The following is a 115,343-nucleotide window of genomic DNA, read 5'->3' as shown; positions in this document are numbered from 1 at the left end:
GCTCCAAGCCCCGCGATATCATCGTCGATTGCGATGCCGCGATCGAGGAACTGGACAAGCTGGAACACGCCCTGGAGCGCGGAGAGCCGATCCCGGAGGCGCTCGAAGAAGAGGACGAGTACGAAGAGGAAGACCTCGAAGACGACGAGGAATACTACGGACCAGAAGACGAGGACGTGGAAGGCATCGGCGATCCGAACAGGCCGTGGCCGAAGCAGAGGCGCTGATGCGCCGGTCCGAAACACGCTTGCCCTTGTCCCCGCCGTCCAACGGCGGGGACAGTTCATTGTGATGTCGATTGCTTCCATATTGGCCATTCGACTGGCCGAATCGTTTGCTCCGGACAATCCGTGGGTGCGGCGGGTGACCTCTCTGCCGATTCCGCCTCGCCGACGGCTGGGCGATTGGCTGCGCCTGGCGATCGTGGCGCTGCTGGCGATGGTGCTGCCAGCGCTTTGGTTTGTGGCGCTAGAGGGCCTGGTCGACGGCTTCACGGGATTCGTGGCGACGGTTTCCTACACGATGGCTGTGTCGATTGCGTTCATCTCGCCGGCACTCGGGGCGGCCGCCCGCGAACACCTCGAGAAGGACCCACTGCTGCCCCAGGCAATGGTCACGTACCTGACGGATCGCGATGCGCTGGCCGCGGTACACGGGCGCCTGCTGTCATGGGTCTTCCTGGCCGTCACCGTCCCCGCCACGATGGCGTTCTTCCTGATCCTGATGATCCACACGGATTACGCCGCGGCTGCCTCCGATATGCGATACACGGTGATCCATCATTTCCTCGGCCCGATCCGATTCTGGGGGATCTTGAGCCAGAACAACCCAACGTGGAACTGGATCGCGACGGGAACGGGCGTCCTGATGGCAGTCAATTACGGAGCGGGATGTTACCTGCGTGCTTCGATTCTGGCGGGCGTCTGCCAGTTGAACCCTTCGTCGCGTTGGTGGGGAGGTCTGACGACCGCGGGACTGGTGATGCTGAACATGATTACGCTGCTTGCTCGTGTGCTGGTTCCGTATAGCATCTCGCGCGTCGTCGGCGTCCCGATCGACTTGGGGACGGGATTCGTCATCCTGGGGCTGATGGAGGTGGGCTTCATCGTCGGGCGCCTGGCGATGGCGCGGCGCTTCTGGCGGCGAACGCTGGCCGTCGGATTGGACGAGACGCGCGCCTACTTGGACATGGATTCATCCGGAGGGCGTTTCGTGTCCTAAACCGGTCCAACCCATTGACATTGGTCCACGAGACGCGGCATCAAATTCCTGCATCTGCATAAACCGGTTTGACCCCGACTTCGGCCAGTTAGGGTTTGACCCTCCTGAGAAACGCGGCATTCGCGCCGACCTCTCCCCTTTGGGTCGGCGCGCCGCTTTTTTATCAGATGGCCTTTGACCCCTCGCTGCGCTGCGCCTCCGAATCGCTCAATCAGAGAGGACTTCCACCATGACTGAACGAGAGAAGATGCTTGCCGGAGAGAACTACGATCCGTTCGAGCAGGAGTTGGTCGATCTGCGGCTCGCCGCGGCAGAGGCAGTCTACGCCTTCAACCAGGCGCCCCCATCGCAATACAGCGACGCCATTGCGAAGTTGCGCCAGCTCTTCCACAAGGCGCCGGATTCGTGCATGATCATGGCTCCGTTTCACTGCGACTACGGGTGCTTCATCGAACTGGGCGACCGATTCTTCGCGAACTATGGCTGCGTGATACTGGACTGCGGCTGGGTGCGTATCGGCAACCGCGTGATGTTCGGCCCGGGCGTGCATCTGTATGGCGCGACGCATCCGATCGACCCCGAGGAGCGTCTGGCAGGCGTGGAATCCGGCAGATCAATCACGATCGAAGACAACGTGTGGGTGGGCGGTCGCACGGTGATCAATCCGGGCGTAACGATTGGAAAGAACTCCGTGATCGGCTCCGGAAGCGTCGTGACGCGCGACATCCCGCCGGGAGTGCTGGCCGCGGGCGTGCCCGCCCGCGTGATCCGAGCCGTGACGGGCGGCTAGTAGCCCCCATCCCTCTGCACCCGTGGAACAGGCTTGCCCATCGACCGGTGTCTGGCATGATGGGCCTTGAATGCAAACGCCCGCGCGATTCGCGCGTTTCTGAAAGGTTTTTTCATGTCCGAAAGCAAGGCCGATTCCGGCAAGACTCCGAAAAGCATCGCGATTCTGACCGGCGGCGGCGATTGCCCTGGGTTGAACGCCGTGATCCGGGCCGTTGCCAAGACCGCGATGTACCGCTACGGCATGCGCGTCTTCGGCATCACGGATGGCTTCGATGGGTTGATTCACCAGAACTCCTATGAACTGAAAACCGGCGATGTGTCCGGCATCCTGACGCTGGGCGGAACAATTCTCGGCAGCAGCAACAAGGCGAATCCCTTCGATCACGTCATGAAGATCGATGGCAAAGAGCAGCGCGTGAACGTCGCCGCTGATTGCGTCGAATACATCAAGGAGATGGGGTGGGATGCGCTGGTCTGCATCGGCGGTGATGGCACGATGAATATGGCGAAGGGTTTCGCCGATCTCGGCGTGCCGGTTGTCGGTATTCCGAAGACGATCGACAATGATCTGATGGCGACGGATCTGACGTTCGGATTCCGCACCGCGGTCGATACGGCAACGGAGGCGATCGACAAACTCCATACGACGGCCATGGCGCATCATCGCGTCCAGATCGTCGAGATGATGGGGCGCTACGCCGGATGGCTGACGCTGGAGTCCGGCGTGGCCGGCGGCGCGGACGTGATCCTGATCCCCGAGATCGAATACGACATGGAAGTCGTGTGCGATTACTGTCTGAAGCGTTCGCGCGTTGGAAAGCGCTTCACGATCATCGCCGTCTCCGAGGGGGCGAAGCAGAAGGGCGGCAAGATGGTGGTGGCGAAGATCCTGGAAGACAGTCCGGACCCGATTCGCCTCGGCGGTATCGGCAAGGTGTTGGCCGAGACAATCCAGGAACGCACGGGCCTGGAATCGCGCGCGACGGTGCTCGGGCATCTGCAACGCGGCGGCTCGCCCTGCAGTTTCGACCGCACGCTGGGAACGCGGTTTGGAAACTTCGCGGCGAACATGATCGCACGCGGCGAGTTCGGCCGCATGGCAGCGCTGTCCGGCCAGGACATCGTCTCTGTGGAGTTGGGCGATGCCATCAGCAAGTTGAAGCTTGTGTCCAAGGATGATCCAATGATCGAAGCCGCACGTGCCGTAGGAACGTGCTTCGGAGACGAGTAGTTGAAATGAAGATGACGTCTCTCGAGACAACGCGAACGCGCTGGCGCGAACTCCACGAGGAGTTTGGCGATGCTTTGCGCCGCGCGATTCGAGTTGCCGAGGGGCAGGATCGCGGCGAGTCGCGTCACGTTGAGGAGCGACTCGTGCAGTGCATCTGGTTCGATCAGTTGCTGCGGGCGGATAAACTGCGCACGGCCAGTGGCAAGCGCGTCGAGGTTCTGGATGCAGGGCGGTGGAACACGAGCCGTGGACCGGATTTTCAGGGCGCACGTGTTCGGCTGGCAGGCGAAGAACTCGCGGGCGATGTCGAGATCCATGTGAATTCCGCCGACTGGTTTCACCACGGCCATCATCAGGACTTCGAGTACAACAACGTCGTCCTGCACGTGTGCCTGAATCCGGCGGACGATCGGCCCTACGAAGAAAAACAAAACGGCGAACGGCTCGAGCGCATGGTGCTGCTCGATGCACTCGATCCGGACCTGGAGACGCTGCGCCGGACGATCAATGTGGATGACTATCCCTACGGCCGACCGGCGGATGTGGGGATTTGCCACGATCACTTCACGCGCATTCCCGAGCCGCAATTGACGGAGTTTCTGACGATCGCCGGACGTATGCGGATCGAGGACAAGATTGCGCGATTCGAGGCACAACTGGCCTCGGCAACGACACAGCAACTCATCTATCAGTCGATCATGACGGGACAGGGCTACAAGTCCAACAAGACGTTGTACTTCCTGCTCAGCAAGCGCGCTCCATTCACGGAGCTAATGGACCATGCGCACGACATCGCACCACCGGAACGCCCCGATCTGTTTCTGGCGATTCTCCTTCATGTCGCACAGTTGTTCCCCACTCAACAGGACCTCTTTGACGGTGCGGACAAGGAAACGATCGCGTTCGCAGAGCGGCTGGAAAAGCATTGGAATCGAGTCCGTCCCTACTTTCGAGATCGCCTGCTTCCGCCGACGCGACGGTGGTACTCGGGCATGCGGCCGCCGGGATTTCCCGGCCGGCGATTGGCCGCGGTGGCGATTCTCCTGACACGCCTGGTGGATGTGGATGCGCCGCTCTTCGATGTCTTCTGCTCGATGATCCGAAATGGGGCACCGGAGAACGAGAAGCCGAAAGATTGGCGCAAGTTCTATCGCGATGTCACGAAGATGCTCGAAGTCGACGGCGATCAGAATTACTTCGGGACGCACTACACGCTCGGAGGAAAGCCCTGCCGACCTCAGGCATTGCTGGGCGAACCGGCCGCAAGAACGTTGTTCTTCAACGTGCTGCTGCCCCTGGCAATTCTCCGCGCGCGCCAGGAAGGCGATACGCGATTGGAACAGCAGGCATGGGTGGTAGCGGCGCGTTTCCCGGCCCTGCCGAAGAATTCTGTGACCGAGTTCATGAAGCGACGGCTCTTCGGCGAAAGCGGGTTCGACAAGGGCCTGTTCCGTACGGAACTGATGCAGCAGGCACTCTTCAAGGTCTTCCACGATTGCTGTGCACAAAACGAACGCGCCTGCGCAAACTGCACATTCCTGAACGCGCCATATGAACCGCTCATGGCTATGGCCTGAGTGCGTACGATTCTTGCACCGTAAATCCCCATCAGATTCAGACCACAGGAGAATTCACCCATGCCACGCCCACCTATTCTGCCTCTTCTTGATTGGAAGTCCATTGTCGATTCGGGAACGACCTGGGAGGACTGGCTTGGCCAGGCCGAGAGCGATGAGAATCGCCAGAAGATGCAGGCCGCTTTCGAGAATCAGAAGCTCGATCCAACAACGATGGCGTTTCTGCAGAGCCTTCCGCGCGATGTTCATGTTGTCGCAATCGCCGAAGGTTGGTGCGGCGATGTGCACCGCCATGCACCGGTCCTTGCGAAGCTGGCAGTAATGTCCGGCCGAATCCATCTGCGCTTCATCACGCGCGAGCAACACCGCGAAGTCTTTGCGCGTTTCCTGACGAATGGCGGCGAGGCGATTCCGAAGTTCGTTTTCCTGAGCGACCAGTTTATCGAATGCGGCAATTGGGGTCCGATGCCGCACGAGTGCCGCCGCATCATCGCGCGCGGCAAGGCAACCGGCGAAGGCGGTAAGGCGCGCGAACGCGTCAGCGGGATGTACGAGTCCGATCCAAATTGTGAGATCGTCGTCCGCGAACTGATGGAGATCATCGAGACGGCAACCTGCCTGGAGCCTTGATGTCATGAACGCGTTGGAGCAGGGGGCTCGTCGCATAGTAAACTGCCTGCGCGACGCGGGTCACATGGCGTATTGGGTAGGAGGTTGCGTGCGCGATCGGTTGCTCGGCATGCCGATGAAAGACATCGACATCGCGACCGATGCACGACCCGATCAAATCGAAGGGCTCTTCGAGAAGGTCCGACTCGTCGGCGCGAGTTTCGGGGTCTGTATCGTTGTCGAGGGCGAGCATCATTACGAAGTCGCCACATTCCGGCGCGACGGGAAGTACGTCGATCATCGGCACCCCGAAACCGTGGAATATGGCACGCCGGAACAGGACGCCCAGCGTCGGGACTTCACGATCAATGCGTTGTTCTACGATCCGGAAGCCGACGAGATCATTGATTTCGTCGGCGGACAGAAAGACATCGCCCGCAAACGCCTACGCACAGTCGGCGATCCGCGTGCACGCTTTGGTGAGGATGCTCTGCGATTGCTGCGTGCCATTCGATTCGCAGCACGTGTGGAATTTGAAATCGAAGAAGAAACATGGCGCGCGATGGTCGAGCTTGCGCCGACCATCAAGTTCATCAGCCCCGAGCGACAGCGCGACGAGATTACACGGATGATGCTGGCAGACAAGCCCTCGCGCGCCTTCGAGATGATGGATCGCGCGGGTTTGCTGGAGTTGATTCTCCCCGAAATCAGCATCATGAAAGGCGTCGAACAGGGCGCGACCTACCATCCGGAAGGCGATGTCTTTGTCCACACGCTGCTATGCCTCGACAAGTTAGAGACTCGCACGCCGATTACTTGCTGGGCGATGTTGTTGCATGATGTCGGGAAACCGCCAACGTGCGAGCGCGCACCGGGGAAGCTGACATTCTACGGACACGACAAGGTCGGCGCAGAGATGGCGCGTAGGATCTGCCGGCGATTCCGTTTCTCAAACGAAGCGACCGAGCGCATCAGCGCGATCGTCGGCCGACACATGCGCTTTATGAATGCAAACGAGTGGAACAAGTCCACAATGCGGCGCTTCCTGGGCGCGGAGACGATTGAGGAAGATCTCGCCATTCACAAGGCGGATTGCCTCGGGTCGTTTGGCGGTCTGACGAACTACAATCTGGTGCGCGAGGCGCTGGAGGAATTTCGATCGCGGCACGAGGAGCCCGTTCCTCCCCCGCTCATCACGGGTACCGACTTGATTGCAATGGGCCTGCATCCAGGACCGCTGTTTCGCGAGATTCTGCTGGCCGTGCAGGAACGCCAACTCGAAGGCGAAATCGAGTCGCGCGAGCAAGCGCTGAAGTTTGTGCGGAGAGACTACGGCGAGGGGTCTACCTCGCCGTAATCTTCTGAATCAGGTCGCCTGCGTCGCAAAGACCATCACTGTTCGAATCGGCCTGAGGGAGCTGCCCGGAACTAAGTTCCTGTTGGCCGAGCAGGAAACCAAGAACATCCTCCGGCAGAAAGCCGCTTCCGTCGTATTTGAAACTGATCGCAGCAACAACGTGATCAGTGGTAACAACGCCGTCGTTGCGCTTTCCGTCACTGTTTTGATCGACGTAAGTTGGGCAACCGACTTCGTAATGCCCGATAATGATGGCCGTCTCATACAAGGGATATGGCGTGCGGTCGGAGTCGGATTTGATCTGCAGGCGCGCGGTCTCCTCGAGCGGCGTGCCAGGCGCCGTGTTGTCGAAGAACAGCGCTTGTCCGTATGCCAACGGGCTCGGTACATCGTTGCCCGCGTGCTTGTAACCGATAGAAACAAACGTGTCCTTCTGGCCATCTCCGTCAAGGTCGCCCATCGGAAACCCCATCATCGTTTGAACATCGAAATCATCCGGATCGACGGTGCCGAACTCGTGCGGGAACTTGAAGGTGCCTTGGCCGGGTATATCGATGTTGCTTGGCCAGATAGCCGTTGTCTGAAGTTTGAAGTCGACCGTCGAGGCACCGGGCGCATCAGGATGGTCCACGATCAGGAAGTCGAGGATGTCGCTGCCGCCGAAATCGTTCGCCCACCAGATCGTCGCATCGCCGGCAGTCGCCATGAAGCTCATGGCCTTGCCACGATTGTTGGCATTCGAAGAGTAGGCGTGGAAGACACCGAACGTAAGATTCCCGATCGTGTTTGGCTGCATGCCATGCACGGTCAGATCGCCGAAACCGTCTCCATCGACATCGCCGAACCTGTAGTTCGATCGGAGGGCATGGAAGGTCATCGCGTTGAGCGTATCTTCGAACCAATTGAATTCCGCAGCGTCCGCACGGAAGAGTTCCTGCTTCGCGAGAAGATCGAAACCAAGGAATGGCGGCGGAGCCGTGTCCATTCCGAGGTCCAGGATAGAAACAAGGATGTCCGTCTTTCCGTCGTTGTTGAAGTCAACCATGCTGTTGAGGGACGGCCCGGTCAGATTGCCGGGCAGGTCGATCAACTCGACCCACGCATCCGAGTATCCCGTAAAGAGCGTGCCGTTGCCATTGAGGACGCGAATCATTCCGCGCGTGCCAAAGCTGAACTCTCCCATCATGTATCCGTAGGTGTATTCCAGCAAGATCTCCGGCTTCCCATCGCCATCCAGATCGCCGGTGCCGGTGTTTGTGTCGCTCATCGGCAGGATCGTAGCAAACATTTGCGGCAGCCCAAGCACCGTCCCGCCCGGGTCGTTCGGATCGGGATCGAGCTCGATGCTCCAGACCTCTGCTCCGTCTTTGCCGTTGTAGCAAGCGACGAAGAACTTGTCCGAGGAATTCGTCAGCGAATTCCCGAGTACGATGTCGGGATAACCATCGCCGGTGAAGTCCTCCGACCAGTGTGTGTATGGCCACAACTCTGACTGCACGGGGATCGTGAAGGTCGCGGCGTCCGGGAAATTCGGATCGTCGAGATTCAGGCGCTTGTAGATCAACTGCGTGTATTCTCCATCGTCGGTCGTGCGGTTGTCGCCCTGCACGTAGATGTCGATGTCGCAGCTTCCTTCCTGGTGAATCATCTGAACCATGTCGGGATAGAAGGTGCCGAGATCGATGGTGAACTCGCGCCCGGCTGCTCGATCCGCCGGATAGGCCTTCGATCCTCCGGTTGCTGCGGAGTCGATTGCCCACAAACGAATAGCGCCATTTGCCTCGATATCTTCGGCGAGCAAATAGTCCGGGATCCCATCGCCCGAGTAATCGCGCAGATAGCCATAGGGTAAGATGCTGTATTCGGAGACCTCGGCTCCCGACACGTAGGTCCAGTCGATATCGATCGCTTTGGGGGCAGTGACCTCCACAGCCGAATAACCGGTCGTCGCAGCACAGGCAAAGAGCCCGGCCATCGCACAAGTCGATAGCAGTCGCATGGGAATTCCTCCTCATTCCTCTCCAAGAGAAATGCCGGCGCCCGTCCCAAATGCGCCCCTTGTTGCGTCGGCGAGTTCTAAACCGATGTCTCTCACAGAGGGGAAGAAGAGGGCAAGTCAAAGCATGCCGGAAGCCGCAGAGCGGGAAAAACCCTTGCCGCGGCTGGGGGGGTGTGGTTCGTTCCTGCCCCGGTGCTTTGGAAACAAGGCGCCGTTGCCCGGATGGCGGAATTGGCAGACGCACCAGACTCAAAATCTGGCGAGGATAACCCTCGTGTGGGTTCGAGTCCCACTCTGGGCACCACAGCTTTCAACGAGCAACGCCCCCTTCGCGGGGGCGTTTCTTGTTTTCGGATCGCTCTGCTAAGGCCGCTGTTTCTCCAACAGCGCAATCACCTGATCGTCCATGTGATAGAATAACTTGATGTCCGCCGGGACGCCCATGCCGCGCTGCAAGTGGACGAACATCTCGGCCATCTCGGCCGGGGTCCAGGCGTGGAAGTGAATGCTGTAGCGAATGCCCATATAGTGCTCGACCTGATAGCGGGCTTTCACGTCATCGAGCTTGTCGACGATCTGCGCCCACTCCCAATACGCCGGCTCGCGCGACCACTCGGGGCCTTCCTCGTAGTCGCGAACGAGATGCTCAAGCGGCGTAATCGGACGGTCGATGTCGAACGTGAATCGCTTGTCCGGAATTGCAAGAAAGAGGATCCCTCCGGGCCGGAGAACACGGACCATGTTCTCCAGAGCCTTCAGAGGATTTTCGCAGTGCTCGAGGAAGTGACAGGCGAGCACGAAGTCCTGCGACGCGTCGTCGATCTTCCCGAGCGTTTCGCCATCATCCACGATGTCGGGATCAACGAGATCGGCGTTTGCAAGTTCGGGGTACTGGTTCTTCAAATCGGCCACGGCGAACCGATCGACGTAGCGGACGCGCAGATCAGGCGGCAGCAGAGTGGGCTGGTTCAGCGCACCGATTTCGATGCCTTCTCCACGAAGAAACGTCGCGGCCAACGATTCGCGCGTAGGCTTTCGGGGTGGTTCTTTGGAGCGGCGAAACCAGGAGGGGGACATTGACTTGAGAGTTCCTTCCCACGTTCTCCTTCGGGGATCAGGGTGTTCTGCTTGTGCCAAGATCGAGGCGCACAAGGCGGCAGTTGAAGGGAGCGTACTGAAGTACGTGACCGAAACTGCCGACCGCCGTGCAACGAAGAGATTGGTGCAATGAGAATGCCCTGATCGTTAGCCTACGGCGAATGTTTCCACCTCATGGCTGGGCTGCGTGCCTTCCAGAATCTTCTCCGCCCAATGGCATCGCACGGTGTGCCCGGGGCGCAGTTCGCGCATCTCTGGCGAATCCTTCTTACACTCCTCGGAGCTGAACGGGCAGCGGGGATGGAAGCGGCATCCCGCCGGGTGATGCATCGGGCTGGGCACGGCGCCCTTGATCGGCTTCAGATCGGCCTTCTGTTTGATCTCGGCCAGACTCGGGCGGGATTCCAGCAACCCCAGCGTGTACGGGTGCATCGGGTTCTCGAAGATCTCGTCGGTCTCGCCGTATTCGACGATTTGGCCGGCATACATGACGGCCACAGCGTCGCTGATCTCCGCGATCACGCCCAGGTCGTGTGTGATCATCAGAATCGCAGATCCCTGGCTTTCCTTCAAATCCGCCATCAAATCAAGAACCTGCGCCTGGACGGTCACGTCGAGAGCCGTCGTGGGCTCGTCCGCGATCAGCAGACCCGGATCGCAGGCCAGTGCCATGGCGATCATCACGCGCTGGCGCATGCCGCCGGACATCTGGTGTGGGAAGTCGTTCACGCGCTTCGCCGCGGCGGGGATCTTCACCAGCTCCATCATCCGGATGGCTTCCTGGATCGACTCCTTTTTGCCGAGGCCTTTGTGAACGCGGAAGACCTCGCCGATCTGATCGCCGACGGTGAAGACCGGATTCAGCGATGTCATCGGCTCCTGGAAAATCATGCTGATCTCGTTGCCGCGGATACGCCGCATCTCGCGCTTCGTCAGCTTGAGGAGATTGCGGTCCTTGTACCAGATCTCGCCGGATTCGATCTTGCCCGGGGGCGTGGGGATCAACTGGAGCACGGACATCGCCGTCACGGACTTGCCGCAGCCGGACTCGCCGACGATTCCGAGCGTGCGCTTGCGATGGACCGTGTAACTCACACCGTCGACAGCGCGAGAAACGCCGTCCTGGCTGTAGAAGTAGGTCCGGAGGTTACGGATATCGAGGAGGGGCTGTTCTTGCTGCGCGTCGGCCATGCGATGCTCCTTCGGATTCGAGGAGCCAGCTTCCCTGGAGGCGAGGCCCCGCGTCAAGCGCAGGGGAAAGGAGCCGGACAAGTCAAACTCGCCCGGCCCCGGGAAGCTCTCAGTGCAGGAGGGCCAGGAAAACGCCCGCCGCGACGGCAGAGCCAATCACGCCGGCCACGTTCGGACCCATGGCTGCCATCAACGGATTTACGCGGCCTTCGGTCTTGTTGTGCACGTAATTCTGCACAACGCGGGCCGCCATCGGAACGGCGCTCACACCGGCAGCGCCGATACACGGGTTGATCTTCGATTTTTCCGGCAGGAAGAGGTTCAGGATCTTGGCGAACGCAAGGCCGCCGAAGGTGCTGAAGCTGAACGCGATCATGCCGAGGAAGAGGATGTAAAGGGACTGCACCTGCAGGAAAGTATCGCCCTGCATCTTCATGCCGACCAGCAGGCCGAGGAAGATCGTGACGATGTCGATCAACTGGGCGCCGGCGGTCTTCGCCAGGCGATCCACGACGCCGCATTCGCGCATCAGGTTGCCGAACATCAACAGGCCGAGGAGCGGGCCCGCGTCCGGAACGGCCAGGATGCCGAGGATTGCCATGACGATCGGAAACAGGATCAGGGCAGTGCGCGAGACAGGCTTGGCCTGCGGCATGTCGATCTCGCGTTCCTTCTGCGTGGTCATCAGGTGAATGATCGGAGGCTGGATGATCGGAACGAGGGCCATGTAACTGTACGCCGCCACGGCGATCGGACCGAGAAGGTGCGGAGCCAGCTTCGATGCAACGAAGATCGAGGTCGGGCCATCCGCGCCCCCGATGATTCCGATGGAGGCAGCTTCGTTGGCGTCAAAGCCCAGCAGCAGAAAAGCAGCACACGCGGCCACGGCGATTCCCAATTGGGCAGCCGCGCCGAGGAGGAACGTAATGGGACGGCCCAGCAACGGCCGGAAGTCCGTCAATGCCCCAACGCCCAGGAAGATGATCGGAGGCATCACAGAGAACACCGTGCTGTAGAGCAGCTTGAACATCGGGACATTGCCGAATTCACCGTCCTTGATCGCGACGTGCTCAGCCAGCATCTCTGCGCCGGGCAGATTCGCCAGGATGGCGCCAAAACCGATCGGGATCAGTAGCAACGGCTCGAATTCCTTCACGATGGCGAGGTAGATGAGTACACCCGCCACCACGAACATTACGAGATTCTGCCATTGCAGGGAGGCAAAGCCGGAGCTTTGCACCAGTTGCATCAGGGTATCCATGGACTACTTATCCGGTGTAATGGAGAGGATCGGGTTGTGGGCGTCGGTCACATCGCCAACTCCCAGATGAACGGCACAAACGGTGCCGTCGACTGGCGAGCGGACTTCGTGGGTGGCCTTCATCGCCTCGACGGCTGCCAGGGACTGTCCCTTCGTCACCTTGTCGCCTTCATCGACGTTCAGATCCGTGATCGGGCACTCGCCCTCGAACGGGGAGAAGATCTCAACAGCTTCCTTGGCCACGGCAGCGGCAGGCGCACCGACCGGAGCTCCTGCAGGAGCTGCCATCGGCATCATCATCCCGGCGGGCATTCCGGCGCCGGCCGGCATCAGCGTCACCTGGAACAGACGCGTCTGGCCATTCTCGGTGACCGTGCACATGGTCGACGTCGGGCCGGCGGCGGCAGGGGCCGCAGCGGGAGCAGCGGCGGGTGCGGCAGAAGCGGCGGCGGCAGCGGGCTTGGCGGCCGGAGCCTCTTCCTTCTTTTTCAGCGGCAATTGCACGCGGGCCTTGCCCTGCAGCAGACGCATACCTTCGTTCAGTTCGATCTTCTTGCCCGGCACCATCGATGACAGCACCAGGAACGTGTTCTTGTCGTTGACCTCAAGACCTGCTTTCTTCAGCTCCTCGCGGGCGTTATCCAGATTGTCCGGAGCCGCCTCGAGCGGATTGCCGTCGAAGGGCTCAAGGCCGAGCTGCTTGGACGCGATCTCGACGACCTTGGAGTCCGGGGGCAGCGGCGTCTTGCCGAAGTAACCGAGGACGGCGCGGCCGTAGCCCGGGTCGATCTTCTCCCAGCGGCCGTAGAGCACGTTGCTGAAGGCCTGAAGCCAGTACTGCTGGCTGCCTGGGGTCACGCTGGTCCAGGCGCCGCCGGCTTCCACGACGACCGGGAACTCGGCCAGCACCTGGTCGTACTTGTCCAGGATGCCGGCGGAAATCATCATCTGCACGTTCGGGCCGATGGCGCCGCCCGGCATCGGGAATCCGCAGACGCGCGCGTCGGGCGCCATGACGACCGGGTTGAAGGCGTAATCCTTCAGCCCCTCGGCCAGGAGCTCTTCGATCTCGCCCATCTTCGTGGAGTCGATATCGAGCGAGTAGCCGGTGCCCTTCAGGGCATGGGCCATGCTGCGGACGTCGGGCTGGCTGGTGCCGCTGGCGAGCGGTCGAACGGCCAGGTCGATGCCGTCGACGCCGCCCTCGATGGCCGCCATGTTACAGGCAACAGCCGTGCTGGCGGTATCGTGCGTGTGGAACCACAAGGGCATTTTGGGCGGCATGATCTTGCGAATCGCCTTGGCCGTCTCGTAGACGACGTGCGGCGTTGTTGTACCGCTGGCGTCCTTCATACAGATCGAATCGACCTTGCAGTCCATCTTGAGGATGCGCTCGGCCACGGCCGTATAGAAGGCGGCTGTGTGGACCTTGTCGTCCTCGAAGGGAAGACCCATCAGGGCCACGACGGCCTGGTGGTGCATGCCGGCCTCGACGATCGGTCTGCCGGTCGCCTCGAGCATCGACACGTCGTTCATATAGTCGAAGTTACGATCCCAGTCGGTGCCGAATTCCTTCATCAGCTTGCCCTGCAGCTTCAGGCCGTTGGGCGATTGGGTGGTCAACGTCACGCCGGAGACCGAGCGCGTCAGAATCTGCGTGATGGCGTCCTTGCCGAGGACCTCGCGCATCTGCTTCATGCACTCAAACGGATCCTCGCCGCAGTACATGAGGGGGGCCTGGAACCGGGCGCCGCCGCCAAACTCGTAGTGGCGGATGCCGGCAGCGACTGAGGCTTCCATGGCTGGGATGAGGTCCTTGACGCGGACCTTGCCTCCGAAGACGGACTGCAGACCGTCGCGGAATGTCGTGAACATCACACGGATTTGACGGGGGGAAGACGCGGCTATCATTGCTTCAGCTCCTGAATATTTGTGACGACCATGCCGGGATGAGCCCCGGCGGCAGCCGTCGAGATGGCGGCAACAACCGCCTGATCAGTCTGGTTTGTGGGTGCGGAGGAGGCTCGGGCGGAACCGGGCTTTTTGCGCCGGGGTGGGGGCGCTGTGACCTTGCCCGGGAAGACGGCGGTGATCCCCCAGATAATGATCGCCATGATGCTCAAGAGGCTGGCGACCGTCAACATTGCTATAAAGCAATATGCGACGAGATGAGGTGTCTCCGGCATTCCCCAAGTCTCCAAAATGGAAGATTTTGACTGGTGTGAGGGGCGCGGAGAGTGGCGGAATCGCGGGGCCCTCCCCCGGGCCCTCTCCGGACTTCAAGCAGTCAGCGCGATTAACCGGAGTACCCCCGTGGGACTCAACTGGAATTCTCCGATATATTGAACCTACGTTGTCTTAATTGTCCGATTCGGTCCAAATCCGGACACTGTCATTCCACGTTGATCCCGCGGCCCATTCCCTGCAACGTGACCGGAATTGAGAAAGGACGCCCATGGCCGTTTCGCCCTCTAATCTGCGTGAGTTCCTCGACCTCCTGCGCCGCCGCGGTGAGCTTGTCGAGATCGACACGCCCGTCGACGCGGACCAGGAAATTGCCGAGATCCACCGCCGCGTGATCGCCGCGGATGGTCCCGCCCTGCTGTTTCGCGATGTCAAGGGTGCGGGCTTTCCAGTCGTCACGAACCTGTTTGGAACGCTGGAAAGGACGCGGCTGGCATTCGGCCCCCGGCCCGAGGAATTCGTCCGAGAGGCCGCGAGCTTCGCCAAGGAAGCGATGCCTCCGAGGCCACGAGATCTCTGGAAGGCCCGAGGGCTGATCCGGGATGGGCTGAAGGTGGGGCTGAAAACTCGCTCCGCTGGCCCGGTGCTCGAGGTCCGCGAGCGCCCCAACCTGGAACGCGTCCCGATGCTGAAGACGTGGCCGGAGGACGGCGGGGCGTTCATGACGCTGCCGCTGGTCCTGACGACCAGCCCCCAGGACGGCACGCCCAACCTGGGCATGTATCGCATCCAGCGCTACAACGCCCGTGAGACGGGCATCCATTGGCAGATCGGCAAAGGCGGCGGGTTCCACTACTCGGAAGCCGAGGCACAGAATGAATCGCTGCCGGTGACGATCTTCGCCGGGGGGCCGCCGGCGCTGATTCTCGGCGCGATCGCTCCCCTGCCGGAAGGCATTCCGGAGCTGCTGCTGTCCTCGTTGCTTCTCGGCCGGAAGCTGCCGGTCGTCCGGCGCAAGGGCTGGCCGCATCCGCTGGTGGCGGAGGCGGAATTTGCCTTCATGGGGCGCGTACCGCCGCGGCTGCGCCGCGACGAAGGGCCGTTCGGGGATCATTATGGTTACTACAGCCTGAAGCACCCCTATCCGGTTTTCCAATGCGAACGTGTCTGGCGCAGAAGCGATGCAATCTGGCCGGCCACGGTGGTTGGCAAGCCGCGCCAGGAAGATTTCTATATCGGCGATTACCTGCAGGAATTGCTGAGTCCGCTATTCCCGCTGGTGATGCCGGCGGTGCGGGACCTTTGGAGCTACGGCGAGACCGGGTTCCATTCGCTGGCCGGCGCGGTGGTTCGAGAGCGGTATCCGCGCGAGGCGATGATGTCAGCCTTCCGGATTCTGGGCGAGGGGCAGCTTTCGCTGACGAAGTTCCTTCTCGCCACCGATGCGCCGATCGAGTTGCGCGACTTCCCGACAACGCTCGAATACATCCTGGCGCGCTGCCGTTGGGAAACGGATCTGTTCGTCTTCAGCAATTTGTCGATGGATACGTTGGATTACACCGGGCCGGAAGTGAACAAGGGAAGCAAAGGCGTACTGGTCGGTCTTGGCGACCCAATCCGCGAGTTGCCCCGTGAATTCCGCGGCGATTCCGGCCCATGCCGCGAGGTGCAGGTTTTCTGCCCCGGTTGTCTTGTCGTTGGCGGGGCGACGTTTGCCGAAGATGAGAACTTCGGCGAGACGATCGCGCGCCATCCGGATTTCGCGGAATGGCCTCTCATCGTGCTGTGCGATGATCCTGCCCGCGCGGCAGCGAACTCGATCAGTTTCCTATGGACGACGTTCACCCGATTCGAACCGGCCGCCGACATTCACGCCGCTGAGAAGCGCATCGTCCGCAATCATATCGCCTACACAGGGCCGATCGTGATCGATGCACGGATGAAGCCGTGGTACCCGGATGAGTTGTTTGCCGCGCCGGAGATTGCAAAGCGCGTGGATGAGCGGTGGAATGATTACTTCCCGAAGCGCAATGTCGCGATGGGCTCCAGCGATTTCGGGCACCTGGTCTAGGGCGCATGAAGGAAACGCAGAAACAACGTGAAAACTGAAGATTACGATCCCGCACTGAACGATCCTGCATTGCACGCCATTCGGCGTGGATGGGATTGTGTGCGTTCGGCTTCGCATATAGAGAAGATTTGCCTCGCGCTGCTGCTTCTTCTGGCGATCACCTTCCTGCCATTTGGTCGCACCAGTCCAGGGGCGCACATCGGGAATGAGCCCGGTAACGCGATGGCCAACCAACCGGCGCGGCTTGGCGGTGGAATCTGGAAGCCGCTGGCGGTGGATTCGGGTTACCTGTTCAAGGACCGCATCGCGACGGACTACTTCTGCGTCTACGAAGCCGGTTCGCTGGTTCTGCATGGGCGCGATCCATTCCTTGTGAATCTCATCAGCGCCGACCCGTTGAAGCATCCACCGACGCGCGCGCCGTGGGTTGCGACCTACCGCTACTTGCCACTGACGGCGGTTCTGCTTGGCGTGCCGCTCAACGTGTTGCCGCCCTGGTCGGCGTACGTTGCGTGGATTGCATTGAACTTCGTGCTGTTGATTGCGAACTTTCTGCTCTGCGTTGGGCGCCGTCCGAAAGCATTGCTCGTGCTCGGTGTGATCTGGCTCGCATGGTTTCCGCTGTCGGTCGAGTGGTACATGGGGCAGTTCTCGTTGCTAATGGCGTCGTTGATGCTCTGGAGCCTCGACGCACTATCGCGCGGAGTGAAGTTGGGGGCATGGCTGTGGGCAGCGTCTGTGGCGCTGAAAGTCTACACGTGCGCGATGGCACTGCCGCTGTGGTTGTGGCACTGGCGAAGGACGGTGATTCTCACCGCCGTGATTCTGGGCAGCACAACGATCGGCTACTTCGCACTCAACCCACAGAGTCGAGACTACTTCCAGTCGCGCGGCCTTGAAGGTCGCGTGCTGATGCACGAGCAACAACCATACGCCGGCGCGCAAGGCATGCAGGCCGGAGTCAACGCAACGATTTGGGTTCTGCAAGGTCGCAGTTTCAACCAGCCACTCGCGCCGGAGGATGCTCCGACGAGTCCATTGCGCGATCCCGTGACGTGGGCGGTCGGCGCGATGCTCGGGATCTTCGGACTTGCAGTGCTCTGGTCGCTGAAGGACTACCGAAAAGGCTTCAGCCCCGTCGCGATGGGGATGTTCTGGCTGATCTGGTTTTATGCTTACCGCGACACGTGGGAACACCACATGGTTCTGCTGCAGGCGCTCGTTGCGTTCTGGCTGATCTTCGGCGTTCTGAAGCCCTGGCAAGCGATCGTTACATGGGTTGGCGCAGGCACGCCTTCGCTCTGGCTGCCGTTCTTGTGGGCGCAGGCGAACAACATCGAGCCCGCGCAAACGCTTCTTGGTCTGCTGTATTTCTGGCAGCGTCCCGCGGCGATCCTGTTTGTGACGGTCGCCGGTCTGCTGCACATGAAGAAACGAATGAAAGCAATTGAATGAAAAGGATAGTTTGATGTCTGAGAGCGAAAACAAGAACCAATCCGCGGGCAGACCTGCACCGGATAATCCCGATCAGTTCCGCCGCCTAGTGGAAATCATGGAGTGCCTTCTGGCTCCCGACGGTTGTCCGTGGGATCGGGAGCAAAGCCACCGTACCTTGCGGCCGTATGTGGTCGAGGAAGCCTACGAAGTCTGCGAGGCGATTGATCTCGAAGACTGGGATGAGCTGCGCGCCGAACTAGGAGACCTGGGATTGCAGATCGTGTTTCACTCCGCGCTCGGAAAGCGCGAAGGCCTGTTCGATGTCGACGACGTTTATCGCGGCGTTTGCGAAAAACTGATCCGCCGCCACCCGCACGTGTTCGGCGAGGTGACCGCGGACGACGCCGGCACGGTGCTGAAGAATTGGGAAGCGATCAAGCGTCAGGAACGCGAAGAGAAGAGGGACGGAGACAGGCCCGTTTCCGCTTTGGATGGTGTCCCGAAGGCACTGCCCGCTTTGCAGCGCGCGCAGCGTCTACAGACAAAAGCCGCGCGTGTTGGGTTCGATTGGAGCACCATCGGCCCGGTGTGGTCGAAGATCCATGAAGAGATCGATGAGCTGCGCGAGCAGCACGATCTGATGGATCCGGAGAAGATCGAGGACGAGTTGGGCGACCTGTTCTTCGCGCTCGTGAATCTTGCTCGCTTCCTGAAGGTTGATCCGGAACAGGCATGCCACAGCACAAATGCGAAGTTCACGCGGCGATTCCACTACATCGAGGCACGCGCCCGCGAAATGGGCCGAAAACTCGAGGAAATGACGCTCGAGGAAATGGACGTGTTGTGGGAAGAATCGAAGCGGAAGGAAAAAGGCAAAGAATGAAAAGGCGGGGCCCGAAAGCCCCGCCCGATTTCTTTATTCCTCCGGCGGCTGCGGCGGAGGAGGATTCTGCGGGTGCTCCGCACTCGGCGGCGTGTCCGAAACGCGGACGGAACCGCCAAGGTCGACATTCACGAAACGAGTTGTGAAGGGGTACTCGTAGATCAGGCCGTCGTTCGCCTTGATCGTGGCGATGATAGTGTAGCCGAGACCGATGACAACGACGCCCAAGTAAAGAACCGCTCCAAAGCCACATGTTACAACCGAGATGAGCGTGACAATAAGCCAGAGAGCGGCCATGCCAATCTGGAAAAAAAGCGCCTCCATACTCTGCTTTGCGATGTACTTCGATTCATCCTTCTTGATCGCCCAGATGATCAGAGCGCCGATAAACCCCGTGAAGACACCCAAGAGATGCGCAAGCATCCCCATGGTCTTCTCATCCGGCGTTGGGGCGTCCGGGGGCGGGAAGCTGTTACCACCAAAATCATTCATTCAAAATCCTCCATGACTCGAGAAAAACGTCGCGCTAAGGCGACGAACGGTTTCGTTGACTGCTATACTGCTATCATCGCACGCGTGGCCGGTGGGCTGCAATGGTCAACTTGGAGATTGAATGAGCGGAACCACCATCGATTTGTCCCTTGAACCGGACGCCGATTCCCCGAACAGTGGCGGTGTGCCCATCCCCAAACCGGAGCGTCCCCCATGCGGCTGTCGGAAGAACGCATTCACCACCTGGCGAACAAGATGGCGAAAGAGATGATCCGGGACGGCGCCGTGGATCGGAAGGTCGGGACGGAGAACCTGGCCACGCTGATCGCTCAGGTTATGATCAACGATCTGCGACGCGAGGATGAGATCGACGAAGAGGTGCGTGGGATGCTGGCGCGCCAACGCAACCTGCCGCCCCAGGGCACCGGCGAATACGAAGCCATGTTCCAGAAGCTGAAGCAGGACGTCGCCGCCAAGCGCGGCTATCCACTCTGAGAGATCACGCGATGGGCTCCCTGCTCGAGGCCCGAGGCCTGTCCCTCCAGATCGGCTCGGCGGCGCTGCTGGATGCCGCGGACCTGACGATTGTGTCGGGCGAATGGGTCGCGCTCGCAGGCCCGAGCGGTTCCGGCAAGTCGCGCCTGCTGGCGGGGCTGCTGGGATTTGAACCCGGCCTGACGGGAAACGTGCGTGTGGATGGACGCTCCCCCGCCGCGCGACATTGGCCGCCAAACGGCGAGTATTACGATTCCATCGCGGCGGTGTTTCAGGAGAATGCGCTCCTTGATGAGCTAACCGTCGCGGAAAACCTGGAAGCTGCCGGAGCCACGCCCGAGCGTGTACGCGAACTGCTCACACGCGCTCGATTGGATCCGGATGCAGATGCAGACAAGTTGCCGTCCGCGCTGAGCGGTGGAATGGCGCGACGAGTGGCTCTCGCGCGCGCCCTCGTGCGCCCTCCGAAGTTGCTCGTTCTGGACGAGCCCCTGGCCGGTGTCGACCCAGGCACCCGCGATGTGCTGGTTGCCTGGCTGAAAGAGGTTCGCCGCGAGCATCCGAATATGGCGGCAATCGTCGTGGCGCACGAGTTGGACGTCCTGACAGGGTTGTGCGATCGCGCCCTTGTGCTTCGCCCAACAGATCGAGCCATGGTCGACGTGCCGATTGAAAAACTGGGGACGGAGTTAGAAAGCGCGGCGGCGGCTTCACCACATCGCCCGGCTTCTCCCCCGCCGGCGTCGCTCGCGGAGGAATTGCGCCGCCAGGCCCGCGAGGTCGGCACGGCTCTTTGGGAAGGCGTATTGTTGCTACCGCGGCTGCTGCTTGGCCTGCCGGCGGGAATGATGCACGGCCGATTCGTGGAATTCGCCCTGCGCTATGGCTTTCTGTCTCTGCCGTTCATCCTGATCGTGAACCTGATCGTCGGACTGTCGCTCGTGATCCAGACGGAAAGCGTGCTATCGCCCCTGCGAATGTCGAATCGCATTCCGGAGGCGATGGCGCGGTCTGTGGTCCAGGGATTTGGACCGCTGCTGGTTGCACTGCTGATGGCCGGGCGCGCGGGATCGTCTCAGTGCAGCGAGGTCGGCATGAAGCGCCTGTCGCGCCAGTGGGAAGGGCTTTGGCTCTCAGGGCACGATGCCGATCGCGAGTTGTTCGGCCCACGAGCGGCAGCGCTGATGATCGTGCTGCCGGTGCTGGTCCTGGTCGGCGAAGCGGCCGCGCTGTTTAGCGGCGCGCTGTACTACATCCTGCCCGGTCAATCGACACTGACCGTCACGTTCTATCTCAGCGACCTGGTTCAGCAGATCGCCGCGCGCGATGTGGCTGTCGGGATGCTGAAGGGTCTTCTGGCCGGCTTCGGGATTTCGCTGTGCGCCTACGTCGTCGGCCGCCGCCCGCCGCGCTCCAGCGAAGACATCGGCCAGGCCACGACGCTCGCCACGACGCTTTCCGCAGCCGCAGTCATCGTAATCGACTTCGTGGTGAATCTGCTGGTGTGAAGACCAACGAGACGTCTGGACAAGAGGTGTGATGAGCCTGCACCCAAATGAGATTACCGGGCAAATCGTGGATGCCAGCTTCCACATCCACAAGGAACTGGGGCCAAGTCTGCACGAGAGCGCGTATGAAAGGGCGCTGGAGATGAGTCTAAGGCAGAGGGGATTCTTGACCCAACGTCAAGTGCCTGTGCCGGTCGTTTGGGACCATGAAGAATTGGGAGAAGCGTTTCGAGCGGACTTGATCGTTGATGACAGAGTCATTGTCGAAATCAAGGCGATTGAGAAGTTGGCACCGGTACATGCGAAGCAACTCATCACTTATCTTCGACTGACAGGCATGACGCTGGGCTTGCTTCTGAATTTCGGTGCTCCATACATGAAGGACGGAATCCGCCGACTGGTGAATGGCTTTGATGAGAGCCCTGGCGCCAGTGAGTTTCCTTGTCGCAGTGACAAGCACTCCGCGCAGAGGCGCAAAGACGCAGAGGGGCGAGCATCCGAACATCTTGAGGTAGGCGAGAACGAGTCAGCAGGACTCATTCTGGACTCCGCCTACACAATCCATAGCTCGCTCGGACCAGGTCTTCTTGCAAGCGTCTATGAAAGAGCCTTGGAAGCGGAACTGCTCAATGCTGGGTGCCGAGTCGACCGACAGGTGCCATTCGCACTCAACTGGGACGGCAAAGACTTGGGCGAGGCATTTCGAGCAGACCTGGTTGTCAACGGGCGAGTGCTCGTTGAAGTCAAATCGCAGGAGATTCTCGTGCCCGTCTGCGCCAAGTGTGTCTCGACATACCTGAAAATCTCAGGGCTCCGGCTGGGACTCCTGCTGAATTTCGGCTCACCGCTGCTCAAAGACGGAATCACGCGGGTCGTGCATGGCCTTCCAGACTAGGTACGAGGCAGCCTCTCTGCGTCTTTGCGTCTCTGCGCGACCCCGTCTTTTTTCGTCACTCCATGACGTCGACCCACACCAGGCGATGGTCGCTTGCGTGTTCGGCGAAGGTGCAGCCGATCAGGTCCTCGTCTGCGGCCGGCCAGAAGACGCCAGCGCCGGTCACATTGAGCGTGCGGCTCGGCAGCGCGTAGTCGAGGCGCGAGCCGTCGCGGTAGCCGTGCGTGTTCCATTCAAGGTTCGACGGCGGGCCGGCCGGGCGGCCGCGCAGCGCGCCGTTACTGACTTGGAATTCGATCGGATCGAAGACGCGTGGGTGATCGAGAAGTTGCTCGATCGAGTGCATATTCTCGTAGATCGATCCCCAACGCGGATCGGCGTTCATGTCCGCGAGCAGGACGAAGTGCTCGCCCTCGGCCAGGCCACCGTGTCGGCCGTTGTCATCGTAGATCGCGGAGTCGTTATTCAGGTAGTCGGCCCACAACTTGATCTCGTCGAAGTTCCGGCGGCCGTTGCGATCCTCGGGGCCATCGAATCCTTGCGGGGTCGGATGGCTGATCAGCACATGAACCGTCGTGCCATTGAGGAGCACGGGCACGTCCCAGTGCGACTTGCTGGACAGGCGGGCAACCTCAAGGCCTTCGGGCGTAAACAACTCGTCGATCAAGTGATTGCCGGGTAGGTCCTTCCAGAGGAACTTCTGCATCGTGCGGGCATTCTCGGCGTCGATCGGATACTGGGACAGCAACACCATCGAATACTGACCCGGGTAGTTGCCAAATCCAAACGCATCGCCGCCGTAGATGCGCGAGCCTTCGTCCTCGGCGGTCGCGATCTTGCCGTCCATGTTCAGGTCCTGGCCGGAGACGATCCCAGTGTTGCTGGGGGCCGCGTAGGTGTACGGGTAATCAATCGGATGATCGCCGTGCATGAGGTAGTTCTCAATATAGCGCCGGGCGTTCAAATCCAACGCCGCGCCGGGCGTGCGGTAGTCGTGATCGATCTCAAGAATGGCGAGCACATCGGGGCGAACACGCTGGACGATGCGTGCCGAGGTCACACCGCGGGGGTCGATGCCCACTCCGTCTTCATCAACGTTCGTCAGGATTTCGGTGTCCAGCTCCTGGATGTTGAAGACGGCGATTCGAAATGCCCCCTTGGCCGGTGGCTCCACGCGCGGAGCATTCATTGCGCATCCTCCCAGAAAAGCGATCGTTGCCAGAATCAGTGATAGTCTCAAGTAAACCTGCACGATGGTGTCTCCTTCTCATCATAAAAGAAGGAACGGTATCCGACTGGCGCACGACGACGCAAGACATTGTTGGGGGAGAGTGAGGCGATCAAAGAACTGCCGCCCCGGCGAACCGGGGCGGCAGGTGAAACGTCAGACTGTCAGGTGAGGATCAGTACATGTTCCAGTTGTCGACGTTGGAGCCGCCATCCAGGAAAGACCGGATGCCGGACAGCTTCAACGCGCCATTGCCATTAGATGTGCCCTGGCGGGTGAAGTAGAAGTCATCGTTGCCATCCACGCCGCCGGGCGTGCCGTCGAAGTAGAAGAGGTTGCCGGACGGGATCAGAGCCGTACCTGCGGCGACGACATCGCTATCGAGTGCCATCTCGTCAATGTTGGTCAGCGGAGTCACGGACGAGCCATCGGCGGCAACAACAGCGACAAAGTTCGGGAAATTGACGTCGTCGCTGCTGAACACATTGTAGACAATAATCGAATCATCGGACAGGACGTCGATGAACATATTGCCGATTCCGTAGGTGTTCGGATCGGCACCGACGCCGGTGATGATGTCGTTGCTGGTGATCAGGATGTCGGCTGTTCCCGTTTCGGTCACGCGAAGGAGGGTTCCGCCGAGCGCGCCCTGGTTCGAGCTGTAGCCTTGCGAGAAGATCACGTCGCCATCGGACTGGACGGCGATATCAATCGGGTTGAAGGCGTTCGTCGTGGCATCCACGTAGTCGGGATGAGCGGAGAGCGCGGTCTGCAGCGTCGCTTCGGTGGCAAGAACAGTGGGCGTTGCGCCACTCGCGGTGAGAGCAACATACTGAAGGTCATGGTTCGCATGGAAGAAGGAGTTCATGATCATCAGGCGAGAGTTCTTCTCGTCGACGGCGATCTTACCAAGATCTCCGGTCGAGTCGAGGACCATGTCCGTAGCCGCCGTGGCGAAGCCGGCCGGATCGATCTGCCAAACGCGATTTGCTGTTCCATCATACATCAAGCAGTAGACGTTGCCTGCGGCGTCGATGGCCATGTCGCCAGCCGAAGCGGAGGCGCCGCCAGACAATTCACTCTCGGTCGCAAACACGGCCGCCGAGCCACTGGTGTAGGACAGAATTCCATCCATCGCGCTGATAGAGTCAAATATATACTGGGTCGTCCCAGCGCTGTTGCTGACGATTCCGTTGAATTCGGCAGCGCCACCGGAGCCGGTCACGGCGGCGGCGGCGTCCTGCAGGAACAGAACTTCCACATCGAGCGGCGATGCCGGCTGGGCCTGAAGGGCGCCGGCGACCAGCAGAGAAGCTGCTGCCATACCTAATACTTTCTTCATCGATAATTCTCCTGTCTCAGTAGTGTATACCCGCGCCGGGCGCGGGTCTTCCAATAAAGGCCTAAGACACGAATAGTGACTGCACCCCCTGGCCGTGTCAACCTGATCGTGTTCAAGAAGGACACTTTTTGCGGATCTCGCGCTAAGTGTCCAGACCGGCCTTTATCTGCTCCAAAGACTGCCTGGAATTTGGCGGTCATGCAATCGAAGAAGGCGAGCTAACGGCTTTCTAGCGGTCCATTTTTGGAATACTCGGGAGATCTTCAGTCAAATCAGCAATGTCAACTGTTGTCGCAAAAACGCGTCGAGCGGGGCCTTCGAGATGAACGCCTGTGGTGTTTTCCGCCTGAGATGTGAATGAGATGTTCAGGCGATCCCCACTGGTTGGTATGACACCAATCCGATTCGGGCCTGGACGGCCTTTTCGATGCGCGAAGCAAATTGCAGAAGCCACGGCGCCCGTGCCGCAGGCGAGCGTTTCGCCCTCGACGCCGCGCTCGTAGGTGCGAATCCGCACGACTTCCGGGTCTGCAGCGTCGGGCTGGGCAAAATTGACATTTGTACCCGCGGGTTGAAACTCCGGATGGAACCGCAATGCCCGACCCCACTCGTCGATCGCAGCATTGGCAAGATCATCGACCCAGACAATCAAGTGGGGAACCCCCGCGAGGAGGAATGAGCAATCCCACTCGCGCCCCAGCGCTTCGAGCGTGAGATCGCGCGGCGTCGCCGGGATATCGGGGAAGGCGACGCTGACACGGCTGCCGGAGACTTCGGCCGAGTACACGCCGGCTTCGGTCAGGAACCGCATCGAGGCCCCGGCCGCGCCGACCTGGTGGGCAAAACGAGCCAGGCAGCGCGCCCCGTTGCCGCACATTTCGGCCTCTCCCCCATCGGCATTGTAGTACCGCATGCGGAAGTCGAGCCCGTCCTCGGGAGATGGCTGAAGGAGCATCAATCCATCGGCGCCGATGCCGCGACGCCGGTCGCAGAGTAACTGGATCAGGCGGCGTCCCTCTTCCCCCGCGGGAAAGCGATCCTCCCGATCGTCGAGGATCACGAAGTCGTTTCCTGCGCCTTCGAATTTGTGCAGCTCGAATTCCACTGATACGCCCCCGGAGTTTGGCAACTGGCCGCCCTTTGCACTCTGTGGTTGCGGATTGTGCGGCCGGCGTGACCTGCTGGGCAGACCTTGAGTCAAGACGATGCCGTTTCGATAGGAGAATTCAGATCATGACGAGAAAAACGCCGCTCCTGGGACTTCTGTTGGGGTTTGTCCTTCTGCTGCAGGGCTGCGTGATCATTCCAATCAGCCTGCCCACCATGCCGACCGACCAGATGGTCATGTACAAGGAAGGTAAGGGACGCGACAAGGTGGCGATCATCGACGTGTCCGGCGTGCTGACATCCGGAGGCGCCTCGGAATCCTTCTTCGGAAGCGACAGCTCGGTTGTGAGCCTGACGAAGAAGCTCGACGTGGCCCGCGAGGACAAGCATGTCAAAGCGATCATCCTGCGCGTCGATTCCCCGGGCGGGGGCGTCACGGCCAGCGACATCATGTACCGCGAGTTGATGCGCTTCAAGCAAGAGCGCGATATTCCGATTTACGTCTCGATGCAGAACCTGGCGGCTTCCGGCGGGTACTATATCTCGATGGCTGGCGATCGTATCTATGCCCACCCGACGTCAATCACCGGCTCGATCGGCGTGATCGCGATGTTCCCGGAGGTCAAGGGACTGATGGACATGGCCGGGGTGAAGATGAACGCCATCCGCACAGGCGAGATGAAGGACGCCGGCGCATTCTACGATCACATGACGGACGCGGAGCGCGAGCTCTACACGGACGTGATCCAGGACATGTACAGCCAGTTCCTGGCCGTGATCGAGAAGAACCGCACGAACCTGACCCACGACGAACTGCTGGCGGCCGCCGACGGTCGCATTTACACGGCGAAGCAGGCGCTGGACAAGGGCCTGATCGATGGCGTCGCCTACCTGGATGAAGTCATTGAAATGGCAAAAAAGGATGTCGGCAAGGACCCGGACGTGGTGCTGATCATGCGGAGCAGTCGGGAAGAAGTCTCGACGGCCTATGCCTCGTCGAAGGCCCCGGAGACGGGCGGCACGCAGTTCAACCTCTTCAATATGAATCTGGACACCTTCGGCGCCCCCTCGACCGAGGTCTTCCAGTACATGTGGAGACCGTGAGAGAGGATTGACGGCGTTGCCGTCTCTCCGCTACGAGAAACCCGTAATCTGGCAGCACAACGACCCCGTCAGGAAAGACCTCTCATGAGTTGGTTCCGTCGTCCCACTCCCGAGTTCATCACCATCTCGCCGGCGCGCAGCCGCGACCGCATTCCGAAGGACCTCTGGCACAAGTGCCCGGATGTGTCCTGCGGCTTCATCATGCGACAGAAGGACTGGGCGGAGAATTGGAAGGTGTGTCCGCGCTGCGGGCGGCACGAACGCCTGACCGCCGACGAGCGGCTTAATCTGCTGATCGATCCGGGCACCTTCGAGGAGACGAACGCGAATCTGACGTCCGGCGATCCCCTCGGGTTCGAGGACAGTAAGAAGTACACGGATCGTGTCCAGCAGGCCCGCAAGAAGATGGGCCGGAACGACGCCATCCTGACCGGCCGGGCGACGATCGGCGAAGTGCCGGTTTCGCTGGGCATCATGGACTTCTTCTTCATGGGCGGCTCGATGGGGTGCGTGGTCGGCGAGAAAGTCGCGCGCGCGATGGAACTGGCACTCGAGGAAAACCGGGTCTGTATCACGGTTGCCTCGACCGGCGGCGCGCGCATGCAGGAAGGCATCCTGTCGCTGATGCAGATGGCGAAGACGTCGATTCTCTGCAAGCGCATGCAGGAAAAGGGGATTCCGTACATCTCGATTCTGGCCGACCCGTCGACGGCGGGCGTCATGGCAAGCTACGCCTCGCTGGGCGACCTGATCATCGCGGAGCCCGGCGCCTACGTGGGCTTCGCCGGCCGACGCGTGATTGAGCAGACCATCCGCCAGTCCCTGCCGAAGAACTTCCAGACGGCCGAGTTCGTTCAGGAACACGGCTTCGTCGATATGGTGATCGAGCGCAAACAGATGCGACGAAAGATGATCCAGATTCTCCGCCAGATCCGGCACATGGAAGCGCTGCCGGACGACGAGGCGGAGGAAGGCTCCGAAGGCTGATTCCAGGGGGGCGAGGCGACTCGCCCCCCTATTCGATTGCACTATCCGTGGGGCACTTCGATTGACACTTCTGTCCCTCCGCCACACACTTCCTTCTACAAATCAAAGCAAGCTCGAAAAGTCTGTCCAGGAGGGTTGAGGACATGGAATTGACTTTTTTGACGGGGGTTTCCCGTCGACTGGCGCTCTTGTGCTGCGCCGCATTCTTGTTTATTGCGCCCGTCACTGCGCAGATCTCGTGGACGGAGCAGACCGGGCACGGGCTCTCCGGACAGGGCTACGACGCCGCGGATCCCGATGACGACAATGATACGGATCTGATGCTCGCGGCGGAAGGGACCGGGGCCGGCGCCATGTACTTCGTTGGCGATGGCGGCGCGACATGGACGGATGCGACGACGGCCGATATCCCGGGTTGGCCGACCTTCTCCAACATCTTCCTGCGCGACATCGACCTGGACGATCACGAGGAGGCATTCTTCCTCAGCAAAACCACCGAAGGCATCCACTTCTGCAAGTGGGAGAACAACGGCTGGCTGAAGTCCTACCCCATGTCGCCCGCGATGAATTACTCGACGCTGGATTTCGGCTACATCAATGGCGATACGATGCCCGTGGTGTTTGCGTCTCCGCCGAGCGCGGAGGGCGTAGACATCTTCAAGTTCGTCCCGGGCGGCGGAGGTGGCGGCTGGGATCGGACGGTGGGCGACACAAGTGGTCTGTCTGTGAAGTGGCTGGCCGTCGGCGACTTTGAGAAGGACGGCTTCCACGATGCCATGTGCGTGGATTCGACCGGCGCCCTCTTTCTCTTTCGATACGATGATCCAACGTGGATCGTCGATCGCAAGAACTTGCCTCAGGACCTGGGAATCACGATGTGCTGGTCCTTCGATTTCAACAAGGACAGCTACATGGATCTGTATGCTCTGGATGGGGATGGGACGTTGCTGATTCTGATGAATCGGGCAACGGATCCGTGGGAACTCGTTCACTCCGAAAAGAGCTATGTTTACAAGTGGCTCTCGGTCATGGATCACGACCGCGATGGGCACTACGATATTCTCGGAACCACCAATGACAGTCTCTTCATCCTGAGCGGTGAGGACGTTGAGAAGTGGGGCGCCCCCAAGGAGGCGGTGAAGGTCGGCGATGGAAACAAGTTTACGCGCTCATCGTTTGAGTTCCTGGATAACGATGTCTGGCCTGATATGATTGCCATCGAAAACGAGAAGGTTGTGCGCCTTTTCTACAGCCAGGACGGCGCACCGCCCGCGGGATGGGCGGACTTCAGACCGGACGGTTGGCTGACATACACAGCACCAACTTGCTCGGTACTGGTGGAAGATAACGTCGAGCTTTCCACGGGCACAGCGACCTTCGAGTACTCCACCGACAGCGGCGGCTCATGGAGCACGACTGCGCCCGTCGATGAAGTCATCTCATCGGACGAAAGCCACGCACTTCTTTCCACAACAGTGGCAGCCTTCGATTCAAACGGTAGCAACTATCGGATTCGATTCCACATCGAAGATGCGGCCGGCAACGTTGGCCACAGTCCCGAGTACACCGTGCGAATCGATATGGAGCCGCCGGGCTTGCCATCGCTGCTGTACACATTCCGGCATGAGCCGAATGCCTGGGGGCCGTGGAGCAAGATCGATCAGATTCGGTACTCGTGGCCGGCCAGCGAAGATGCGCACAGCGGCATCGCAGGCTATTCCGTGGTCGTGGATCAGAATCCCGACACCGAGCCGGATGACGTGACGGAATTCAGCATGGGTGCGCGTCTGCAAATGACCGAAGAGCTTGCCGATGCGACGGACTGGTACATCCACCTGCGAGCCGTCGACAACGCCGGCAATATCTCGGTCGGGACATTGCGAGACGGGCCGTTCTACATCGACACGCACCGGCCGGATCCCCCGACCTTCCATCTGGATGGGTACGTCAGTTGGCCCGACTGGGCAAACGCGCACACCACCTTCTCAATCACGCGTGGCGATGATGGTTTCACAGACGCTGTGGGGATGCGCTACTTGATCACGCACAATCCGACATCCGATCCGTCCGCAGGAATTTACTACGAGGGCGTCCGATTCTCCGACACAACCGAAGGGTACGACTGGACGGAACCGTGGTACCTGCATGCCGTCACTGTAGATCGAGCGGGGAACCTGTCGGACATCGCGCACTCCGATCCCCTGCGCGTCGATGTGTTCCCACCAGGTGGACTGATCTACGCCACGCCGGACGATGACACGGGAAGCCGCGTCCGTGTGGAAGTCTTCGACATTGGCGACCGCGGCAGCGGCTTGAACTACTGGCAGCTTTTCTTCCGCGAAGCCGGGATGACGGAATGGACGGAGTATGGGATCTACTACGATCACGCGCCGGAACAGACTGTCTTCTTTACTCCTCCAGACGTGAACACGGAATACCAGATCGCCGCCCAGTTCCACGATAATGTCGGACACAGTTCAACGATGACGGGTTGGCGCTCGACTCGATTCGAGAGAGATCTCGGCGTGAACATCGAAGTCGAGATTCCGCATTTGGGCGATTCTCCGACGTTCGAAGCACGCGCCGGCGCGAAGGTCTATCACAATGACGACTACGTGGGCGAAACGAATGCCGCCGGTGCCATTCGCGTTCCCGATGTCTATATCGGCGATCGCATTACGGCGCTCTACAAGGTCTACACGAAAGAATCCGATCGGAGAGATCGTGAAGAACTCGGCGGTTCGCCTTGGGCATACCACGTGTACTTGACAAACATCACCATTGGCGATGACGGCGAGATGACAGGGCACATCGTCAGCGATATGGGCAGCCCGATGGACCTGGTGCTGGAACGGCGCAATCCACTGATCGGCTTCCATCTTGTGATGGCAACGGATTGGAATCCGGATGGCATCTACTGGGAGTATATGCGCCACCAGATCGAACGGGCGAGCGATTACTTCTACAACGTCAGCGACGGACAGATGTTCCTTGAGCTGGTTGAGTTGTACGAGAATCGGTCGTTCTGGGACGATGGCGGCGATGGGCGCATTCACTTCCGAAACTACCGAGCGAATGCCAACATCAATGGGCTATATTCACGGTACTCCTGGAACAACATGGAATTCGCTGCCATCACGGACCATCGTACCTTCATCCACGAGATGGGGCACTACGCGCTGAATCTCTACGATGAATACATCACGCACTACAGTGACGATCTGTGGTACTGCGACGATTCGAACTGCACGCTGCAACGCCTCGATGAAGAATCTCCCTTTGCAGCTCACGGTCCGCTCTCGGCCTGCGTGATGGACAACCAGGGCGCCGCGTACAATTTCTGCGACGACGGCACTGGTAATGCTCACAATCACGAGACGGCGCAGGAGCGATATCGCAACGAGCCGTGCTGGGAGACGATCAAGGAAAACCTCAATGATTTCCTTCGGCCGACGCATTACCAGCGCTGGCTTCTGACACGCCCGGAGGAACGAGGCGGCCATGTGCCGGGGCCCGATGAGCTTCCGTGCGATGCCTGGGACCGCGTCTACATCTTCGACACACCGAGTTACTACGGCTACGGCGGCACGTTCCGCTTCCTGAAGGCGGACAGTACGCCGTGGGACAAACGCTCTGTGTTGCTTGAGCACGCCGACGGCTCATCGCTCTCCATGATGGCGACCGATGATTACGGCTACACGACGTTGCACAATATTTGGCCCTCGGACCGCGCCGTGATCCTGGAAGTGATCGAGGGGGCCGATGAGCCTGTGCTGCATTACTTCGATCTTCCGGATGATCGATACGGGGCGCGCACGTTGACGGAGAGCGCACGTGGTGCACCCGATCGGGCAAAGAAGCGCATGCTGACGCCGGATCGGGAACTGGCACTTGATGTGTCGCCGGGCACAACGGTAACGCTCATGCTTGTCAGCCTCACGTCGAGCGAAGAGCTGAGCGAACCGCCCCGCGCAACAATTCGCACCGAGCAGTTGGACGGCTGGGTGAAGACGATCGATCTTGAATGGAACGCCGGGGAGAGTGCCTACACGGCAGAGACGTCGCTGTGGGATGCCGATGCGCCGAGTGGATCCGTCGTCGTGGAGACGGTCGACTGGGAAGGCGAGCAGTTGGACATCATGAGCACGTTCCACTTCGTGCCGTTCAACGATGACAGCGCCGAAATCCATTGGGGGGCGTCGGGCGATCCACTGCGTATCTTCGGCACGGCCGGTGCCATTCCTTCCGGGACGGTCCTGAGCATTACGGAGGTGACGCGCCCCGCGCCGGCCGGCAAGAACGTTGTGCGTGGCCCATATCGCATCGTCAGTGCAGACGACAGTCCCATCGCCGGCAAGACGGGCGTGATGATCACGTACTCCGAGTACGTCGATCCGCTCTATCGAGTCGATCCATCAACGTTGGGGCTGTTCAAGTGGAATGAAACCACTTCGAGTTGGGATGCCCTGACATCGCATCACATCGAAGAGCGCGGCGAAGTCAGCGCGCCGATGACCGACTACGGCATCTTTGTGCTGGCTGGAGATCCGGACACGCCGGCACCGCGCGGGTGGATGTTCCACTAAAGAGTGTAACAAAGAAGCCGGCCTGTCGAACTCACTCGACAGGCCGGCATTTTTCCCAAGTCTGTGTTTCTTGCCTACACCAGGCGGAATCCGAGCAGCTTCAGCAACATCTCGAGCGGCATCGTCTGGTCTCCGCTGATGAGGAGATGGTGATTGCCGAGGATCTCGGTGGGCTGCGCTTCGACGTCGACAGCGATTTGTGTGCGGCAACGCGTTTCGACCGCTTCGGCGCTCGCGATCACGCCGCGAGTCAGATAGGCTGTCTTCAAGTCCGCTGCTAGGCGCAACAGCGTAACCGTCGACCCTTCTTCATACGTCCCGTGAATCGCGACGCTGCTGTCGCTTTCGAAGTGCGTCCGCAGTTCGACGGACTTCACATTTCCGGGCGGCACGGTGCAATGTGAGAACCAGAATCGATTGCCGGTGCGGAACGTCATGTTGGCCATCCAAGGCAACGGCACGTCGTCGGGCAATGCAGCCTGTGCAAACATCATCCCGAGTGCACTGCAAACATCGCCTTCGCAGGAAGCCGGCAGGCCGTTTTCAAGCAAGTCGGCCAGCGCGAGACAACCGCTGACGTGGTGAGTTTTCAGCAACGAGAAGCACTCGACGGCAACAGCGTCGAGTTGCTTGCTGCGGACGTATCGGCGCAGATTCCGACTGAACGCCAGCGCGCGCTCAAGTGCGTCCTCGCTGACCTCGTGCGTGTGCCGCGGAGCGTCCCGCCAAGGGCTTTCCTCTGACTTGTCCGGCGTCAGATCGATCGGCACGTTCGACCAGGGGATGCGCTCCAGCCGCACGCCGATGCGATCGCGGATGGCGGACTCGCTGGGGATCGATGCGACTAGCCATGCAGAGGGCATTCCAATGATGCCGAGGACCGATTGGCGCAACTTGCGCGCGGCACGTGCCGCGGCGATTGCCTGGCGAACCTGCTCGTGATTCTCCTCCGCCAGTGGCTCAAAGAGCACGGAGCGCCCGCGCCAACGGGCATACGCGCAGATTTCCGTCGCGGCGGCAAAGGCGTTCGCTTCCGCACCGGCCAGAATGACGGGCGGGATGGTGGCGCCTTCGAGTAAGCGGATGTAGTCGCCCTCCACGCCTCCGCTGCAAACGAGCACGACGTCCGCTTTGTCGGCATCAGTCGTGATTTCGACTCCGCCAGGAACGAACTGCTCGAGTCGACCAATGGCCAGATCGACGAGCGAGTCCACGGTCAGGTTTGATTTCAGCAGAAAAGCGGAGCACTCAGTCTTTGTCAGGGTTTCCATCAATGCCCTCCTGGGGGAAATGAAAGGCAATCAGCGCTGGCCGGCGAAGCGATCCTCTTCATCGCGGAACAGCACGTTGAAGGTTGTCATCGTGCCGTAGCAGCGCGTGATGTACTGCTGCAGCACGAGGCGATCCTCGTCATCCAGCTTTGGGTGATTGTTAATCTTCTGCTCCAACACGCGGAGGGACTCGCGCATCATCACGATCTTGTGAAAGAAGACCTCGACGTCGAGTTCCTTGGCTTTCAGGGATTCGTTCTCGGGCTGCAGGATCATCTTCCCGCCGTGCCACCGTCCGCCCAGTTTCTGGTGCGCCGGCCCAAACCACTCCTCCAAGGCATCTACAAAGATCTGGCGCAGTTCCTTGGGATCCAATTCCATGCGTTTCTCTCCTCAAACGATTCGCCTTCTTGAATCTTCAGATGAGAAGATGCGGCCGGAGAACGCAAGAAGAACCGGCGGGTGGCGTGCGGGATTTCAGGCGCCGCGCCGCGGAAAGAACAGCAGACGGCCTGTCGACATCAGTCGCGAGTAGAAGATGTTGCTGGACAGTTGCATCGTGTACAGCAGTCCGCGGCACCGGACATCGTGGATCCGGGCGAACAACAGCCCCGCACTCAGGCGACCGAGGGCTGAAACCAGCATCAGGATATGATAGTGGATGATGTGGATCGGACCGATATGAAGCTCGAATCCGCGCATCGCCTGGGCCAGGATGCCCCCAACGAGCGATCCGCAGAAGAGAAGCGCCCCATTGCTGATATTCAGCACGGCCAGGTAGTAAGTCCGTCCCTCGGGCGGCGAGTAGGAGAACGGCAGATTGAAGGCTGCGAGGTTGAAACCCGACCAGCCGATTCCACTGAGCGTGAAGACGAGCAGTACGAAGCCGCCGCCAAAAGATAGCGAAAGAATCCACGCGAAGGGCAACAATCCGATGATTGCCAGATTCAGGAGCAAGACCGATCGGATCCCGACCTTGTCCATGATCTGTCCCCAGAACGGGTTGAAGAACAAGCCGATCACCAGCCCATAGATCGAGTAGAGGCTGATGGTCGTGAAGTTGAGCTTCAGGTATTCCAGCATGTAAGCCGCGATGAACGGGGCCACCAGCCCGATGAAGAATTGGAAAATCCCGAACGCCTTGATGACCAGGAAGTACTCCCTGTTCATCAACGGCTTGCGCAGATTCGCGAAGAACTTATTCGTTTGGATCGGCGCCATGGGCGGCTCGTACTGGCGGCGCAGGGTCAATGCCGCGAGAACGGCGAAGAAGCACGCGATCAACAGGATGACCGCAAAGCCGGCGCGCTCGGCATCGTGCGCGCGGAAAAAGTCAACCGCCCATCCGCCCGCCAGCATCACGACGATGCTGACCATGTTCAGAACTCGGTTGCGATGCCCCCAGTAACGGCCGCGGAGACGCGCCGGCACGAGGTCGCTCATCCAACTCAGCCAGGAATTCCCGGCAAACCCACCGGCGAGAGATGAAGCGGCAAACAGCCCCACGAACCACCAGATTCGGGTCTCGGGATCGAGGGGAAGGAATGCCAGCGCCAGCATCGGCAGCCACAGCAGTCGCGACACGAGAGCACCGACAAACGTGATCGTCTTGCGCGATCCAACGCGCTCCGACAGCCACGCGCTGAAGACTCCCGGGATGTTTGCGAAGGCCGGCAGAGCACCGATCAGGCCAAGGTGGAAGTCCTTCAGCCCGAGCATCAGCGCGAATCCGGTCAGGAACGCCCCGGAAACCAGAATGATGTGAACATTGGCAAAACAGCCCTCGATCGTCGAGAGCGTCTGGCCCTGGCGAACATCCGAACCTCCGCCGGTCCTACCTCCCACGAAGAGCCGCCTCGCCCAGTTCCCTCGATTCGCCGGGCGGCGGCTTGATCCACTCATTGTTCTCGAGCCTCCATTCGATCCGCTCACGGAGCATGATCGAAGCCCTGCCCCGGAAGGAAATGCAAGCATGGATTCGGCGATTCGCAGATCGTCACTCGCTACGCCCGATATCTTGACTCCTTCCTGACAATCGCCTCATCTCGTCGAAACGCCCAGGCGCCATGGAACGCGGCGCCTGGCATTTTATGTTGCCGTTGTGCCCGACGGACCGGCAGGCATGCAGCGATAGCCTATCGTGGAGAGGACTGCCTTGGCGCGAGCCGGACAATCGAATGCAATGCTGGGCCACCTGCGATCTCGCGGGGCACAGGAACGCGCTGACGAGACGCCAGCCCCCCGCAGCCGTCGGCAAGGCTGTAACCGCCCCGCTCGTCTGGCCTGGTGGGTGGGCAGCCTGGCGATTCTTCTGGGAATCACGGTCAGCGGATTCGCGACCGGTGCCCTGGTCGCCTGGCTCGAGATGGCTCCTCCCATCGAGGCCTTCGAGCAATACGATCCCCCCCAAACGACCACACTGCTCGATCGCGATGGCCGGCCCATCGCGACAATGTTCGAGCAGCGCCGCCAGGTCGTGCACCTCGACGATCTGCCGGCGCATCTGCCGGAGGCGTTCATTGCGATCGAGGATGCGAATTACCGCCACCACATCGGCCTGGATCCCAAAGGCATCCTGCGCGCGGCGGTCATCAACGCCAGCCGCGGGACCTTGTCGCAGGGCGCCAGCACAATCACCCAGCAGTTGCCACGCAACCTGCTGCCGGAAATCGGCCGCGAGAAGACACTGCGCCGCAAGGTTCACGAGACGCTGATCGCGCTGCAGATGGAGCGGCGGTACTCCAAGGACCAGATTCTCGAAGTCTACCTGAATCAGATCTACCTCGGCAGCGGAAACTACGGCGTCGAGGCCGCGTCGCAGATGTACTTCGGCAAGTCCGCACGCGATCTGGAACTTTCAGAGAGCGCCCTGCTGGCGGGACTCCCCCAGTTGCCGGAGCGCTACTCGCCGCTGAACGATCCGGAAGCCGCGCTCCGCCGGCGCGAACAGGTACTGGCGCGGATGAAGGAACTGGGTTGGGTCGGAGAGGCGCAATATGCGCAGGCCAGTGAGGCCCCCCTGCGAGTTGCGGGGCCGACCCGAAGCGGCGCGGGAGATGCGGATTACTTCCTGGATGCCGTGCGGGCAGAGCTTGCGGCCGAACCGGCCTTGCTAGGCGAACGCGCCCGGGCCGCTGGGTGGACCGTTCGGACGACGATGGATGGCGAAGCGCAGAAGCTGGCGCTGGCTGCTCTCCGTGCGGGGCTGGACAAGGCCGAATCGGAGTGGCTGGCCACGCGCGCGGACCGATTCGCGTCAGCACGCGATGCCGCCGAGTGGTGGGAGACCCCCCGACCGGGGCAGGTTCGCATGGGCCGGGTTGTGCGCACGTTCCCGGGCTCTTTGGTCGTCGAACTCGCGGGCAGTTGGCGGGGCGATCTGAAAATTCCAGAAGCAACCGCGACTTACTTTGCCCATGTCGGCCCAGGCGATGGCGTTGACTTGGAAGTTCGCGAAGTCATGCCTGAGAAGGGTCTGTTCCGCGGCGATCTGCTCCCACAGACCCGCCTGCAAGGCGCACTGGTTTGCCTCGACAGCCGAACCGGCGAGATTCTGGCGCTGGCGGGTGGACGCGAGTGGGCAGATCGCGCCAACAACGGGTATTTTAACAGGGCGATGCGTGCGCGGCGCCAGGCCGGATCGACGCTGAAGCCGTTCTTCTTCGCCGCCGCGATGGAACGCGGAATGGCGCCCTGGACGATCTTCGACGATCAGCCGATCGAGTTCTCGAACGGCTACTCGCCGCGCAACTACGAGAACATTCACTTCGGCCCGACGTCGCTGCAGACAGCGCTCGAGCACTCCCGCAACGTTGTCACAATCCAGATGGTGCAGGAGGCTGGCTTGCGCGAGTGCATCCGGCGCGTTCGCGAGTTCGATGTCACGCCTGGCGCGCCGCACTGGGAAATGCCGGTCGAGTATCCCGTCGCGCTCGGGACATCAGGTGTCACGCCGCTGGAAGCTGCCGCGGCTTACCTTGCCTTTGCAAACGCCGGGGAGGCATCGGTCCCGACGGCGATTCGTTCTGTCCGCAGCGCGGAGGGCCATCCACTCGTCACGCACAAGCGCCAGCCGAAGGACCAGCTCAATTCGCGCACGGCGGCCTGGATGCAGCAGATGCTGGTCGGGGTCATGACGCGCGGCACGGGCAAACGCCTGCGCGAAATGCTGCCGGAGCAACTGCGCGACGCCGTCGCGGGAAAGACGGGCACGACCAGCGACAATCGCGATGCCTGGTTCGTGGGCTATACACCGGAGGCCGTCGTTGCCGTTTGGGTCGGCTTTGACCAGCCGCTTCCCCTGGGTGCCGGGCAAACCGGCGGACGGGCCGCCGGACCGATCTGGGCGCAATTTGTGTCGGATTATTGGACATCGCGATCGCACGCGCGCACCGAGCTGCCGATGCCGCGGGGATGGCGATTGGAATTGGTGGACTTCTCGACCGGTTGGGCGTCTGCTGCCGCAACGGCTGATGAAGAGGCTGTCTGGCGTGCCTACCCGGACGGAGAAATGCCGGAACCGGCTCCGCTGGCCGATGCGGCCATCATCACAGAATAATCAGAACTCAACTGAAGTGTATCGAGCCCGGCCGCGAAGAAGAAATCAGTCCGCGCCGTACTTGCGCATGTAGTGGGTCAGATCATCGACAAGGGGCTGAAGATCGCTGGCGCGTTCGCCTTCTTCGAGCGAGATGTTCCATTGCTCGACCGCACCCGCGTAGTTGCCGCGAATGTAGTAGACTTCGCCAAGGATACGGTGAGCCTGCAGGGCGCCGTCGTAGATCTTGAGCGCTTCAAGAGCGGCCGCTTCCGCGTCGTCGATATCTTTTGCGCCGAGGTGCGCAGCGGCCAGGCCCTCGTATGCCGCGACGGACTGCGGCTCGATGGCGAGGAGACGCTCGTAGGCATCGGCTGCTCCGCGCCAGTCTTCCCGCTGCAGGCGGCTCACCCCGATGCCCACATAGGCTTCGGAGAAGTCAGGGCGCAGATCGATCGCGTGCTCGAACGCGTTTTCAGCGTTCGAGAAATCCTCTCCCTGGAGGAAGCGTTTCCCGAGCAGGAACCAGGCGTGCTCGTTGGCAGGGTTCACGTCCACGGCGCGTTCGAAGCGTTCGACCTCGGCACGCCCGGTGCCGAGCTTGGGCGCGATATTCACACAACCGGCAGTCAAGAGGATGACCGGTAGAATCAGCGAAAATAGGATGCGGCGAGTCATGACTCCTCCTCGCGAAGTTCGAATTGAGGCAGGGACCTGGATCGGACTTCCGATTCCTCGGTCGGGGGATCCAGCACCAGTTCCTCGATCTTGCGTTGCAGTTCCACTACTCCGCTCTTGTCTTGCGCAGAGAGCAAGTGGACTTCGATGTCGCGTTCGGTTCGGAAGGCGTCGACGATTGCCGCGACTTCCTCTTCGGACATCAAATCGACCTTGTTCAAACACACGATAACGGGCTTCAGAAGGAGCTTGGAACTGTAGCTTTCGAGCTCGCTGCGAACCAGATCGTACGCGTAGAGAAGCGTCTCCGGATGCGCGTCGGCCAGCGTGATTGTTCCGTCGTCGTCCGTGCCGGCTTCCGGTGCCACGAGATGTACCAGGGCGCGTGTGCGCTCGATATGGCGCAGGAATCGATGGCCGAGGCCCTGGCCAGTATGGGCGCCCTCGATGAGGCCCGGAATGTCGGCCAGCGTAATCCGACGCTGGAAGTCCGATGCGACGAAGACGCCCAGGTTCGGATGAATTGTCGTGAACGGATAGGGCGCAATCTTCGGATGCGCGTGCGTCATGGCGGCCAACAATGTCGACTTGCCGGCGTTTGGCAGGCCGACGAGCCCGGCATCGGCGATGACCTTCAGCTCGAGAACGACATTTCGTTCCACACCGGGGAAGCCATCCTGCGCTTTCCGCGGCGCCTTGTTGGTCGGGGTCGCATAGTGCTGGTTGCCGTTTCCGCCGTCGCCCCCTTTGGCGATTACGAGCTGCTGGCCGGGCTGCGTCAGATCGCCGAGCTCTTCGTGCGTGTCCGCGTCGATGGCAACCGTGCCGAGGGGAACCTTAAGAACGACATCGGAGCCGCTGCGGCCGGAGCAATTCTTACCACCGCCGTTTGCACCGCGCGGGGCTTTCACGTGATGCCGCGACTTGAAATCGATCAACGTCAGCATCTCCGGTTCGGCTTCGAGAATCACCGAACCGCCGCGCCCGCCGTCTCCACCGTCGGGGCCACCGAATGGCTGTCCTTTCATCCGCAGAAAGGAAATGCAGCCATGTCCTCCGTCCCCGGCCTTCACGTGGATCTGAACCTGATCAACGAAATGCCCGGAACTCATGTGCGTCCTTTTCGCTTACGTTTATTGGGGGCTGTGCCCTCGGCAGCGCGATGAATGACCTCGTCGACGCTGGGGCCGAATCCGAGATCGAGCAGGCGAATCTCGCCACCGTAGCCTTCGACAATTTCCTGGCCAACGACATTCTCAACGTTAGTGCCCTTCACCAGAATATCCGGGCGCAACCGTTCGAGCAGTTCGTTCGGCGTTTCACCGTCGAAGACCGTGATGTAGTCAACGTACGGCAACGAGCCGATCAATTCAACCCGTTCCGACTCGGTCAGCAGCGGTCGCGGCTCGCCCTTCAGGCGTCGGACGCTCGCGTCGCTGTTGAGCGCAACGACGAGCACGTCGCCGAGGGCGCGCGCCTGCTCCAGCAGCCGGATGTGCCGCACATTCAAGACATCGAAGCAGCCGTTGGTGAACACCGTCTTCCGGCCGGCTCGTGAGAGCGAGTGACAGACTTCCGCCAGTTCGCGCATTCCCATCGCCTTGCGGTTGGCAGACTGGCCGAGGAATTCGCGCTTCAATTCATCGAGAGAAACGGTCGCAACGCCTGCGCGTCCAACAACGATGCCGGCGGCAACATTACCGATCTCTGCGGCCTGCGGAAAGGTCGCGCCGCAGAATCGCGCCAGGCTGAACAGCGCGATGAACGTGTCGCCCGCGCCCGTGACGTCGAAGACTTCGCGCGCGCGGGCAGGAATCTGAACGGAGCGACCGCGCCGCGGGAAGACAGCCACACCGCGCCCGCCGAGGGTAATGCAGATCGCCTTGCCACGCACCTTCGCCTGCAAGATGCGGGCGGCTTCACGAGCGGATTCCTCGTCGACGATCGAGATGCCACTGGCCTCCTGGGCTTCCTTCTGATTGGGCGTGATCAGAGTCGCGCCCTTGTAGCGCGAGTAGTCGGTTCCCTTCGGATCGACCAGCACCTCAACGTTGTACTCACGAGCGGCGGCGATGATCTCCTGCACCAGGGCGGTCGTCAGAAGGCCCTTGCCATAGTCGCTGAGAATCACCCCATCGGCTTGCTTCATCTCGCGGCGCACGGCGGTCATTACGCGCTTCCGAACCGTGTCGGAGATTGGGCCGGACTCTTCGCGGTCCAGACGCATCATCTGCTGACCCTGAGCCACGCAGCGGGTCTTAAGCGTTGTGGGACGCGTCTTGTCGACGACAAACGCGAGACGAATGCTCGCATCACGGCCGAGCAACTCCTCCAGGCGCCGACCGTGTTCGTCGTCGCCGCGAAGAGAAATCAGCGTGGCTTGGCAGCGCTGCGCCGCCAGGTTACGCGCGACGTTTGCCGCCCCGCCCGGCAGCCATTCGTCTTCCGTGACGCGCAGGACAGCGACCGGCGCCTCTGGCGACGTGCGGCTGACGCTTCCAATGACATAGTGATCCAGAATCGCATCACCCACCACCAGCACGCGCCGGCCAGGGAACGACTCGATCAATTCGATGAGTTTTGTGGTCATTTACTCAGTAGCTGCTGTCCGACTTCTTGCCCTGTACGATGGCAACGCTGGCGCTGACGCCGAGACGATTGGCCCCTGCGTCGATCATCTGGCGGGCTGCGTCGCAGTCACGGATTCCGCCGCTGGCCTTCACGCCCATTTCCTTGCCGACGGTCTTGCGCATCAGCGCTACGTGCTCGGCCTTCGCCCCGGCGCCGGCGAATCCGGTGCTGGTCTTCACGAAGTCTGCACCTGCAGCCTTGGAGAGCACACAGGCATGCACGATCTCGTCGTTGTTCAGATAGGATGTCTCGATGATGACCTTGGTGGTGCGGCCGCGCGCCGCGGACACAACGGCCCGAATGTCGTCGCAGACGTACTTGAAGTCGCCCGACTGAAGCTTACCGACATTGATAACCATGTCGACTTCGTCGGCCCCCTTGGTCACGGCATCGGCGGTCTCGAAGGCCTTGGCCTCGCTGGACATCGACCCCAGGGGAAATCCGACGACGGTGCAGACGCTGACGCCGGAGCCTTCCAGCATTTCTTTGCAAAGCGGCACGTAAGCCGAGTTGACACAGACCGATGCAAACTGATGCTTCCGAGCATCTTCGCAGAGGCGCCGAATCTCGTCCTCGGTCGCCGTCGCCTTCAGCAGCGTATGGTCGATGTAGTTCGACAGCCGCATGCAGGCCTCGCCGCTGGGAGGCTGCTCGCCGGTGTGGCCGATGCGCTCGGCGCCGGCCTGCACGAGATCGTGCTTGGGCGGAGGGCCTTGGGCAGCCATGCCGTGGGGCAAACTACAGGCCGTTCCTGTCCCAACCGTCGCAGATGCGGCGGGGGCGTCTCCCCCACCGAGAAGGCCGCGCTCGGCCATTACCTGCATCACGACGTCCGCGATTTGTCCTACCAGAGCATCCGAATCTTTGTTCATACGAGCACACCATCCCTTGGTATGATGATCGAACAGCCTCGCCCGGGCAGAGGCGACGGGTCAACTCGGGAATTCATGCGGAGATATCAGTAAATCCGCCCCGAATCCTCCCCGCGGAAGCCGCGAAGCACGATCTTTCCGCCCTTCGGAGCAAAATCGAACCGCCATGTCCAGGCCTCCGCCCCATGGCAAATCCATCCCGGCTCGGCCGGAAAACTGTAGGCCGACGTGTCCGGTTCCGTTGTCTCTCCGACCTTCATTCGCCGTCCGCTGATTGCGAGTTGGGTCGTTGACCAGTAGAGTGTCGGTGGCATCTCCCAACCCTCTTCTCCCCACTCGACCAGCAGAACATCGCCGATCCGTGCCGTTGGAAGGCCGGCCGGCTTGACGAGGAACTGGATCGTCGGAGGCGCATCCGGGGTGAGAGTAAACTCGATCGATTCATCGTCACGGACAATCGGGATCTGTTCGGCTGCGTCGGCCGGATAGACGGTGAACGTCCAGTTCTGATCGAGTGCATCCGCCGCGGATATCTCCCACGGTTCGCTGTATTCAGCCCGTTGCTCGAGCCACTCGCGGTCGACTTGTTCGAGCGTTTCCGTCCATTCTCCCAAAGTCGGCAGCCGCCAGAACCCCGATTCCCAGCGACTGTAGAGCGACTCAACGGCGAAGGGTGCTGCTTCGCGCTCACGCCATCGCGTCAGCATCGCGCGGGAGGTCATGTGCGTCCACGGGGTGAATTTCCCCGCCACCAGGTGGTTTCGCGTGTGACGGCCATCGAGGGATATGCCGGCCCGGGGGAGCGCGCCGTAGAATTCGACCTTCAGCGCTTTGATCTCCATCGTTCGCGCCGGTTGAACAGCATAAATGATGGTCAGGATCAGAGCCGCCACTGCCAAACCAATCATCAGGTGGGAAAGATACTTATTCATCGGCGCCCTCCCGCTGAATGGCCCAGACCGCTTCGCGTGGATACTGCGAAGGTCCCCAGGGGTGCTCCGCTCGCCAGGGACGATCCCGGTACAATGACTGGAAATGCTCTGGATGCTCGTCGAGTAGCCGACCTTCGGGGCGCCCGAATGGCAGGATGATATGAGTCGCTTCCGAATCGAGAAGATCGGCCATCCACGCTTCCGGCCCATCGGTGTCTTCAATCCGACCGGTTGGAACCAGTGGGTTGCGCATTTCATCGGGGATTAGCCGAATGGGCGGCATCCTGTATGTGGCATCGCCAATGTATGCCATGCGAACGCCTGGATCAGAGCCGGCTATTTCACGGGCAAAGTCACGCGCGGCGAACTCGTCGGGACGATGTTCCTCCAAAAGGGGGATCGGGTCGCCAGTAATGAATGGATAGGCCAGTATGATGGGTTCATAGCAGCGGAAGAGGATCGATGGGACAACGCGCAGCCCATTCCAGCCTGCGAACACGATCAGGAGCATCATCAGGAGAATACGCTGCCAACGGTCTGCCAGTGCCATCCATGCAGCCACGCCGACGGTTGCAAAGATAAGAACCTGGAGCCCGAAACGCGGCCACCAGAGATCCGGCGAACCCAGAATGACGAGCGCAACAACTGCGAGGATGAGGCGCCAGCGCGTCGCGTTCCTTCGAAATCCCAGCACTGCCAGCAGGATGAGAGCGGGCAGTCCGAAAACCAGGCCCTGTGGTCCCCACCCGCCCGCGATGAACCCAAGATGCGTAATTCCTCCGCCTTCGAGGGCCGAGTTCAAGTAGGCCTGCGATTCCGTCAAGCCAGTCTGACTCATCAGGACACCGGTATTCAGACTTGCTGGTCCGGTCCCTGGAAGAATCATGTGATCGCCGACGGATACCGAAATCGGGTAGATTGGGTTGTGGTAGACGATGGCTCCTCGAAGCAGCCACGGCCCCGCAAGAACGACTCCTCCGATAAGGCCAGATGCGAGCATCAACGCGCCGAACTGGATGCGTTTCCCTTTGCCGGCGCGATGCATCGCCAGCCCCACGGCCAGGAGCCCAAGAAGGCCGCCGGTGATCAGGAGAGACGCTTTTGCGGCGGCCAGATGTCCGAAGGCCAGGCCGGCGACGACAATCCAGCGGCGCGGGAAGGCCTCGCGATCCAGGCCGGTCAAGGCCCATAAGACGATCAGCAATGTCGAACTGGTCTGGACGTCAGTGTAGAGCTCAGTCGACTGCAGCATGACCTCCGGCATTGAGATCAGAAAGAACGCCCCAACGGCCGTCGTCCAGGCGGGCAATTCGAGTCGCCGTCCGATCCCCCACAGGGCCACGAGAGCGATGAACAGGAACGGAACTTGTGCGAGGCCGGCGCCCTTCATCGAGTCCCGCCCGAGCATCACCTGGATGGCCCAGAAGCCCTTCAGGTTCGGGAACGTCTCGCCGAGCGTACGGTACTGCTCGGGGCCGCCAGGCAACGGAAGCGACAGCGAGAACTCGTGCGGCGGAAGGTAATCGACGGGTTGCAGCATGTAGCATTCGACGGCGTCCCAAGTGCGCGGCGTCAGAAACCAACCGGGCGCCGACATGCCAAGCACCCAAAGGACAACGATCGCCCACGCGAAGCGCGCCTTCCACGAGGCGCCGAGAATCTCGCGCCCCCAGGCCAGCAGGATTGAATCGCCGAGACCGACCTTGTCGTATTTCCAGGACGTCAGGCGTCGACCGATCGCGATGTGCGCGATGATCGCGGCCACAGTCAGAATACTGAAACCAACGTACAATGACTTCACCGTCAGCGAGCCGGCAATGGTTCCAATTGCCAATGGGGTTAGGAGGAAAAAGCTGATCGACCACAGCAGCCAAAGCGTCAGCCGGTCGGGCGTTTCCTCATCGGAAAACACCCACCCCGCGGCGACGCGGCCGGCAATCAGTGAGGCTAGAGCATCGAAGAGCAGAAGCAGCACGATCGGTAGTCCCTCGGTGTCCGGAGCTTATTGGCCGCAGTTCGCCTGAATTTCATCCTGCAGCGGGAACAGGGGATCCTGGTCGGCGGGGATACTGCCCTCCGGGACAAGGTCGCGCGCGCGATCGAACATCATGCGCGCCGATTTGCAGTCGTCGGCGTCAAGGAACACAAATGCTGCGTTGGCCAGGATCGAAGGATCGCGTGGGGCGGCCTCTGCCGCTTCGTGCGCGTACTTCGTGGCATCTTCCATTTCGTCAAGATCGCGATGCAACATGGCGAGGTGAATGCAGGCGTTTGGTTCGTTGGGACTCAGTTCCAGAACGCGACGCAGATCGCGCTTCGCCAGGGCCGGTTCGTTCATGCGTCGATACGCCACACCGCGCACCAGGTAAGCATTCCAGATGTCCGGGTGATCGCTGATGATCGGGTTCAGGATCTTCAGCCCCTTCTCGGCGGCCTTCACAATGTCTTCCTGTGATTCGTGGTTTGCGAAAACGGTCTTGGCGGCCTTCTGAAGGCGCTTCCATTCCTTCGGATAGCGCGTCGCAAACAGTTGCTCGTTTGCGGCCTCGTAGACATCTGGGCGGCCTTCCTTGAGGCCCAACGTATAGGCGCGCTTCAGATTCTCAATCGCCGCGTCTTCGTCGCCGGACTCGCGCAACGCCAACCCGTAGTAGAACCGCAGCACGGCATTTTCCGGAGCGCGCTCAAGCGCGCGGCGATAGACGTCGGCTGCCTCATCCTCGTCACCGTCGTTAAGCAGATACTGACCCCAATGCAGCGCGATGTTCTCCTCGAACTCATCGGCTTTGATGCCGGCTTCGAAGAGTTCCTGGGCCTTGTCTTCATCGTCCAGGTAGAGGGCGGCCTTGATCGCATTCGCGTATGGCACCGCCCAGCCGGGATCGTCGGCGATTGTCTCTTCCCAGGTTTGCAGCGCCTCGGCCATGCGTCCCTTGTAAGCCAGCGTCACCGCGATCTCATTCAACTCGCGGCTCTTCCTGGCCCCGTGATCGATCGCCTGTTGAAAGGCTTCCAGGGCGCGATCCAGATCGCGGCGTTCGCGCTTGTTCAGGATCCCAATCCAGTGCCACGCAGAGTACAGCGAATCGTCCTTGGCGACGGCGCGCTCGAAGGCCAGCAGCGCCGCCTCGTCCTCTCCAGCGTCGCGTCGCAGTTCACCGAGGGCCGCCCAGACTTCGGCTGCTCCGGGGTGCTCGCGCAAGATCGCCTCGGTGCGGGCAATGCGCTCCTGGATGGGCACATCGGTCTGATCGATGAGAGCCACGGCCTCCTCAATTAGCGCGGTGGTGCCGCTGGTCGGAGCATCGTCACTCTGAGCGACGGCGCTGGCAGCGAGCAAAATCGCAAGCAGGAGACTGAAACGACAGAGGTTGGCGAACATGAAGGGCCTTTCGGTCGGGAATTGCAGCAACAGGAACGCTGCGTCAACGAACCGGACCGGCGCAATGGAGATGAGGCTTGTTTCGCGATACGGACCTGCTAGGGCTCCAGTGCGATCGTTCCGATCAAATCCGCAGAGCCAAGTGCACCGTCGCCGTTTCCATCCGCTGGGGCACCCCCAGCGAACGGCCGGCCGAGCAGCCAGTTCAGCACGGCGTAATTGGGCGCAGCAACGGAGGCAGCCTGAGTGTTCTGAACATCGAATTGCAGACCATTCATGGTCACGATGTCGGGCGCAGCGAAGGGGTCGTTGTTGTACACGACGATTCGCTCGGCGCCGAAGATGTTTGCGCGGCGGCCGCTGGGAGAAGGCGCGAGTCCGCCAAGGCGAAAGCCGTGCAACGGGTCTGGACTGGCAGAGCGCCCAGGCTGACGGAAGACCGTTGTCAGCGTCCAGGCAGTTCCCCCTGGCGGAAGATAACCGTAACGCACCTGGCCAATCTCGGATTCGCTGTAGGGATTATGCCAGTTCGAATGATCGCTGAAGGCGAGATGCAAACCTCCGCTTTCGTCATACTCAAGCAGTGGCCGGCGGCCCGTGTAATTGCTGCCGTCGCTGCCGTGATAGTCGTCGTCGCTTGTCGCGATGGACGTCTCGTTCCACTGATTGTCCCCGGTGCGCCGTAAGTAACGAAGGTTGATGTAAGTGGGCGATCCGGTCTCGACGGTCTGCATGAATGTTCCAGCGATGGAGATCTCGCCATTGGGACCGAGGGCAAGGCTTGCCTCCAACGGATGGAAATCCATCCCCGGCGCGGGCCGAACGTTCTCCGATGTCGACAACTCCGGCGAGTACACATTGAAGAACAGATCCTCGGAGTAGCTGTGGGAACTCGGCGGATCGGCCAGCACATAGAGATGCCCATATGCATTCACAGCCGCGTCCAGCGGGCCGAAGATCGTGCCGCTGTAGTCACTGATAACGCGGTCCTCCCAAGCTCCGTTGCGCCAGGTGCCCCAAATCAGGCGCTTCTCAGAGGCCCGTCCGTCTCGAACAAACCGATAGGCGAAGTGCACCGCGTGCAGATTGCCGTCTTCTCCGCGAAAAAAGTCCAACAGATTGTAGGCGGCACCCGTGAAGTCGGGGATGGCTAGATTCCTCTCGAAAGTAAGGAAAGCGCCGTCATCCTGGCGGATACGGGTCTCCGTCTGGGATCCGCTGGCGAGATAGACGAACAGCCTGCAGTCGGAATCATAGGCAGCGTCGGCTTCGGTGTTGAAACCTCTCGGCAGTTCGGTCACCTCGCCTGCCCCACCGCCTTCGAAGGTTTCGTAGAGTAGCAGGCGATGGAAGGTGTATTGCAGGGCCTCGTAAGAAACGAAGGCGATCTGTCCACAATCGGATCGATCAACCGCTCGACGGGGGTCGATGAACATCTCGTTCTCATCCGAGGTAACGAATTTGTGGGAACCGTTGAGCAAAACCTGGGCGTGTGTGCAGGTCGTCAACGCCGGCAAACAGAGCAGCGCGAGCAACAGGCGGCGGTGAGGGAACATCGTGCCGTCCTCCCTGTCTATATTCGGTTATCAGCATAGTCCAGGGGGACCCCCCGCGAGGCAACAAGAGAAACTGCAGCGATTTGGAGTTGCTTTGGTTCGGGGAGCCGGTCAACGTTTGCTTACATTTCGAAGGGAAGGAAGCGCGTCGTGGCTCGCCCGCCAAAGAAAAAGAAAGACATTGAACGCGCCGCATTGGAGCTTTTCGTCGAGTGCGGCATCGACGGCGCCAGCATTCGCCAGATCGCTGAACGCGCCGAAGTCACCGAGGGGGCGCTCTATCGCCACCACGCCAGTAAGGACGATCTTGTCCGCTACCTGTTCTTCCAGTACTTCCAGGGATACGCCGACCTGATGAAGGCGGCCGACCAGAAGGGCCGGGCGATCGAGGATAAGCTCTTCGCAATGATCGACGGCTTCTATGCCGCGTACGACGAGGATCCGAAGGGGTTCCAATTCGTCCTGCTGGTGCAGCACGAATTGCTCGACGCGGTACGCCAGGATATGGCGAACCCGGTCGACGTCATCACGAGCGTGATCGACGGCGCGATCAAGCGCGGCGAGATTCCGGAGCAGAACGTCGCGCTATCCACGCAGTTGCTGCTGGGCATGGTGATGCAAAGCGCCGTGGGCAATCGCTACGGTCGGCTGAAGGGCAAACTGCGTCCCTATGCGCGCACGATTACGAACACGTGCTTCGCCGTACTGAAGACTGCGCCTCAGTGAGTTTCACCCCCGCCGGACATTCCATCCGGGGTTCTGATTGTTATTGTCTGTAGCCGCGGTTGCCGTTTGGGCGTATGCCAACGGTGCCGTTCTTGCGCATGCCGCCGCGTAAGATTCGCCTGTAGCACCAGCGTGAAAGGGCTTGCCGAGGCTTGACGAATTGTGCCGACGACTGCGCCGACTTCTTCGGTTCTGTATCTGCCAATGTGTGCGTCCCTGGTTTTGGGAAGAGAGCGAAATAGAGGGCGCCCGGTCTTCGCCTGACGCGAAGACCGGGCGCAGGCTCTTTCAGGAGAACTGTCAGACTTGAATGCGTCCCATGGAATCGCCGCGGCTCTTGCGAGCGGCAACAACCTGGCGGCTGCGGGCGCCGAGTGCACGGGCGGCCGGATTCGGCACGTAGCCCACGCGCTTGATGGTATCCATGATCAGCGTCTTGGTTTCATCGTTGATCTTATCGCTATCGTTAATGGCGAGTGAGACCGTCGAGCGGCTGTACCCGGTGATGCGGGCGATGTCGCGAATGGTCAAACCACCGTCATTATTGAGATTCGACATTTTGTGTATTCTCCTCTGAAGGAACAACTTGGTGTTGTGTTACTACCCACGCCTTGCCTTAGAGAAGGGCGTGCCATAAAAGGGCTTTGCCACTATCTTGAACCGTATCCTAACAATAAAGCTGTTTATGCACACCGCGGTCTGACACTGCGCAGAGACCCATGTGAGAATCGGACCAAATTGGAGCGTCAAAAATAGCCTGAATGGACAAAGTGAACCACTGATTCCACGATTGTTTCGCTAGACCGGGCTCAGATCGCTCCACATCATTGCACCGGTGCAACGAATCCAGCGGAAGTGAGCCATGACTGGCCAGAAGCAAGGCGATATCCCTCCCTGGCGCAACGATCCGCGCATTCCAATGCCCGGCGACGAGGAGGACTACGTCCGTCCCCGCGTGGAGCAGCCTCGCCAGGGAGTCTATCAACAATCACGTCCGGTGGTCGTGTTGGATGACTCGCAATTGGGAGTCCCTCGATTCTTCTCGGCTGCATTCTTCACGTTCTTCTTTGGCTTCCTGGCATCGCCGAGCAGCAATGCGATGTTCCGCCGCGAGTGGTTGCGAACGCGCCGGAAGCTTTTCCTCTTCTCTCTGTTACCCTGGTACCTCTTGCTGTTGATTCCGATTCTGCTCGCCACGATTGCGACACCGATCTTTCTCCAGATCCAGTCGATGTTGGCCGAGTCCGGTCAGGAACCCCTGTTCGCGGGCATCTACTACGCCCTCTTCGCGCTGATTCATCTCGGCTGCAATCTGCTGGGGTTCTTCACTGCTGCCGGGACGATCCGTTATTCGGAAAGCCGATCGATGCTCGATGAGTTGGCCGTCACTCCGCTGCGCCCCGAGGAGATTGCATGGGGGATGCTGGTCGGTGCCACATTGCCGATTGCATACATCGCGGCGGCCCTTTGCCCGGCGCTGCTGGCAATCGGTATCGGAGCTTCCATCCTGGGATCCAGCGAGGTACTCAGTCCCTATTTGATTCTCCCATTGTGCTTCCTCTTTCCCGTCCACATGGCGGCGACGATCTTCGCGACGGGATCGATCGCCATATCGTTCGCGTTCACATCGGACAGCTTTGCCGAGGCCGCCACGCACGGCCTTGGCGTTTGCCTGGTACTCGGTTTCCTGATCGGAATCTCCGGTGCCTTCCTCGGATCGGCACTGCTCCCGTGGACGTTCCTGCTGATCTTCCCGCCGCTGATCCTGATCAAGTTCGCGATTGGATGCTCCTTCCTCCAATTCCTGACGCGTCGCGTTGCAGAACGCCGCCTGATGGAGTAATCGAAGATTCCTGCACGACTGCTATTGCCTTGCCACGGACGAGCCACCTGACCACCATTCGCGACCATGAAACTGCCCGTTCCACAGAAGAAATACGAGTTCCGTTGGCGTGCCGACTGGCAAGACCGCCGGCTGAAGGAAATCCTGGCCGAGGTTCTGCCGAAGGTGTCCTCGCGCGCCCTTGTCCTGATCGTCGCCAATGGCCTGGTCAAAGCCGACCGCAAGAAGCTGGACGATCTGGATGCTCCAATCCCCAGCGGCGCGGACCTCACGGTCGACCTGACTCACGGTGCCCGCGGGCAGGGGCGCTCGAAGAACCGCCCCCTGCTGGATCAGATGAAGGTCGTCCATGATGACGAGCACGTTGTCGTCGTGGACAAGGCCGAAGGCATCCTGGTCCAACCCGTCGAAGGCACGCGTGGGACGCCGTTGGTTGAGCTGCTGAAGCACTACTGGCAATCCAAGGGCGAACGTCCCGTCAACCCGATCGTCGTGCAGCGCCTGGACAAGGAAACCAGCGGGCTGATGGTCATGGGCAAGACGGCGGACGCCGGGCGAAACCTGCAGCGCCAGGCGGCCGGGCGCTTCATGGAGCGACGTTACGTTGCCCTCGTCGAAGGCCGGATTCGCGAGGATCGGGGGACATGGCACAACCTGATCGGCGTCGGCGAAGGCAAATTGCGCCAAGTGGTTGGTCCAGTTCCCGAGCCGGAGGAGACCGGCGCCAAGCCGAAGCCCAAGCCTGCCAAGCAGGGCCCCGGCGGCCAGGAAGCCATCACGCACTACAAAGTCCTGGAGCGCCTCCCGGGGGCCACCCTTCTTGAGTTGCGACTGGAAACGGGGAGAACTCACCAGATTCGCATCCATTGCGCAGAAGCTGGACACCCGGTAATCGGCGATCCGGTCTACGTGAAGCTGGCCCGGATGCGCCACGACAGCCAGCGTTTCGGGCGCCAGGTCCCCCCGTCGAAGCGCATGATGCTGCACGCGATCCGGCTGAAATTCCAGCATCCTATCAAGACGAGCCGCTGGATCACGAAAACAAGCGAAATGCCCAGCGCATTCGCCAAGTACATGGATTTGCTCAAGAACCCGCCCCCCGAGAAGGTGCGGCGGAAGAAGAGATGAGGAGAATGCAGCAGGCCGGGGCTCTCCGACCGAGTCTCTCCGCTGCCCTCACAGGAATTTTGAACGCTTGAAGTAATTTGACTTGCGACGGCGGTGCCTCTTCTCTTTCTTGGTCGAGAACACCTGAAATGCGAGCGATGGTTCCGAAATGATCAAAGCCGATATCGTCAAACGAATCTCGGACGGCCTGTCCAACGATCAACAACAGATCAAGGACAAGGAGGCCCTCATTATCGTCGACCAGATCATCGAGTCGGTGAAAGAAGTGATTATCCGCGATGAGCGACTGGAAATCCGAGACTTCGGAGTCTTCCAGGTCAAGCAGCGCAAGGCGCGGATGGGCCGGAATCCAAAGAATAAGAAATCCTACCCGATTCCCTCGCACCGCGTGGTGACTTTCAAACCGGGCAAGGAAATCAAGAGCATCGATGTCGCCTCGAGCGACCAGAGCGATGACGACGTGGAATGATGGTTAGCGCGCCAGCGCGCCCTGAACATCCGCCCACAGGCCCCAGCCATTCATGTAGTCCAGGTCAAGTACCAGTACGCCCGGGTTCGCCCGGGCGCATTCGTGTGTGGAGCGCAGGAAGGCCTCGCGCGCGCCACTGCTCAGGTTACCCTCTGAATCCGCGAAGGGCATCGGCGTGACCGCCGCCCATCGCGTGGCGTCGGGCGGCAATAGCTCGGATGCCAGTCGGGAGGCCCCCTCGGCGCTCGACCACCAGGCCATCTCGTTGGCGACCGCTTCCTCGATCGTTGGGATCGGAGCCAGCAGCTCCAACACGACGCCGTCGAAGATCGCCCCGGTACCGGTTCCGCCGTAGCGTGGCGGAGCCGATGGAAAGGCCTTCTGCACGGAGGCGGCGGGGCTGGCCCAGTTCACACCCTGGCGGTAATGCAGGGGGTAGTAGCCCTCGGCCATGATGAGCACTGGCCGACGAACTTCCGTGCCGACAGTCAACGCCCCCTGAGCCTGGAAGAGGAAGTCGCGCAACAGACTCGCGCGCCAGGAAACCCACGCTTCCCACAAATCCCCTGGCTCTGCGACGGGGCGATGCTCGCCCGGGCGGAAGCCCAAGATATCATCCGGCCAGACTTTGACAGGACGGGCCATGGCGGCTTCGAAACCCGCGCGCGCCTCGTCGGAGAAGTCCGCCTGACTTCCCGGATAGCCGGCATGCGTCAGACAGAATCCATCTACAGGCACAGCAGCCAGCTCTCGCAGGATGGCGAGTTCTCGGTCGCGGACAGCGCGGATGGATGGATTCAGACGCGGTAGCGGACCTGATTCGCGTGGTTGGACGCGTGCATGACCAGCCGACTCATCGTAAGTGTATTCGATGAGTTCCTCACCGGGCCGAGGATTGCCCACAAAGACTGGATAGGCGGCGATCAATTGGACACCGGCCGCGTTCGCCCCCCGCGCGGCGTTTGCGAGCAGATGCTCTGCACCAGGAATGGCGGCCGCGTGCTTCGTTGCGAAGATCACATCGCCCTGGCGATCTTTGACCTGAAGAAAGACCGTCGAAACCTTTTGCTCTTTCAGGTCATCGAAGAAGGCCGTCGCCTCTGCCACAGTCTGGAAAGACTCGGCTGCCGTCTCCGGCTGAACCCAAAGACCGAACTCCGCCGTTCCTGTCGGTGCGTTGGCTTTCAGGTTCGCATCGCGCTTCGCGCGGGAACATCCAATCGCGGTGATTGCGATCAAGCAAATCAGAAGCAGGTGTGCGAAGCGACGAGACATGCTTACTCTTCCGTGACCGACGAGATTCGCTGCAGGCTGCCCTTCAGCGATACGTTGAAGCTGGGCTGGACCTTCTGGCGCATGTTCTCGCCTTCCAGGTTCCATGGGAACTGGATGAGAGCCATGTTGCCGGCGGGGATGCGATCGACGAGCACTTCGCCGAGGAAGGTCTCATCGTTCTGGTCAGTGGTTCGATAGAACATCACATTCACGCGTCGGGCGTCGGTTTGGCCTTCGTTCGCGACACGCGCGATCAGAGTCAAGTAACCCGGGCGATCCTGCTTGAAAGCAATTCCGCGCGGAGCCAGTTTCCACTTCGATTTAATTTCGAGTGGCACGCTGATGAGGTTGTTCCGTTTGTTCGATTCGACGAGGATCTGATCCGAGTCGAGGAGTAATTGAACGGAATCGACGTTCAAATTGTCGTGGGCATCCCAGCGAATCTTGAACGGCCACGATGAACCTGGCTGCAGGGGCGGAATGTCGGAACCATTCTGTCCGGCCAGGCTGCGCAGAGGCTCGTTGAATCCCGTGTCTCCGGCCGGGAAGAGCGCAACCTTGCAACCTGCAGAACGTGTCTGGCCGCGATTGACGACCTTACCTTCAACGAAGATCGTCACGCCTTCCGCCAGGTGCGGGGGCGAGATCTTCAGGCTGCCGGGAATGAGTTGAATGTCCGGCATCGACTCCGCCGTAACCGTCCGCGTCAGGGAGTTATTGTCTGGATTCGGATCCTCGAAATCCATCGACTCACTGATTAATTCAACTTTCAAATCGGCAGTCATTTCGAGTTCGATCTGCATTGGGATCGTGGAACGGACAGCCTTTCCCGGATCGACCCAGCCGATCACCCGGCTGCCTTCCACGACTTTGCCATTCGGATAGGCTGCACGGTAAATCAGCCGCGCGCGTGGACGCTTACCACCGGTGTTTGCGATAAACGTCTCTGCCAATGGCGAGGAGGACTTGCTCTTCGCAGGAAGAATTCGGAACGCATCGGTCGGAATCACAAGATCCGCCTCGGGATTCTCCTGGTCCGGAATGACGAGGCAATCGGTCGACAACGCGCTGGGAAGTTCCTCGTTTAAGTCGTACGTACGCGAGGGATGCACATTGGCTTGAATCACGTAAGCTCCGGGGGGCGCTTCCAGCCTAATCGGGAAGGACTGGCGTTCCTTCGCCTTCAGTTCGAATGGAATCACGCCTGCCTGAATGCGTTTTCCGTCGTGAAGGCGGGTGACATTCAACTCACCCCACTGCGCGAAGTTTCCCTGGTTGTAGAGAACGTAAGTGAACTCGCGCGACGGCGGATCATAGCTAACGTCGCCGATTTCGACCAGTTCGATGACGACCTTCGAGGGCGCGCGAGGGACTCGCATACCCGCGCGATACAGCTCGCCGCTCTTTCCCATCGCTCGCGTGATCAGACGATACTCCATCTGGTCGCGGGGCAATTCAGCCATCACGGCACCGACAACGCCGCCACGTCCATCCGGAGTCATTTCGCCTTCGGCAATCACCTGGCCATTGCGGCCGCGAAGGATCATCGTCCCCGTTGTCAGTTCTTCTTCCTCGGTGGTCATCGCCGCACGAATAGGCTGACGATCAACGGCCGCCGACAAGACGTCGGGGCGAATCGAAAGTTCCGCATCGCGCTCGATCGCTGGGAACTTCAGCGTGGGATCGCCGAGGAAGATGAACATGCGCGCGTGATCATCGGAGCCAAGCATGGCCTGATAGGTGAGTCGCGACATCTCGGCGACCTGGCCAAACTCACGAACCTTCAAATGCGTCAGGGTGCGGAAGAAGCCTTCAGCCAGACGCAAGTGGCGCTCGGAGTACCCAGGACCGGACGGTACGAAGCACGCCACCATTCCCCCCTTTGGAACACGCATCATGTCTTCCGCGATGCAGACATTCCAACGCGGTACGGGATAGTCGATCGCACCATTATTGCAGGTGAACGACGTCATGAACGCCAGCCGGTCGCGGTTGCGCAGGCGAAGGTTATCGCTGTTCTCGCTGTCGCCGCCGAACCAGATGCGCTGATTCGACCAAATATTCGGCGAACCGTGACCGAAGAAGGAAATGACGCCGAGTCCGCTGTCGATTTCTTCCTGCAACTTCGTCGTCACAACCGGAGCGACTTTGATCTCGTCGCCCTGGATGTAGTTCCGCGGCAGGTAGAAGTTATCCTCCCAGGGATAATCCGCTGTATTGATTGCCGTGTAGTCAAACCACGGGTCGACAGACGTGTGAACCAGCATCGAGGAGACGCTTTCGAACTCGGCCGGGTCGGAGACCGTAACAAAGCGGCTGGCCCAAATTGACGGGTCTTGCCGGCGATACTCGATGGACTTATCCACCACGGTGTCGGCGTCGGTGATGTTGTTCACGGAGATACGACCAACGATGATATCGGCGACTTCATCGTCGCCGGCCAGCCAAGCGTAGTACTGGTCGGTCGCGTACTCATCGATCGCATGCGTCTCTGCTTCCTCGATCACATGCGTCGGCACGTAGTTGATCACGTCGTTGCGCGAAACGCGTTGCCCATCGCTCGTGCAATCGCCAACGAGGATTGCGTGAGTCGGACGCTCACCATCCCAACGATAGATAGCATCGCGCAGGAACATCTGGATCGCATCGACACTCAGTTCACCGTCCGTGTAGGCTTCATAGATGCTTTCTACATCGGCGAGGACGACATCGCGTCCGGAGGACTCGATGTCTGCGGCGAGCCGATGTGCGGACTCTTCGAAATCCGGATGATAGATGACCACGACTTGAGCGCTTGAATCCTGCGCGCGCCAATCCTGCCAATGCAGTGGCTCGCCGGCTGGGGCACGTGGAACGACGTCGTCTTCCATCATGAGAATCCGAGTTTCGGGCGTGACATCGGCCAGGACGTAAATGATGCCTTCGCCTTCAACGACGGGAAGTCGGAGCGGCTGCTCAGGCTTCGTCACGTCCACTGCCAGCATCCGATAGGGACGGAAGCCAACGGCGCCGAGCCGAACGTTGCCGGAGATACTCTTCTCGCTGCCGAAGTCCGCGAGGTGCTGGCCATCGTGCGCGCGGAAGAGACTCTGATGCTCGAGTTCGATGTAATCGAGATAGATGGGCGGAATCTGGCGATTGCCCGAGCCCGTAGGCTGCTTCATGGTGAGTTCGAACACGTTGTCGTTCACCTGCAGGAGGCCTTCGGGGATATCGAAATCCACCACGTTGCGGCGACTTGTTAGGGTCGCACCGGGCACCAGTTCCTTGCCATTGAGTTTCACCGCGAGGGTCACAACGCCGGTCAGGCCAACGCCCGCGTAGTAGACCTTGATCGATCCCTTGGCTGCGGGTGCCGACGATGGAAGGGTCTGCAGATCGAAGGTGAAACTCTCCGGCGTGTCGCGCGGCAATTCATCCCATACCCATGTCATCTCGCGAATACTCAGGAAGCTGCCAACGCGCGTTTCGAGGTTCACGTCCTCCTCGATGCGCGTCTTCCGGCGGTAGGTGCGTTCGACTTCTGCATCTTCATCGAGATCTTCAGCAGTGGCGAGAGCGGGACGTTCCTGGGGCGTCTCTCGACGACCAAGAAAGTAGATGCGCTCGTTTGTTTCTTTGGAGTGATTCTTCAGCCCGAGGAAAATTAGACGGGCGCCGGTGGCGAACGATGCCCCCTCAGGGCCGGCTTGCACCAGGGCGACTTCTTCGCCGCGGTTCACGAGGAAGAGCGATGCCGGATCAATCGTCGAGGGATCCAGCCCCTGACCCGACAGCCAGCGCCCGTCGATCGCGTACAAGCCGTCCTCGGTGATCGGAATCTTCAGCCAAGGGAAGTCCTCCGCTGTCAGTTCGGGACGCGGCTGCCAAGCGGACTTTGCGTGCAGGCTTGTCTCGGTCTCAGGCGGGTCTGCCTGCGCGTAGAGGTCCAGCATCTCGGGGTTCGCGACCGATTGTTCGAGCATCTGGCGCAAGCTGCTTTGTTCACTTGAGAAGGAGCCGTTGGAGACATCCTCTGGGCTCCATTCTGGGAACTTGATGACGATGTCGAACTGACGAAGCGAGAAGCTGCGCTTGTTGTAGAGAATCTGGGCATCGCCGTTCACGACCACGCGGAGCAGTCGGACATTTCGCATGATGCCCATTTCTTCCACGATGAAACCAGTTCTGAATCCGTAGCTCTCCCGGACCTCGTCAATGCCCTCGGCGGAAGTCAGTTCCACCGGAACGCCCGTGATGTGATCTTTGATGGTAAGGCTGCGAATCTCGTATTCGATCTCTCCCGGAGGAGCGGCAACCACCCATGCACGGCGCAGCAGGTGCAACTCGTCAGAGTTGATGGATCCCTGGAGTTCAATCCGATCTGAAAATGACCGAAGGCTATCGGCCTGCTCGAACAGGTATTCGTGGGGCAGGGATTCGATGCCCTTGGCGGGGATCTTTGCGGCCAAAGCCGTCCCGGCACAGAGAGTAAGCAGCAGGATGAGGGAACTGAACGCCAGACTTCGGTGATTCGCGAAGGTTGCCATGGAGAATGAGTTGCTCGGTGTTGGATTTGCCCCGGCCGCCGCCCGGACCGCCCAGACCTAAGGGCTCGGGGCTCCGGGACGCAATCCCGGCGGTCCGCCAGACAAAAAAAAGCCGGGGCCGTTCAATCGACCCCGGCGACTGCATTCTGGTTGGGTTTTCCGACTCAGGTCAGGGCCTGGAGGACGCCTGTCTGCTTTCCGATGCGCTCGATCTGCTCCAGCGCGTAAGTCAACTGGTCGATCGTGTGGGTCGCCATGACGCTGATGCGGATCAGGGCCTGGTCCGGCGGAGTAGCCGGCGCAACGACGGGATTCACGAAGATCCCGGCGTCGTGCAAGGCCCGCCAGAACTGGAAGCAGGTGATCGTCTCGCCGATCAGAATCGGAATGATCGGCGTTTCCGAGTGGCCAGTGTTGAAGCCAAGGCTCTTGAGGCCCTCGGCGATGAAGTGCGTGTTCCGCCAAAGCGCTTCGCGGCGCTCGGGCTCGTTCTCGATGATCTCCATGGCCTTCTGGGCTGCAGCCACGCATGGCGGAGAGATCGAAGCCGAGAAGATCAGCGCGCGGCTGTGATGCTTCAGGAAATTGATGACACTGCGGCTGCCGGCGACGAATCCACCGACCGAGGCAAGCGACTTCGAGAATGTACCGACAACCAGGTCCGTCTCGGCGGTCAGGTTGAAGTGATCCGCCGTGCCATTGCCCTTCTTGCCGAGGACGCCGATGCCGTGTGCGTCGTCTACGATGATGCCGGCGTGGTATCTCTGCGCCAGCGCCACGATTTCGGGCAGCTTCGCGATGTCGCCCTCCATCGAGTACACGCCGTCGACCACGATGACTTTACCGGTCGCATCGTGCTGCTTCAGGGCGCGCTCGAGCCGCTCCATGTCGTTGTGGGGAAACTTGTGGATCTTGCCAAAGCCCAAGCGGCAGCCATCGACGATGGAAGCGTGATCGCTTCGGTCGATAAAAACGTGATCGTCTTTGCCGACGAGGGCTGCAATCGTGCCCAGGTTGGCCTGGAATCCAGTGGTGTAAGCCAGCGCCGCTTCCATATCCATGTAGTCGGCGATTTGCTCTTCGAGCTGCACGTGAATGTCCAGGGTGCCGTTCAGGAACCGCGAACCGGCGCACCCGGAGCCGTACGTGTCGAGTGCCTTCTTGGCAGCTTCCTTGATCCGCGGATCGTTGGTCAGGCCCATGTACGAGTTGGACCCGAGCATCAGCATCTTCTTGCCGTCGATGAAGACCTCGGTGTCCTGGGCGGACTCGATGCAGCGGAAATAAGGATACAACCCCAGGTCGACCATTTCGTCGGCCTTGGTGAATCGGGACGCCTTATCAAAAATGGGGGCGCAGGGAGTCGGCGCAGCTTCGTCGCCGGAGACTTCGACGACATTAAAGGGATAGGCCGCTGCGCCGGCATTTTGCTGATGTAGTGGATTCGTCATTCGGTTCCTCTTGGTCGTCCCGTCTGGTTCTGGGGAGGTACAGTTACAGGCCGTCAAGCAGACGCACTTCCCCCCGCCTTTCACACGGCCGCCACGGGCGATTTGCGTGCCACGGCCGTTGTGCCGCAAGGGTTTTCCCCGCTTCGGGCAGGAACTTGGCACTAAAGCACCTTTATATGGCCCTGGAATCACCGGGTTTATGCCACATTCCAGATCCGGCTCACGGGATGGTTGACTGAGCGCGGGAGCCGCCTTGGCCAGGGATCGATCCCGCCCGGCGAAGAGATTGGGTGAATCTGATCGCCCTGCCATTGACTCCCTGCCACGCCGCTCCGCATTCTTGCCGGCCGGAGTGGAGGAGAATCTCCGGAACTTCATTTCGAAAGCGATCAACTATGGCAGTTCCTTTCATCGACTTGCGGCGGTTCGAGCCCGGCTTTATGGACCGCTGGATGGACAAGTGCCGGGACGTCTCGGAGAACACGAAGTTCGTCGGTGGGCCGGAAGCGGCCGCACTCGAGGAGAAGCTGGTGAGCCTGAGCGGCGCCCCAGCCGTGGTGGGTTGTGCCAACGGGACCGACGCGCTGCAACTGGCCTTGCGCGCCGCGGGCGTCGGCCCGGGCGACATGGTGCTGGTGCCCGATTCGACCTTCTGGGCGACCTTTGAGGCCGTCGTCAACGTCGGCGCGCAGCCGGTGACCGTGGACATCAGCGAAGACGACCTGCAGATGGACTTCGAGCAGTTCCGCCAGGCCGTCGACGAGTTCTCGCCGCGGGCCGCGATTCTGGTCCACCTGTACGGATGGGGATCGGCCCGCCTGGACGACTACCGGCAGTTCTGCGCCGAGCGCCGCATCGCCCTGATCGAAGACGGCGCCCAGGCTTTCGGCGTTCAGTACAAGGGCGAGTCCATCTACAAGGACGCGTTCCTGTCGACGATCTCCTTCTATCCGGCCAAGGTGCTGGGTTCCTGCGGCGACGCGGGTGCGGTCGTCTGCTCGACGAAGGACCTGGCCGAGCGCGTACGCGTCCTGGGCAACCACGGTCGGACGAGCCACTACGGCCACGGGCTGGTAGGCTGGAACAGCCGCATGGGCGGTTTCGACGCGGCCTATCTCAACCTGGCATTGGAGTTTGCCGATCCGCGATTGGCCTCGCGGCGCAAGAGCGCCGAGTGGTACCGCGAGAATCTGGAAGCGATCGGCGTCCGAACCGTTGGTCCGCCAGAGGGTTACGTCGAGAATGGGTACCTGAACGTGACACTTCCGGATCCAGAAAAACGCCCGTCCATCGAAGCCGTTCTGAAAGAGAATGGGATCGGCTTCGGCAATGTTTACCCCGGTTCCATGTCGACCCAGCCCGGCGCGGCGGCCTGGATGGCCGGCCAGGTGGGCGGCGAGACGGCGGCCTGGCTGGCGAAGAGCGTCCTCAACCTGCCCTTGTTCGCCTATATGAAAGACGAGGAGTTGGAAGAGGTCGTTTCGGTGCTGAAGAAGGCGCTGTAAGGCTCGAAATCAGCCACGCCGGACAGTAAATCCGGCCTCGCAAGGGCGATCGGGCGCGTTTTGTGTTTGACCTGGGACCGGGGCCGGTCCTAGCTTGCTGCGCCCTTGCGGGAAATAATCCGATTTCGGTGTATGGAATAGAATCATGGCAAAGTGTGAAGTGACAGGCAAGCGTCGGGCTGTTGGCAACAACGTCAGCCACGCCAATAACAAGACGAAGCGCACCTTTGGTGCGAACATCCAGCGGGTCAAGATTGTCGACGAAAACGGCACGACTCGTCACGCTTACGTCTCGACGAAGGCCCTGAAGAGCGGTGCCGTGGCCAAGGCCGCCCCGCGCAAGGTCATCCTCGAAGAACTGAAGCGCCAGCAGGGCTGATCCCCCGCGGGCCGGCGGAGTGGACAGCCGGGCCCCGTGCGACGGACGGGAACGAACCTGGTCAGGTCCGGAAGGAAGCAGCCATAAGTTTACCGTTCCGGGTGCGCGAACGGTCCGGTTGTCCACCCCGCCGGTCGCGGATTCCAGCTCGAAGAATTGAAACCCTTCCGGGGCGGATCGACCGTCCCGGAAGGGTTTGTTTTTATCCCCAAAGCCGGCAATCAGGACCGCCCGCTTGACGACCCGCCGCCCCGCGCGGAAACCTCCCACCCAACATCATTCGCTCCGAAGGAGACCTCATGACTGTCCGCGTTCGATTCGCTCCCTCCCCCACCGGGTTCCTGCACGTGGGCGGCGCCCGCACGGCGCTGTACAACTGGCTGTGGGCGCGCCACAACAACGGCACATTCATCCTGCGTATCGAAGATACCGACGCGGAACGCAGCACCGAGGAGTCGACCCAGCAGATTCTCGATTCGCTCGAATGGCTCGGCATGAAGTGGGATGAGGGCCCCTTTTATCAGAGCAAGCGCGGCGACGTGTACGAGGAGCACCTGCGGCGTCTGGTCGAGAGCGGCCATGCGTACCGCTGCTTCTGTACGCCGGAGCGCATCGATGGGCTGCGCCAGCAGGCCATGGCCGAGAAGCGCAACTTCACCTACGATCGGGCGTGCTTGAAGCTGTCCGAAGAGGAAGTGGAGCAGCGCCTTGCCGACGGCGTGCCGTTCACGTGGCGATTCCGCGTTCCCGAGGGCGAGACGAATGTCCCGGAGACACTGCTAAGCGGAACGGCCGACTGCCGGTTCGTGAACGAGGATCTCGGCGATTTCAATCTGACGCGTGCGGGAACGGAAGGCAACTGGGGCAAGCCACTCTACAATTTCTGCTGCGCGATCGACGACGCGGACATGCAGATCACGCACGTCATCCGCGGCTCGGATCACCTGACCAATACGGCGCGCCAGATGATGGTCCTGGAGGCCCTGGGCTATCCGGTGCCGACGTACACGCACCTGCCGCTGATCATGAAGGCGAACAAGAAGATGAGCAAACGCGACGAGGACGCGGATCCGCGCTTCCCCGTTTCGGTGTCTGCGCGACGCGATCTCGGTTACCTGCACGAGGCCACGATGAACTTCATCGCGCTGGCAGGCTGGAGTTTCGATGACAAGGCGGAGATCTTCTCGGCCGAGGATCTGATCGAGAAGTTCTCGCTGGACGGCCTTTCAAAGTCGAATGCGAACTTCGACGAGGACAAGTACCTGTACATGAATGGGTACTGGCTGCGGAACCTTCCGCCGGCGGAGATTGTCGAACGTGCAAAGCCCTTCCTGGAGCGCGCCGGGCTCTCTGCGCCGGAGCGCGGTGAGGAATGGCTGGCGACGATCATCGGACTGGCGATCGAGCGCGTTCGATTGCTGAGTGAATTTCCCGAAGCGCTGGACTTTTTCTTCCGCGCGCCGGAAACCTTCGAGGAGAAGGGCGTGAAGAAGGCGTTCGGAAAAGAAGGGACGGAGTTGAACTTGCGCGCCGCAGCAAAGGCCATCGAGGCGCTCGATGATTTCTCGCATGATGGACTCGAAGCAGCCTTGCGCGCTCTAGCGGAGGAAATCGGAATCGGCTTCGGCAAGATCGCGCAGCCGATTCGCCTTGCAACGACAGGGCGAATGGCGAGTCCCGGCTTGTTCGATGTGCTTGTGAATCTTGGAAAGAGCGAATGTGTCGCACGCATTAATCGTGCGGCGGAACTGATCGAAAAGGGAACGGTGCCAACGGCATGAATCGATCGAAGTGGAATTGGGCAATCGGGTTGTTCCTAGCCGGTGCAATGACGGCGAGCGGAATGGTCTCTGCTCAAACGCAAAGCAGCGATGAGGCAACGAGCATGACGAACTCCGTCCCCTCCGTCCCCACGGCGGCGGCACCGATGTCTCCGCTGGCTGCGGCTTTCGATATGAATCGCGCGTGGAAGGATCTGGTGACGCAGGTGGAGTTCGGACCGCGCATCCCAGGAAGCACCGGGCATGGGAAAACGATCGAGTACATTCGCACCGAGCTGGAGAAGGCCGGATTCGACGTGGAGATCCGCCAGGCCGGCCCCGTAAAGCCGACCCTGACCGGCCAGGAAGTCGACATTTATAATATCATCGGCACATGGGAAATCGGGCGGGCCCGGCGGCTGTTTTTCTCGGCCCACTACGATACCCGCCCGATCAGCGACCAGGCCAAGACCGCCCGCGAGATCATCCAGCCCGTGCCGGGAGCCAACGACGGCGCCAGCGGGGTGGCTGTCCTCCTTGGAATGGCCCGGGCGATCGCTGAACACCCCCCGAAGAACGTGGGGGTCTATCTGGTCTTTCACGATGTCGAGGATTTGGGTGCCCGACAGGGCCAAAAAGTGCGAGACCCGTATTATGAATACTGCATCGGGTCCAGGTATTTGGCTAACGACTGGTTAAGTCCGGACGGTTTTGAGGCCGGAGTCAACTTTGACATGGTTGCAGATGCCGATTTGCATTTTCCCCAGGAACGTTACAGCACCCAAAAGGCCCCGGAAACGGTGGATCGGTTCTGGGGGATCGGAGAGCGGCTCTGGCCGGAGGTTTTTGCGAAAAAAATCGGCCGTCCCGTGATCGACGATCATCTGCCCTATTTGGCCCATGGATGGCCGTGTATAAACCTGATAGACTTCGACTTCGCTCCCTGGCACACCCCTCGGGACACGCCGGAAAGCTGCTCGCCACAAAGTCTCTACATCACTGGTACTACTGGACTTGAGTTCATTTCAGACTTAGATTCCAGGCCACTAGAAAAGCCTTGATGGCCCCTCCGATTCTTTGATACCTCTCAAGACCTAGGCGACGAAGCCGGGACATCTCCCGAAGACGATCTCGACACGAAATGGAACACTCTTTCATGACCCGCATCACGCCCGATGTATGGGACAGGGTTCGTGATATCTTGCGCGAAAATGTGGGAGAAGCTGAGTATAATGCGTGGTTATTGCCCATAACTTTTGATGGAATTTGCGAAGAGTCACAGCGGGTGACCTTGTCCGTCACAAGCGAGTTTTACCAGAACTGGATTGAACGAAAATACGGCCGGCAGTTGCGCTCGGTCATGAGCGAGGCTGCAGGCCGCAATGTGGACGTCGATCTGATCGTCCGCGAGAAAACAGATAGCACTGAAGAGTCCTCTTCCACGGAAGAGCAGACGCCATTCGACGGTGGGATGTCTCACCGCCGCAGCGTTGTGGATTTCCGCCAGATGGGCGGCCGCCGAGGCTTCCAGCATTCGGCACCCAGCCCGCGGGTCGTGGATCCGCCACGGATCAATCCCCGGTATCGGTTTGAAGATTTCGTCGTGGGCGAAAGCAATCGCTACGCGCACGCAGCGGCCCAATCCGTGGCAGACTCTAACTCCCAGGCCTTCAACCCTCTGTTCATCTACGGACAGTCGGGTCTGGGCAAGACGCACCTGATGCAGGCCATCGGTCACGCGTTGTACGAGGCCGACCGCACGGTGCGCGTGATGTATGCGAGCTCCGAGCAGTTCATCAATAGCTTCATCGAGAGCATCCAGATGAACCGCAAGGTGGAGTTCCGTAATCAATACCGGAATGTGGACGTTCTGCTGCTGGATGACGTGCAGTTTCTGATGGGAAAGGAACGCACGCAGGACGAGATGTTCCACACGTTCAACACGCTGTTCGACGACGGGAAGAAGATCGTGCTTTCCAGCGATCGCCCCCCGCGTGACCTGGCGACGCTCGAGGAGCGGCTGCGGTCGCGCTTCGAGTGGGGCGTGATTGCGGATATCCAGCCGCCGGACCTCGAAACCCGAATCGCAATTCTGCGGCAGAAAGCGCGCCAGGAAGGCCTGCGGATCCCGAGCGACGTGCTGCAGTTCATCGCCGAGCGCGTGAAGTCGAACATTCGTGAGCTGGAGGGTACCCTGAAACGCATCAAGGTCTACGCGGGACTGCACGACTGTCCGATCAACCTGGAATCCGCCCGCGAGGTGTTGGGACACCTGATGGTCGGCCAGCCCCAGAGCCGGGTCAGTATCGAGGACGTGCAGCGCTGCGTGTGCGATTACTTCGAGATTACGCCGCAAGAGCTGCTGGGCAGCAATAGGTCCAAGAAATTCAGTCAACCACGTCACTTGGCGTTGTACTTGTGCCGCGAGTTGACGGACCTGAGCTTCCCCGACATCGCGGCGAAATTCGGCGGCAAGGACCACACGTCAGTGATCTATGCGTTCCGCAAGATCAAGAAGGCCGTGGATGCGGACGCCAACATGGCGAGCATCGTGGGGTACCTGACCAAGCAGATTCAGCGCGGGCAGGGGAACTGACCTCCCCCTGCCTGCGTTTCTCCCTTTTTTCCCTCCCCCGCCGTCGGTGGCCCGATGCTTGCCATTAGAATCGGTGTCCATCGCCAAACCGGACAGCACAAACAGGTGTCTTAGTTCGGCGAGGGGCAATCACACAGGGGAGAATGCGGAGCGTTTTCCTAATCTGAAGGAGGTTTGAGTTTGATGATTCGTCACAACAACCGCGGCCGCAGAGGCTTCACATTCCTGGAAATCATGTTCGTCGTCGTGATCATCGGCGTGCTGCTGGCCATCGTCGGCCCGCGTCTCGCCGGTAAGTCAAAGAAAGCCAGGATTCAGGCTGCCAAGACCCAGATTCACAACATCAAGCTCGGGCTCTCGCAGTTCGAGATGCACCTGGGACGCTTCCCGGACACGAATGAAGGCCTCGAGGCTCTGTTCGAAGAACCCAGCGACGCCCCTGAAGGCATGTGGGAAGGTCCCTATCTTGACGCCGATTCGGTTCCCAAGGACCAATGGGGCCACGAGTTCCGCTATCGCGCCCCCGGCGAGCACAGCAAAGACTACGACCTGTGGAGCGACGGTCCGGATGGCCAGGAAGGCACCGACGACGACGTCACCAGTTGGACAAAAAAGGAATAACCAACCAAGTCACCTCACTACGGAAAGCCGCCTCTTCGAACTGAAGGGGCGGTTTTTCATGAGGCCAGTCTGATCGGTTCTATCCCCGCGGGCCTTGACACCCGGGCCCTGAATCCGCAGACCTTACGGGCTGTGCCACGAGTGCGGCCACTCCCCGAAGCGAGCCCGTCATGCCGCGTGCCGTTTGCATCGTTCCGACCTACAACGAAGTGGAGAACATCGGCCATCTGATCGATGGTCTGATGGAACAGCGCGGACAGGTGGATGTGCTGGTCGTGGATGACGCGTCGGCGGATGGAACGGCCGACCTGGTTCGCGAGCGGGCCGAAGAGTACCCCGGGCGCGTGCATTTGCTGGAGCGCGAAGGCAAGCTGGGGCTGGGAACGGCCTACCTGGCGGGGTTCCGTTGGGCGATGGAGCGGGAATACGACCTCGCCATCACGATGGACGCGGACCTGTCGCATAATCCGAGGCACCTGTACGAGATTCTGCACATGGCGCGGATCGCGGATGTGGTCGTCGGGTCGAGGTATATCGCCGGGGGCGGCATCCGGAACTGGGGTCCGCATCGCTACGTCCTGAGTTGGGGCGCGAATACGCTCGCGCGAATGATCCTGGGACTGAAGGCACGGGATTGCACGAGCGGCTATCGGTGCTATCGCACGAAGCTGCTGCGCGGCATCGATCTGGATTCGATTCGTTCGGATGGATACAGTTGCCTGATGGAGCTGCTGGCTGTCTGCCAGCGCCGCGGCGCGCGCATCCGGGAGATCCCGATCGTCTTCCACGATCGGCGGGCAGGAGAATCGAAGATTTCAGGGCTGGAAATCGTAAAAGCCTTCGTGACACTGTGGCGCCTGCGCAAGAAGCTGGGCTGAGCATTTTCTGAAATGAGGAAGAAGACGTGAGTCATCTCGACGATCCGAAACAACATGAAGCGCTGATCAAGGACGCCGCGGACAGCGTGCGCGAGAAGGTCGGCGATGTGCCGAAGATCCTGGTCGTGGCCGGCAGCGGCCTCGGCAAGTTCGGCGAATCCGTCGAGGATGCCAAGTCGGTTTCCTACGACGAGCTGCGACACTTCCCCCAAAGCACCGTGGTTGGCCACGCCGGGCGCCTGGTCTGGGGCAAGGTCGGCGGTAAGCCCGTGATCGTCATGAGCGGCCGCAAGCACGTCTATGAAGGCGTCGATGTGCGCGAGACGGTGATTCCGCTGCGTGCGCTGTTGTCGCTCGGGGTCGAGACAGTGATTCTGAGCAATGCCGCCGGCAGTGTGAATCGTCTCTTCACGCCCGGCGACCTGATGCTGATCAACGACCACATCAACAACCAGTTCCGTAATCCGCTGATCGGCGCGAACCTGGATTCGATCGGGCCGCGCTTCCCGGATATGTCGGCTCCGTACGATCCGGAGCTGATGGAGTTGGCCCGCAGCACGGCCCGCGACTTGGGAATCACACTGCAGGAAGGCACGTACCTGGCCAGCACCGGCCCGACCTATGAAACACAGGCCGAAGTCCAGATGTTCCGCAGCATGACCGATGCCGTCGGCATGTCGACCGTGCCGGAGAACCTCGTGGCTGTACACGCCGGCGCACGCGTGCTGGGCATCTCGGTGATCACGAACTCGCTGGTGCTGAAGTCCGACGTCGTCACGACCCACGAGGAAGTGATGGAGACGGGCAAACTGGTTGGTGAGAAATTCTGTCAACTGGTTGCCGGCATTATCGAGCGTCTGTAATCGCTCGCCGGCGACGCCACCTTCGCGATGAAGCCGGAATCTTCTCGACGATGATCCATGTCGATTGCCTGACGAAGTTCTACGGGCCGAATCGGGCCCTCGACGGCTTGTCCTTTGACGTGCCGGAGGGGGAGATCCTTGGCTTTCTGGGCCCGAATGGTGCAGGCAAGACAACCACAATGAAGATCCTGACTGGTCTCGCGCTGCCCACCAGCGGTTCGGCGCAGATCGGCGGCTTCGACGTGACGCGCCGCCACCGCGACGTTCACCGGCTGCTCGGGTACCTGCCCGAAGAGGCGCCGCTCTATCCCGAGATGACAGTGCGCAGTTACCTGAAGTTCGTCGCGGGGATGAAGCTGGTCGAAGCGCGCGATGTGAACTTCCAGGTGGATCGGTCGCTCGAGGAAACCGGTCTCTCTGACGTGGGCGGACGGCTGGTCGGGAACTTGTCCAAGGGCATGCGGCAGCGCGTGGGCTTGGCTCAGGCCCTTCTCGGCGATCCGCGTGTCCTGATCCTGGACGAGCCAACCGTGGGGCTCGATCCCAGCCAAATTTCAGAAATCCGCGATCTGATTCATAAGATGCGCGGACACCGCACAGTGATTCTATCGACGCACATCCTGCCGGAAGTCGCCATGACGTGCACGCGCGTCGTGATTCTAAACCAGGGCCGTATCGTAACACAGGGCCCGGTCAAAGAAATTGGCCAGCAAAGCGCCGAGCGCCGTGTCCGCGTGCATGTGCAAGGCTTGCCCGCCGAGGCGGCGGACCTGTTGCGCGAAGCCGCACCGGATACGGAGATCGAGGTGCTCTCCGGCGCACCGAAGGGTGAAGGCTATCTGCGCGTGAAATGGCAGGGGCGCATGGAGTTCCGTCCGCTGATCGCACGTGCGATCCTCGATGGCGGCATGGAACTACTGGATCTCCATGAAGAGGAAGCGACTCTGGAAGAAATCTTCCTGCGCGCGATCAACGATCCGATGGCGAAAGTGGGGACGGAGTCATGATGGCCGCCATTCGCCAGACAATGCTCGTCTATCGTCGCGATCTGCGTGCGCTGTTCACGACTTCGCTCTTCTGGGTCCTGTCGGGCGTGTTCTTCCTGGCCAGCGGCCTCGTCTTCGTCGTTATGATGCTGGGTTTCGCCGATCCAGGATATGCGCAGGAGAACAACGTCAGTTCCAACGTTACGGTCGCGCTGGTCACACAACTCTTCCAGGTCATTCACTTCTTCCTACTGATGCAGGTTCCGATGCTGACGATGCGTGCGTTTGCTGAGGAACGCCGACACGGCACGCTCGCGCTGCTGCGAACCACGCCGGCCGGAGAATGGAGCCTGGTGCTTGGGAAGTTCCTCGCCAACAGTACCGCCCTTCTCGTCTACCTCGCGCTGACTCTCGTGTTTCCTGCGATCGTCACGTGGTTGAGCGATCCGGAGTGGGCGGTCGTGGCGACGTGTTACGGCGCGCTGGTGCTGGCGACTTTGGCGTACGTCGCCCTGGGTGTCTTCTTCTCCAGCCTGACGGAATCGCAAGTCGTCGCCGCGGTGCTGACATACATTGTCATCTTCATGCTTCTGATCGTCTCGACGTTGCTCGGAGCCTTCCGGTCGCCGGAATTGGCGCAGTTGGCAGAACATCTGACGATCGTCGGGCATATCGAAGGATTCCTGGCCGGATCGATATCGGCAGTCGATGGCGCGTATTTCGTGCTGTTCGCCTTCTTGTTCCTGTTCCTGGCGGTGCGGCAGATTGAATCGCTGCGGTGGAGGGCGTGATGAATCGATCGTCCTTCTACATGCTGCGCCAACTGTTTCTGCCGATCCTCGGCGCGGTACTGTTGTTGGGCACGTTGATCTGGGGTGCGATCCTGGGCGGCTTCCAGGCATGGTTGCTCGGCATGGGCGGCGCAGCCCTGGTGCTGCTGGTCCTCGGCATTGTGTGGCAGGAGCGCGGCAGCGTTCGCGACAGCGTTGCCTCGATCGCCTACAGCCTCTTCATCTTCCTGTCCTGCATTTTCGTGTATCTGATGGTCGCGAATCACTCGGTGCCGATCGATGTCACCGAGCATCGCGTTCATACATTGTCGGAGCAAACGCGCGTGTTCCTGCACCAACTGGACACCCAAGTGCAGGTCACGGTCTTTGCAGAGTTGGCCGATCACGCGTCGCTGAGGGATTTCCTGGATCTGTACGAGCGCGAATCTGACAAGATCCACTTCGAGATCTTCGATCCGACAATCAACGCAGCCGAGGCAATGCAGTTTGCAGACAGTGTGTATCCCGGCGATGTGTTTGTGACGGCATATCGTGGCGGCGAACAATTGCGCCGTCAACGGACGGTGATTCGCGCGACGGATCGCTATCGGGAGAACAGCCTTTCCAACGCTCTGCTGCGAGTCGTTCGCGGTCGCGATCAGAAGATCTACTTCCTGTCCGACAAGGGCGAGCGGGGATTGACTCCGCTCAAGGATCGTCGTCCCGGCCAGAATGATTTCTCCCTGCAGAAGGCCGCACAGCAGATGTCCGACAGCATCATGCCGGTTGCGGGATTGGATCTGCAGACAGCCGCGCAGATCCCGACCGATGCGGGTGTCGTGGTAATTTCCGGGCCGACAATCGATCTGTATGATCGGGAGCGCGAGATTCTGCTGAGCTACCTGGATGAAGGCGGATCGATTCTGATCTTGATCGATCCGATGCTGATCCAGGGGCGCGACTTCCCGAATCTGCGCGCCGTGATGCAGCGAGCAGGCATCGACGCTCCGAACGAGATTCTGATCGATCGCTTCGCACCTCGCGATGTCATGCAGGGCCTGCCCGTGATGGTGCGCCCGGTCGGAGAGCACGCGATCGTTGCGGCATCGAGCGACAAGCCGTTCCTGATGAACAACGTTCGTCCGCTGGAGAATCGGCCGGAACTTGCTTCCGCGGACGCGATGATCACTCCCCTGCTGGCGAGCCATGACAAGGTGTGGGCGGAAGATCCCCAGGAGTTGCGCGACACGTTGAAGGCAACTCCGCCCGAAGATGAGGCGCTGATTCATGCGTGGCCGACGGCGATGGCTTCCATATTCGGAACCCCCGGCGGCGTGCGGGGCGATGTTGCTCGGATGGTCGTGATCGGCGATTCCGATACGTTCGGCAACGACTTCGTTCAGGATGAGTCCGCGACGTTCCTGACCCAGTGTGTGAACTGGCTGGCTGCGCGCGAGGACCAGATGGCGATTCCGCCGAAACTGCTGCCGGCCACGCACCTGGAACTGACCGAGAAGCGCTTCTGGATCATCTGCGGCGGCCTGTTGCTCCTTGGACTGGGCCTGCTGGCAGGCGGTGTCGGCTACACGATCGCAAGGAGGCGCATGCGATGAACCTCCGCAAGCCGATCATCGCGGCGATCGTGGCGGCGCTTCTGCTGGGCGCATTCCTGGCAGATCGCAATCGCACGCGAACAGAGAATCTCCAGCAGGCCCAGGCGATGCGCATCATGGAGTTCGATTTCATGGATGCGACGATGGTGCTGCTCGAAAACGAATCGGGAACCTATCGCCTGGAAAAGAGGGACGGAGACGAGTGGTGGGTGACGACCCCCGTGGAAATGCGGGCGGATGTGGGACAGGTGAAGGCTCTCGTCGACAACATCCGCGGAGCGAAGAAGTCGCTCCCCTTCAGACCGGACGACTTGGAGACGTACGGCCTCGACGATCCGATGCCGATCGTGACCGTCCAGGCTAGCGTCGCGGGCAAGGACGAGAAGGTTCGACTGCTCTTCGGCAGAGAGGCCAGCCAGTTGGGCCGCGTTTATGCGATGGTGGATGGAACGGACGACGTTTTCACCGTTGGCGATTGGGTGCGCAACCAGGCGCAGAAGGATCTGCAACTGCTGCGCGACAAGATGCTGCTGCGTTTCGATCCGGTCGATGTTCAGACAATCGCGATCGGCGGTCAACGCCAGCAATTTGAACTGAAGAGAGACACCAAGGGAGAATTCCCGTGGTTACTCGACGACGATCGCACACCGGCCGATGGCGAGATGGTCGATCGCATGTTGGCGTCGCTCTCTCAGGCGCGCGCCGTCGCGATGATGGACGATCCGGCCACGTCGACCGCAGCGCTTGGATTTACATCGCCGACGCTGACGGTGGAGATTGCACTGGCCGATGGCAAGAAACAGCGATTGGAGGTCGGTAACAAGCTGGCCGGCGAGGGAGATTTCTTTGCGCGCTCGAATCTGAACGACACGATCGGCGTGCTGCGTTCGACTACGTTCTCGGATTTCCTGCGCCCGCGGATGGAGTGGAGCACGAAGCGCTTCCTGTGGTTGACTCCCGAGCAGATTCAGCGCCTCGAGACGCGCTCTGGCCGCGCCGAGATGGCGATGGCGCGCAACGAAGAGGGCAATTGGGAGTTCGAGGAATTCCCGGACCTTGAAATGAACCCCGAGAAGTTGAGTAGCTTCCTGCAGGCCGCCACGAGTTTTGCCGCAGATCGCCCGATCGGCGGGGCGGCGCTGCGGCGCTACGGACTCGATTCGCCGAGCCTCGAGCTAATTGCGTGGGGCGCAGACGGCAAGGCCCAGGGCCTTCGCGTCGGCACAGTCGACACGGCAGAGGGCATTGCCTACGCAGAACGCCTGCAAGATCACACGATCTGGGGAATCGACTTCCAGCGGGTGAATGAGTTGTATAAGTTCCGTCGCGACCTGGAAGAGCGGCGTATCCAGACCGGCTTCGGCGATCGTACGGAACACGTGCGCCTGCTGACCGGACAGAACACCGTGGAAATCACAAAACAGTCCGGCGTGTGGAAGCTCTCCTTCCCCGGCCAGGCAACGCGTGTCGTGTCCGATGATAAGGTAGACACGTTCATCGCTCGTGCAGAAGCACTCGAATGGAACAGTGAACTCGTCTCCGGTGATGCCGGGGCGTCAAATCTGAAGCTCGAGTTCCTCGATGCAGACGATGAAGTGATCTATCAGTTCGAGCTACTGGCCGACGCCAATGGCGATCCGCTGGTTCGCACCGGCGGCCGCACCTATTACGTCGAGCCAAAGCAACTGAGCCTGCTTGATCAATCAATGGTCGATCTGCTGCGGCGCGACAACGAGTAGTCTCTCCTCTCCCCTTTCAATTCTTTGCAGTGCTGAATAGAAGCACCATGTGAGTGTGCTCCATTGCGGCGAGTTGCGCGAGCGGCCAAGTGGCTTGAGGCAATGCCTCGCCTAAAAAAGGAATTCGGCCGGACCGATCTTGCGATCGATCCGGCCGGCGCCGAGGTGTGGCGCGATCCGACAGACTTTAAAGAAAGGGGGCTTCGGCTAGGTCCGCTTTCCCCCGAAGAACGGACTTTATCGCCGAAGCCCCCGTCACGGTGACACGCTCAAACGAGGCATCCGAGCGTCCCCCCATGAGTCAAGCCTGCGGATCAGTACCCGTTAGGCGCGTACACGGCGTAGCCGCGCGGCGGTGCCCAAACTTCGACCCAGCCGCTGCTGTTACACCACTTGCTGGAGGGCTGATAGTTCTGGCCGCTGTTGGGCGAGTACCAGGCGTAGCACTTCAGGGTCTTGTTCTTCAGGTTGCCATTCGAAGTCTGGACCCAGGAGCCGCGCCAGGAGTAGCTGTCGTCGTTGATCGCGATGATGAAGCCCGGGTGGCTGCTGTTGCCGTCGGCGTCGCCGTAGATCAACAGGTTGCCATCGTTGGTCTTCAGGTTCTGGACGTTCGGTCCGCCGTTGCCCAGCTTGTTACGAACCCAGGTCAACTGCTTGATGCCGTTGCCCCACTGGCCGCCAAGGGTTGCAAGACCGTAGTTGAAGTAATCCTTCCAGTAGATGCAGGGATAGCCCTTGTAGGTCATCGTGTAAGCATAGGCCAGCATCTTGTCGGTGAAGATCTCGTCGGTGTCGTGGTTCCCGACGAATCCGACGGCGCGATAGCTGTTCTTGGCCGCGAAGGACTTGTTGCTATTGACGAGGTTTGGCATGTAGCCGCCACCGCCGGTGTTGGTGCAGATATCTTTCAGCGTGTAGTAGGCTGCGAAGTCAAACGCCTGGCAGTCGGCAGAGCCGGCCCACCAGTTCAACGTGCTGGTGTTGGAATCCCAGTACTCGCCAACGCCCATGCCGTAGCCGGTGTTGTAACGGAAGTCCTTGGACATCCACGGGTGATAGCCCTTCACGTAGTCGAAGCGCCATCCGCCGTTGAAGCCGGCGTTGCCGGTGTTCTTCAGCCAGTTGCCCCAACTGATCAAGTCGCCGTAGGGCTGGCCTGGAGCAGAACCAGTGTTGTGGCAGACGTCCGGATAGCCACCAAAAACGCCTTCGTCCGACCATTCGAAGGTCGACGGGTGGAAGTCATTGTAGTTCCACACGCACATGCCGGAGGACTGGTTATTGAACTTCGTCCAGGTGTTGTAGCCGGCGTTGGGGTTGTATTCGCTGTTACCGCCACTGCGGTGGTTGAGGACGATGTCCGCCATCGTCACAACGCCGTAGCCGCGATACTTGGAGGTGGCGGCCTTCAACTCAGCCTGCGTTCCGAAACGGGTGGCGGTTGTGCCGTGCTGATAGTACTGGCCAACGTCATAATAGTCGTGCGGGTCGTAGCCCATGGAGTAGCCGCCGCCGGCGCATTTCGACGGGGGCGGGAAGTACATGCGGTCGATGCCTTCGCCGCCAGTCATGTAGCGCAGACTGTAGGCGTTGTTCTTCATCGTGTTGTACCAACCATTGGGGGTGTCCCAATAGAAGCCTTGCATCATAACACCGGCCTGGAGGCCTGCCGGCAGTGCGAGGGCGAGTGCGGCGCCGGCAACGAGAGCTTTACTAAATTTCTTCATGGTGACTTTCCCTTCTGCCCTTCTGAGCCGGCGATGCGGTGCGGTGCGACGCTCGACTTTTCGGACAATTTGGATTTCGTCACTTGGGCTTCCCCCCGACAGGCAAAGCCTTTATTGACGTTGGACCACTTCAATCAAAAACGGTGCGAACGTGCAACGCGATTAATCTTTCGAATTCCGAAAATTTGGAAAAATACAATGAAACGTTTTATAAAAACCGGGTGCCCAGGCCTCTGGTTAAGGGCTTGCTCGCCCGCGGTTTCTCAAGCGGTAAATAAACAGCACAAATCCAATTATATCAATCTTTCACGATGAAGTCTTGGTGCGCTCAAACTGAGTAAGACAAGAAGCCGCGTCGCAGGATTTTGATAAAACGAAGGCGCTTGGCATGGAAAATCACTTCTCTTCGAATTTCCGCTCTCACTTTGCCCGCCGGTTTTCACGGCTGTTAAAGATTGACCGGTCCAAACGACGCCGTTTTGCTCCGAATGGACCCTACCATGCCTTTCTATGATCCGATTCCTGGACATCCTGTGCAGTGAGGACTTGAGCTCTGGGATCGTCCGTGCAACTGTGAGTTCAATCGACCTTCTCTTCGAGAGTGGGCGCCACTCGCACCGGGATCAATGCAATGCCCTACTGGGGAAAAGGCCTCCATTTCACGGACCGCAGAGAAGCGGGCCGGCTGCTGGCTCGGGAACTCACGTCCTATGCGGGCCGGGACGATGTCATCGTTCTGGCGCTGCCCCGCGGCGGCGTTCCCGTGGGCTATGAAATCGCCAAAGCCCTGGGCGTTCCGCTCGACGTCTTTATTGTCAGGAAGCTCGGCGTGCCCGGGCGTGAGGAGTTGGCGATGGGTGCGATCGCAACGGGAGGCGTGCGCGTTCTGAACAGCGACGTGATCGAGGCGCTGGCAATTGCCGATCGCGAGATCGAGCAAGTAACACGGCGGGAAGAAGCCGAGCTCATGAGGCGGGAATCGCTGTATCGCGGCGATCGCGTACCGATGATGTTGGCGGGAAGAACTTCGATTCTTGTAGACGACGGGATTGCAACGGGTGCTTCGATGTGGAGTGCGCTGGTTGCGCTGAAAGACTTGAAAGTTGCGCACTCGATTGTCGCGGTGCCCGTGGCGCCGGAGGATACGAAGTCAACATTCGAGAAGCGAGCTGAGGACTTCGTCTGCCTGAGCACACCATCGCCGTTCGGCGGCGTTGGTGCGTGGTACTCGGATTTTACGCAGACCGACGATGAGGAAGTCCGTCGGCTGCTTGCAGAATTCTAAGAACGAAAGGACGATACTATGAGCGAGGAAGGGTTGGTCGAGATTCAGACAAGCTCTGCTGAACTGAAAGGAATCCTGAAGATTCCGCCCAGGGCCAGGGGGATTGTTCTGTTTGCACATGGCAGCGGCAGCAACAGGAACAGTCGGCGGAACCGGGTTGTTGCAGAGGATCTCAACGAGAGCGGCCTCGCTACTCTTCTCTTTGATATGCTGACGAAGGAGGAGGAGGAAATCGATGCACGCACACGGCGGCATCGCTTCGATATTGGACTCCTCGCGACGCGTTTGACGGAAACAACCGAATGGCTGACGCGCCAGGACGAAACGCATCAATTGAATATCGGCTACTTCGGGGCCAGCACCGGCGCCGCAGCGGCGATTGTCGCGGCCAGTTGGAATCCGGGAATTGTCAAAGCCATCGTCTCGCGCGGAGGGCGCCCGGACCTCGCTGGCAAGGAAGCTCTCGGTCGCATCCACGCCCCGATCTTGTTGCTCGTCGGGGGCGATGACACTCCGGTGATCCGCATGAACGAGGCGGCCGTGGAGCACATTGTCTGCCACAAGCACTTCGAGATTATTCCCGATGCCGGGCACCTGTTCGAGGAACCCGGAAAACTGGCAGACGTGATTCTGCACGCTCGACAGTGGTTTCGGGAATACCTCGAATGAGGCGCAGCGAATAGCGGCAGCGGGCAATCCCCCTTGCCCGTGTTCGCGTGTTGCATCCAGCTAACTGCATGAAGAGTCGATCCCCCGTCACCGCCGTCCGATGGGTGCTGGCGTTCACATTCGCTCAGCGCCTGATCGGCATTGCCGGCCTGGCCATCATCGCGCGCCTGGTCAGCGAAGCGGAATGGGGTGTTTATCGGCAGGTCATTTCGCTCCACCTGATGGTCTGGGCGGCGCTTTCACTCGGGTTCGATCAGTTGGTCGTGCGCGAGGCCGAGCAGCGCGAACGCTACGGGCGGGCCTTGCGCGGCGCCCTGATGCTCGGGGCCGCGATCCTCGCAATCGTTGCCTGGGCGGGGCACGGCGTCATCGCCGGCTGGATGGGCCTCGGCGACAGCAGTTACCTGCTCTGGTTCTTCCCGCTGATCGTCTTTCTGGAAACACTGAAGCTGAACGTGAAGCCGCTGCACGTGGCGGAGTTGAACTTCGCGCGGATCGGCGTGGCGGAGTTCAGCAACACGGCCGTGACGCTGCTTGGCGGAGCCGCCCTGGTCCTGCTGTGGCATTCCGTGGCGGCGCTTTACACGGCGTATGCGGTGGCTGCCGTCGTCGAGGTGGCGATCCTATGGCGGGGGCGATCCTTCGGTACAATCTTCCAGGTTGGTGCCGCGTGGCGCGAGTTTCGAGCCCTGGTTGGCAAGCATCGACGGTTCTGCTCGGTTTTCACGGCGGATCAACTTCTGAATGCGAGCGGCGCCCAGGCGCCGGTGCTGATTCTTGGCGCGCTGGTGGGCGAGGCGGCAGCGGGCGTCTTCGCGATGGCCAACGCACTGATTGCGATGCCGATGTTCCTTCTCGTGCACGCGATCGGGCGAGTCGCCTTCCCGGCGCTGGCGGGACTGGAAGAGAACGAGCTCCAACGCCGGGTTCTCCTGACTCTCCGCGGAGCGTCTGCCACGATTCCGATCGTTCTGCTCGGGTTGGCGTTCTATGCCCCGATCCTGGTCCACCTGATCCTCGGTGCGGACTGGGTAGACAGCGCCGCCCCGATGTTCAAGTGGTTGGCGCTCTACCTGGTCTTCCAGGGCCTCTTCTCGCCCATTTCGAGCCTGGACGTCCTGCGCGATCGGCCAGAGGTCGGCCTGTTCTGGAACGGCGCGAACCTGATCGTGCGAGCCGGCGCTCTGATCTGGGGAGCATCGCGAGGGGTGGAGACCGCAATAGCAGCCCTGGCGGTGTGCTCCGCTGCAATGTGGCTCGTCTACGGCGGGCTGCTGGCCTGGCTGCTGCGGGCAGGCTACACGAAGTTCTTCCTTTCGTGGATGCGCTTCATCCCGCTGTGGGGACTCTTCGGACTGGCTCTGTGGGGCCTGTGCGCGCTGCTGCCGGATCACCAGATCGTGTCGTTCCTGCTGGCCGCGGTGCCCACGCTGCTCTACGGCGCGGCGCTGCGCTTCTGGGATCGCGAGACTTACGATTTGCTGATGCGGCTGGGGACGAAGTTCCGCAAGACGTGACAGCTCGATCACGCCATATCCAACCCATTGCTTCCTGTATCTTCCCTTGCCCGACGGGCCCGCGGTGGCCTAGGCAATCCGTTGTCCGGGCGCGGGCGGCCGCGCGCCAAATTCCGGGAGACAGCTCACAGTGCAGAAGGCTCCAGTTGTTGCTATCGACGGCCCCGTTGGGGTCGGGAAATCCACCGTCGCGCGCCGCGTCGCCGAACAACTCCACTTCAGACACATCGATACCGGCGCCATGTACCGCGCCGTCGCCTGGAGTTTCCTCCAGTTGACCGATGAGCAAGCGACGACCGATCGACTGGTCGCGCTGGCGCGGAATTTGTCGTTGGAACTGCGCGATGACGGAACGGTGTGGCTGGACGGGAAGGAAATCACACAGGCCATCCGCGACGAAGAGGTCGGACGCAATGTGCACCGCGCGGCCGATAACATCGATGTGCGCGAGGCCTTGGTCGATCAGCAGCGCCGCATCGGACTGCAACGATCGAGCGTTCTCGAAGGTCGCGATATCGGCACGGTCGTTTTCCCGGATGCCGCGTGGAAGATCTACCTCGACGGTTCGCCCGAAGTGCGCGTGCAGCGACGCGCGGCTCAGTTGAAAGCAATGGGCAAGCCCGTTCCGCACGAAGAGATTTATCGTAATCTGATCGATCGGGACGAACGCGATCGGCGCCGCGAGTGGGGCGCCTTGCGAATCGCGGACGACGCCACATTGGTCGACACGACGGACCTGGATGAGGACACCGTCGTGAGCCTGATCTGTTCAGTCGTGCGCGAAAGCCCCGTCGAGCAGTTGGCCACCTGATTCAGAACCTCTCTTAAACAAACATCGATTTCGCCAGGAGACGTCCATGTCCCTTCGCATCACCAACTCCATGACGCGCCAGAAGGAAGAATTCGTTCCTCTCGATCCCGAGGGGAAGAAGGTCCTCTTCTACAATTGCGGGCCGACTGTCTATGGGCCGTTTCACATTGGCAATGCGCGCAACTTCGTTGTCGTCGACGTGATGCGGCGCTGGCTGGAGTACAGCGGCTATGATGTAAACTTCGTGCAGAACCTGACGGACGTGGACGATAAGATCATCGCTAGGGCTACTGAAGAAGGCATTCCCGCCGAGGAGGTCGCGGAGAAGTACACGAAGTTGTTCTTCGAGCACGCAGAGGCGCTCGGCGTGCGCCGCGCGACGCGGCATCCGAAGGCGACAGAATTCATCGGCCAGATGATCGGCCTGATCAAGAGTCTGGTCGACAAAGATCACGCGTACGCGAGCGAGGACGGCTCGGTCTGGTTCGACGTTCGATCCTTCAAGGAGTACGGTCGCCTGTCGCGGAAGAAACTCGACGACATGAGGCAGGGCGAACGCGTATTGGAAAGTCAGCAGAAACTGAAGCGCAGCCCGCTTGATTTCTGCCTTTGGAAAGCCGCGAAACCCGGCGAGCCCGCGTGGGATTCGCCCTGGGGCAAGGGGCGCCCCGGGTGGCACATCGAGTGTTCCGTCATGTCGATGGCATGTCTGGGTTCGGATACAATCGACATCCACGCCGGCGGCGCGGATCTGCGCTTCCCACACCACGAAAACGAAATCGCGCAGAGCGAATGCCACACGGGGCATCCGTTCGTGCGCTATTGGGTTCACAACGGCTTCCTGAACATCGATGGCGAGAAGATGTCGAAGTCGCTGAAAAACTTCAAGACGATCGATGCATTGCTTGAGAAGTTCGATCCTATTACGCTGCGCCACTTCCTGATCTCGGCGCACTACGGGACGGAGCTGGACTTCACGGTGGACAACCTGGAAGCAGCCCAGAAGGCCTCGACTCGATACAGCGATGCGTATCGCGAGGCGCTACACTTGCTCGGCGATTTGCCAGAGCCCGAGGAGTGGGAGAACCACGAGCAGTTGGTCGAGGTCGAGAAGCGCTTCGCCGCCGCGATGGACGACGATTTCAACACGGCGCAGGCCCTGGCCGTCCTGTTCGATCTTGTTACGATTGTGAACAGCGAACGCGCCCGAGTGGAACGCGGCGAGACCGATGAAAAGGCGTTCCTGGCCGGCGCAACGGCCCTGCTGGGCGTCTTTCGCGAAGTCCTCGGCGTGACGTGCGAACTGGAGCCTGAGGAGGAGCAGATCGCCGGTCTTGAGGAGGATCTGCTGCAACTTCTGATCGACATACGCGCGCGCGCGCGTCAGGATAAACAGTACGCACTCGCCGATATGGTTCGGGATCGATTGGGCGACCTGGGTATTGCCCTGGAAGACCGTCCCGGCGGCACGATCTGGAAGAAATCCTGACGCCTGGACGAACCGCCGGGCGGGAAGGTGGCCCGACGGTGCACATGGATCGCCTGATCATCGACGAAGGCTGGACCCCCCAGGATAGCCCGGAAGTACTGTGCTATGTTGCGAGCGATCTGCGCGCGTATATGGATTTCCCCGCGCGGTTGCTGCACCATCGCGCGATGTCGGATTCGAGCGTTACCTGGCAACTCGGCAGCGCATCGCTCGACCGACTGGCGGGGCTCGATCTCGATCTGAATCCCGATCTCGATTCCCAGACAATCTCGAAAACTCTGGTGGATGTGGATGGCGCATTCCCCAACGAGACGCCCAATCCATTCTGCGGTGACAATGATGACGGCATGGGAATTGTCGTGGAGTTCACGCTGCCAGACGATCTCTCGAAGGACCTCTCGCACCGCTGGTTGGAGTACCTCGCCGCGTTCGAGGAACTTCACGCGGAACGTTTCGGCCCACTGTGGCAGTTTGTAAAGGACTGGAAATCCCCCGACCCGAATCGATTCACGGCCGAAATTCCCTATCGCTTCAGCGACTGGCGTAACGTCCGATTCCGCGCGCACTTTCTCGAACGATATGGCGCAGAGAAACTAGGGACGGAGACCCCGTTCATCGTGTCGCTGTTTGGCGTGCGTCCTGATGCGGTGCCGTATGCGAGTTGGATTCTGATGGAAATCGCCGCGGGATTGGGTGGCCGAATCCTGATCCCAAGTGCCGACTAGGCGCGACGCTCGAATTCACTCCGCAGTATACCGTAAATCTCAATATCCTCGAAGTGATCCCACTTCTTGACGTGCTCGCGCATGCGCCCTTCGTGCTGCATACCGATCTTCTCCATCACGCGCCCGGAAGCCGGGTTGCGTGTGAAGTGGTGCGCATGGATGCGGTGGAGATTCAATTCCTCGAAGCCGTAACGCAACATCTCCTCAGCGGCTTCGCTGCAGTAGCCTTTGTTCCAGAAAGGACGCCCGATCCAGTAGCCGAGTTCGCCGTGACCATGATTGAGCGTTAGCACAAACCCGATCGCACCGATCAGCAGACCATCGCTCTGGCGCACGATCGCGAAGATCGCAACCCGTCCCTGCTCGAAGTCGCGACGGTGCGTGCGAATCCACTGGTCGGCCAGGCCATCCTCGTACGGGAAGGGGATGTTGAGAGTTGTCTCAGCGATCTCACGCTCCCCCGCCAGCGTCTGCACCTCTGGCGCATCGGTGAGCGCGAACGGGCGGAGAATAAGGCGCCTGGTCTCCAACGAGGGCTGAAGGCGCGGGACGGACTCACTCGACATGGACTCGAACTCCCTGGAGCATATGACACTACTGGGGCCAATGATTGAGCGGAAGTCAAGCGCAGGGGCGCGATACGGCTTCCTCTAAAAAGAACCCCGCCCCGCCGAGGGGGGAAATTCGGCGGGGCGGCGGTCGGGTCCCTCAGGGAGGACAACCGAAGGCTAGTCGGGGGGAAAGCCTAGTTGATTGTCGCCGTCAGGTTGATGCTGGATGCCTCGTATCCATACACCGAAATGTAGTACATGCTGCCGGCCACCAGCGATGGGCTGGAGCTGCCATTCACCGTCACCGTCTCGCTCGAACCCCAGGCGTACGGCCGGAAGTCCCAACTGCTCGATGTCGGCTGGCTGCCTTGCTTCACGTAGACGTCGCCATCGCCACTGCCGGTCATAACAACCTGCAACTGGCTCGAGCCGGCGGGCACGTAGATCGAGTGGTGCGTCCAGGAATGGTACGCAACGCTCTCACTGATCGTCACGCCGCTCGTCATGTCGCCACCGGTTGGAGTGGATGTCGCTGTCGCCGTCGGGGTGGGAGAAGGTGTCGGGCTCGGCGTGGCGGAACTCGTCGTGATCGTCGGGGTCAGCGTGTAGGACGAGGTCGCCGAAGCGTAGCCGTACACGGAGATGTAATAGGTCACGCCAGTGTTCAGCGCCGGGCTGGAACTGCTGTTGATCGTCACGGTCTCGCTCGAGCCACCAACGTAAGGACGGAAGTCCCAGGAACTGGCGGTCGGCTGGCTGCCGCTCTTGACGTACAGATCGGCGTCGTTGTTGCCCGTCATGACGATCTGCAACTGGGTCGCATTCGACGGGACGTAGATCGTGTAGTGATCCCAGGCGCCATTGGCGACGCTGTCACTGATCGTCACGCCACTGGTCAGTCCGCCGGAGCTCGGCGTCGGCGAGGGCGACGGAGAAGCCGTCGGGCTTGGGCTCGGGCTGGGTGTCGGCGTAGGCGTCGGAGACGGGGTCGGCGACGTGCTGCCGGCGGTTCCCAGATTCGAGAAGTCGTCAATGCTGTAGGCAATCCACTGGACACTCGGATCAAACGTGTCGGTGCCGTTGGAGTCGCCGGAGGTCACCGTGGACTTGCGACGCAGCGTCTGGTCCTGCGTGCTGACGCCGTTGGCGCTCCAGGCGCTGCCCGGATCCTGGCCGATGCGGCCAATCACGTCGACGGTGGTGCCGCTGTAAACCAGGGCCACGGCATCGTCGCCGTTCCAGGAACTGTTGGAGAACAGCATATCCGAAACGCTCGTCAGAGCGGAAACGGAGCTATCGTCGGCGATGACGTAGACATCACCCGCGGCCAGCGTGCCGGACAGGTTGATCGTCGAACCGGCGGAGGTGCCGCCGTTGAAGAACACTTGCACGGACCAGCCGGAGAGGCTGACCGAGGAGCCGCTGCCGTTGTAGATCTCGACGGCCTTGTTGTAGCTGGAGCCTTCAACGTACTCGGTGAAGAACAGGTTCGCGGCGCTCGAAGGCGTCGGGCTCGCGGTGGCCGTGGCCGTCGCCGTCGGGCTCGGCGTCGGGGTGGACGATCCGGTGACCGTCGCCGTCAGCGAGTAGGACGAGGTCGACGAGCTGTAGCCATAAACCGAAACGTAGTACATGCTGCCGGCAACAAGCGTCGGGTTGGAGCTGCTGTTGACCGTCACGGTCTCGCTCGAGCCGTTGACGTACGGACGGAAGTCCCAACTGCTCGAGGACGGCTGGCTGCCTTGCTTGACGTAGACGTCGGCATCGTTGGTGCCGGTCATGACGACCTGCAACTGAGTCGCACCGGCCGGAACGTAAATCGAGTAGTGATCCCAGGCGCCCTGGGCGACGGAATCGCTGACCGTCACGCCGCTGGTCAACGTGCCACCGGTCGACGTCGGGGTCGGCGTCGGGGTCGGCGTCGGGCTGGCCGTTGTCGTAGCGGTCGGAGTCGGCGTCGGGCCACTGCAGGCTGCTCCGCCGTAAACGGAGCAAACGTATTCCGGATGGTCGACGTACGGATTACGGTTATGCTGGTAGTTCGTGTAGACCAAGTGATTGCGGCGGCGGTCCCACTGCACGACGGGGTCAAGCGCGTGCCACTCGAGCAGTGTGCTGATCTTCGCCATGTGGGGTTCGCCGGTTACGGGCTGGCCATCATCCAGGGACAGATCCGGCTCGTTGGACTGGTCGCCATTGTAGCGGGTGTCCATATAGAAGAGCGCGCGGGCCACGTCGCCCTTGCGTCCATCCCAGGGCTCGAAAGCGTCGCCGAGCAGTTTGTTGACGTCGGTCGTGCCTACGACCGCGTACTCGGTGCCACCGGTTGCCCAGTCGAAATAGTGGTTGTTGCGGGTCGAGTTGATGTTCTTCTCGCACGCAAACAGGTGATGAACGTCGGTGTAGGGGGGCCAGCTCTCGTAGTTGAAGCCGAACGACTTCGGGAACGAGTGCTCGCGGTTCCAAACGTAGGTCGCGCTGCTCGAGCCATCCTGATCGGTCTTGGGGATCGAGCGGTTCGAGTACAGGTCGAGGATGTTGTTGGAATTGCTGGGGTCCTGATCGATTTCACGCAGAGCCGTCCACACGCCGGGCGTGTAGGAGAGCTTCGTGTGATCGTCGATGATGTTGTGGAGAGCGTTCTTGAGAGCGCTTCCGGTGAGTCCGGATGCCGAATCATAGTAGCCGGAAGGGGGATCGTATTCATCCGCCAGGGCCAGACTCGACATGAGGAATGTGAGGGAAAGAACCAGAAGAGTACTGCAGAGGGTGCGCATCGAATGTGCGCGAGAAGCTAATGACTCATGGGGGGTCACGGCGCCTTCTCCTTCCGAGAGAAAATTTTTCGCCTGCCTTCAGTAGAACAGAGGAATATGCATAGCGCGCGTGGTGTAGTCAACGATATTTTGTGTTAATATTTGGTGAACCTACTTTGAGCGCTTTATTTGGTCAAAACATGCCCATTTTGGCCATATTTTGACCGATATTTCCAACAATTCGGAAATTGAGATTTAGCATTTTTGGACCGATTTTTGGAGAAGAGTCATAGTCGCGGGATGGATTGCGCCGCTTCGATCACACAAACCAGGGCCCGCGGAACATTTCCCGCGGGCCCTGGTACGACAGACTTTTGTGAGGTTTCGCCCGGCGATCAGTCCAGCCCAAGGACCTCCAGCACGGCATCCATGCTGGCCGGAATGTCGATCAGTCCCCCGGTGTTGCCGATCGCGAAGTCGGGGTCCTTCAGGCCGTGCCCGGTCAGGATACAGACGACGTTCAATTCGCCGTATTCCTTCACCAGCGGTTCCACGAGGCCCGCTTCGGCTTTCTTCATCAGCCCCGCGACGGAAGCCGCCGAGGCCGGCTCGCAGAAGACGCCTTCGCGCGTCGCAAGGAACTTCGAAGCGGCGGTGATTTCTGCGTCGGTCACCATGTCGATCAGGCCGCCGGATTCATCGCGTGCCGCTTCCGCCTGTTTCCAGGAGGCGGGATTGCCAATCCGGATCGCGGTCGCGAGGGTCTCGGGCTTGTCGACCTTGTGGCCGCGGACGATGGGTGCGGCGCCCTCTGCCTGGAAGCCCCACATCGTCGGGGTCGCGGGGATCTTGCCGGCCGCGTGAAACTCGGTGTAGCCCTTCCAATAGGCGGTGATGTTTCCGGCGTTGCCGACGGGGATACAGTGGAGCTCCGGGGCCTTGCCGCCAAGCTGTTCGCAGATCTCGAACGAGCCGGTCTTCTGCCCTTCGATTCGGTACGGGTTCAGCGAATTCACCAACGTAATGGGGTGGTTGTCGCAAACCTCGCGAACGAACTCGAGGGCCTCGTCGAAGTTGCCGTCGATGCGGATCACTTTGGCGCCGGCAATCATGGCCTGGGCGAGTTTGCCGAGGGCAACGTTCTTGCCGGACGGAATCAGAACCGCGCAGGTCATCCCGGCGCGAGCTGCGTAGGCCGCCGCCGATGCAGACGTGTTGCCGGTCGATGCGCAAGCCACTGCCTTCGAGCCTTCCTCCTTGGCCTTCGACACGGCCATGGTCATGCCGCGGTCCTTGAACGATCCGGTCGGGTTCAGGCCTTCGTACTTCACGAAGACGTTCACACCCTTGCCAACGCGTTCGGAGACCGCGGGGCAGTGAATCAACGGCGTGTTGCCTTCGTGCAGCGTCACGACCGGTGTCTTGTCCGTCACCGGCAGGTACTCGCGGTAACGTTCGATCAATCCCGGCCAGCGGTGAGACGTTGCATTGGGAAGCACAGAAGACATGTCGGGCCCATCCTCGATAGAATAACCGCCCCTTTGGGCGCGCCCCGAACCAACACGCCAGCCGCCCGGCGGTCAAGCGCCGTTCGGGTCATGGCGGCTGCTCGCCCAGGGAAAGCATTGCCCCTCTGCGGGGCTTCGCTCTGAATAAAGGCACTGAGACCTCTTATAGATCGTGCAGGTGGGACACACGCCACCTGACCCCCTTCTTGGAGACCCTCTATGCGACGATTTTCTTGCAGGAAAGCCTTCTGGGTGCTGGCCCTGGCTTTCCTGATCCCAATGGCCCTGGCCGCGGCGCAGATTCCGCCCGTCCCGACCGACGACTCGTTTGTGAATGATTACGCCAATCTCCTGACACGTCAGGACATCGGCGTCCTCGGAAACATCCAGCGTCAGGCCTACGAGGAGCACGATGTCCCGATTGTTGTCGTGACAATCAACTCGATGGCCCAGTACGGCAGCAGCGGTGAGAGCATCGAGGATTTCGCCCGCGACTGGTTCGATTCGTGGGGAATCGGCTCGAAAGCGCCGGGGGGAAACAAGGGAATCCTGTTGTTGGTGTCGCTGGGCGATCGAAAGGCGCGGATCGAACTCGGGGCCGATTGGGGTTCGCGGTGGGACTATGCGGCGAACCAGGTCATGCAGACCGACATCATTCCGAGATTCAAGACCGGCGACTACTCCGGCGGGATCGTCGCGGGGGTTGCCAAGCTGGGCGCCTTTGCCGCGCAGGATCCCGAGACGTTGCCGCAGCAGGATTTCTTCGATCGCCTTGAGAGCACACAACTCGGCCAGGATGTTCAGACATTCAGCTTCTTCCCGTTCTTCATCATTCTCCTGATGGCGGGACTTGGGGTTTTCCTGATGATCCTCGCGATCTTCTTCCCGGAGTACCGCTCGAAGCTGCTCATCGCCGGTGGAGTGCTGCTGGCGATGGCGTTCTGTTCCTGGATCATCGTCGGCATACTGGCCGTCTTCGTGCGCAGCCGAGGTGGCGGCGGCTTCGGCAGCAGTGGCGGTTTCGGCGGAGGCTTCTCCGGCGGCGGCGGAGCCACCGGCTCCTGGTAATCACAACCCATCGACCTGACAAAGGCATGGACGCATGAATGCTCAGAGTTTCTTGAACAGCAATCAGAAGCGCGAGGTCGAAGAGGCCGTCGCGGAGGCGGAGAAGGCCACAGCCGCGGAGATCGTTTGCGCGATCTCGACCGAGTCCGGCCGCTATGATCGCGCGGAGTCGATCTGCGGCCTGATCGCGGCGTTGGTCGTATTGGGCGGCGTGAACTTCATCGACTTCTCGCGCGAAGGCGGCGCGCTCGGCAACTTCGGTTCGCCAAGCGGAATCGGGTTCGGCTGGCAGGCCGTGGCGGTTACGCTCGGATTCATCGCCGGTTCCGTCATTGCCAGCTACGTCCACCTGCTGCGACGGCTCTTCGTTGGCGAGAAGGAAATGATCGCGGAGGTTACCCGGGCGGCGTCGCATGTCTTCGGATCGCGGCGATTGGCCTGCACGGAACTGCGCGGCGGTATTCTCGTGTACCTTTCGCTCTTCGAGCGCCGCGTCGTGGTGCTCGCGGACCATGCTTTGGCGGAAAAGGTCGGACAGGACTTCCTGGACAGCCTGCGCGATCTGGCCGTCGAACAACTCCGCGCCGGCCGCCGCGCCGAGACCTTCACGCAAACGATTGCCGAAGCAAAAGGCAAACTGGCTGAAATGCTTCCCATCCAACCGGACGATAAGAATGAACTTCCGAACGAGTTGGTGATCATCCACCCGCGGCCGTGAGGACTGAGACCTATTCCGCAGTGCCTGCCTGCTGACTGGCGCCTTGGATCGCTCGCTGAATCTCGTCTTTGTTGGCTGGATCGTTCAGGTATTGCCGCGCGACATTCAATACCCCTGACGTCGAGTCCAGGTCCAATTCCAGGGCCTGGTCGTCGTCCTTGGCGATGCGCCATTGGCCGTTGTTGAGTTTCACGAAGTGCAACGTGCGCGCCCAGGTGCCGATTCGGTTCCCCTCGGAGTCGGTCATCTGTATGCTGACCGGACCGATTCCATCGCGTTGAATCACGATTTCACCGAAGGCCGTCGTTCCGTTGATGCGCAGCGCTTCGACGCTGATTTCTTCGGGAATCTCTCCGCTCAGTTCTTTGGCTGCCTTCAGTGCCTCGGCGCCAGAGAATGGAACGCCCAGGAATGCCGATGGCTCGTAGCACAAAGCCGCCTGCTCGAACTCGTCGGCGCGCAGATGACTGTAGTAGCGTTGGACGAGTCCTCGAATCGCCTTGTCGTCGTCGGCCAAACCTGGCGTGTAGAAGATCTTCGCGCTGTGGTTGATGAGCAGCGCCAGGGCAATTGCGGCAATGATAGCAAGCGTGAATGCCAGGCTCTTCATCGACTTCCTCCTCGTCCCCGAATGAAACTGGATACGAAGGAGATTGTGGGACAGGTTTGGAGCCGCGTCAGGGCTAGATGCTGTCGGGAATTCTCCGCCCTTGCTTTGGTCCGCCTCTTGCCTCTACGATTCGCCGCCCCTGGATATTCAGGGCCGATCAAGAAAGAGAGACCCCCGATGACTTTGTCTGAGACGATTACCAAGTTGCGTGAAATCAAGGACTCCTGCGTCCAAAACAGGAGGTTTCTTTGACTTCGAGGGAAAGAAGCAGCAGATCGAATCCCTCGAGATAGAAACCCAACACCCGGAGTTCTGGAACGAAGCCGAGCGCGCGCAGAAGCTGATGCGCCAGTTGAACGATCTGAAGGCCGGCATCGAGCCTTGGGAGACGCTGGAGAGCGAGGCCACCGAGAATCTCGAAATGGCCGAGCTTCTGAAGGAAGAAGGCCAGGAGGATTCGGAAGACGCCGAGGCGTTGTCCGCCCTGACCGACGATCTCGTCGCCCGCTACGAGAAGCTGGAGATCCAGACGCTGCTGACGTCCGACGAGGACAAGCTGCCGTGCTTCGTGGATATTCACTCCGGCGCCGGCGGCACCGAGTCCCAGGATTGGGCGCAGATGCTGATGCGCATGTACGTGCGCTGGGCAGAGCGGAATGACTATAAGATCGAAGTCCTGGACATCCAGGAGGGCCAGGAAGCCGGCATCAGCAGCGCGCAGCTGCGGATCGAAGGCTTCATGGCTTACGGGTACTTAAAGGCCGAAAGCGGCGTGCATCGCCTGGTGCGCATCTCGCCGTTCGATTCCAACGCTCGACGCCATACGAGTTTCGCGTCCGTCTTCGTGACGCCGGAAATCGACGAAACGATCGAGGTCGACATCGGCATCAAGGATAAGGACTGGCGGATCGACACGTTCCGCGCGTCCGGTAAGGGCGGTCAGAAGGTCAACAAGACCAGCTCGGCCGTTCGCATCGTGCACTTCCCCACGAACACGATCGTCTCCTGCCAGAACGAACGATCCTTCCACCAGAACCGCGACGTGGCGTTCAAAGTGCTGCGGTCGCGCTTGTACGCGATCGAGTTGGAGAAGCGTCGCGCGGCGTTGGATGCGCAGGAAGCCGAGAAGAGCGACGTGAACTTCGGTTCGCAGATTCGCAGCTACATCCTGCAGCCCTATCAGTTGGTTCGCGACGAGCGGTTTGAACTGAAAGTCAGTGATCCGCAGGCTGTTCTCGACGGCGACATCGACCAGTTCATCGAAGGCTACCTGAAGCATCAGTTGCGCGAACGCACGGGAATCGGTTCCTGATCGCGAGACAAAACGACACAACAAAGAACCGGCCGGGGACTGCGTCCCCGGCCGGTTTTGCGTACTTGGACGTGGCGTCAATTACTTGACGTCGATGCCCGTGCCTTCGGTGCGGTCGATGTACAGACCGATGATGCCGAAGGGGAAGCCGGTGTAGCTGCCTTCGTGAGGCGTGACGTTGATCATGGCGTCAGCGCCGTCATCGGCGGCCTCGTTGGCGATCTCGAGCAGGAGGTCTTCATTGCTCTGCATGGGGTAGACTTCCATGAACTTGATCAGGAAGGGCAGGCCGATGGCGATACCGAACTCGGTGCCGGTGTAGTGGCCGGTCGCGTGGTAGTTCTCGAAGGTGCCATCACCGGTGGTGACATTGGTCATGCCGGCATTCTCGGCAACGTAGTGCAGATCGGTGCCGCCGGGCCAATAGGCACAGCCGGTGAATGCAACTGCCAGAACGAGAACAGAGAGAGCTGTCAAAACCTTACGCATAACGAACTCCTTAGGTTTCTCCCCCTCAAACCAGTTTGAGAGCGGAGGAAAATGGTGTGTATTCAAATGACGAGCCTACTTTAAGCAATCCCGATGCCGGTCCAGGGGGTCAAGAACAAGTGTGCGTTTCCCGGCTCGGGGCGCCCGCTCAAGCTGAGTAAATGGGCTCATTTCCGGGGGACTGGCGGGCATGCGAAGTGCTCGACGGGGCTATTAGTCTTCACGTTTGAGTATCTCGTAAGAAATTGCCGCCTTGGAGCGCTTTGACATGCAGAAGTTTCGCCGTTTTCTGGGAGTCTCCGCTGCCGTTTCGGCGCTGATCGCCACGTCACTGTCACCATCCGACACGATTGCGGGCCAAGACTCCCCCCGACTGATCGCTAATTCCGTCTCGGGTACGATCTGGGAAGACCTGAATGCGGATGGGTTTAAGGATCCAGGCGAAGCCGGGAGGGCGAATTGGACCGTCTACTTGGATCTGGACCAGGACGGCGTGCTCGATGCAGGCGAAGATTTCGTAATAACGGATGCGAACGGCGACTACACGCTGCAGGCCTTGCCAATCGGCACCGTCGCGATCGCGGCGGAACCTCAAGCGGGTTTCTTTCAGACCTATCCAAATACCGAATTCAATATCGAGGTGGTCTTCCCGGATTCGAGCCTGACACCAAGTCAGCAGGCCGCATTCGAGACGGCTGCCGCTCGCTGGGAGTCCATCCTGATCGGGGACATTCCAAACATCGGAGACATCGACGATCTGCGGATCACGGCCAAGGCAGTCGATATCGATGGGGCCAGCGGCATTCTGGCGCAAGCCGCTGCGACCGTGAAGCGCCTTCCATCTTACTTGCCTGCCGAGGGATTCATGCAGTTCGACACGGCAGACATCGGCAACCTGGAGGCGACCGGCGATGACTTCGTAGAGGTCATCACCCACGAGATGGGCCACGTCCTCGGCGTCGGCTCGATCTGGCCGGATTTGAGCCTGATTGAAGGCGCAGGAACGGCCGATCCGCGCTTCACGGGGTCGGGGGCGACATTGGAATACAACCAGATCTTCTCGCTGTCGGAGGCCTCCGTCCCCGTCGAGCAGGATGGCGGCTCTGGAACGAGAGACAAGCACTGGGATGAGGAGACATTCGGCACGGAACTGATGACTGGAACACATTCATCCGGCGAAACGAGCCAGTTGAGTCGGATCACCGCCGCGTCGATGCGCGATATGGGCTATGAAGTCAGCATGGCCGCGGCAGATCCGTATTCTCCGCCCGCTGTACCGCCGCGTCGGACGTCGGGGGATGAATGGTGTCGCGTTCTGGAGCCGGAGGTCACCTACGCCAAGCCGACCTCCGTATCGGGTAAGCCTCTCTACCGCCAGGGAAGCCTGGTGGTTCCGCACTTGGTCACTCTCGATGCCTCCTCCGCCATCACGGAAATTAACTTCGGTATCGCCGGCGACTCTACGCCCACGCCGACTCCCTCCCCCACTCCGTCTCCCACGCCAGTCCCAACGCCGCCGGCCAATCCACTGGATTGCGGTGCCAGTTCGATGCTCGGACAGCCGTCGGATGCCGCGGCCTTTGCCCTGTCGAGCGATTTCCAGGGTAAGACCGCCTACGATGATTTCGATTCGCTCCCTGCGCCGATCTGCGAGGTCCGCTGGTGGGGGCTGTTCGTCGATACGATCGGCTCGTTCACTAGCGCCGACATTCCGGCCGACTACAGCTTCGACATCGCCTTCTACGCGGACGACAGCGGCCTGCCCGCCGCAACGCCGTCGTTCGGTCCCTACACGGTTGTTCCGACAATTGTGGATACCGGAGAGCAGGTGAATGTGCTCGGAGGAGACATGGCAGTCTATCGACTGGATGCCCAGGTACCGTGTGTGGACATGGCGTCCGGCTGGATCTCCATCAAGATGAACGCGTGGACCTACCAGCCTCACCCGATCTATCTCTGGCTGAGATCGAACACAGGGAACGGCCTCTTCTCGTCCGATGGGTCGACACTGAATGCCGGCAACGTTTCGCTTTGCCTGTCCGGGGTGACAACCCCCTACACCACTCCCGGTGGGCCGGATTCCGACGGCGACGGGTTCTCGGATGCCCTGGAGGAAGCCCTCGGCTCCAGCAAGAACGACCCCAACAGCCGGCCCGATTTCGGCGATTTCAGCGGCGACGGCCTGACGAACATGGGCGATGCGATCCGGCTCTACCGCGAAGTCGTGGGCGGCGTTCTGAACCCGTACGATCCCCATTTCGATGCCGACGGGGATGGGGATGTGGACGAGAACGATGCGGTCATCTTCTACGAGTTCTCGACCGGAAGAATCGGGGAATTGCCCTCGAACTGAGGGTGCCCCGGCGGGAAATAACATCACGATTTTCAAGGGTCGGTTTTTTTTCTTGACGGTGTTGGCCCCCGAGCCTCCACCTCACGAGACATGGGGATGATGTCAGGCAGGGATTGCGACCCCGACGATATTTCGCTCCCTTCCCGCGCCCGCTCAGACTCCTGCGACCCGTTGATCCAGCTCCTATTCCCGCTCCGGAAGACCGCTCATGATCGCCCTGCACCAAATCGTCGACATCTTCAATCTCGACATCGGAATCGACCTCGGAACGGCCAACTCTCTCGTCTTTGTTAAAGGTGAGGGAATTGTCCTGCGCGAGCCCTCCGTTGTCGCCGTCGAACACAACCACAACAAGGTTGTCGCCGTCGGTATCGAGGCCAAGCGTATGCTCGGCCGTACGCCCGGCAACATCAGCGCCGTGCGCCCCATGAAGGACGGCGTGATCGCCGACTTCGATATTACCCAGGAAATGCTGAACTACTTCATCCGCCGGGTCATCGAAGGCCGGGGATATCGCTACATCACGCGTCCGCGCGTAGTGGTCAGCGTCCCCAGCGGCATCACCGAAGTTGAACGGCGAGCCGTGCGCGAAAGCGCGATGCTCGCCGGCGCCCGCACCGTGTACTTAATCGAGGAACCGATGGCGGCGGCGATCGGTGCCGGCCTGCCCGTCGATGAGCCCGTCGGCTCGATGGTCATCGACATCGGCGGCGGCACCACCGAGGTCGCCGTCATCAGCCTCGGCGGCATCGTGATCGCCAAGTCCGTTCGATGTGCCGGCGACAGTATGGACGACGCCATCATCCAGCACGTGAAGCGCAAGTACAACCTGATGATCGGCCCGCGTACCGCGGAAGACATCAAGATCAACATCGGCTCGGCGGACCTGCTGGACGAAGAACTGCTGATGACGATCAAGGGCCGCGATATGATGGGAGGCCTGCCGCGCACCATCGAAGTCCACAGCGAAGAAATCCGCGAAGCCCTCTGGGATCCGATCAGCCAGATCGTGAACGCGGTTCGCGTGACGCTCGAGCGGACGCCGCCGGAGCTCGCCGGCGACATCGTCGAGCGCGGCATCTGCATGGCCGGCGGTTCGAGCCAGTTGCGCGGCTTGCCCGAAATGATCAGTCAGGAATCAGGCGTGCCGGTCTATCTGTGCAAGAATCCCGAGACGGCTATCGTCGAAGGCACCGGCAAGACGCTGGAGAGCATGGAAGTGCTTGCAAAGGTCGACAAAGCCGGGCGCTGATTCACGAATACACAAGACGACAAAACGAATGGGACGTGCCGCAATCGCACGTCCCATTCTTGTTTTCGGTCTGGCTGCAGAGCGATCAGTAGATCACGAACACCTCTTGGGTCGGATCTCCGCTGGTGGTCGTGAGCCCGATTCCGCCGGCGGAAAGCTCATAGCCCCCGCCCGAGAAACCGCCGAGAACGGGCTGGGCAATCAGGTCGTTCACTTCGTAGCTGCTGCCGGCCCCGTTGCCTCCGCCCGCGGCAATAACATCAACGGTGACGGCCGTCGTGGGAACTCCGCGGGTTTGTTCCGACCCCAGCGGTGAGAGCATCGTGCAAGCCGTGACGATGAGCAGTGCCAGGAGCAATCGCGTCCAGCTTCGCGGTCTCATTTCGCCACCTCCTTGCTCAGTTGATCGACCAGCGCTTCCAGACGCTCGAGTTTCTCGTTCAGGCGATCGATCTCCGCGTCTCGGTCTTCCAGCTTCTGGTTCAGTCCCTGGATAGCCGCGAGCGCAACGCCATCGGCGTCGGTCGTGGCGATGTACTGCTTGTCGTTGCCCAGGCCAAAGGCCGCGTAGAAATCCTCCGCGGTCGGACCGATGTGAGTGCCGTCCGAGGCCTTATCGAATTCCCAGCTCAGAATCGGCACCTTCGAGAGGCGATCAAGAATCTCTGCAGGATCGAGCGTTTGGAAGTTCGTTTTCCACTCGCGACTGGAGCCATTCGTCCAGATGCCGCCAGCCGTTACGTGCGCCCCATTTCCATTGGTCGTGTCGGTTCCAACGTGAATCGGATAGCTTGGAGAGATCGTGTTGATTCCAACGTAATTGTCCTGGGGCAGCATGACGATGTTCGTCAGCGTCGCGCCCTCGGTCACGATCCGGAAGTTGTTCCTCGCATCGAAGAATCCGAGCTTGGCCTGGATAAACTCGCCGTCCTGGCTGAATCGAATCGAGGGCTGATCGCTTTCGCCGTTGTTGTCCGTGTCCGCCTCGATCAAGAGTTCGACGGAGCCGGTGCCCCCGGTGACAACGGCATCGCCCTGGGCGATGAGTGACTTCGTCGTCTGGCTTTCGTAGATGGTAAGCGCATCGTCGCCGACGCTTGTCACGTAAATGCGTTGATCGTCTGCGAAAACGCTATACGGAGAGTTGAGGTGTTCCGACCCTGGAACGCCGTCGCGCAGTTGAGCGATCGTGCTCGGATTCGAGGGATCGGAAACGTCGATCACGTTCACCGTATTGCTGCCAAGCGCGGGAAGAAACGCCATTCCGTCGCGAAGGAAAAACCTGCGGATATCGCTCATGCGTGTGAAATTCGTACCGTCGTCCTCGATCAGGCTCAGCGTGGTCGGCGAAGCGGGATTGGTGATATCGACGATTCCGAACTTGTGATGACCACACATATAGGCCGTCGAGCCATCGATGATCAGCGCCCTGGGGCCACCGATATCCGGGAAGCCATTTTGACCTCCGATATGCACACTGGATTCGGTCGGGCTGGCGGGATTGGTGACATCGATGACGGTGAAGGAGTTGCTGTTAGCAGAAACCACATACGCAAGATTGCCGACCACCGTCACATCCCAAGCGCCATCGAGTTCGGTGAAGCTCACGCCATTGCTGACGGCCTTGCCGACCTGGATTGGGGCAGCGGGATTGGTGAAGTCCAAAATCGTGAGGGCATCTGCTCCCGCGCATGCAACGTAAACAAGATTCCCAACGATATCGAAACCTTGCGGGATGCCGAGCGAGTCGATCCCGTTCTCGCCATTCGTTGCCGTTCCGATCATTTGCGGATTGGCTGGATCTGTCACGTCGACGAGGCTGAACGTGTTACCATACCCGCCGCTGACATAGAGAGTCGTCCCGTCGATGGCGAGCTTCCACGCATCGCCGAGGCCCTGGAATTCGAGCGTGGAGGAATCCATCGCCGAGACCAATTGCGGATCGCTCGGGTCGGAAACATCAATGATCTGAACCGACCCATCGGCTACATAGGCGAGCGTCCCATCCACGATCACATCCGTCGGATCGATGAAGTTCGTGAAGGTTTCATACTCGTGCATGAATCCGACTTCCGCGGGATTGACCGGCAAGCTGTCCTGGACAACATGAAGCTGTGCCGTCGGAGCACTCGTTCCAACGCCGACACGCCCGCCGACATCAACAAGAACCGCGTCGGCCGGAGAACCATCATACGCGTCGAGAGAGTAAGCATCGCCGGCCGTCGCAAGCAGTGGAGCGAGGTCTGCGGACAGTGTGCCGCCACCATCGGTCAGTTGGAGCACCGAGCCGCTGAGGGAGAAGCCCGTGTTGTACTCGTTCGCCGGATCGGCATCAGCATCGTTGATACCGCCTTCCACCGAAGCTGCCGTTGCGGCGTACAAGGAGCGCGGCGTCGTGAGAATCTCTCGGCGCGGCGTCAAAATAGTGTAGGAGCCCGTTTCTGCGGCGGAGCGAATTCCAATCTCCAACCATGTCCTGTCAGTACTCACGAATGGCGCGGTCCCAAAATCCAGTTCCACGTTCAGCAAGCCGTTGCTGACGGCATGATCGTCGATCGTCACAATCGAGCTGATGGTGAATCCACCAGTATCGGAGTCCCACACCTGGAACTGCAAGTCGACGGCGCCGTTGACCGGCACGCCGCTCTGCGTCAGTTGCGCCTGATACGTGAAAGCGGAGGTAGGAGGCCCGCCAGCCATGGATGGAACCGGAGCGAACATCGCGAACACGATGCTCGCCAACATCAGAAGTTTCTTCATGAAAAGCCCTCTAGAAGTGGATACGAACGGAAAAATGACTCATGATGAAGAAACTGTCTTCGAGCAAGAACTTCCGTGCAACGCATTTCTCCGAAGGCGAGGGCGCAGGTGGGGGATTTGGAGCGCACTAATTGTGGCAGCGCAGTTTCTGCTTCAGAGAGGAGGATTATTGGGTGACGCTCTCTCCATCCAGCCCCCAAAAAGACTGATACAAAGGATTGTGCCTGTTCACCAAGGGGGAGAGCATGGACGCTGCCAGCGAAACACCCATCCGAAAAAAGTTGAGGTGGAAAATCGCGCTGGTTGTCGCTGGTGCGGTTCTGGTCTGCGGGATCGGTACGGCCATCATTATATGGATCGTGGCCTTTATGGTATTCTTCAGCCCACCTCCTCCGATCGATGTCCAAACGTCGGAGATCGTTTCACCGTCGGGGAACTACTCCGTCTACGCTTCAGTCAATCGCAGTAATAAGCAGGCCTCCGACTATGCAGAGGTCGTGATCCATCTAATTGATGCAAATGGCAACGAACTGGATGCTGTCAATTCCGGGGCTGGAGACTTTCAGAAATGGGCTCTCGGCTGGATGTGGGACACGGATGAGGTCGTTCTATGCAGTTCCGACATTGGAACAAGCCTCTGGCAACTAAAGACCCCTCCCTCCCTTGAGGAAGTAGACATCTACCACAAGGAGCGCGATCGCGAGAATGCTGCTGCAAGACGTGGTATGGAATTGAAAAAAGAGAAGTACCATTGAGGGGCACTGGGAAGGCACACCAGGGTCAGCGCCTTATCTCTGCGCATCTTGCGTAGAGTGCGTTCCTGAAACCTTCTGGAAGCTTGTGAACGTATCGACATCGATTGAACCACAAGTCCGGCGGAGTTGGCAAGGCACTGGTGAAGGAGTGCATAGGTCCACAGAAATACAGCGCGAATGGCTTCGAGACGTCATGCTTCTGGAGATTCTTGCCTTGGTAGCTGGAATACTCGTCGAATGCAACCCAGCCATGAATGGCCCTGTTCGCGTAAAGAAAGACTTTATCGCCCGGGACGATATCTTTGAGCTCTGGCCCGCGAAATACACAATCTCGCTTGCCTGATGGGATGGCGCGGAAGAAGGCAATGTCTGCTTTCTCGGGATTGCCTGCCGGTATGACTATATCCAATGTGGTTCCCCTTCTCATGTGGATTTCGAGTTCCTTCGTCCGCAGCCCTCCCCTACTCCTGCACCAGTCCGCGGTTCACAAGTTCCGCGTGAGCCCGATTCACGCAGTTATCGGCTTCCAGTTGGTCGGTCCATTCGATGAAGTCCCACGAGTAATGCGGAATTCGAGGTGCCAAGGCCGTGGGAAGTAGATACGAAAGGCAGAGGGATCGCAAGCAACGATTACGATCCCTGCTTGATACTCTGAATGACTCGATCGAACCGGAAGGTGGCCGCGGGGGTTTGTCCGTCCAGGAGCAGGTTGCTGATGGTCTGCATTTCTTCCTGAATGGCGGCGTTCTCGGGGAAGTGTTTGCGCATTCGGTAGACGCCGAAGGGCAGGCGCAATTGCTCTGGCCCGATGGATTCATCGGGGCGCAGATCGCGGGAGAGCGACTGCAGGTAAGCGAACTTCAAGTCACGTGTTGGCTCGATGACGGTGCCTTCGCCGAAGTCGTTCCAGGTGGCGATTTGAATGATCGGAACGCCTGAATCCACAGCGCGCCGCCATGTTTCGCGCATCGTCTGTCCGTCGCGCGGATCGATGTATCCGTAGCTGGGATGGAGTTGGGCTTGCTCGTAGATATCGTGGAACCCAGGGAATGCGATGCCGATGACTGGTTGGGAACTCCCCGTGCGTGCATAGAGTGAATCAAGGTACGCGTTCCACTCGCCAGGTGGAATTGTGCGATTACCGGAAACCGGAGGCCAACCGAACGCGCCCTGCATGCCCGTGGTTTCAATCAGATGAGGAAGGCCGAAGAGTGCTGGCCGGTTTTGGATGCCCGAGGTGAGAGACTTCCACTCGGAGGCCTGGAAGTACTGCGGACCGAAAACGAGCAGAATGGGCCGATCGCCGAGACGCATGTAGCCCGGGTCGGCAAAGCAATTCTCCGCGAGCCACTGCATGTCGGCGCGGCCTTGCTGCAGCGTCTGCTCTCGCGACCAGCCGCGTTCTGCTGCGGCGTGCTTGACGGCCTGGTCCTCGTAGCAGACCGCCAACTTCAGCCCCGCGCGTTTGAGCACGGTCATCAGCCGTTGTGTGTTTCGATGAATAACGGGGTAATCGCGGAATTGCCCGGTCCCGTACCAATCGACGACAACGCCATCGATGCCGGCCATCTTCATGAGAGCCACGTGGTACTCGAGCAAGTGAGGATCGCCTGAATCGTACAACCCAATCAGCGGCGGATCATGCGTCGCCGCCTGCTCGGGAGGATGGAAGTGATTCATCGTCCAGTGCCAACCCCAGACGCCACTGACGGGTTCGGATTCATACCATGTCATGTAGTGTGCAAGAACGATCGGTTCCGTGGCGCGGGCCGTTGTTGTCAGCGCGGCCAGGAGGAGAAGGACGAATGAAATCCGAGTCCAGAGTTGAATCTTCTTTAAACTATTCATTAACGCCAACCCAGTGAAGACTGAAAGCCTCCGCCGCTTCCACAATTGCAAGAAGACGGATGCAGAAGTCCAGTTTACTCCTTCACCAATCCGCGCTTCACCAACTCCGCGTGGGCCTGGTCGACGCGGTCGTCGGCTTCTTGTTGGGCGGTCCATTCGACGAGGTTGCGGAGGCCGTCCTCAAGGGCAATGCGGCTCTTCCAACCGAGGCGCGAAATCTTCAGAGGATCGCCGAAGCAGTGCCGGATGTCGCCGCAGCGGAATTTCTTGATGACGTTTGGTTCGAGTTCGGGACGGCCGAGGAGTTTCGCAAGGAGACGCGCAAGCTCCAGGATCGAGGTGCCCTTGCCTGTGCAAACGTTGTAGGGCTTGTTGATCGCTTTCTCGTTCTCGAGCAGGAAGAGTTTTGCTTCGACAATGTCGCGCACGTGAACGAAGTCGCGCACCTGCGCGCCGTCTTCGTAGATCAGTGGCGCGTTGCCGTTCTTGATGCGGCTGCTGAAAATCGCCGCGGCGCCGGTGTACGGATTGGAGAGCGATTGGCGCGGGCCGTAGACGTTGAAGAACCGACACGCTACGGTGGAAAGGCCGTGTGTGTGGCCGGTGAGGAGCGTCCATTCCTCCTGCGCCTTCTTGCCGAGCGCATAGATCGATGTGCAATGCAGCGGTTTCGTTTCCGACGTCGGAACGGGCTCGAGCGCTTCGCCGGTGGCGTCTCGCATTTCGAAATCGTGCGTCTCAAGTTGCTCATCGGGCCGGAGTTGCGGAGCGACCAACGCGCCATCACTTGGCCGGCGGTATTGACCTTCGCCGTAGATGCTCATCGAGCTTGCAACGAGAAAACGTTCGACGTGTTTGCAGTCGTTGACAATCGCATCCAGCACAACCGCCGTGCCGGTCACGTTGTCGTCCGTGTAGCGCGCAATCTGATATTGCGACTGGCCGACGCCGACCTGGGCTGCGTCGTGAATGACGGCATCGATGCCATCGAGAGCGCGCACAACCGCGTCGCGATCTCGCACGTCGCCACGAACGAATTCGATGTCGCGACTCAGGTAGTCCGGGGGCGTCTCGCGCCCGCCATGAACCTGGGGTTCGAGGCTGTCGAAGACTCGAACGTTATACCCCTTCTCCAACAATAGATCCACCATGTGGGAACCGATGAATCCTGCTCCACCTGTCACGAGAACGCGCTTGAACTTGCCCATCAATCGGCCTCCGGCCTGTATTCAAATGCCAACGGTTCGGTGCGGACCATCGGCGCGGTCATAAGTGTTCCAACAACCCGGTAGATGCCCGGCTGCTCGGGTACGGGGAGCAACAGATTCTGCACGATGGATTCACCGGGGCGAAGCGGCAGCGCCTGCAATGCCATCGTGAAGATCCGACCATTGCTCCAGCGGGTGACCTCCTCGCCTCGGGCATTGCTCACGATCAAGTCAAAGGTCTGGCCGTTGTTGAGGTGCAAGGTCACGGGGACATCCGAAACGTTGCGGGCTTCCAGTCGCACGCGCAGTTCCTCGCCGACGGAACCGATCGTGGTCGATTCCAATTCCATGAGCAATTCCACGCCCAACTCCGGGCTCTCTCCGATGGCCTCGGTCTGATCCAGAATCGGCGTTGGTTCCATGATGGCGGGGGGCGGGGGCGGGCTGCCTGCGCAGGCCACGAGGAGTCCAATGATCCAGAGAAGCATGACGAGTGGCAGTCTGTTCATCGGTCTTGCTCCCTTCTGTACTCGAGATCCGGTGCCGCGGCACCACTGACGATCCATTTCAACGCTCGGTGGGTGCCTGGGGCGAGTAGAATCTCTGGCCGTTCCGATTGAAGGCTGGTCCAACCCCGGTGTAGAGAGTGAGAATCATCGATTCAAGCTGTGGTGGAGGGGAAAATGTCCGTTTTGCAGTCAATCGACACGGCTACGTGCAAACGGTGCGGCACGTGCCTGGAAGTCTGCCCCAGTGGGATCCTGGAATTCGACGCGGAGGGGGCCGTTTCGGCGAATGCAGATCGCGAAGGCCTTTGCATCGCCTGCGGCCAGTGCATGGCCGTCTGCCCGACCGAGTCGATTGTGATCGAGGGCTTGGATTCCGATCGCGATTTCTTTGAACTCCCGAGCCGCCAGACTGCATTCGAAGACCTGCACGATCTGCTTGCGACGCGTCGCTCCGTTCGCGTTTTCCGCGACAAACCGGTTCCGCGCGAGATGCTGGAGAAGATCATCGAGGCGGTGGCGCTGGCGCCGATGGGATTTCCTCCGCACAAGATGGAGATTTCCGCCGTTCAAGATCCCGATACTATGCGCGAAATCCTCCCGCAGTTCATCGAAGCCTACCGTGGGCTGGTGAACGGAATGCGGAATCCGCTGATGCGGATGTTCCTGCGCGTGACGGCGGGATTGGAAACGTACAATGTGCTCGCGAATCACATTGTTCCGATGATGCGACAGGCTTTGCCTGAAATGGAAAATGGCGAGGCCGACTACATTCTGCGCGGCGCACCGACGATGCTCGTGTTGCACGCGGATGCAGCGTCGGAGTGCCACACGGAAGACGCGGGGATTGCGCTGACGTACGCGCTGCTGGCTGCGCACTCGCTGGGTCTGGGCGCAACGGCAATCGGGCTCGTTCCGCCGGTTGTGCAACGAAACAAATCGCTTCGGCAAACCCTGCAGATCCCGCCGCAGAATGAAGTGCTGGCCGCGCTTGTCGTCGGTTATCCGAAGTACAAATACCGCCGCGGCATCCGACGGGAACTCAAGAACGTCACATGGATTGGGAAGGAATCCTGAGGGGCAACAGTCACCCCCACTGACCGCGGCTTTCATCGCGTGATTTTGCGCGCCGAATAGCCGAGAAACCATGCTTCTCGCGCAACGAATCGATCGCTTCCAGCAAGCGTGTGCGGCGCTCAGTCTCTTCCGAATCGGAGAAGAAATCCATCTGCGATTCGCCCCAGATCAGGTTGCATCCGGCGATGCCGATCAGCCGCAACGGACGTGATGGATCGGCGTTGTCTTCGAGGAGCTTCACGGCCGTTTCAAGCAACACGCGCTCATCCGCGGTTGGCGACGGAATCGTGATCGCCGCCGTGTGTGTTTCAAAGCCAGTGTAGCGGTACTTGATCGAGACCGTCGCGGCCCGGGCGCCGGCCTTTCGCAGCCGCGATGCAACCTTTTCGGTCAGTTCGCTCAGCACTCCCGCCAGAAATTCTCGGTCCGCCGTGTCGCGCTCGAATGTCACTTCGTGACTGACAGACTTCACGTCCTCCGGTTCGCCAAGAAACGAACCGCCGATGCCGCAAGCGCGATCGTGGAACTCGGCGCCATGTGCACCGAACAGGCGCTCCATCTCATCACGACCCAGCCGAATCACATCGCCGAGGTACTTCAGCCCCGTCTCGTTCAGGCGCTTCTCGCTCTTCGGCCCAATGCCGGGCATCTTCGCAATTGGAAGCGGTGAAAGGAACTCGCGCTCACTACCCGCCGGCACCCACAGGATGCCTCGAGGCTTGCAGAGCGCCGACGCGATCTTCGCAATCGTGCGGGTCGATCCGAGCCCAAGCGAGCAGGGCAACTGCGTCTCTTCCAGGATGCGCTGGCGGATGCGATGCGCGGACTTCATCGGCGCGCCCCACAGGCGCTCCGTCCCGGTCATGTCCAGGTACGCCTCGTCCTGGCTCGCCATTCGAACGATCGGGGTGAACTCCTCCATCACCTCGCGAATCCGGCGCGAGTAGTCGCCGTACTCGTGGTAGTGCCCGCGCACGAAGATCGCCTTCGGACAGAGCTTGATGGCCTGGCTGCAAGGCATGGCCGAATGCACGCCGAACGCGCGTGCCTCATAACTCGCCGACGCCACGACCCCCCGCCCGCCCGGCGTGCCGCCGACGATCACCGGCTTGCCGATCAGGGACGGATCCTTCAGGCGTTCTACGGAAACGTAGAACGAGTCCATATCGACGTGAAAGATGAGTGGTGTGGGTTCGCTCACGGCCAGCATCCGGTAATTACATGGGCGAAGATTAGGCGAATGCGCCGCCGAAGGGCAATGGAAATGGGGTAACGGCCCCAGGACTAAAAACAGCACCTCGGGGCGGGCTGGGAAGCACCGCCCCGAGGAGCGAGGAGGGGAGGGGTTTTGCTTACTTCGTCAGGCGCTGGTTGCCAGGGTCGCCGCCAGGTCGGCGGTCGCTTCGCCGGTCAGCTTCAGATCGAACTTCTCCTGCAGGACCGCCATGATGTTCGGGGTGATGAAGGCAGGCGGCTTGGGCCCGATGCGGATGCCCTTCACGCCCAGGTGCAGCAGCGACAGCAGCACGGCCACGGCCTTCTGCTCGAACCAGGAAATCACCAGCGACAGCGGCAGATCGTTGACGCCGCACTCGAATGCCTCGGCCAGCGCAAGAGCGACCTGCACGGCACCGTAGGCATCGTTGCACTGGCCCATGTCGAGCAGGCGTGGGAAGGGACCAAACCGACCGTAATCGTGGTCCATGATGCGGTACTTTCCGCAGCCGAGCGTCAAGATCAGCGAGTCATCCGGCGTCTTCTGGGCGAATTCGCTGAAGTAGTTGCGGCCCAGTTCGGCGCCGTCGCATCCGCCGATCAGGTAAACGTGACGCAGGGCGCCGGACTTGAACGCGTCGACCACAGCCTGCGCGTTGTCCAGCAGCACGGTCCAGTGATAGCCCAGCTCGATTTCTCCATCTTCGACCTCGGCCAGATCGCCGATTTCCTTCGCCTTCGCGATCACGACGCTGAAGTCGTCGTCCTGGATGTACTGGCCGCCGGAAACGCCCGTGGCATTCGTCAGGAAGATCCGGTCGGCGTAGCTCTCGCGCGGTTGCAGCACGCAGTTGGTCGTGACGACGATCGGCCCACCGAACTCCTCGAACTCACGCTTCTGCTTCTGCCAGGCGCCGCCGTAGTGGCCGGCCAGGTGGGGATACTCACGGAGCCTCGGATACATGTGGCCGGGCAGCATCTCGCCGTGCGTGTAGACCATGATGCCCGTGTCTTTGGTTGCTTCCAGCAGGTGGAGCATATCGGCCAGATCGTGTCCGGTGATCAGGATACCGGGGGCCTTCTTCAGGCCGCGCTTCACGACAGTCGGAGATGGCTTGCCGAGCACTTCAACGTGTCCGTCGTTCAGCATCTGCATGACGCGGATGTTCTTTTCACCGCACTCCATGCAAAGGGCGAAGAGACTGTCGATGTCGAAGTTCACGTTGGTCATCGTCGCAAACAGAGCGCGCTCGATGAACTCGTTGACCTCGGGGTCGTCCTGGCCGAGGCGCCGGGCGTGGTGCTTGTATGCGGCCATGCCCTTCAGGCCGTAGAGAAGAAGTTGTTGAAGGGACTCCATGTCCGGGTCTTTCCCGCAAACGCCCACAACGCTGCAGCCTATGCCATTAGCGGCTTGCTCGCACTGATTGCAGAACATGCTCATGATTTCCGTTCCTCGCTGGCTGGTATTTGCTCCTGCTGATTGGGAAGCTAGCGAGATGGCTTCAGGGATTCCTTGATCGAAATCAAGAAAACAGAGATTTTAGATATTCATACCCTCAAATATCCAGAATTATTCGATGGAGCGAGAGCTGAAGGTGGGTATCCTTCACCCGGGCGACGAATTTGGACCGTGGATTGAATAAAAGGCTCCCATCGGCGGTCAATTGTAAGTAAACGTTCCCCTTGCAGGGTTCTGTCGCGTCGGCTTTCATGGACTCGCACTTGGAACTGGAACCGGACTTGCATCCTATGACACATCAATTCGCCGCTGGCCCGAAAGGGCACGAAGATACGCGATTTCCCTGCTGCATCGGGCAAATCCCAAGGCGAATGGAACCGGCGAAGCGCCGTCCTTTCGGCATCAGAAGGCTGCTGTGGCTTCACCGGATGGAGCGAGCCGGGATCTTGCTTGGAGAAGTGGGCATGAGAATCTGCCCGGTATTTGACGCGGAATTTCTTTCCTGGAGTTGCCATCGATGACGACCACTGAAGCCCCGGCGGTAGGTAAAACCCCCACGAGGGGTCAGAAACACTCCACGCCCCAGCCGAAGCTCCCGAACCTGTCCCGCGAACAGATGGCCGCCTTGTTCAAGAACATGGTGATGTCTCGCCGTATCGACGATGCGGAGATCGCCATGCGGAAGCGCAATCAGGCGTATTTCCAAATCAGCGGCGCCGGCCACGAAGCGCTCTGTACCGCCGCGGGCTTTGTCCTGAAGCCCTCCTACGATTGGTTTTACCCGTACTACCGCGACCGCGCGCTCGTGCTGCAGTTAGGCGTGACGCCTTTGGAGATGCTGATGCAGGCCACGGGCGCGAAGGATGACCCGTCCTCTCACGGCCGCCAGATGCCGAGTCACTTCGGACATCGGGGACTGAATATTGTCAGCCAGTCCAGCCCGACCGGAAGCCAATGTAACCAGGCTGTCGGTTGCAGCGAGTCCGAGGAGACGATCCGGCATTTCGATCTGGATCTGCCCGCGAACAAGGATGAAATCGTGTACGTCAGCCTGGGTGACGGAACGTCGCACCAGGGAGAATTTCACGAGTCGCTGCACACCGCCTGTATCAGGAATCTGCGGGTGCTGTTTGTGGTGGAAAACAATGGCTACGCGATTTCGGTCCCGAGCACAGAGAATATCCCCGGCGGCGACATTGCCAAGGCCTGCGCGAGCTATCCGAACCTGACGACCGTCTCGATGGATGGAACCGATCTGATGGGTACGATCTCCATCCTGCAGGATTTGACGGACCGGATGCGGTCGGGCGAGATCGGCCCGGTTCTGATCAATGCGACGGTCACGCGGCCGTATTCGCATTCGCTGTCCGACGATCACGTCTACTATCGCACGAAGGAAGAATTGGAAGACGAGAAGAACCGCGACCCGATTACCCAATTCGAGCGCTTCCTGCTGGAAAACGATCACTTCACGGAGAAGGAGATCGAAGATCTGCGGGAAGAGGTCGAGAAGGTTCTGCGTGCAGCCGTCCACGGCGCCCTCGACGCGGAGAAGCCGACGCCGGACATGGCGGTGGATCATCTTTACACGGTTGAGAACAGCCCGCTGGACCGCGATCTCTTCTCCTGCCCGACGCCCGTTCGCGGGCCGGCCAAGGATGCCATTCCGATGGGCCAGGCAATCAACCGGACGCTGATGGACGAGATGGAAGCTGACGAACGCATCCTCGTGTTTGGCCAGGACGTGGCGGATTGCTCGAACGAGACAGCCTTGTCGGAGTGCAAGGGCAAGGGCGGCGTTTTCAAGATCACGCACGGTCTGCAGCGCAAGTTCGGCAAGGCGCGGTGCTTCAACGGGCCGCTGGCAGAAGCGAACATCGTCGGCCGCGCAATCGGTATGGCGAGCCGCGGCTTGCGCCCGGTTTGCGAAGTGCAGTTCTTCGATTACATCTGGACGGCGATGCAGCAGATTCGCGACGAGCTGGCGACGATGCGATACCGTTCCGGCGGCGAGTGGACTTGTCCCGTGGTTGTCCGTGTCCCGACGGGTGGCTACTTGCGCGGCGGCGGCATTTACCACAGCCAGACGGGCGAGTGCATCTTCGTCCAGTGCCCCGGGCTGCGTGTCGTCTACCCGTCCTCTGCGGCGGACGCCGCGGGGTTGCTCCGCACCGCAATTCGTTGCGACGACCCGGTGCTGTTCCTCGAACACAAGCACCTCTACTATCAGGGCTACAACCGCGACGTGTACCCGGGCGAAGACTACACGATTCCCTTCGGCCAGGCAGCAACGAAGCGCGAAGGCAGCGATCTGACGATCATCACGTGGGGCGCGGCCGTGCAGCGCAGTCTGGATGCGGCGAGTCGCCTGGCGAACGAAGATGGCTACGAGGCTGAAGTAATCGACATTCGCACGCTGAACCCGTTGGATGAGGAGACGATCTTCGCCAGCGTCCGCAAGACGCACCGTGCTGTGATCGTCAGCGAGGAAGCAACGACCGGCGGCTTTGGCGGCGAGATCGCCTCGCTGATCGGCGAGAACTGCTTCGAGTGGCTGGACGCGCCGGTGCGTCGCGTCGGATCGTTGCACACCTGGGTGGCCTACTCACCGATTCTGGAAGAGGCTATCCTACCGAATTCCGATGACATCCTGAAAACCATCCGCGAGATTTCGACCTACTAATTCCAAAGAGAGTTACCCTTCCATGCCGACCACGAACTACATGGACATTCAAATGCCCCAGATGGGCGAGAGCATCACGGAAGCCACGATCGTGAAGTGGCACAAGCGGGTGGGCGACACGGTTCGCGAAGATGAAACATTGCTGGAAATCTCCACCGCAAAGGTGGAGGCCGAAATCCCCGCGCCGGACGATGGCGTGCTTGCCGAGATCGTTCACAGCGAAGGCGAAACGGTGGATGTGGATACGGTGATCGCGCGGCTGGCTCCTGTCGGGACAAAGCTGGGCGAAATCGAAAAAGCGGTCGAGCAGAAGAAGCGCGACGAAGAACCGCACGCGATGAGCAAGGAAGCGCAGGCGCGCTCCGGCCAGAAAGCGAAAGCCCTGGCGCAGGAGACGGTCGGCGGTGCAGCCGCTCCCCCACCGCCGGCAGCGCCACGCGAAATGAGCACGGAGCATTCGGCCGTCGAGATGGAGCGCGAGAAGTTGCTGCGCCGCAAGAGCACGCCGCTTGTTCGGAACATCGCCAAGGAACTCGGTCTGGACATCGAGCAGATCAAGGGCACGGGCACGCGCGGCCGTGTCACAAAGGCCGATGTCATGGCGTTCCTGGAGCAGCAGCGCATGGTGGAGCAGGCAAAGGATGACTTCCGTCCCCACACGCCGGGACGCGCGAAGGCGCCGACACCGAAATCGCCGAATGGTGCAACGGCCGAGATGCGCGCTCCGGAAGGCGCACGCCCCATCGGGTTTGAGGAAGGTGAACTGAAACGCGTCGAGCCGATGTCGACGATGCGCAAGATGATCGCGCAGCACATGGTCGAAAGCCGTCGGATCAGCCCCCACGCCTACACCGTGTTCGAAATCGACATGACCGCGACAACGCGTCTGCGCAACGAATCGCGCAAGGAGTTTGAAGCGCGCTACGGCGTGAAGCTGACTCCGCTCGCGTTCATCATGCGCGCCGCGGCCGATGCGTTGGTGCATTTCCCGATCCTCAACAGCAGCATCGAAAACGACAACATCGTCTATCACCGTCACGTGAACATGGGCGTCGCGGTGGCGCTGGAAGATGGCCTGATTGTTCCGGTCGTTCGGAATCTTGAAGAGAAGAGCATGGTGGGCATTGCACGCGGTCTGGCGGACATCGCGCATCGTGCGCGCATGAAGAAGCTGAACGCGGCGGACGTGGAAGGCGGCACGTTTACGATCACAAGCCCCGGCCAGAAGGGCGCGCTGTTTGGCACTCCAATCATCGCCCAGCCGCAGGTCGCCATCATGCACGTCGGCGCCATTCACAAGCGCCCTTCGGTGATCGAAGGCCCCGACGGCAGCGACATGATCGCGATTCGTGACCGCGTGATCCTGACACTCGGCATCGATCACCGCGCCATCGACGGCTGGGTCGCAGACTCCTTCATGTCCACCATCAAAGAACGCATCGAGAAGGCCGACTTCCACGTACTGGACTAGTAGTCGATTTCCCCTCACTACCTTCCCAACTGGGCCCTGCCAACCGGCAGGGCCCTCTCCTTTTTGCGCTCCGCCCCGGGATGGCGCAGAGCCGCGGTAAAGGATTCTCACCGACCTCGCGAATCACAATCTCGAACAGTATCATTGCGTATTGCGCCTCGCAGGAGAACCTGGATGATCGGAGTAGTAGCCGCGGCAGCGAGTGAGGGTGTCGAGGTCTTTCAATCGTCAGTTGAAGAAACGGTATTTCGCCACGTGTCCGGCGGAGATGTGGCAATCCGAAATGGGTACCGAACCCACTTCCTGCGTCTATGAGTTGCGGAACCTCCTGCACAGAAAGGCAGCAACATCGTCATGACGATCCCAAAGGACACCAGACTGGGCCACTATCGCATCGGGTCGCACATGGCGACCGAAGGATTGCACGAGGCCTACGAGGCGATCGATGAGCGCTACGACAGACGAGTGGTCTTGAAGATTTCGCGAATTCACGCTTTTCGCCCCCCTGAGAAGAGCCGCCAGGGGGCGTTCAGAGACGAGGAGGAGCGATTCAAAAATGAAGGGGACACTGCTGCAGGATTCAATCACCCAAACATCGTTCCAGTCTATGACGTCGGCGAGTATGATGGGACCCCTTTCTATATTGCTGCCTATCCATACGGAGGGACGCTCTCGCAAGGACTCGATCAAGGGAGCATTGCAGTTCCCCAGACCCTTGAAGTCGCCAAAGATATCTGTCGCGCGTTGGAGTACATCCACGGCAGGGGTCTGGTTCATCGGGATGTCAAACCGAGCAACGTCTGGTTTGATGCTACGAGAAGCACAATGCTCAGCGGCTATACCCGTGAAGTCGTGACGAGTGATTTGGACCGCATCACCGGTTGGTACGCGGGCACCGAACACTATATGAGTCCGGAACAGATCCGTGGAGGGTCGGACATCGATGGGCGCAGCGATCTCTACAATCTGGGAATTACAATCTACGAGATGCTGACTGGAACGAAGCCTTTCGACGACAAGACTCCGATCGAAGTGCTTAAGATGCACATCAGAGAACCTGTTCCCTCCCTGCCATCCCGACACAGACAGTGCCAATACCTGATCGATAAGCTTCTGGCGAAGAATCCCGACGCCCGCTTCCCATCCGCATCGGCCTGTATGGATGAGATAGAAAGCCTGCTGGGAACGTTCCAGTCCGAATCCCCCGCGCCGGGCACGCGACCTCTCGAAGAGAAGACTCGTGCCAGCACCCGAACTTCAGATTCCGACCATCAAGTCTTCATTTCCTTCAAGAATCTCGATGCGAATGGACGGCAGACCAGAGACAGCCAACTGGCCCGTACGCTCTACGACTACCTTACCGCCAGGGGCTTCAAGGTATTTCTGAGCAGCGTCTCGCTCGAGAAGATGGGCGCCTCGGCGTATCAGCAAGCCATTGATCGCGCGCTTGATGCCGCCATGGTAGTCGTTGCCGTCGGAACCTCGAGAGAGCACCTGGAATCGAGGTGGGTTGAGTCCGAGTGGAGCGGCTTCATCAATGATATTCGGAGTGGTCTGAAACCGGCGGGCCACGTATTCTCCTATATCGACGGGATGGAGCCCAGAGATCTACCACGCTCCCTGCGTCAGTATCAGATGTTCAAACACTCCGACGAATCTTTGATGGCATTGGCCAACTTCATCGAGAATGCACTGGACGCAGAAGGGGATTAGGCCTCGACTGCTGAAGTCGCGCTTCAACGTTCGTTCAGGGCAAGCCATGCTTGCCACCACCAGGCGATGCACTCCAAACGGGTCTTGGCATACTCAAACCTCTCCCCCACTTCCCGACGAAATTAAGAGTTTGCCGTGGGAACGGACCGTGCCTACGATCAATGCACTATGAGTGATCAGGCCAACCACAACCACGAAGAAGAATCCGCCGACTGGCAGCCGCAGATCGTTGCGACGGTGATTTGCCTGGTGGCGTTATTGCTCGCGATGACGGCCGAGCATCTGTGGTTGCCGCTTGCCTCGGTGTTCTACCTGATCAGTTTTGCGGCCGGGATGCGGTATCCATTGGTCGAGGCCGCCGAGGAAATCGCCGAGGGAACGTTCGATGTCGATTTCCTGATGCTGCTGGTTGCGTTGGGAGCATGGGCGCTCGGGCATCCGGCGGAGGGCGCAACATTGCTCGTGCTCTTCGGAGCAAGCCGTTCCATGGAGGCCTACGCGCGTCGTCGTACGCGGTCGGCCATCGAAGCGCTGACGACGGAAATGCCGGACACGGCGCATCGCGTGGGAAGCGACGATGACGTCGAGGAGATTCCGCTCGATCAAATCAAGGCCGGCGATCTGCTGCAAGTTCGCCCCGGCGAAAAGTTCCCCGTCGATTGCATCCTGGCGCAGGGAAAGACGACGATCGACATGTCGGCGATCACCGGCGAGTCCGAACCGTTGACGCCGGAACCGGGTGCGGAGATTCCCTCGGGCGCGTTGAACGGCGGGGGGCTTGTCCGCGTCCAGGTCATTCATCTCGCACGAGAAAGCGCCTACCAGAAGATCATCCAGTTGGTCGAGTCCGCACCCAGCCATCGTTCTCAGGCGCAAGTCCTGAGCGATCGCGTCGGGCGGTACTTCACGGCGGCGATTCTGTTCGCATCGATTGCGGGATTTCTGATCTGGTGGTTGGCGTTGGGCCTGCCGTTCAAGGTCGCGGGTTATCGCGCCATGGTTCTACTTGTTGCGGGGTCGCCGTGCGCACTGGTGTTGTCGATTCCGAGTGCCGTCCTGGCGGGCATCGCGGCTGGAGCACGCCGCGGAATTCTCTTCCACGGTGGCCGCGGTTTGCTCGCCGCAGCAGGCGTACGAACGGTTGCGCTGGACAAAACGGGTACGCTGACGACCGGCGAGCCGAGCGTCAGCAGCGTTACGCCGTATTCCGAAGATCGTGATCATCAGCTTTCTCTGGCGCGCCGTCTGGCCGGGTCGTCAACGCATCCCGCGGCGGGCGCCGTGCTGCGCCACATTTCCGAAGATTCTGATGAGTGCCGACACGATCTCAGTGACATCGCCGAGGTCGCGGGGGAAGGCGTGCATGCGCTGCATGATGGCGGTAAGGTGATGCTGGGGCGTTGCCCGGTTAAGCATCGCGACGGCGAGGAGTGTGCAGCGGCGCAGAATGCACGCGTCGTTCTGTCTGCCGATGGCCAGCCGCGGATGTGTTTCCATTTGAGCGAGACGCTTCGCGAGCAGGCAGCGGAAACCGTCGCGGCATTGAAGCAACGCGGTGTGCGCGTTCTGCTTCTCAGCGGAGACCTGACCAACGCAGTCAATCGCCTGGCGGGCCAGTTGGGCATCGAGGAAGCCTTCGGCGATTTGCGCCCGGAGCAGAAATGGGAAGCCGTTGCAAAGGCGGCGGACGGGAGCAGCGGCGGTCAGGTCATGATGGTCGGCGATGGCGTGAACGATGCGCCGGCGCTGGCCGCCGCGGAAGTCGGCGTTGCCATGGGTATGCGCGGCAGCGCCGCAACGCTCGCGCAGGCGGACATCGTGCTCGTCAAGGATCGTCTGCCGGACCTTGTCGAGGCGCTCGATCTTGGCCGTGCGGCGCGGCGGATTGTTCGCCAGAACCTGGTCGTCGCAATCGGCGCGGCGGCGATTCTGGTCGGGTTTGCAATCGTCGGTGGACTGCCGTTGTCGCTCGGCGTGTTCGGGCACGAAGGCGGCACGGTGCTGGTCGTTCTGAACAGCCTTCGGCTCCTCCTGCGGACCGAACAGAAGCTGCCCAGTGGCACGCACGGCGCCCCCCAACCGATTCCGCAACCCGCATAGTCCCTCTTCCCGAGTCTTTTCGATTTCCGCCCACCCGCGCGAGTCTGCAGACTGCTCCCGGCGTTGAGAACGCGCGGAGAGGCCTGCCATGTGGAAGAAGCCCGACAAGATACTGGCGGTCGTCGCAGCGGTCGTGCTTCTGACCGTCGTGGGTCTTGTCTGGATTCAACTCACGTCGCTCGCCCGGCAGAATCGTGAAGCTTCAGAGCGGGCCTCCGCGATCACGCTCGCAGGCGGGCCGGAAGCGGTACAGGGAATCAAGCCAGCGGCAACGCCCACACAATCGCCTCCCTTGACACCGACGCCAACCCCGGAGCCGACGCCTTCTCCGACACCTGCTCTCGGATCAGTGGCCGGCCGCGTGAACTTCACAACTTATCCTGATGCGCAGCGCGCTGTTCTGCAAAGGTGGCAGGATCATGCGTGGCAAACGGTTAGAGAGCAATCGGCGGAGGGATTCCGCTTTCCAGGATTGGACGAAGATATCTATCAACTGCTGGTTCGTACGGATTCGGGCTTCGTGGCACGCCGCGAGTTCCGCCTCTCGCAGAGCCAGGATCTGATTGTCGAAATGGGAGGCGACAAGCTGCCGGAAGTCGGGGGAGAGATCACCTTTGGAGACGCCCCCCTGCAGAATGGCATTGTGTATCTTGTCGAGATCAATGAGCCGGAGCTCGTTGCGCGTCGAATGAAGTCGAGCCCCTCGGGCAGTATCCTGTTCGCGAACGTCGAACCGTCGATTTACGAACTGGTTGTTGCCGGCCGATCGGATGTTCCGACCACAGATGCGCTGGCGTGTTTGCCGGATCGGCTCGTGCTCGATGTTCGCGACGACGTCATCCAGGAGTTTCACTTCGAGGAAGCTGCGGGCTTCGGCATCTGCTTCACTGCGGAACCGACGGATGCGTGGTTTCGCCTGTCGCTGCAGGATGATCCGATCTCTCAAGACTACTACCGCCTGCTTGCGCCGGAAGGCGATTGCCTGACGGTTTCGCCGCTGACGTATGGCACATATATGCTGGAACTCCAGGAGGCCACGATGTCTCCGGCGTGGAAGCGCACAATCGCGACAGACATCGAAATCTCGGGGACAACGGACTACAACTGGGAGGGGCGAGTGGCGCTGGATGGCGGCGGCACTCTTTCCATCAGCATCGTTAATCCGCCGGATGTACCTTTTGAACTTGCTGTCGTTGAGGCGGCCGCAGATGCCAACGCCCCACGGCCATCGCAGATCATCGCCACGCAGAAATTGGCCGCCTCGACATCGCATGTAGACTTGAAGAATCTGCCCTCGGGTGAAGTCCTTGTGCTGGTGCGCACGGATCGCCTGGTGGCGGAACCGGAAACGACTTGGGTAATTGATGGAGAAACGATTGCCGCTCAAGTACGCTGTGCCGAACAATAACGCACTTCCTCAGGAGGTTCGATCATGGTCCGATTCAAAGTCACATTCCTCGCCCTGTTGCTTCTCGCGGGTCTTTTCACGGTCGCCAGGGCCGAACAACCAACAGAGAACATCTCCACGTTTTCGATCGTCGCCTACGATCCGGAAACCGGAGAACTCGGCGTAGCCGTGCAGTCGAAGTTCTTCGCCGTCGGATCCGTCGTGCCGTTTGCCGAAGCGGAAGTCGGTGCGATCGCGAGCCAGGCATTCGGCAACACGACCTTCGGGCCGCGCGGCTTGCGTCTGCTGAAGGAAGGTATGTCTGTGCATGAGACGCTCGACCTTCTGCTGGCCAGCGACCAGCAACGCGAACATCGCCAGGTCGGAATCGTCGATGCGGAAGGGCACTCAGCCACGTACACGGGCAAGGAGTGCATGGAATGGGCAGGCGGCCGTGCGGGGAAGAATTACGCCGTGCAAGGCAACATCCTGACGGGCGAAGAGGTCGTCGTCGCAATGGAGAAGGCCTATCTCGATTCCAAGGGTGAACTTCTCGGCGAACGCCTGCTGCGCGCGATTGAAGCGGGACAGGCAGCCGGCGGCGACTCGCGCGGCATGCAATCCGCCGCGATCTATATCGTCAAGAAGGGCGCGGGCTACGGCGGCTACA

General features: G+C 60.4%; 90 protein-coding genes, 1 tRNA gene and 1 other RNA gene (2 of these 92 only partly in view). 54 read left to right on the top strand and 38 right to left on the bottom strand.

Features of this window, described 5'->3' with window-relative positions; genetic code table 11:
- From KQI84_12390 to KQI84_12360, 7 genes are all read left to right on the top strand, one after another.
- On the top strand, positions 1-227 hold the 3' portion of the coding sequence (locus tag KQI84_12390) for a DNA translocase FtsK (GenBank protein ID MCB2155676.1). 2,878 nt of this gene lie to the left of the window's left edge; 227 of the gene's 3,105 nt are visible here — the last part of the coding sequence; its start codon lies off the left edge, out of view; its stop codon occupies positions 225-227.
- A 64-nt stretch (positions 228-291) separates the two neighbouring features.
- On the top strand, positions 292-1,221 hold the full coding sequence (locus tag KQI84_12385) for a hypothetical protein (GenBank protein MCB2155675.1): 930 nt from the start codon (positions 292-294) through the stop codon (positions 1,219-1,221).
- Positions 1,222-1,450: 229 nt separating this feature from the next.
- Positions 1,451-2,011: a sugar O-acetyltransferase gene (locus tag KQI84_12380; GenBank protein MCB2155674.1), complete on the top strand. Its 561-nt coding sequence runs from the start codon at positions 1,451-1,453 to the stop codon at positions 2,009-2,011.
- 114 nt (positions 2,012-2,125) lie between these two features.
- Positions 2,126-3,244: an ATP-dependent 6-phosphofructokinase gene (locus KQI84_12375; protein ID MCB2155673.1), complete on the top strand. Its 1,119-nt coding sequence runs from the start codon at positions 2,126-2,128 to the stop codon at positions 3,242-3,244.
- A gap of 5 nt (positions 3,245-3,249) precedes the next feature.
- On the top strand, positions 3,250-4,821 hold the full coding sequence (locus KQI84_12370) for a DUF2851 family protein (protein ID MCB2155672.1): 1,572 nt from the start codon (positions 3,250-3,252) through the stop codon (positions 4,819-4,821).
- 60 nt (positions 4,822-4,881) lie between these two features.
- On the top strand, positions 4,882-5,451 hold the full coding sequence (locus KQI84_12365; protein MCB2155671.1) for a thioredoxin family protein: 570 nt from the start codon (positions 4,882-4,884) through the stop codon (positions 5,449-5,451).
- 4 nt (positions 5,452-5,455) lie between these two features.
- The gene (locus tag KQI84_12360; GenBank protein ID MCB2155670.1) at positions 5,456-6,787 is read left to right on the top strand and encodes a CCA tRNA nucleotidyltransferase; all 1,332 of its coding nucleotides are present in this window, start codon (positions 5,456-5,458) and stop codon (positions 6,785-6,787) included.
- On the opposite strand, the gene KQI84_12355 is transcribed toward KQI84_12360, so the two are convergent.
- Entirely contained in the window at positions 6,774-8,786 is a 2,013-nt protein-coding gene (locus tag KQI84_12355; protein MCB2155669.1) for a VCBS repeat-containing protein, read from the bottom strand. The genes KQI84_12360 and KQI84_12355 overlap by 14 nt on opposite strands.
- Before the next feature lie 216 nt (positions 8,787-9,002).
- On the opposite strand from KQI84_12355, the gene KQI84_12350 reads away from it, so the two are divergent.
- Positions 9,003-9,090, top strand: a tRNA-Leu gene (locus tag KQI84_12350).
- A 59-nt stretch (positions 9,091-9,149) separates the two neighbouring features.
- Here KQI84_12350 and KQI84_12345 read toward each other — a convergent pair.
- The 5 genes from KQI84_12345 to KQI84_12325 all read right to left on the bottom strand — a co-directional run bounded on the left by KQI84_12345 (position 9,150) and on the right by KQI84_12325 (position 14,522).
- Complete coding sequence (locus KQI84_12345) at positions 9,150-9,863, bottom strand: class I SAM-dependent methyltransferase (GenBank protein ID MCB2155668.1); 714 nt, start codon at positions 9,861-9,863, stop codon at positions 9,150-9,152.
- 168 nt (positions 9,864-10,031) lie between these two features.
- Complete coding sequence (locus tag KQI84_12340) at positions 10,032-11,075, bottom strand: ABC transporter ATP-binding protein (GenBank protein ID MCB2155667.1); 1,044 nt, start codon at positions 11,073-11,075, stop codon at positions 10,032-10,034.
- 109 nt (positions 11,076-11,184) lie between these two features.
- The gene (locus KQI84_12335) at positions 11,185-12,336 is read right to left on the bottom strand and encodes a sodium ion-translocating decarboxylase subunit beta (protein MCB2155666.1); all 1,152 of its coding nucleotides are present in this window, start codon (positions 12,334-12,336) and stop codon (positions 11,185-11,187) included.
- Positions 12,337-12,339: 3 nt separating this feature from the next.
- Positions 12,340-14,247: a biotin attachment protein gene (locus KQI84_12330; protein MCB2155665.1), complete on the bottom strand. Its 1,908-nt coding sequence runs from the start codon at positions 14,245-14,247 to the stop codon at positions 12,340-12,342.
- Positions 14,244-14,522 carry an OadG family protein gene (locus KQI84_12325; GenBank protein MCB2155664.1) on the bottom strand — a complete coding sequence of 93 codons (279 nt, stop codon included), beginning with the start codon at positions 14,520-14,522 and terminating at the stop codon, positions 14,244-14,246. Before KQI84_12325 ends, KQI84_12330 begins: the two co-directional genes overlap by 4 nt.
- A 269-nt stretch (positions 14,523-14,791) precedes the next feature.
- Here KQI84_12325 and KQI84_12320 point away from each other — a divergent pair, with 269 nt between their 5' ends.
- From KQI84_12320 to mazG, 3 genes are read left to right on the top strand one after another with little or no spacing between them, the layout of a single operon-like run.
- Entirely contained in the window at positions 14,792-16,591 is a 1,800-nt protein-coding gene (locus tag KQI84_12320; protein ID MCB2155663.1) for a UbiD family decarboxylase, read from the top strand.
- Between the two features lie 27 nt (positions 16,592-16,618).
- On the top strand, positions 16,619-18,046 hold the full coding sequence (locus tag KQI84_12315) for a DUF2029 domain-containing protein (protein MCB2155662.1): 1,428 nt from the start codon (positions 16,619-16,621) through the stop codon (positions 18,044-18,046).
- Positions 18,047-18,059: 13 nt separating this feature from the next.
- Positions 18,060-18,911 (top strand): nucleoside triphosphate pyrophosphohydrolase, encoded by an 852-nt coding sequence (gene mazG / locus KQI84_12310; GenBank protein ID MCB2155661.1) that lies wholly within the window; start codon positions 18,060-18,062, stop codon positions 18,909-18,911.
- 33 nt (positions 18,912-18,944) lie between these two features.
- On the opposite strand, the gene KQI84_12305 is transcribed toward mazG, so the two are convergent.
- Complete coding sequence (locus KQI84_12305; protein MCB2155660.1) at positions 18,945-19,403, bottom strand: DUF4870 domain-containing protein; 459 nt, start codon at positions 19,401-19,403, stop codon at positions 18,945-18,947.
- A gap of 213 nt (positions 19,404-19,616) precedes the next feature.
- Between KQI84_12305 and KQI84_12300 the strand changes: the two genes are divergently transcribed.
- The 3 genes from KQI84_12300 to KQI84_12290 all read left to right on the top strand — a co-directional run bounded on the left by KQI84_12300 (position 19,617) and on the right by KQI84_12290 (position 22,301).
- Positions 19,617-19,898, top strand: a complete 282-nt coding sequence (locus KQI84_12300) for a DUF507 family protein (protein ID MCB2155659.1) — start codon at positions 19,617-19,619, stop codon at positions 19,896-19,898.
- An 11-nt stretch (positions 19,899-19,909) separates the two neighbouring features.
- A complete protein-coding gene (locus tag KQI84_12295) occupies positions 19,910-21,406 on the top strand; it encodes an ABC transporter permease (protein MCB2155658.1) in 1,497 nt (498 codons plus the stop codon).
- 376 nt (positions 21,407-21,782) lie between these two features.
- On the top strand, positions 21,783-22,301 hold the full coding sequence (locus KQI84_12290; GenBank protein MCB2155657.1) for a GxxExxY protein: 519 nt from the start codon (positions 21,783-21,785) through the stop codon (positions 22,299-22,301).
- A gap of 55 nt (positions 22,302-22,356) precedes the next feature.
- On the opposite strand, the gene KQI84_12285 is transcribed toward KQI84_12290, so the two are convergent.
- The 3 genes from KQI84_12285 to dapF form a co-directional block, all read right to left on the bottom strand.
- On the bottom strand, positions 22,357-23,490 hold the full coding sequence (locus tag KQI84_12285) for an endonuclease/exonuclease/phosphatase family protein (protein ID MCB2155656.1): 1,134 nt from the start codon (positions 23,488-23,490) through the stop codon (positions 22,357-22,359).
- 214 nt (positions 23,491-23,704) lie between these two features.
- A complete protein-coding gene (locus KQI84_12280) occupies positions 23,705-24,871 on the bottom strand; it encodes a hypothetical protein (protein MCB2155655.1) in 1,167 nt (388 codons plus the stop codon).
- Positions 24,872-25,100: 229 nt separating this feature from the next.
- Positions 25,101-25,976: a diaminopimelate epimerase gene (gene dapF / locus KQI84_12275; protein ID MCB2155654.1), complete on the bottom strand. Its 876-nt coding sequence runs from the start codon at positions 25,974-25,976 to the stop codon at positions 25,101-25,103.
- Positions 25,977-26,104: 128 nt separating this feature from the next.
- Between dapF and sppA the strand changes: the two genes are divergently transcribed.
- The 3 genes from sppA (at position 26,105) to KQI84_12260 (ending at position 32,655) form a co-directional block, all read left to right on the top strand.
- Positions 26,105-27,082, top strand: a complete 978-nt coding sequence (sppA, locus tag KQI84_12270) for a signal peptide peptidase SppA (GenBank protein ID MCB2155653.1) — start codon at positions 26,105-26,107, stop codon at positions 27,080-27,082.
- A gap of 84 nt (positions 27,083-27,166) precedes the next feature.
- Entirely contained in the window at positions 27,167-28,069 is a 903-nt protein-coding gene (gene accD / locus KQI84_12265; GenBank protein MCB2155652.1) for an acetyl-CoA carboxylase, carboxyltransferase subunit beta, read from the top strand.
- Between the two features lie 143 nt (positions 28,070-28,212).
- The gene (locus KQI84_12260; GenBank protein MCB2155651.1) at positions 28,213-32,655 is read left to right on the top strand and encodes a hypothetical protein; all 4,443 of its coding nucleotides are present in this window, start codon (positions 28,213-28,215) and stop codon (positions 32,653-32,655) included.
- A gap of 74 nt (positions 32,656-32,729) precedes the next feature.
- Here KQI84_12260 and KQI84_12255 read toward each other — a convergent pair whose 3' ends face one another.
- The 3 genes from KQI84_12255 to KQI84_12245 form a co-directional block, all read right to left on the bottom strand.
- Positions 32,730-33,926, bottom strand: a complete 1,197-nt coding sequence (locus KQI84_12255) for a hypothetical protein (GenBank protein ID MCB2155650.1) — start codon at positions 33,924-33,926, stop codon at positions 32,730-32,732.
- A gap of 30 nt (positions 33,927-33,956) precedes the next feature.
- Entirely contained in the window at positions 33,957-34,307 is a 351-nt protein-coding gene (locus KQI84_12250) for a hypothetical protein (protein ID MCB2155649.1), read from the bottom strand.
- Positions 34,308-34,403: 96 nt separating this feature from the next.
- Complete coding sequence (locus KQI84_12245; GenBank protein ID MCB2155648.1) at positions 34,404-35,828, bottom strand: MFS transporter; 1,425 nt, start codon at positions 35,826-35,828, stop codon at positions 34,404-34,406.
- Between the two features lie 253 nt (positions 35,829-36,081).
- Here KQI84_12245 and KQI84_12240 point away from each other — a divergent pair, with 253 nt between their 5' ends.
- Positions 36,082-38,484 carry a PBP1A family penicillin-binding protein gene (locus tag KQI84_12240; protein MCB2155647.1) on the top strand — a complete coding sequence of 801 codons (2,403 nt, stop codon included), beginning with the start codon at positions 36,082-36,084 and terminating at the stop codon, positions 38,482-38,484.
- Between the two features lie 45 nt (positions 38,485-38,529).
- On the opposite strand, the gene KQI84_12235 is transcribed toward KQI84_12240, so the two are convergent.
- The 8 genes from KQI84_12235 to KQI84_12200 form a co-directional block, all read right to left on the bottom strand.
- Entirely contained in the window at positions 38,530-39,141 is a 612-nt protein-coding gene (locus KQI84_12235; GenBank protein MCB2155646.1) for a tetratricopeptide repeat protein, read from the bottom strand.
- Complete coding sequence (obgE, locus tag KQI84_12230) at positions 39,138-40,253, bottom strand: GTPase ObgE (protein MCB2155645.1); 1,116 nt, start codon at positions 40,251-40,253, stop codon at positions 39,138-39,140. Before obgE ends, KQI84_12235 begins: the two co-directional genes overlap by 4 nt.
- Positions 40,250-41,731: a D-glycero-beta-D-manno-heptose-7-phosphate kinase gene (gene rfaE1 / locus KQI84_12225; GenBank protein ID MCB2155644.1), complete on the bottom strand. Its 1,482-nt coding sequence runs from the start codon at positions 41,729-41,731 to the stop codon at positions 40,250-40,252. The genes obgE and rfaE1 overlap by 4 nt, the downstream gene beginning before the upstream one ends.
- A gap of 4 nt (positions 41,732-41,735) precedes the next feature.
- A complete protein-coding gene (gene deoC / locus KQI84_12220) occupies positions 41,736-42,398 on the bottom strand; it encodes a deoxyribose-phosphate aldolase (protein ID MCB2155643.1) in 663 nt (220 codons plus the stop codon).
- Positions 42,399-42,730: 332 nt separating this feature from the next.
- Positions 42,731-43,576: a hypothetical protein gene (locus tag KQI84_12215; protein ID MCB2155642.1), complete on the bottom strand. Its 846-nt coding sequence runs from the start codon at positions 43,574-43,576 to the stop codon at positions 42,731-42,733.
- A complete protein-coding gene (locus KQI84_12210; GenBank protein MCB2155641.1) occupies positions 43,569-45,551 on the bottom strand; it encodes a hypothetical protein in 1,983 nt (660 codons plus the stop codon). The genes KQI84_12215 and KQI84_12210 overlap by 8 nt, the downstream gene beginning before the upstream one ends.
- Positions 45,552-45,578: 27 nt before the next feature.
- Positions 45,579-46,958, bottom strand: coding sequence for a tetratricopeptide repeat protein (locus KQI84_12205; protein MCB2155640.1), 1,380 nt, complete (start codon positions 46,956-46,958; stop codon positions 45,579-45,581).
- A gap of 98 nt (positions 46,959-47,056) precedes the next feature.
- Positions 47,057-48,514 carry a hypothetical protein gene (locus tag KQI84_12200; protein MCB2155639.1) on the bottom strand — a complete coding sequence of 486 codons (1,458 nt, stop codon included), beginning with the start codon at positions 48,512-48,514 and terminating at the stop codon, positions 47,057-47,059.
- Between the two features lie 180 nt (positions 48,515-48,694).
- Between KQI84_12200 and KQI84_12195 the strand changes: the two genes are divergently transcribed.
- Positions 48,695-49,240: a TetR/AcrR family transcriptional regulator gene (locus tag KQI84_12195; protein MCB2155638.1), complete on the top strand. Its 546-nt coding sequence runs from the start codon at positions 48,695-48,697 to the stop codon at positions 49,238-49,240.
- Positions 49,241-49,540: 300 nt separating this feature from the next.
- On the opposite strand, the gene KQI84_12190 is transcribed toward KQI84_12195, so the two are convergent.
- Entirely contained in the window at positions 49,541-49,798 is a 258-nt protein-coding gene (locus KQI84_12190; protein ID MCB2155637.1) for a LacI family DNA-binding transcriptional regulator, read from the bottom strand.
- Positions 49,799-50,102: 304 nt separating this feature from the next.
- Here KQI84_12190 and KQI84_12185 point away from each other — a divergent pair, with 304 nt between their 5' ends.
- From KQI84_12185 to KQI84_12175, 3 genes are all read left to right on the top strand, one after another.
- Entirely contained in the window at positions 50,103-51,083 is a 981-nt protein-coding gene (locus KQI84_12185; protein MCB2155636.1) for a hypothetical protein, read from the top strand.
- A gap of 66 nt (positions 51,084-51,149) precedes the next feature.
- The gene (locus tag KQI84_12180; protein MCB2155635.1) at positions 51,150-52,211 is read left to right on the top strand and encodes an RNA pseudouridine synthase; all 1,062 of its coding nucleotides are present in this window, start codon (positions 51,150-51,152) and stop codon (positions 52,209-52,211) included.
- Positions 52,212-52,359: 148 nt separating this feature from the next.
- Entirely contained in the window at positions 52,360-52,680 is a 321-nt protein-coding gene (locus KQI84_12175) for an integration host factor subunit beta (protein MCB2155634.1), read from the top strand.
- 3 nt (positions 52,681-52,683) lie between these two features.
- Here the strand turns inward: KQI84_12175 and KQI84_12170 are convergent, their stop codons facing one another.
- The 3 genes from KQI84_12170 to KQI84_12160 form a co-directional block, all read right to left on the bottom strand.
- The gene (locus KQI84_12170) at positions 52,684-53,955 is read right to left on the bottom strand and encodes a hypothetical protein (protein MCB2155633.1); all 1,272 of its coding nucleotides are present in this window, start codon (positions 53,953-53,955) and stop codon (positions 52,684-52,686) included.
- Positions 53,956-53,957: 2 nt separating this feature from the next.
- Entirely contained in the window at positions 53,958-58,484 is a 4,527-nt protein-coding gene (locus KQI84_12165) for a hypothetical protein (protein ID MCB2155632.1), read from the bottom strand.
- A gap of 164 nt (positions 58,485-58,648) precedes the next feature.
- On the bottom strand, positions 58,649-59,794 hold the full coding sequence (locus KQI84_12160) for an aminotransferase class I/II-fold pyridoxal phosphate-dependent enzyme (GenBank protein ID MCB2155631.1): 1,146 nt from the start codon (positions 59,792-59,794) through the stop codon (positions 58,649-58,651).
- A 536-nt stretch (positions 59,795-60,330) separates the two neighbouring features.
- Between KQI84_12160 and KQI84_12155 the strand changes: the two genes are divergently transcribed.
- The 13 genes from KQI84_12155 to KQI84_12095 all read left to right on the top strand — a co-directional run bounded on the left by KQI84_12155 (position 60,331) and on the right by KQI84_12095 (position 73,645).
- Positions 60,331-61,440, top strand: coding sequence for a DegT/DnrJ/EryC1/StrS family aminotransferase (locus tag KQI84_12155; protein ID MCB2155630.1), 1,110 nt, complete (start codon positions 60,331-60,333; stop codon positions 61,438-61,440).
- 142 nt (positions 61,441-61,582) lie between these two features.
- A complete protein-coding gene (rpmB, locus tag KQI84_12150) occupies positions 61,583-61,819 on the top strand; it encodes a 50S ribosomal protein L28 (protein MCB2155629.1) in 237 nt (78 codons plus the stop codon).
- Between the two features lie 25 nt (positions 61,820-61,844).
- Positions 61,845-61,942, top strand: an RNA gene (ffs, locus tag KQI84_12145) — signal recognition particle sRNA small type.
- A gap of 176 nt (positions 61,943-62,118) precedes the next feature.
- A complete protein-coding gene (gltX, locus tag KQI84_12140) occupies positions 62,119-63,600 on the top strand; it encodes a glutamate--tRNA ligase (GenBank protein ID MCB2155628.1) in 1,482 nt (493 codons plus the stop codon).
- Complete coding sequence (locus KQI84_12135; GenBank protein MCB2155627.1) at positions 63,597-64,640, top strand: M28 family peptidase; 1,044 nt, start codon at positions 63,597-63,599, stop codon at positions 64,638-64,640. The genes gltX and KQI84_12135 overlap by 4 nt, the downstream gene beginning before the upstream one ends.
- 95 nt (positions 64,641-64,735) lie before the next feature.
- Positions 64,736-66,175, top strand: a complete 1,440-nt coding sequence (gene dnaA, locus KQI84_12130) for a chromosomal replication initiator protein DnaA (GenBank protein MCB2155626.1) — start codon at positions 64,736-64,738, stop codon at positions 66,173-66,175.
- Positions 66,176-66,358: 183 nt separating this feature from the next.
- Positions 66,359-66,796: a type II secretion system major pseudopilin GspG gene (gspG, locus tag KQI84_12125; GenBank protein MCB2155625.1), complete on the top strand. Its 438-nt coding sequence runs from the start codon at positions 66,359-66,361 to the stop codon at positions 66,794-66,796.
- Between the two features lie 170 nt (positions 66,797-66,966).
- On the top strand, positions 66,967-67,674 hold the full coding sequence (locus KQI84_12120) for a polyprenol monophosphomannose synthase (GenBank protein MCB2155624.1): 708 nt from the start codon (positions 66,967-66,969) through the stop codon (positions 67,672-67,674).
- A gap of 26 nt (positions 67,675-67,700) precedes the next feature.
- Positions 67,701-68,537, top strand: a complete 837-nt coding sequence (locus KQI84_12115) for a purine-nucleoside phosphorylase (protein ID MCB2155623.1) — start codon at positions 67,701-67,703, stop codon at positions 68,535-68,537.
- Between the two features lie 50 nt (positions 68,538-68,587).
- Positions 68,588-69,544, top strand: a complete 957-nt coding sequence (locus KQI84_12110) for an ABC transporter ATP-binding protein (protein ID MCB2155622.1) — start codon at positions 68,588-68,590, stop codon at positions 69,542-69,544.
- Positions 69,541-70,314: an ABC transporter permease gene (locus KQI84_12105; protein MCB2155621.1), complete on the top strand. Its 774-nt coding sequence runs from the start codon at positions 69,541-69,543 to the stop codon at positions 70,312-70,314. The genes KQI84_12110 and KQI84_12105 overlap by 4 nt, the downstream gene beginning before the upstream one ends.
- Complete coding sequence (locus KQI84_12100) at positions 70,314-71,906, top strand: GldG family protein (GenBank protein MCB2155620.1); 1,593 nt, start codon at positions 70,314-70,316, stop codon at positions 71,904-71,906. Before KQI84_12105 ends, KQI84_12100 begins: the two co-directional genes overlap by 1 nt.
- A complete protein-coding gene (locus KQI84_12095) occupies positions 71,903-73,645 on the top strand; it encodes a DUF4340 domain-containing protein (GenBank protein MCB2155619.1) in 1,743 nt (580 codons plus the stop codon). Before KQI84_12100 ends, KQI84_12095 begins: the two co-directional genes overlap by 4 nt.
- A 314-nt stretch (positions 73,646-73,959) precedes the next feature.
- Here the strand turns inward: KQI84_12095 and KQI84_12090 are convergent, their stop codons facing one another.
- Positions 73,960-75,375, bottom strand: coding sequence for a DUF1939 domain-containing protein (locus KQI84_12090; protein MCB2155618.1), 1,416 nt, complete (start codon positions 75,373-75,375; stop codon positions 73,960-73,962).
- A gap of 631 nt (positions 75,376-76,006) precedes the next feature.
- Between KQI84_12090 and KQI84_12085 the strand changes: the two genes are divergently transcribed.
- From KQI84_12085 to KQI84_12060, 6 genes are all read left to right on the top strand, one after another.
- On the top strand, positions 76,007-76,660 hold the full coding sequence (locus KQI84_12085) for a phosphoribosyltransferase (protein ID MCB2155617.1): 654 nt from the start codon (positions 76,007-76,009) through the stop codon (positions 76,658-76,660).
- Positions 76,661-76,678: 18 nt separating this feature from the next.
- On the top strand, positions 76,679-77,329 hold the full coding sequence (locus KQI84_12080) for a dienelactone hydrolase family protein (GenBank protein ID MCB2155616.1): 651 nt from the start codon (positions 76,679-76,681) through the stop codon (positions 77,327-77,329).
- A 68-nt stretch (positions 77,330-77,397) separates the two neighbouring features.
- The gene (locus KQI84_12075; protein MCB2155615.1) at positions 77,398-78,846 is read left to right on the top strand and encodes an oligosaccharide flippase family protein; all 1,449 of its coding nucleotides are present in this window, start codon (positions 77,398-77,400) and stop codon (positions 78,844-78,846) included.
- Between the two features lie 130 nt (positions 78,847-78,976).
- Positions 78,977-79,657, top strand: coding sequence for a (d)CMP kinase (gene cmk / locus KQI84_12070; GenBank protein ID MCB2155614.1), 681 nt, complete (start codon positions 78,977-78,979; stop codon positions 79,655-79,657).
- A 46-nt stretch (positions 79,658-79,703) separates the two neighbouring features.
- A complete protein-coding gene (cysS, locus tag KQI84_12065; GenBank protein ID MCB2155613.1) occupies positions 79,704-81,146 on the top strand; it encodes a cysteine--tRNA ligase in 1,443 nt (480 codons plus the stop codon).
- Positions 81,147-81,190: 44 nt separating this feature from the next.
- Positions 81,191-81,871, top strand: coding sequence for a hypothetical protein (locus tag KQI84_12060; GenBank protein ID MCB2155612.1), 681 nt, complete (start codon positions 81,191-81,193; stop codon positions 81,869-81,871).
- On the opposite strand, the gene KQI84_12055 is transcribed toward KQI84_12060, so the two are convergent.
- The 3 genes from KQI84_12055 to KQI84_12045 form a co-directional block, all read right to left on the bottom strand.
- The gene (locus KQI84_12055) at positions 81,868-82,437 is read right to left on the bottom strand and encodes a GNAT family N-acetyltransferase (GenBank protein MCB2155611.1); all 570 of its coding nucleotides are present in this window, start codon (positions 82,435-82,437) and stop codon (positions 81,868-81,870) included. The genes KQI84_12060 and KQI84_12055 overlap by 4 nt on opposite strands.
- A gap of 179 nt (positions 82,438-82,616) precedes the next feature.
- On the bottom strand, positions 82,617-85,238 hold the full coding sequence (locus tag KQI84_12050) for an endonuclease (protein ID MCB2155610.1): 2,622 nt from the start codon (positions 85,236-85,238) through the stop codon (positions 82,617-82,619).
- A 335-nt stretch (positions 85,239-85,573) separates the two neighbouring features.
- Positions 85,574-86,686 carry a threonine synthase gene (locus KQI84_12045; GenBank protein MCB2155609.1) on the bottom strand — a complete coding sequence of 371 codons (1,113 nt, stop codon included), beginning with the start codon at positions 86,684-86,686 and terminating at the stop codon, positions 85,574-85,576.
- A gap of 219 nt (positions 86,687-86,905) precedes the next feature.
- On the opposite strand from KQI84_12045, the gene KQI84_12040 reads away from it, so the two are divergent.
- Positions 86,906-87,754: a TPM domain-containing protein gene (locus KQI84_12040; GenBank protein ID MCB2155608.1), complete on the top strand. Its 849-nt coding sequence runs from the start codon at positions 86,906-86,908 to the stop codon at positions 87,752-87,754.
- 34 nt (positions 87,755-87,788) lie between these two features.
- On the top strand, positions 87,789-88,472 hold the full coding sequence (locus tag KQI84_12035) for a hypothetical protein (GenBank protein ID MCB2155607.1): 684 nt from the start codon (positions 87,789-87,791) through the stop codon (positions 88,470-88,472).
- Between the two features lie 10 nt (positions 88,473-88,482).
- On the opposite strand, the gene KQI84_12030 is transcribed toward KQI84_12035, so the two are convergent.
- Complete coding sequence (locus KQI84_12030; GenBank protein ID MCB2155606.1) at positions 88,483-89,082, bottom strand: hypothetical protein; 600 nt, start codon at positions 89,080-89,082, stop codon at positions 88,483-88,485.
- Positions 89,083-89,269: 187 nt separating this feature from the next.
- Between KQI84_12030 and prfB the strand changes: the two genes are divergently transcribed.
- Entirely contained in the window at positions 89,270-90,394 is a 1,125-nt protein-coding gene (prfB, locus tag KQI84_12025; protein ID MCB2155605.1) for a peptide chain release factor 2, read from the top strand.
- An 81-nt stretch (positions 90,395-90,475) separates the two neighbouring features.
- Here the strand turns inward: prfB and KQI84_12020 are convergent, their stop codons facing one another.
- Positions 90,476-90,883, bottom strand: coding sequence for a hypothetical protein (locus KQI84_12020; protein ID MCB2155604.1), 408 nt, complete (start codon positions 90,881-90,883; stop codon positions 90,476-90,478).
- Between the two features lie 268 nt (positions 90,884-91,151).
- Between KQI84_12020 and KQI84_12015 the strand changes: the two genes are divergently transcribed.
- Together KQI84_12015 and KQI84_12010 are read left to right on the top strand one after the other, a co-directional pair.
- Positions 91,152-93,236 carry a hypothetical protein gene (locus tag KQI84_12015; protein ID MCB2155603.1) on the top strand — a complete coding sequence of 695 codons (2,085 nt, stop codon included), beginning with the start codon at positions 91,152-91,154 and terminating at the stop codon, positions 93,234-93,236.
- Between the two features lie 208 nt (positions 93,237-93,444).
- A complete protein-coding gene (locus tag KQI84_12010; protein MCB2155602.1) occupies positions 93,445-94,488 on the top strand; it encodes a rod shape-determining protein in 1,044 nt (347 codons plus the stop codon).
- An 85-nt stretch (positions 94,489-94,573) separates the two neighbouring features.
- Here KQI84_12010 and KQI84_12005 read toward each other — a convergent pair whose 3' ends face one another.
- Together KQI84_12005 and KQI84_12000 are read right to left on the bottom strand one after the other, a co-directional pair.
- Positions 94,574-94,870 carry a hypothetical protein gene (locus KQI84_12005; GenBank protein ID MCB2155601.1) on the bottom strand — a complete coding sequence of 99 codons (297 nt, stop codon included), beginning with the start codon at positions 94,868-94,870 and terminating at the stop codon, positions 94,574-94,576.
- Positions 94,867-97,248: a hypothetical protein gene (locus KQI84_12000; GenBank protein MCB2155600.1), complete on the bottom strand. Its 2,382-nt coding sequence runs from the start codon at positions 97,246-97,248 to the stop codon at positions 94,867-94,869. The genes KQI84_12005 and KQI84_12000 overlap by 4 nt, the downstream gene beginning before the upstream one ends.
- A gap of 245 nt (positions 97,249-97,493) precedes the next feature.
- Between KQI84_12000 and KQI84_11995 the strand changes: the two genes are divergently transcribed.
- Complete coding sequence (locus KQI84_11995; protein ID MCB2155599.1) at positions 97,494-98,003, top strand: hypothetical protein; 510 nt, start codon at positions 97,494-97,496, stop codon at positions 98,001-98,003.
- Between the two features lie 630 nt (positions 98,004-98,633).
- Here KQI84_11995 and KQI84_11990 read toward each other — a convergent pair.
- From KQI84_11990 to KQI84_11980, 3 genes are all read right to left on the bottom strand, one after another.
- Complete coding sequence (locus KQI84_11990) at positions 98,634-99,851, bottom strand: hypothetical protein (protein MCB2155598.1); 1,218 nt, start codon at positions 99,849-99,851, stop codon at positions 98,634-98,636.
- Between the two features lie 74 nt (positions 99,852-99,925).
- The gene (locus KQI84_11985) at positions 99,926-101,059 is read right to left on the bottom strand and encodes an SDR family NAD(P)-dependent oxidoreductase (protein ID MCB2155597.1); all 1,134 of its coding nucleotides are present in this window, start codon (positions 101,057-101,059) and stop codon (positions 99,926-99,928) included.
- Positions 101,059-101,568 carry a hypothetical protein gene (locus KQI84_11980; GenBank protein ID MCB2155596.1) on the bottom strand — a complete coding sequence of 170 codons (510 nt, stop codon included), beginning with the start codon at positions 101,566-101,568 and terminating at the stop codon, positions 101,059-101,061. The genes KQI84_11985 and KQI84_11980 overlap by 1 nt, the downstream gene beginning before the upstream one ends.
- A gap of 174 nt (positions 101,569-101,742) precedes the next feature.
- Between KQI84_11980 and KQI84_11975 the strand changes: the two genes are divergently transcribed.
- Positions 101,743-102,642, top strand: coding sequence for a nitroreductase family protein (locus KQI84_11975; protein MCB2155595.1), 900 nt, complete (start codon positions 101,743-101,745; stop codon positions 102,640-102,642).
- Between the two features lie 10 nt (positions 102,643-102,652).
- Here the strand turns inward: KQI84_11975 and dinB are convergent, their stop codons facing one another.
- The gene (gene dinB / locus KQI84_11970; protein ID MCB2155594.1) at positions 102,653-103,843 is read right to left on the bottom strand and encodes a DNA polymerase IV; all 1,191 of its coding nucleotides are present in this window, start codon (positions 103,841-103,843) and stop codon (positions 102,653-102,655) included.
- 159 nt (positions 103,844-104,002) lie between these two features.
- On the bottom strand, positions 104,003-105,295 hold the full coding sequence (gene hcp / locus KQI84_11965; GenBank protein MCB2155593.1) for a hydroxylamine reductase: 1,293 nt from the start codon (positions 105,293-105,295) through the stop codon (positions 104,003-104,005).
- A gap of 541 nt (positions 105,296-105,836) precedes the next feature.
- Between hcp and KQI84_11960 the strand changes: the two genes are divergently transcribed.
- The 6 genes from KQI84_11960 to KQI84_11935 form a co-directional block, all read left to right on the top strand.
- Positions 105,837-108,002: a dehydrogenase E1 component subunit alpha/beta gene (locus KQI84_11960; protein MCB2155592.1), complete on the top strand. Its 2,166-nt coding sequence runs from the start codon at positions 105,837-105,839 to the stop codon at positions 108,000-108,002.
- Between the two features lie 40 nt (positions 108,003-108,042).
- The gene (locus KQI84_11955) at positions 108,043-109,473 is read left to right on the top strand and encodes a 2-oxo acid dehydrogenase subunit E2 (GenBank protein ID MCB2155591.1); all 1,431 of its coding nucleotides are present in this window, start codon (positions 108,043-108,045) and stop codon (positions 109,471-109,473) included.
- Positions 109,474-109,827: 354 nt separating this feature from the next.
- The gene (locus KQI84_11950) at positions 109,828-111,186 is read left to right on the top strand and encodes a protein kinase (protein MCB2155590.1); all 1,359 of its coding nucleotides are present in this window, start codon (positions 109,828-109,830) and stop codon (positions 111,184-111,186) included.
- 168 nt (positions 111,187-111,354) lie between these two features.
- On the top strand, positions 111,355-113,286 hold the full coding sequence (gene cadA, locus KQI84_11945; GenBank protein MCB2155589.1) for a cadmium-translocating P-type ATPase: 1,932 nt from the start codon (positions 111,355-111,357) through the stop codon (positions 113,284-113,286).
- A gap of 88 nt (positions 113,287-113,374) precedes the next feature.
- Complete coding sequence (locus tag KQI84_11940; GenBank protein MCB2155588.1) at positions 113,375-114,694, top strand: hypothetical protein; 1,320 nt, start codon at positions 113,375-113,377, stop codon at positions 114,692-114,694.
- Positions 114,695-114,718: 24 nt separating this feature from the next.
- Positions 114,719-115,343, top strand: partial view of a DUF1028 domain-containing protein gene (locus KQI84_11935; protein MCB2155587.1) — the 5' portion only. It continues 365 nt past the right edge of the window; 625 of the gene's 990 nt are visible here — the first part of the coding sequence; the start codon lies at positions 114,719-114,721; the stop codon falls past the right edge of the window.

Source organism: bacterium (assembly GCA_020444065.1).
Lineage (GTDB): Bacteria > Sumerlaeota > Sumerlaeia > SLMS01 > JAHLLQ01 > JAHLLQ01.
The sequence above is the reverse complement of the archived record's forward strand: the minus strand, read 5'-3'. Positions and strand labels throughout refer to the sequence as shown.

Bases quoted from the DNA above. Each gene is read 5' to 3' on its own strand.
- cadA (MCB2155589.1), top strand. From the start codon at position 111,355: ATGAGTGATCAGGCCAACCACAACCACGAAGAAGAATCCGCCGACTGG.
- KQI84_12290 (MCB2155657.1), top strand. From the start codon at position 21,783: ATGAAGGACGGAATCCGCCGACTGGTGAATGGCTTTGATGAGAGCCCT.
- KQI84_12365 (MCB2155671.1), top strand. From the start codon at position 4,882: ATGCCACGCCCACCTATTCTGCCTCTTCTTGATTGGAAGTCCATTGTC.
- KQI84_12360 (MCB2155670.1), top strand. From the start codon at position 5,456: ATGAACGCGTTGGAGCAGGGGGCTCGTCGCATAGTAAACTGCCTGCGC.
- KQI84_11975 (MCB2155595.1), top strand. From the start codon at position 101,743: ATGTCCGTTTTGCAGTCAATCGACACGGCTACGTGCAAACGGTGCGGC.
- KQI84_12305 (MCB2155660.1), bottom strand. From the start codon at position 19,403: ATGAATGATTTTGGTGGTAACAGCTTCCCGCCCCCGGACGCCCCAACG.
- KQI84_12325 (MCB2155664.1), bottom strand. From the start codon at position 14,522: ATGCCGGAGACACCTCATCTCGTCGCATATTGCTTTATAGCAATGTTG.
- KQI84_12285 (MCB2155656.1), bottom strand. From the start codon at position 23,490: ATGAATGCTCCGCGCGTGGAGCCACCGGCCAAGGGGGCATTTCGAATC.
- KQI84_12045 (MCB2155609.1), bottom strand. From the start codon at position 86,686: ATGTCTTCTGTGCTTCCCAATGCAACGTCTCACCGCTGGCCGGGATTG.
- KQI84_11950 (MCB2155590.1), top strand. From the start codon at position 109,828: ATGACGATCCCAAAGGACACCAGACTGGGCCACTATCGCATCGGGTCG.
- KQI84_12080 (MCB2155616.1), top strand. From the start codon at position 76,679: ATGAGCGAGGAAGGGTTGGTCGAGATTCAGACAAGCTCTGCTGAACTG.
- KQI84_11940 (MCB2155588.1), top strand. From the start codon at position 113,375: ATGTGGAAGAAGCCCGACAAGATACTGGCGGTCGTCGCAGCGGTCGTG.
- KQI84_12135 (MCB2155627.1), top strand. From the start codon at position 63,597: ATGAATCGATCGAAGTGGAATTGGGCAATCGGGTTGTTCCTAGCCGGT.
- mazG (MCB2155661.1), top strand. From the start codon at position 18,060: ATGTCTGAGAGCGAAAACAAGAACCAATCCGCGGGCAGACCTGCACCG.
- KQI84_12260 (MCB2155651.1), top strand. From the start codon at position 28,213: ATGGAATTGACTTTTTTGACGGGGGTTTCCCGTCGACTGGCGCTCTTG.
- KQI84_12205 (MCB2155640.1), bottom strand. From the start codon at position 46,958: ATGTTCGCCAACCTCTGTCGTTTCAGTCTCCTGCTTGCGATTTTGCTC.
- KQI84_12320 (MCB2155663.1), top strand. From the start codon at position 14,792: ATGGCCGTTTCGCCCTCTAATCTGCGTGAGTTCCTCGACCTCCTGCGC.
- KQI84_12295 (MCB2155658.1), top strand. From the start codon at position 19,910: ATGGGCTCCCTGCTCGAGGCCCGAGGCCTGTCCCTCCAGATCGGCTCG.
- KQI84_11990 (MCB2155598.1), bottom strand. From the start codon at position 99,851: ATGAATAGTTTAAAGAAGATTCAACTCTGGACTCGGATTTCATTCGTC.
- KQI84_12370 (MCB2155672.1), top strand. From the start codon at position 3,250: ATGAAGATGACGTCTCTCGAGACAACGCGAACGCGCTGGCGCGAACTC.
- KQI84_12075 (MCB2155615.1), top strand. From the start codon at position 77,398: ATGAAGAGTCGATCCCCCGTCACCGCCGTCCGATGGGTGCTGGCGTTC.
- KQI84_12035 (MCB2155607.1), top strand. From the start codon at position 87,789: ATGAATGCTCAGAGTTTCTTGAACAGCAATCAGAAGCGCGAGGTCGAA.
- KQI84_12235 (MCB2155646.1), bottom strand. From the start codon at position 39,141: ATGACTCGCCGCATCCTATTTTCGCTGATTCTACCGGTCATCCTCTTG.
- KQI84_12245 (MCB2155648.1), bottom strand. From the start codon at position 35,828: ATGAGTGGATCAAGCCGCCGCCCGGCGAATCGAGGGAACTGGGCGAGG.
- KQI84_12095 (MCB2155619.1), top strand. From the start codon at position 71,903: ATGAACCTCCGCAAGCCGATCATCGCGGCGATCGTGGCGGCGCTTCTG.
- KQI84_12250 (MCB2155649.1), bottom strand. From the start codon at position 34,307: ATGGAATTGGATCCCAAGGAACTGCGCCAGATCTTTGTAGATGCCTTG.
- KQI84_12215 (MCB2155642.1), bottom strand. From the start codon at position 43,576: ATGAATAAGTATCTTTCCCACCTGATGATTGGTTTGGCAGTGGCGGCT.
- gspG (MCB2155625.1), top strand. From the start codon at position 66,359: ATGATTCGTCACAACAACCGCGGCCGCAGAGGCTTCACATTCCTGGAA.
- KQI84_12345 (MCB2155668.1), bottom strand. From the start codon at position 9,863: ATGTCCCCCTCCTGGTTTCGCCGCTCCAAAGAACCACCCCGAAAGCCT.
- KQI84_12105 (MCB2155621.1), top strand. From the start codon at position 69,541: ATGATGGCCGCCATTCGCCAGACAATGCTCGTCTATCGTCGCGATCTG.
- KQI84_12030 (MCB2155606.1), bottom strand. From the start codon at position 89,082: ATGAAGAGCCTGGCATTCACGCTTGCTATCATTGCCGCAATTGCCCTG.
- KQI84_11960 (MCB2155592.1), top strand. From the start codon at position 105,837: ATGACGACCACTGAAGCCCCGGCGGTAGGTAAAACCCCCACGAGGGGT.
- KQI84_12355 (MCB2155669.1), bottom strand. From the start codon at position 8,786: ATGCGACTGCTATCGACTTGTGCGATGGCCGGGCTCTTTGCCTGTGCT.
- KQI84_11980 (MCB2155596.1), bottom strand. From the start codon at position 101,568: ATGAACAGACTGCCACTCGTCATGCTTCTCTGGATCATTGGACTCCTC.
- KQI84_12175 (MCB2155634.1), top strand. From the start codon at position 52,360: ATGATCAAAGCCGATATCGTCAAACGAATCTCGGACGGCCTGTCCAAC.
- KQI84_11955 (MCB2155591.1), top strand. From the start codon at position 108,043: ATGGACATTCAAATGCCCCAGATGGGCGAGAGCATCACGGAAGCCACG.
- KQI84_12335 (MCB2155666.1), bottom strand. From the start codon at position 12,336: ATGGATACCCTGATGCAACTGGTGCAAAGCTCCGGCTTTGCCTCCCTG.
- KQI84_11985 (MCB2155597.1), bottom strand. From the start codon at position 101,059: ATGGGCAAGTTCAAGCGCGTTCTCGTGACAGGTGGAGCAGGATTCATC.
- KQI84_12375 (MCB2155673.1), top strand. From the start codon at position 2,126: ATGTCCGAAAGCAAGGCCGATTCCGGCAAGACTCCGAAAAGCATCGCG.
- KQI84_12085 (MCB2155617.1), top strand. From the start codon at position 76,007: ATGCCCTACTGGGGAAAAGGCCTCCATTTCACGGACCGCAGAGAAGCG.
- KQI84_12015 (MCB2155603.1), top strand. From the start codon at position 91,152: ATGCAGAAGTTTCGCCGTTTTCTGGGAGTCTCCGCTGCCGTTTCGGCG.
- KQI84_12190 (MCB2155637.1), bottom strand. From the start codon at position 49,798: ATGTCGAATCTCAATAATGACGGTGGTTTGACCATTCGCGACATCGCC.
- KQI84_12170 (MCB2155633.1), bottom strand. From the start codon at position 53,955: ATGTCTCGTCGCTTCGCACACCTGCTTCTGATTTGCTTGATCGCAATC.
- KQI84_11995 (MCB2155599.1), top strand. From the start codon at position 97,494: ATGGACGCTGCCAGCGAAACACCCATCCGAAAAAAGTTGAGGTGGAAA.
- obgE (MCB2155645.1), bottom strand. From the start codon at position 40,253: ATGAGTTCCGGGCATTTCGTTGATCAGGTTCAGATCCACGTGAAGGCC.
- KQI84_12000 (MCB2155600.1), bottom strand. From the start codon at position 97,248: ATGAAGAAACTTCTGATGTTGGCGAGCATCGTGTTCGCGATGTTCGCT.
- sppA (MCB2155653.1), top strand. From the start codon at position 26,105: ATGACGAGAAAAACGCCGCTCCTGGGACTTCTGTTGGGGTTTGTCCTT.
- KQI84_12300 (MCB2155659.1), top strand. From the start codon at position 19,617: ATGCGGCTGTCGGAAGAACGCATTCACCACCTGGCGAACAAGATGGCG.
- KQI84_12060 (MCB2155612.1), top strand. From the start codon at position 81,191: ATGGATCGCCTGATCATCGACGAAGGCTGGACCCCCCAGGATAGCCCG.
- KQI84_12280 (MCB2155655.1), bottom strand. From the start codon at position 24,871: ATGAAGAAAGTATTAGGTATGGCAGCAGCTTCTCTGCTGGTCGCCGGC.
- KQI84_12330 (MCB2155665.1), bottom strand. From the start codon at position 14,247: ATGATAGCCGCGTCTTCCCCCCGTCAAATCCGTGTGATGTTCACGACA.
- KQI84_12005 (MCB2155601.1), bottom strand. From the start codon at position 94,870: ATGAGACCGCGAAGCTGGACGCGATTGCTCCTGGCACTGCTCATCGTC.
- KQI84_12010 (MCB2155602.1), top strand. From the start codon at position 93,445: ATGATCGCCCTGCACCAAATCGTCGACATCTTCAATCTCGACATCGGA.
- hcp (MCB2155593.1), bottom strand. From the start codon at position 105,295: ATGTTCTGCAATCAGTGCGAGCAAGCCGCTAATGGCATAGGCTGCAGC.
- KQI84_12120 (MCB2155624.1), top strand. From the start codon at position 66,967: ATGCCGCGTGCCGTTTGCATCGTTCCGACCTACAACGAAGTGGAGAAC.
- KQI84_12110 (MCB2155622.1), top strand. From the start codon at position 68,588: ATGATCCATGTCGATTGCCTGACGAAGTTCTACGGGCCGAATCGGGCC.
- KQI84_12090 (MCB2155618.1), bottom strand. From the start codon at position 75,375: ATGAAGAAATTTAGTAAAGCTCTCGTTGCCGGCGCCGCACTCGCCCTC.
- KQI84_12180 (MCB2155635.1), top strand. From the start codon at position 51,150: ATGAAACTGCCCGTTCCACAGAAGAAATACGAGTTCCGTTGGCGTGCC.
- KQI84_12100 (MCB2155620.1), top strand. From the start codon at position 70,314: ATGAATCGATCGTCCTTCTACATGCTGCGCCAACTGTTTCTGCCGATC.
- KQI84_12055 (MCB2155611.1), bottom strand. From the start codon at position 82,437: ATGTCGAGTGAGTCCGTCCCGCGCCTTCAGCCCTCGTTGGAGACCAGG.
- KQI84_12165 (MCB2155632.1), bottom strand. From the start codon at position 58,484: ATGGCAACCTTCGCGAATCACCGAAGTCTGGCGTTCAGTTCCCTCATC.
- KQI84_12340 (MCB2155667.1), bottom strand. From the start codon at position 11,075: ATGGCCGACGCGCAGCAAGAACAGCCCCTCCTCGATATCCGTAACCTC.
- KQI84_12040 (MCB2155608.1), top strand. From the start codon at position 86,906: ATGCGACGATTTTCTTGCAGGAAAGCCTTCTGGGTGCTGGCCCTGGCT.
- KQI84_12255 (MCB2155650.1), bottom strand. From the start codon at position 33,926: ATGGAAACCCTGACAAAGACTGAGTGCTCCGCTTTTCTGCTGAAATCA.
- accD (MCB2155652.1), top strand. From the start codon at position 27,167: ATGAGTTGGTTCCGTCGTCCCACTCCCGAGTTCATCACCATCTCGCCG.
- deoC (MCB2155643.1), bottom strand. From the start codon at position 42,398: ATGCGGCTGTCGAACTACATCGACCATACGCTGCTGAAGGCGACGGCG.
- gltX (MCB2155628.1), top strand. From the start codon at position 62,119: ATGACTGTCCGCGTTCGATTCGCTCCCTCCCCCACCGGGTTCCTGCAC.
- cysS (MCB2155613.1), top strand. From the start codon at position 79,704: ATGTCCCTTCGCATCACCAACTCCATGACGCGCCAGAAGGAAGAATTC.
- rfaE1 (MCB2155644.1), bottom strand. From the start codon at position 41,731: ATGACCACAAAACTCATCGAATTGATCGAGTCGTTCCCTGGCCGGCGC.
- KQI84_12020 (MCB2155604.1), bottom strand. From the start codon at position 90,883: ATGCGTAAGGTTTTGACAGCTCTCTCTGTTCTCGTTCTGGCAGTTGCA.
- dnaA (MCB2155626.1), top strand. From the start codon at position 64,736: ATGACCCGCATCACGCCCGATGTATGGGACAGGGTTCGTGATATCTTG.
- KQI84_12385 (MCB2155675.1), top strand. From the start codon at position 292: ATGTCGATTGCTTCCATATTGGCCATTCGACTGGCCGAATCGTTTGCT.
- KQI84_12200 (MCB2155639.1), bottom strand. From the start codon at position 48,514: ATGTTCCCTCACCGCCGCCTGTTGCTCGCGCTGCTCTGTTTGCCGGCG.
- KQI84_12160 (MCB2155631.1), bottom strand. From the start codon at position 59,794: ATGGTCGACCTGGGGTTGTATCCTTATTTCCGCTGCATCGAGTCCGCC.
- KQI84_12155 (MCB2155630.1), top strand. From the start codon at position 60,331: ATGGCAGTTCCTTTCATCGACTTGCGGCGGTTCGAGCCCGGCTTTATG.
- KQI84_12185 (MCB2155636.1), top strand. From the start codon at position 50,103: ATGACTGGCCAGAAGCAAGGCGATATCCCTCCCTGGCGCAACGATCCG.
- KQI84_12380 (MCB2155674.1), top strand. From the start codon at position 1,451: ATGACTGAACGAGAGAAGATGCTTGCCGGAGAGAACTACGATCCGTTC.